Below are 114,533 nucleotides of genomic sequence, written 5' to 3' on the forward strand. Positions count from 1 at the left end.
AGCCGGGCCCGCTCGTTGTCGGCCGGGCCCGCGGTCCGTGCCTGGTCCACCAACTGCCGGAAGCGGTACACGTCCACCCGGTCCGGGCGAGCCTCCAGGAGGTAGCCGCCGGAGCGCCGCACCACGGACAACGGCTCCCGCGCGGTCTCGGCGGCCTGCTCGCACACCCGCCGGATCCGGGCGACATGGGCGTGCACGGCGCCGCGCGCCCCGTCCGGCGCGCGCGTGCCCCAGACCCGCTCCATGACCACGTCCACCGCGACGGGCCGGCCGACGTCCACGGCCAGGGCGGCCATCACCGTACGGCGTTGCGGCGGTCCCACCTCCACCGCGCGCTCCCCCGCCAACAGTTCCACCGGCCCGAGCAACTGCACGTCCACCATGGTGTGCGCCTCCCCCCGCACAAAGAGTCCTCCTTTCTCCGCGGACATGTGTGCGAAGCCGACAAGCATTCGACAAGGTTTCCAGCCACACACCGGTGCCAGTCTGCTGGGGAGCGAACGGGCCCTGACCGGAGCGCCGTTCGGGCACCACGGCAGGGCCGTCGCCTGGCGGCTGCGCAACAGGCAAACGGGGGCGAGAAGTGATCACAGGGGAAGTGATGGCACCTGGGACACGGGTGCCGGTACGGCGGCCGGAGGCGTTACCGGCCGCCACGGGAAGCGTCGGCGGAAGGAGCGTGCTGGAGGGCGCGTTCGCGTTGCTGGAGGCGGTGGAGCTGGCCGTGGAGGCGGGGCCGACCAGGCTGGCGTCCGACTGCGGGCTGCCCAAGACGACCGCGTACCGGCTGCTGGAGCAACTGGCGGACCTGGGCGCGGTCGAGCGGTGCGGGGGGAGCTACCGGGTGGGCCGGCGGATGTTCCGCCTCGGGCGGGCCTGGCAGCCGCATCCCCGGCTGCGCGCCGCGGCTCGGGAACCGATGCGCCGGCTGGCGAAGCTCACGGGGACGACGGTGGGGGTCGCCGTGCTGTGGAAGGGCGAGACGCTGATGGTCGAGTGGTGTCCCGACGACATCGAACAGCTCGATCCGCTGCAGACCCGGATGACCTGGCCGTGGTTCACCGCCGCGGGCAAGGTCCTGGTGGCCACTGCCGTCCCGGCACCGCTGCTGGGGCCGCTTCCCGCGTCCTGGGCGCGGGACGCCGCCGCGATACGGGAGCGGGGTGTGGCGTTCGACCGGGAGGAAGTGGTGGACGGGGTGTGCTGTGCGGCGGTTCCACTGTTCGGCTCGGGCGTCACGCCCCTGGCGGCACTGTGCGTGCTCACCGATCCGGCACACCACTTGGAGCGGCTCGCCGAGACCGCCCGCCGTACCGCCCGGGTGATCGGCACGGGCCTGCGGGGGCGGTGACACGGCGGAGTCGGCGGCGGGTCCGGCGCTCGTGCGGGGATGAGCACCGGCCACGCCGACGGCCCCGTCCGCGAGTACGCCGGGCGCCCGGGCGGGAGCGAGCACCCGGCGTACCGGTCCGCGTGGGCGATCGCACCACGGTCGCCGGTACACCGCCGTCGCCGTCGCACAACGGTCGCCGGTGCGTCCGTGGGGCGCCGAAAACCCTGCGCCGCCCGGCGATCTCCGTCATAGGCTGACGGCCGCTGTCTGCCGAGGGAGGACGCATGGGGATCCGAAGCCTGACCCGCACCGAAGCCGAGCTCCGGGCCGCGCTGATCGCGGTCGAGCGGTACGACGTGGACGTCGATCTGACCGCGCTGCCCGACGGGCCGGAGGTCCGCTCCGTCTCCACCGTGGCGTTCACCTGCCGTGAGCCGGGCGCGGCGACCTTCGTGGACTGCGCGGCCCGGGTGCTGAGCGCGACGCTGAACGGTGTCGAGGTCGGCTCCGGCGAGGACGGGCGGATTCAACTCCCGCGTCTCGCCGCGCACAACGTGCTGCGCGTGGAGAGCGTGCAGGCCGACACCACCACCGGGGAGGGCGTGCACCGGGCGACGGACCCCGGTGACGGCGAGGTGTACGTGTGGATGAGTTTCGAACCGGACGAGGCCCGCTTCGTGTGGGCCTGCTTCGACCAGCCCGACCTCAAGGCGCCGCACGCCTTCACCGTCACGGCCCCGGCGGCATGGACCGTCACCAGCAATTCCGGTGACGCGAGCGTGGAGGAGTTGGGCGCGGCCCGCCGGTGGACCTTCCCGGACACCCCACCCCTGTCGACGTACAACACGGTCATCGACGCGGGCCCCTTCCACGAGGTCCGCCGCGAGGTGGACGGCCACAACCTGGGCCTGTACGCCCGCCGTTCGCTCGCCGAGGTCCTCGAACGGGACGCCGACGAGATGTTCACCCTCACCCGCCAGGGCCTCGCCTTCTACGCCGAGGCCTTCGCGATGCCGTTCCCGCAGCGCAGGTACGACCAGGTGTTCGTGCCGGAGTTCGGCGGGGCGATGGAGAACTACGGCTGTGTGACGTGGTCGGACGCGTTCCTGCGGCGGGCCGCGCCGACTCCCGCCGAACACGGGCTGCTGGCAAGGGTGTTGCTGCACGAGATGGCGCACATGTGGTTCGGCAACATCGTCACCATGCGCTGGTGGGACGACCTCTGGCTGAACGAGGCGTTCGCGGAGTTCGCCTGTCACTGGGCCGCCGAGCGCGCGACCCGGCACACCGACGCGTGGGCGAGCCATCTGATGACCGGCAAGATCCGCGCGTATCTGTCCGACCAGGGCCCCGCCTCGCACCCGATCCACCAGCCCATCCACGACGTCGCCCAGGCCGCGTCGATCTTCGACAACATCACCTATCCCAAGGGCGCTTCCGTCCTCCAGCAGCTCAGGACGTACGTCGGCGAAGAACACTTCAGGACCGGCATGGCCGCCTACTTCGCCCGCCACGCGTGGGGCAACACCACGCTCCAGGACCTGATCGACTCCCTGTCCGAGGCCAGTGGCCGCGACCTGGACACCTGGCGCACCGCCTGGCTGTCGACCGCGGGCACCGACCGCTTCTCGCTGGAGCGCGACGGCGACACCCTCACGCTGGTGGCCGACGGCAGCCCGCGTCCCCAGGTGCTGGCGGTGGGCGCGTACGGGGAGAACGGCGACGCGCTGGAACGCCAGGCTCTGGTGCGGGTCGAGGTGACTCAGACCCGGACCCCGGTGACCGGACTCCCGTCCGCCGCCGTGCTGTTGATCAACGACGACGACCTGACCTTCGCCACGACCCGCCCGGACCCCGCCACCAGGGACGCTCTCTTCCGTACGGCGGCGCGGTTGCCGACGGCGATCTCGCGGGGCGTGGCCGCGGCCACCGTGTGGGACATGCTCACGACCGGCGAGGCCACGGCGGCGGAGGCGGGGCGGAGCCTCACCGCGCTGCTGGTGGCCGAGACGTCCGACGCGGTGATCGAGCCGTATCTGACGCTCGCCGCGGACATCGCGGAACTGTGGGCGCCACCCGCCGAGCGGACCGCGCTGTCGGCGGCGGTGGCGGCGGCCTGCCTCCGGCTCGCCGACGACCCCGGCCGCCGTCAGGTCGCGCTGCGCGGGCTCGCCCGGACCGCGACGACCAGGGACGATCTCGACCGGCTCCGCGAGCGGGCCGGTGCCGACGTGGACCTGCACTGGCGTGCGCTGGTCCGCGATGCGGAACTGGGCGGCGACGTCACCTCCGAGTCGGAGCTCCTGCTCGCCCGTGACCCGGACCCCGACGCCTGGACCCGCGCCCTCACCGTCCGGGCCGCGCTGCCCGACGCCGCCGCGAAGGCGGAGGTCTGGCAGCGGCTGGCCGTGGACCGTACCGTCCCCATCAACTCGGTGGGCCTGGTGGCGGCGGCCTTCTGGCGCCCGCGCCAGGACGCACTGCTGGCTCCCTACGCCGAGCGCTATCTGGAGACGATCCCGAAACTGCACCAGGGAGGAATGCTCCACGCGATGGGCTACACGCACCGCCTCTTCCCGTTGCACGCCATCGACCCGGCGTACATCGAGCAGGCCCGGCAGGCGTCCCAGGAAGCGGTGCCGGTGGTCCGCACCACGCTCCTGGAGCGCTCGGACGAGGTGAGCCGCATGCTCCGCGCACGGGCCGGCGGCGCCTGACCCCCAACCGGTCGGCCGGGCAACCGAGTTACAGCGCCCCCAAAGGGTCAGCTCGCGGGTGGCGTCGGCTCGGGTGCCGGCCGTTCCGGGTGCGGGGAGGACGGCTCTACGCGCAGCGGGCCGGCCGCCCAGGCGGGCAGGTGCCAGTTCCAGCCGCCGAAGAGGGAGACCAGGGACGGCACGAGCAGCATCCGCACGATGGTCGCGTCCAGCAGGATGCCGATGCCGAGGCCGGTCGCCAGGGTCTTGAGGTCGGTGCCCGGTCCCGAGGCGAGTGCGGCGAAGGCGAGGAAGAGGATGAGTGCAGCGCTGGTGACGAGGCGGCCGGTACGGCCGATGCCCTCGACCACCGCCTCGTCGGTGGAGAGGCCCGCGTCGTACTCCTCCCGGATGCGGGAGAGGATGAACACCTCGTAGTCCATGGACAGCCCGAACAGGAACGCGAAGATCATGATCGGGATCCAGAACGTGACGGCCCCGGTGGCCGCGATGCCGAAGATCGCGTTGGAACCGTGGCCGTCCTGCCAGAAGAGGACCATCAGCCCAAGGGTCGCCGCCAGTGAGATCAGGTTCAGCAGCACCGCCTTCAGCGGCAGCAGCAGGGAGCGGAAGGCGCGCACGAGCAGGACGTACGTCAGCAGCGCGATGATCGTGAGCATCAGCGGGAAGTTGCCGTAGACGGCGTGCAGGAAGTCGATCTGGGCCGCGCCGACCCCGGCGACGCCGACGGCCCCGGGGAGATGCTCGGTGGCGGTCTTGACCCGTCGGACCGCGTCGACGCTCTGCGAGTTCACCGTCTCGGTGTCGGGGATGACGACGACGATGCTCTGTCCGCCCCGGTTGGCCGCGGGCCCGGTCGGCACGAACACACTGCTCACGCCGTCGACCTTGGCGAGCGCGGCGGCGACGGGTTTGACCTGGTCCGTGCTGACCAGTACCTCCATCGGGGTGAGCGCGCCGGTCGGGACGCCGCCGCGTTCCAGGGTCTGCAGGGTGTCGTAGGCCGGGCCCTTCTTGGCCAGTGACTCCGAGGAGGCGAGGCCGATCTTGATGCCGGCGAAGACGCCGACGAGGGCCGCGAGGGCGGCCAGCGCGGCGCCGGCGGCGATCCAGCGGCGCCGTACGACGGCGGCGGTCCAGCGGCTCCAGAAGCGGCTCGCCCGGTTCTCGTGCCGGATCTTGGGCCAGTCGACCTTTGGTCCGATGCCGCCGAGGATCGCGGGGGTCAGGGTGAGCGTCGTCAGCACGCTCGCGAGCGGGATGAGCGCACCGCCGTAGCCCATGCTGCGCAGGAACGGGACGGGCAGGACGACCAGGGAGAGCAGGCCGATGGCGACCGTGACGCCGCTGAACACGATGGCGTGTCCGGCGTGCTGCATCGCGACGACGACCGCGTCGTGGTTGTCCCGGCCGCGGTCGCGCTCCTCGCGCCAGCGGGTGACGAAGAGAAGCGAGTAGTCGATCGCGACGCCCAGGCCGATGAGGGCGACCAGGAACTGCACGATGAACGACACGTCGGTGGCGTAGGTGAGCGGCAGCAGCATCACGAAGGTCGCGAGGATCGACACCGCGGCCACCAGCAGCGGCAGCAGGGCCAGGAAGGACGCGAACACGAAGGCGAGGACGGCGAGTGCGCCGACGGCGCCGAGGAGGGTCTCGCCGAGTACTCCGGGGCCGCCCCCGTCGTCGCCGCCGGAGGCGAGCGGGTCCTCGCCCGTCACGCCGACCTTCGCGCCGGCCGGCACGGCCTTTTCGGCGGCCGCCTTGATCGGGTCGGTCAGCAGGGTCTGGCTGGGTGACGGGTTGAACCGGTAGAAGACCAGCGCGTAGGCGGTGCGGTCGTCCTTCGTCCGGAAGGCCTTGTCGCCGGTGTTCGCCTCGTCGATCACCCGCAGTCCCGGTGCGGCCGTGCCGGCGGCGGTGAACACGCGCCCCACGTCCGACTCGTGGCCGGTGACGGTCTGCCCGGCCGGCAGGGTGACCGCCACGAGATACGGATTGGTGTCGCCGCCGCTGCCGAAGGCCTTCTCGATCTTGTGCGCGGTCACGGTGCCGGGCTGGCCGGGCAGGGAGAAGTCGATCGTCAGCCGGTCCGTGGTCCGGCCTGCCAGCGCTATGCCGGCGATCAGCACCAGACCCCAGAACGCCACGACCGCCTTGCGATGCCGCAGTACGAATTCGGCCCACCGTCGCATGCCGGACCTTCCCCGCCTCGTAGGTTGCGCGAGTCTAGCCCGCCGCCCCGTTCATCCGCTATCGCGATAATCCATCCGCTTTGACGGGATCCGGAAGCACAGAATCCGCGTTCGCGCACCTCGGGAAGAGAGCGCAGCACAGGGCTGTTTCAGCCTTCGGTACCGGATCAGCACCGGACTCCTGAGAACGGAGCAGTCAAGGTGAACGACACGTCGAAGGCCGACATACGGCAGGTGGCAGACACCCCGACTCCGCCGCCCGACGTACTGGAGCGGGCCCGGCGGCACCGGCGTCACACCCTGGAGCTGCTCACCGTCTGCGCCGTGGGGCTGGTCCCCTGGACGGTTCTGCTGGCGGTGACGCTGCCGTCCGCCTACGAGGTGCACCAGTGGCGGGTGACCTGGGTCGGGTTCGACGTCCTGCTCGTGCTCGCGATGGCGGCCACCGCGCTGCTCGGCTGGCGGCGGAACCGGGCGGTCATCGTGGCCGCGGTCTTCTCGGCGGTGCTGTTGATCTGCGACGCGTGGTTCGACGTGTCGCTGGCCTTCGGCACCTCGGACGTCTGGTCGGCGGCGGCCCTCGCGGTCTTCGCCGAACTGCCGCTGGCCGGCTATCTGATCCACCGGGTGACGGCGATGATCTCGCTCGCGCGCTGGCCGAACGTGGAAGCGGCCACCAGGCTCACCGAATAGCCGGTTTGCCTCCCGGGCAACGGTGAGTTCTTCGCAACGCCCCTTTGTTCCCGATGACTTCGTTCGGAAATCCACAGGGCTGAAGTTGGTCGCCATGGAGAGCGGCGAGGTGGCAAGACCTCGGCGCGCGGCATGGAGGATGTCATGCCCGAGATGTATTTCGACGTGCGCTGGCCCGACGGTCCGACCCAGCGCTGCTATTCACCCTCCACGACAGTCGAGGACTACTTCGTTCCGGGCGCCGAATACGAGCTCGCGGAATTCGTGGAACGCAGCCGTACGGCACTCGGTATCGCCGGGGAGCGGGTGCGGGAGAAGTTCGGCTTCCACTGCACCGGCGCCTCCGGCCAACTCGCCCGTACAGAACGGACGGCCGCCGCGTACGGCGACGTCGACGGCACCAAGGTCACGGTCGAGGCGCTCCTGGGTGCCGACGGGAGTCCGCGATGAGCCCCGCGGCACGGCCGGCCGGCGCGCACTGTCCGGTGGCCGTGGTGGGTGGTGGTCAGGCGGGACTCTCCGTCAGCCACGAACTGCGTGAACGCGGTATCGACCACGTGGTCGTCGAGGCCCACCGGGTCGGGCACGAGTGGCGTGAGCGGCGCTGGGACTCCTTCTGTCTGGTGACCCCCAACTGGCAGTGCAGGCTGCCCGGTTACCCCTATCGGGGCGACGATCCCGACGGGTTCATGGTCCGCGAGGACATCGTGCGGTACCTGGAGGGCTACGTCGCCCACTTCCGGCCGCCGCTGGTCGAGGGCGTGACGGTCACCAGGCTGCGCCGCTCCCCCGGCGGAGTCTTCGAACTGTCCACCACCGAGGGGGACTTCACCGCCGACCAGGTGGTGATCGCGACCGGCCCCTACCACACCCCCTCCCTCCCCCCGATGGCCCAGCGGCTGCCCGGCTCCGTCACCCAGGTCCACTCCTCCCGCTACCGCAACGCGGCCCAACTCCCTCCGGGCGCCGTCCTGGTGGTCGGCAGCGGCCAGTCCGGCTGCCAGATCGCCGAGGACCTGCACCTCGCCGGACGCCAGGTGCACCTCGCCGTGGGCAGCGCACCTCGCGTGGCCCGTTTCTATCGCGGTCGTGACTGTGTGGCGTGGCTCGACGACATGGGCCACTACGCCAAGAGCATCGACGACTTCGACGACGCCGGCGCGGTCAGGATGCGCGTCAACCACTACGTCACCGGACGCGACGGAGGCCGCGACATCGACCTGCGTGCCTTCGCGCGCGACGGTATGCGGCTCTACGGCCGGCTGACCGAAGTCGGCGGTACGGCACTGGAGTTCGCCGACGACCTCAAGGTGAACCTCGACCACGCGGACGCCGTGGCCGAGGGCATCAAGGACGCCATCGACGCCCACATCACCGCCCATGGCATCGCGGCACCGGACGAGCCACGCTACGTACCCGTGTGGGAGCCGGACGGCCGGCCTCACGAACTCGACCTGGAGCAGGCCGGCATCACGTCCGTCGTCTGGTCGACCGGGTTCCGCCGCGACCACCGCTGGATCGAGGCACCGGTCTTCGACGGCCGCGGCTACCCGATGCACTGGCGCGGCGCCACCAGCGTCCCCGGCCTGTACTTCCTGGGCCTGCCCTGGCAGCACTCGTGGGGTTCGGGACGCTTCGAAGCGGTGGGCAGGGACGCGGAGTTCCTGGCGGACCACATCGACGCCTCGCGCCGCCTGGCCGACGTCTGCGGCACCCTCACCGGCGCCCCCACCGACCTCGCCTCCGCCCTCCCGATCGGCTGAGGGGACGGCACACCATGGTCTACGACGCGCACCGCCACATCGGTGTCCTGCCCGCTTGTCCCTTCTACGGCGGCCCGCCCGTCAACCCCGACACCACCGCCCGCGCCACGGTCAAGCAGCTCATCGCCGACCTGGACGCGGAGGGCACCGAACGCGCCCTGGTCATCCCCAACTACGGCGTGCCCGACCCCGCCATCGCCTTCTCCTTCAACGAGTTGGCCATCGAGGCCGCCCAGACCGACGACCGCGTCCGGGCCGGACTGTGGGTCTCCCCGCGTCCCGAGGACGAGCAACGAACCGCCCAGGCACTGGAGTTGGCGGGCGAGCGGGGCGTGAAGGCACTGAAGCTGAGCTTCCTGCTCGGCGGACGCCCGACCGACCCGGCCTGCCGCCCGCACCTCGACCGCATCTTCGCGGTGGCGGCCCGGCACGGGCTGGTGGTGCACGTCCACACCTCCCCCGGAGCCGCCTCCGACATCGACGAGGTCGGCCACCTGGTCGACTGGTACGCCGATCAGGTCCCCGTCCATCTCGTGCACTTCGGCGGCGGGATGAGCGGCCACATCAAGCTCGCCGGTTCCCGGTTCTTCGACTGGATCACCGCCGGCAAGCACGTCTACACCGACCTCTCCTGGGCCATCGGCTTCACTCCCCGCTGGCTGGCCAAGGAGATCGAGCGCCGCGGCATCGGCCACGACCGGGTGCTCTTCGCCAGCGACCAGCCGTGGGGCGACTTCACGGGCGAGTACGCCCGTCTCGCCGAAGCGACCGGCGGCGGCACACTCGGCGACCTGGTCTTCAAGGACACGTTCGCCTCGCTCTACGACTGACCGACCTCCCTCCCAAGTCCGGTAACGCACAAGGAGACAGCCATGCCCGAAACCGTCGAACTCAGCGAGATCGAGCAGAAGTCCCTCACCGAGATCCCCCACCCGTCTCTCCCCGAGGGCACCAGCATCTACGGCTCCACCAAGGTGTTCCCCGACTACAAGGCCGAGGACGGCGAGACGTACTTCACGCTCGTCCACGGCATCGCCCACGAGTCGTCGGTCTCGTTCGTCGCCGTCCTCCAGGCGACCCGCGCCCTGCGCAAGGGCTTCGAGACGGCCATCTACTTCTACGGCCCCGGCTCCCTCAACTGCCTTGCCACCCGCGGCTTCCCGACCACCGGCAACTCGGCCTTCCCCGGCGAGCACAACATCAACAACCAGCTCAAGACGTTCATCTCCGAGGGCGGCAAGGTCTTCTGCTGCCGCTTCGGCCTCTCCCTGCACGGCGCCCGCGAGGAGGACCTCATCGAAGGCGTCATCCCGACCCACCCGCTCGACGTCCAGGACGCGCTGATCCACTACGCCCGCAAGGGCGCCATCATCAACTCCACCTACCAGCTGTAAGGGGCGGGCCGTGAGCGTTGGCACCAACACAGCGGTGGACGTGCGGATCATGACCCGCGCCGAACTCGCCCTCCACGGAGTCCGGTTGGACGCTCCGGTGCGGCGGCCGGACGGCGCGGGACCGAGCGACGACGGTCATGTCCTCGTCGACGGTGCCAACGCCGCGCTGCCCACCAACCCCGACAGCCCCTACTCCGTACGGGACGGCAGGGTCTGGCTCGGCGAAGACGACACCGGCCTGACACTGTCCGCCGTGGACCGCCCGAAGTTCTACGACCTCACCACCGCCGACGGCATCCCCTACGAGCACATCGCCCGCCTGCACGGCGCCGACGTCCTCGCCACCACCGTCGTCCAGACCTGTATCCGCTACGCCGAGTCCGACCGCTGCCGCTTCTGCACCATCGAGGAGTCCCTGCGCGCGGGCGCGACCATCGCCGCCAAGACTCCGGCCCAGCTCGCCGAAGTCGCCGAGGCTGCCGTCCGGTTGGACGGCGTACGGCAGATGGTCATGACCACCGGCACGACGACCGGTCCGGACCGGGGTGCGCGCACTCTCGTCCGCTCCGTGCGCGCCGTCCTCGAAGCGGTCCCCGGGCTCCCCGTCCAGGTGCAGTGCGAACCGCCCGGCGACCTCGCCTGGATCCGCGCCCTGCACGAGGCCGGGGCCACCGCGATCGGCCTCCACGTGGAGTCCCTCGACGAGGACGTACGGCGGCGCTGGATGCCCGGCAAGTCGAGCGTCCCGACGGCCGAGTACGAGGCCGCCTGGGACGAGGCGGTGCGGGTCTTCGGACCGAACCGCGTCTCCACCTACCTGCTCGTCGGCCTCGGCGAGGATCCCGACGAACTCATCGCGGGCGCCGGAGAGTTGATAGACCGAGGGGTGTATCCCTTCGTCGTCCCCTTCCGTCCGATGCGCGGCACGCTCGCCGCCCGCGACGGGATCGAGCCGCCCGGTGCGGAACTCCTGCGGTATGTCACCGAGGGCGTCGCGGCCCGGCTGCGGGCGGCCGGGATGAGCGGGGCCGACCAGAAGGCGGGCTGCGCGGCCTGCGGCGCGTGCAGTGTGCTGCGCAGCGCGGGCGGGTGAACGCCATGTACCTCGACGGCTCGGCGGCACCGCTCGTGGCGGACGGGCCGGTGGACATCCTGGCCCTGCTCGGCGACCGCAGCACCCTCGCCCGCCGCCCCGCGTTCCACATCCAACAGGCCGCCGACAACACCGAGTTGACCGCCTACGGGCGGTTGCGCACCGACACCTTCGTCCGCGAGCAGGGACTCTTCACCGGCGACGACCTCGACGACCGTGACGCCGACACCCGTACCGTCGTGCTGGTCGCCAGGGCCCCGGACGGCACGGTGATCGGCGGGGTGCGGCTGGGCCCGGTCGACGACGGGCCCGACCTGGGCTGGTGGCAGGGCGGCCGGCTGGTCGTCGCCCGGAAGGAGCGCGGTCCGCACGGCATCGGCGCCGCACTGGTCCGGGCCGCCTGCGCACGGGCGGAGGCGGAGGGTGCGCTGCGGTTCGACGCGACCGTGCAGACCCGCAACGAGGTGCTGTTCCGGCGGCTCGGCTGGCGGTCCGTGCGCACCACGGAGGTCGCCCGCACCCCGCATGTCCTGATGCGGTGGCCCATCGGGCGAATAGCGGCCCAAGTCACCGTCACGAAGGCCGCGTTGGGCTCCCTGCTCGCGGAGCTGCCCGCGCCGTCCGGCTTCGTCGGCGACGACGGCGCGCCCGTCCCCGGCACCGATGTGATCGCCGCGTGCGACGCGATCGTGCCGTCGATGGTCGAGCGGGACCCCGAGTGGGCGGGCTGGTGCGCGGTCCTCGTGAACGTCAACGACCTTGCCGCGATGGGTGCTTCACCGGTCGGGCTGCTGGACGCGGTGGGAGCCCGCGATGCGGCGCACGCCGCCTCGATCCTCGGCGGCCTGACCCGGGCCGCGCGCGCCTACGGCGTCCCGGTGCTCGGCGGCCACACCCAACTCGGCGTCCCCGCCGCCCTGTCGGTGACCGCACTCGGCCGCACCGACCGGCCGGTACCGGGTGGCGGCGGGCGTCCCGGACATGCCGTACGGCTCACGGCCGACCTCGGCGGCGGCTGGCGCGCGGGCTACCGGGGCCGCCAGTGGGACTCGACCGCCCGTCGTCGTACGGACGAACTGCGCACGATGACAAGTGCGGTGGCCGCCGCACGACCGGCCGCCGCGAAGGACGTGTCGATGGCCGGGATCGCCGGCACGCTGGGGATGCTCGCCGAGGCGAGCGGCTGTGGGGCGGTGCTCGACGTGGCCGCCGTGCCCCGTCCGGCGGGGGCGTCGATGGGCGACTGGCTGACCTGTTTCCCGGGTTTCGCGATGCTCACCGCCGACGAGCCGCACGCGCCCCCGCTGCCCGCCGGGCCGGCGACTGGCGCTGTGTGCGGGGAGTTGACCGCCGGGCAAGGGGTCGGGCTGCGCTGGCCCGACGGAGAGATCACCGAGGCGGTCACCTCCACGGTGACCGGAATGGGGACGGCATGAGCACGCTGCGGATGGCGGCCGTGGCCGCCGAGTTCGGCCGCGACCTGGAGGAGGACTTCGCGATCGCCGAACGGCTGATCAAGGAGGCCCGGGAGCAGGGCGTGGGGCTCCTCGCCCTGCCGGAGGCGTGCCTGGGCGGATACCTGCTGAGCCTGGACGACGACAGCGCACTGGACGAAGGGCCGCCCGCGCTCGCCCTCGACGGCCCGGAGATCCGCCGACTGGCCGTCCTGGCCGGGGAGTTGACGGTCGTGGCGGGGTACTGCGAAGTCTCCGGGGACACCCGCTACAACAGCGTCGTCTGCGTCACCGGCGACGGCGTCCTCGGCAACCACCGCAAGGTCCACCAGCCGCTCAGCGAGGACGCCAGCTACTCGTCCGGCGACCGCTTCCACGCCTTCGACACCCCGGTCGGCCGGATCGGCATGATGATCTGCTACGACAAGGCGTTCCCCGAGTCGGCACGGGCGCTGGCCCTGGACGGTGCCCAGATCGGGGTGTGCGTGTCGGCCTGGCCGGGGGCGCGGACGAACGCGAGCGCGGATCTGGAGAAGGACCGCTGGAAGCGGCGTTTCGACCTGTTCGACCGGGCCCGCGCCCTGGAGAACCAGATCGTGTGGCTGTCCGCCAACCAGGCGGGTACGTTCGGGTCGCTACGCTTCGTCGGCAGTGCCAAGGTCGTCGACCCGGGCGGCGAGATCCTCGCCGACACGGGTGTGGCGTCCGGCATAGCCGTCGCCGAACTGGACGTCGCGCAGGCCCTGGAGACCGCCCGCCGGTCGATGGGGCACCTGCGCGACCGGCGGCCCGAGACCTATGGCCCAGCCCCGGGAGCAGTCACCGTATGAGCACCGTCCGGATCGCGGCCGCGGCCGCCCACTTCGGCCGCGACCTGGAGTTCGACCTCGCGCGCGTCGCCAAACTCATCGACGACGCCCGTGGCTCGGGCGCCGGACTGCTGGTGCTGCCCGACGCCGCCCTCGGCGGCTACCTCGCCGACCTGCGTCACCCCGACCCCGAGGCCCTGCCTCCGGCGCTCAAGCCGGACGACCCGCTGATCCTCCGGGTCGCCCGGCTGGCGGCGGAGATGGTGGTGTGCGTCGGCTACTGCGAGGACGGCGGGACCGAGCGCTACAACGCGGCCGTGTGCGTCAGCGGCGACGGCGTCCTCGGCCGGCACCGCAAGGTGCATCTCCCGGCGGGCGAGGTCGCCGCGTACACGGCGGGTGACCGCTTCGACGCCTTCGACACCCCGGTCGGCCGGCTCGGGATGCTCATCGACTACGACAAGACCTTCCCGGAGTCGGCGCGTTCGCTGGCCCTGGACGGCGCCGAGATCCTCGCCTGTCTGTCCGCCTGGCCCACCAGCATCACCAACCGGGCACCGCGCATGGCCCAGGACCGCCAGGCCCGGCTCTTCGACCTGTACGACCAGTCCCGCGCCGCGGAGAACCAGGTCGTCCTGGCCTCCTCCAACCAGACCGGCGCCATGGGCGGCATGCGCTTCCTGGGCCAGGCCAAGGTCGTCGGTCCCGGCGGTGACATCCTCGCCCGCACCTGGTCCAAGGCCGGTCTCGCCGTCGCCGAGATCGACGTCGCCGCCGAGACGGACCGCGCCCGCCGTGTCCTGCGGCACCTCGACGAGCGCCGCCCCGACGCCTACCGGGAGTCACGTCCGTGAAGATCGCCCTGCTCAGCTACTCGACCAGGCCGCGCGGCGGGGTCGTCCACACCCTCGCCCTCGCGGAGGCCCTCGCGGCACTGGGCGAGGACGTCACGGTGTGGACCCTGGGCCGGGGCGGCGACGCGGGCTTCTTCCGACCGGTGCACCCGGCGGTACGGCTCCAGGTCGTCCCGTTCCCGGACGGCCCACCAGAGGAATCCGTCGGCGCCCGCGTCCTGCGCTCCATCGCCACCCTCCGCACCGCCTTCGACCCCACCCCCTACGACATCGTCCACGCCCAGGACTGCATCAGCGCCAACGCGGCCGGCCGCTGCGTCCGCACGGTCCACCATCTCGACCACTTCACCACCCCCGAACTGGCCGCCTGCCACGAGCGGGCGATCGTCGAGCCGTACGCGCACCTGTGCGTGTCGGAGGCGGTCGCGCGGGAGCTGGCCGCGGGCTGGGGCATCGGGGCGCAGGTCATTCCCAACGGGGTGGCATACGACCGCTTCGCCGTCACCGACCCGGCCGCGCGGGCGAGTTGGCGCTCCCGTCTGGGCCCGTACGTCCTCACCGTGGGCGGCATCGAACCCCGCAAGGGCTCGCTGGACCTCCTGGAGGCCTACGCCCTGCTGCGCGCCGCGCGTCCCGACGTCCGGCTGGTGATCGCGGGTGGTGAGACCCTCTTCGACTACCGTGACTACCGGGCCGGTTGGGAGGCGCGTGCCGCCGAACTCGCCGTAGAACCGGTCGTGTTGGGGCAGGTCGCGGAGGACGGGTTGCCGTCGCTGGTCGCCGCGGCGGACGTGTTCGCCTTCCCGTCGCTCAAGGAGGGCTTCGGGCTCGCCGCGATGGAGGCGCTGGCGGCGGGGGTGCCGTTGGTCGTGCGGGATCTGCCCGTGCTGCGTGAGGTGTTCGGGGCCGCCGCGCGTTTCGCCGCCACGCCCGAGGAGTTGGCCACGGAACTCGGCAACGCCCTCGCCGTCGAGGACCTGGTGCGGCGGGCCGCCGGGCGGGAGATGGCCGCACGCCACACCTGGGACACCGCGGCCCGTGGCCATCTCGACTTCTACCGGTCCCTCAACTCTCCATGCTGAGCATGGGCGTTGACACCGTGTGCGATCCGCGTCACGGTGAGGGCCCGTAGCGCCCGGAGGTCGCCCATGGCTCCGCTCCCGTCCGATGCCGGACTCGTCGCACGCGTACGGGAGTTGCAACCTCTGCTCCGCGAACGCGCGTTGCGCACCGAGCAGGAGCGGCGGGTGTCGGCGGAGGTGGTGTCCGCGCTGACGGACGCCGGGGTGTACCGGATGAACGTCCCACGCCGGTACGGGGGTTACCAGAGCCGGTTGAGCACGCAGGTCGAGGTGCTGGGCGAGATCGCCGCCGGGTGCGGTTCGACGGGTTTCATGGCGCTGATCCAGGCGGGGTGTTCTTATATCGCCGCGCTGTTTCCGGACGAGGCGCAGGACGAGATCTTCACCGGTCCCGATGTGCGGGTCGGCGGCACGCTCATCCCGGACGCCGTCGCGGTGGCGACGGACGGCGGCTACGTCGTCAACGGCACCTCGGGCTTCGCCACCGGCTGCCAGAACGCCGACTGGCATCTGCTGACGGCCCGGGTCGAGTCCGACGGCGGTCCGCCCGAGGTGCTGTGGACGGCCGTACCGATGTCGGATCTGGAGATCCTCGACGACTGGTACGTGTCGGGGCTTGCGGGCAGCGGAAGCAACAGCGTTGTCGCCCGGGACGTGTTCGTGCCCGCGCACCGCATCCTGCCCGTGGGGCAGTTACTGGCCGGCGGCTTCCCCTCCAAAACCAACGCCGACGACCCCTTCTACCGGATGCCGGTCCTGATGCTGTTCTGCGCCTGGACGGCACCGAACGCGCTGGGCCTGGCCCGGGCGGCCCTCGCGGAGTTCACCGAACGCATCCACCGGCGGGGCATCACCTACACCTTCCACGAGCGGCAGTACGAGGCGGGCGTCACCCATCTCCAGGTCGCCGAGGCCGCGTTGAAGATCTCCTGCGCCGAACTGCTGACCCGCGAGTTCGTCGCCCGGATCGAGTCGGCGGCCGACAACGACGAACCGTACACACAGGCGGAACGCGCCAGGATCCGCGCGCAGAGCGGCTATACGACCCGGCTGTGCAAGGAGGCCGTGGACCTGATCGCGTCCGCGTCGGGCGCGTCCTCGCTGCACCGGGACGTCCCCGTCCAGCGCGCGGTACGCGACCTGCACGCGCTGAGCCTGCACTCCTTCGTCAACCCCAGCACCAACCTGGAGCTGTACGGCCGGGTCCTGTCCGGTCTCGACGCGGGCACGCCGTTCCTCTGAAGGCTCAGCCCAGGGACGCGAACCAGATCGCGGTGTCGCGGGGGTGGGCGAACCGGAGCGTGGTGAGCGGAGCGAAGCGCGGATTGTTCGTACGGCGCTCGATCTCGGCGCGTCTGCCCGCGTGCTGCGACCAGGCCCACCAGGCCGGGTGCTCGCGGCTCAACCACCCCGCCCAGGTCTCCCTGTTGCCGCCGAAGATGTGCTCGCGGGTGACCGTGCGCCGGAGGGAGCGGCGCAGGACGCGCGGCATGATCACACGTCGCCTGTAGTCCAGCCAGAGCACCGTGTCGGCCTTCTCCCAGAGCGGATCACGGACTTCGGGCGAGCCGATCGAGTCGACGATCCAGCGGGGTTCGGCGGTGAGCCGTAGAACGTCGTCGGTCAGGTGCTCGTTGACGGCCCAGCCGGGGCCGGTGAAGTACAGGGCGTCCATCTCGTGGTAGGGCACCTTCAGCCGCTCGCTCACAGCCCGGGCCAGCGTGGACTTGCCCGCACCCGTCGCCCCGACCACCAGGATCCGCTCCATCCCGGCACCTTAACTACGATGTGCGATGCCCGCCGATCATTAACGGGAGCCCCAGCATGAGCAGTCCGCAACACGCCCACGCCTCCCTGGACGGCCTGGTGACGGGCGACGCCTTCGGGGACAGCTGGTTCACCCGCTCCGACGAGCCGGCCGAGTCGTTGTGGGCCGCGCGCGAACTGCGGCCCGCGCCGTGGCTGTGGACGGACGACTCGGCGATGGCGTTCGTCCTGTTCGCGCATCTGGTGGCCCACGGGGAGGTTCAACCGGACGCGCCGGCAAGGGAGTTCGCCGTCGAGTACGAGCGGGAACCGGGGCGCAAGGGTGTTCGCGCCGAGGGAGGGGTCGAACAACTCCCCCTCGCCGGCCGGCAGCATCCCGGCCGTGGCGGCGCCCCGCAGAACGGTGCGCCAGGAGGTGGATCGAGGGGAGGTGAGGGGGCGGGTATGGCTGGGCCTGTCATCGTGACTCCCGCTTACGACGCCGGGGGCGAGGTACCGAGCACGGCCGAACGCGGGGTGAACACCCTCTGGTCGGCGGGTTCGGCTTTCAGGATGTGTGACATCACGTCAGGAGACAGGCATTCAACGAGTGATGCGCACATCGGGGCAGTGGCGCATCACCTGTTGCGTGTGGGTTCGGCACGGAGTTCTACGGCCGTGATCGCGAAGGCCAGCGGCCCGGGCAGCAGCAGGGCAAGAAGGGGCAGCATCCACAGGAACGCGACGCACAGACCGACCGCCACCGCGATCAGTGCGCAGCCCACCACATCGGCGAAGGAACGGGTGACGGCCCGGCGCAGAGCCGGACCCCAGCCGGCCGACACGTCCGGGTCGGCCGCGGCGCGTAGCGCGAGGACCAGGCCCGCCACCGCCAGACCAGTCAGCGCCCAGGACATCGGACCGGCCCCCGGAAGGCCCGCCCGTGCGAGGGCCAGGTCGAGGACGATCAAGGCCGGCGCGGCGAAGGCGGTCATGCCCGCCAGTACCGAGCGGCGCAGCCCGTGGGCGCGGAACTCAGCGACGTACTCGCCCAGTGTCACCGGACGGTCCTCGCGGATCGCCCGGCGCAGGACGGCGCAGGCCGCGGCGAGTGCCGTAGGGGCCGTGATGAGTGGGAGGGAGGCGACCGCCGCCGCCACGCCGATCGCGAGCATGTCGGCGAAGAGTGTGAAGCGGGGGCCGAACAGCTCGCCGGGTTCCCGGCGTTGGGATACGGGGGAACTCATGGCTCAGCCCTTCAGTCCGGAGGTCGCCATACCCTGCACCAGGTAGCGCTGGAAGGCGAAGAAGAACAGCACGATCGGCACGATCGAGATCACCGACATCGCGAACATCGGGCCGTAGGCGGAGGTGCTGGACTGGTCGACGAAGTTTCGCAGCGCCAGGGTGATCGTGAACTTCTCCGGGTCGAAGAGGTAGATCAGCTGAGTGAAGAAGTCGTTCCAGCTCCAGATGAAGGTGAAGATCGCGGTGGTGATCAGTGCCGGGCGGGTCAGCGGGAGGACGACCGACCAGAAGATCCGGAACGGTCCGCAGCCGTCGATGCGGGCGGCCTCGTCCAGTTCGCGGGGCAGGCCGCGCATGAACTGGACGATGAGGAAGACGAAGAACGCCTCCGTGGCAAGGAACTTGGGCAGGATCAGCGGCCAGTAGGTGTCCACCATGCCGAGCTTGTTGAAGATGATGTACTGCGGGATCAGCACCGCGTGGTGCGGCAGCATCATCGTCGCGATCATGAAGCCGAACATCGGGCCCCGCATACGGAACCGCAACCGGGCGAAGGCATAGGCGGCGAGTGAGCAGGACACCACGTTCCCGATCACCGAACCGACGCTGATCAGCAGGGAGTTGAGCAGGAGCCGGGTCACGGAGACACCGCTGATGCCGTCCAGGGCGGTGGTGTAGTTGGACCACTCGAAGTGGCTCGGCAGCAGTTTGAGGCTGGTGAGGACCTCGTTGGCCGGCTTCAGTGACGTGGCGAGCAGCCAGGCCAACGGGTAGAGCAGGACGAGGAGTACGGCCAGCAGTCCGACGTGTTTCGCGACGGCCGCGGTGCGGGTCCGGTTGGCGTTGGTCTTGAGGTTGGACACGGTCGTGGCCATCAGGCCCCCTCGTTGGCGTAGAAGACCCAGGAGCGCGAGGTCCGGAACAGGATGAGGGTGACCGCGCCGATGGCCAGCAGGAGGACCCAGGCCATGGCGGAGGCGTAGCCCATGTGCGAGGCGGAGAAGCCCCGTTCGTAGAGGTAGAGGGTGTAGAACTCGGTGGAGTCGGCCGGTCCGCCGTTGCCGCCGCTGATCGCGTAAGCCGGTGTGAAGACCTGGAAGGACTGGATGGTCTCCAGGACGAGGTTGAAGAAGACCACCGGGGACAGCATGGGCAGCGTCACCGACACGAACCGCCGCCACCGTCCGGCGCCGTCGAGTGCCGCGGCCTCGTACAGGTCGGCCGGGATCTGCTGCAGCCCCGCCAGGAAGATGACCATCGGGGCGCCGAACTGCCAGGCGGAGAGCAATGCGACGACGAACACCGCGAGATGGGGGTCGGACACCCAGCCGCCGGTGTGGATGCCGACGGAGGACAGCAGCTCGTCCACGGTGCCGCCGTCGTTGTAGAGCGCGCGCCACACCAGCGCGATCGACATGCTGGCGCCGAGGAGGGAGGGGGCGTAGAACGCCGAGCGGTAGAAGCCCTTGGCCCGGCGGGTGCCGCGGAGCAGCAGCGCGACGCCGAGTGCGAGGGCCAGTTTGAGCGGGACGGCGACCACGACGTACAGGAGCGTGGTGCCCACCGACCGCCAGTACCTCGGGTCGGCGGTGAACATGTCGGAGTAGTTGCGCAGTCCGACCCACTTGGGCGGGTCGAAGAGGTCGTAGTCGGTGAACGACAGATAGAGCGATACGGCCATGGGCGCGAGTGTCAGGAGGACGACTCCGAGGATCCACGGCGAGAGGAACACGTAGGCGGGGCCGCTGCGTTGGCCGCGTCCGCGGCGTTCGCGCGGTGCCTCGGGGGTGGTTGTCGCGGGGGGCCGGGTGGCTGTGGTGGTCATCGCAGCTCCCGCTTCGCCTCGGCCACGTACTCCTCGGCGGCTCCTCGCGGGCTCTGCATGCCGTAGGAGACCCGCTGGTAGTCGCGTTGGAAGGAGACCTGGAGGACGACGTCGCCGCGGGGCGGTGCCATGGGCGGGGCGTCCGTGCCGTAGGCGGCGATCGTGCGCCCGTAGTCGTAGACCTCCTTCTCCGGGCCGGTGAGGTCCTTGCCTATCGCCGCGGCTATTCGCTTGTTGGGAGGGGTGGAGCGGGTGACGCCGAGGATCTTGCCCGCGTCGGGGTCGTTGAGCAGGAAGTCGATCAACTCGGCGGCCTCCTTGGGGTGTTGGGTGCCCGCGCCGACGCCGATGAGCATGGTCGGCTTGAAGTACTGGCCCACCTTTCCGTCGGTGGTGGGTACGGGCGCGAAGTGGACGGAGTCACCGAGCAGCGGCGGATAGCCGAGGAAGGGGGCGTCCCAGTTGAAGTCGGTCGCGGCCAGTCCACGTCCCATCGGGGTGTCCTCGACGGCGCCGCCGATCTGGGCGGTGTCCCTGGCCTGTGAGACGACGCCCTGGCGGCGCAGCTTGTCGGTGAAGGTCCAGAACTCGGTCAGGTCGTCGGTGCTGAAGCCGAGCCGGCGCTGGGACACGTAGAGCTCCTTGCCCCTGCCGCGCAGCCAGGTCTCGAAGGCGTCCTCGTTCACGCCGAGGTCGGAAAGGCCGGTGTAGGCGTGCCCGTTGGGGCCCTTCATGCCGAGCGCGCTGATCCTGCGGCCCGCCGATGCCCAGTCGTCCCAGGTCCAGCCCGGCCGGGGCGTGGCCACGCCGGCCTTCTTGAAGACGGCCGCGTCGTAGACGATTCCGGTCGTTCCCTTGCCCATCGGGAGGGCGTACTGCCGGCCGCCGTAGACGCCGGTCCGGGTGAGGCCCTTGTCGAAGTCGGCTGTCCGGAGCGTGCCGTTCCTGAGGTAGGGGCCGAGGTCCAGGAGGGTGCCGCTGCCCGCGTACTGGGATATCTGCCGGTAGTCGAGCTGCGCCACGTCGGGGAGGTCGCCGCCCGCCGCCTGGGTGGCGAGCTTCTGCACATAGGCCGGGTAGCCGGCGAAGGAGGTGCGGACCGTGATGCCCGGGTGCCGTTTCTCGAAGAGGGCCACGGCGTCGTTGGTGCGCTGGGCCCGGTCGTCGTTCCCCCACCAGGCGAAGGTGAGGGTGACTTTCCCGCCGACCGCGGTGCTCCCTCCGCCGCCGTCGGAACAGCCGGCGAGCAACGGGGCGAACACGGCGCCCGCGGCGGCGCCGAGGAGATCTCGTCTCCGGATACTGGGTGGCGTCATGGCGATGCCTCCTGAGTGGGGCGTGGACATCGTTGTCTGAGATCAGGAGTTGGCGCCCGGTCCGGCGGAACGTGGGGGGACGGATTGCCGGGAGCGCGCCCCGTGAGGCCGTGCCGGATGAACGGCGGGGCATGGCAAGCGCTTTCGCCTGCAGAGAACCTAGGTTCCGTCCGTCCGGCGGGTCAACGGTGCTGCAGCACATATTTGTTCGGACATGGGGCGCGCATACGCCGGTCGGTACCCGTGCCCCAGGTCGGATTCGTCCTCAACTGCCTTACACGGAAGGGCTAGAGGCGCACGGCCAACGCCCGCCGGGCCACCGAGACCATGAGCTCCCCCACCAACTCCATGCACAGCCGCATGTTCTTGTCCGCGATGTCGTTGTCCGGAATACGGCAGGCGAACTGCAGGCCTTCATGGACCCGGGTCACCCACGCGCACACCTGATCGCCGTACGACACCCGGATCAGCCCGTACGCCTTCAGCTCCTGCCAGCGATCCGAACCGGGCAGGGCGCGCGAGTCGACGTAGGAGACGATCGAGTACAGGTCGGGGGACGTGGGCTTGAAGTCGGTGCCGAGCAGGCGCAGTACGCGGGCGATGGGCATGCGGGCCAGCGGGCGGTTCTCGCGGAGGGTGGCGCGGACCATCCGCAGGGCGTCGTCGAAGTCCCGCGCATGCTCGACGGGGATCTCGATCGGCGCGCCGCCCACGTACCAGCCGACGGAGTCGGCCCAGCGGGACTTGGCCCGGGTGTGGAAGGGCACGACGGTGCGGTACACGTCGACGCCGCTGATCTCACGGGCGGCCAGGGCGACGGCCGCCAGGACACCGACGAGGCTTGCGCCGTAGGGGCGGCAGTATGCCTCGAAGGCAGCCGCGTCCGTGTCGTCGGTCAGCATTTCCTGGAGGAACTTCTGTGTGGGCAGCGGCCCTTGGGGGTCGAGGCCGAGGTCGACGGGGAAGTTCGGCAGTTTGCCGTCGCAGCGGGCGATGAACTCGCGCCAGCGGGAGACGACGGTGTGCGTGTCGTCGATCAGGTCGGCGTCCGTGCGTTCGCCCGCGCAGAAGTCGATGTAGCTGGCGACGGGCGCCACTTCGACCGCCTTCCCGGCGAGACCGGCCGCGTACAGCTCGTGCACCTCCCCCGCGATCCGATGGAGCGAGTAGGCGTCGACATTGCTATGGTCGAACGCCAGGTACACGCTCGTGCAGTCCTGGCGTACGACCGCGGCGAAGAGGAAGTTCGGCCAGGTGAGCGCGTCCGCCGTGACATCGAAACGGTCCTGCAGATACCGGGTCAGCGTCCCCGCGTCCGCGAACTCGCCGATGTCCTCACGGTGCAGGGCCACCGCGTCGGCGTCCAGGGTGAAGCGGCGCATCTCGTCACCGGCCCACCGGAAACCGCTGCGCAGCGTCTCGTGCCGGAGCATCCAGTCCCGCAACGCGCCCTGGAGCACGTCGAGTTCGATCCTCCCCGGCATGTCGAAGGCGGTACCGAGCCAGGTCGGCACGAACAGCCCGTCCTCGCGCACCGAACGCGCCGTACGGATATGGGACTCCTGCACATACGCCGGTGGCCGCACGTCGTCGGGAAGTGCCCGCGCCGCTCCTACGGCCCTCGGGTGCAGCGTCCACTCGACGAGTCGTCCGGGACGGATCTCGCACCGCTGAAGGTCACTCATGCGCACAGGGCTCTCCGTTCGCCTGCCCACGGGAGGCCGCTGGGCACCACTGTCGATCCACGCCTCCATGCCGCTCGGGCACCGCTCACTGCATGCGGAGATCAACGAGCGGGCCGTTCGGAAAGCAACGCTCTGGAACCCGCCGTTCCGAAAGGGAGTGGGTCAAAGGGGATCAGAGAGGGGTGGTGGCGCATACGGCGATGACCCGCCAGGGTGGTGTAGGGCATCGTGAAGCTGCCTCCCAGGGCGTCGACGGCTCGGCCGACCTCGCCCAGTATCTCGGCCAGTTGGTCGGGGCCGAGGCGGGTGAGGCCGCCGGTCGTGGGGAGGAGGTCCAGCCACTGGTCGCGCGTGTAGGACCGCTCCCAGTCGAATCGTGACTGTTCCGGTTCGGCGAACTGTCCGGTCTCGCGGATCTTGCCGGCGACCTTCGCGTACGCCGCCTCGTACATCTCCAGCGGTCGGCGGGCCGGCCCACCATCGAACGGCGAGTCAGGCACCACTCGTCGGTAGGCAGCGGCGAAAGGCTCGGCCACCTCGGCGGGCGGCTCGTACACGTGCCCGAAGATCGCCAGGAGGCCGCTCGGGCGCAGCACCCGGGCCGCTTTCACGGCACCGGCGAGGGGATCCACCCAGTGCCAGGACTGGGCGGCGGTCACCGCGTCGAACGTTCGGCCCCCCGGTTCCCAGGCCTCGAAGGTCGCCACCTCGACCGGCAGGCCGCGGTCCCGCGCGAAGTCGGCCATCCGCGCATCCGGTTCGACGCCGAGCACGGTGCAGCCGGCGGCCTGGAACTGACGGGCCGCGATGCCGGTGCCGCAGCCCACGTCGAGCACGTCGAGCCCACCGGTCTCCGGGCTTCCGGCGACGATACGTGCCACCAGGTCGTCGGGGTAGCCGGGGCGGGCCTGGTCGTAGCGTTGCGCGTCCGTGCCGAAGGACTCGGCCATCTGTCGGGCCTGATGCAGCGGGGCGGGCTCTGGCTGCTCTCGCGGTAAAGTGGGCATGCGTTCACCTTAGTGGGCAAGCGCCCACAAGCCAATACGTGGCAGAGGGCTGACGCACGAAAGGATCCACAAGTGCCGACCGGGGTGCACCTTCGTGATGCGCGGCAGCAGTTGTTCGACGCCGCCGAGCGCGTGCTGCTGCGGGACGGGCCGAACGGGCTGACCAGCCGGGCCGTCACCGATGAGGCGGGCTGCGCCAAAGGCGTTCTGCACCGGCACTTCACCGACTTCGACGCGTTCCTCGCCGAGCTCGTCCTCGACCGGGCCGCGCGGTTGCAGACACAGGCGCGGGCGCTGGGCGACTCCGCCGGAACCGGCACCGTCGCCGACAACCTCACCGGCGCGCTGACCACCCTGTTCGGGCCCGTACCTGTGGCGATCATCCCGCTCATCACCTTCCGGGACGAGTTGCGGGCGCGGTTGCGGCAGGCCCGGCCCGGAGGCGGCATCGCCGTCCTCGCCGAGATGACGACGGCGGTCTCGGCCTACCTGACCGACGAGCGGGCCAGGGGCCGCATCGCGGCCGACGCCGACATCGACTCGCTCACCCTCTCCCTGGTCGGAGGGGGGCACCTCCTGTTCGCCGACCGGGCCTCGGACCCGCCGACCACCTCAACGGTCGGCAAGCTGGTGACCACGGTGCTCGCCGATGTCGTACAGCGGCGGCCACGCTGAACTCGACGTGCAGCGCCGCGTGTTCATGAGGTCCCGGCCGACGGGTGTGTCGGCGGAAGCCGGTCTCGGTGAAGGCGCAGCCTCCCCGGTCCGCGTGAGGCAGTGCCTGTCGGGATGCGAGCGTCGGTGCTTTACGAAAGTGCTGGCGGCAGCCGGCGCGCGGAACCTCAAATGCCTTCGGACTCGGGCGACTTGGTATTTCGCGCGGACGCAGGTGCTGACCGCGACGTGCATCGCGGGCATCGCCGCCGTCGATGCCCCCATCCCGACTCCCGGGGCCGGGCCGCCTACGGGGAGGACGCCCTCTCGGCGGCCTCTCCGGGGTTCAACGGGAAGTGGGCCATCCATCCCTCGCAGATCGAAATCGCGAACCGGGTCTTCCGGGCGACGGACGACGGGATCCGGCGTGCCCGGCGGGTCCTCCAGGCGCCGGACGGGGCGGGCGCGGCGTGACCAACTCCGTGACTCCGCAACCCCGTTGGAGATCGCACGGAGTGGATCTTACGAGAGTCTGACGCGGCCACCGGAAGCCTTCACCCGTCGCCGCACAGCGGCGACTCTGGTCCCACACACCGGTGGACACCGCCGCGGTGAAGGGAAAGCGGCCACCGCGGCGGGACATCCCGGGCACGTGACGAGCGTGCCCGGGACGCCGTGCAGGAGAACTTCTACAGCGGAGCCGCGCCGATCCAGCGGCGATACGCGTCCGAGTCGACGTTGCCGCCGCACACGATGGTGACCACATGGCGGCCGGCGAAGCGGTCCCGGTCTTCGAGGATCGCCGCGATGCCGAGCGCGGCCGACGGTTCGACGACTAGGCCGGCGTGGTCGAAGAGCATCCGCATACCGGTGATGATCGACTCCTCCCGGACCAGGACGGCGTCGTCAGCGACCAGGAGGAGGTCGTCCAGGACGGCCGGGATGGGAAACCGGCCGGCGACACCGTCGGCGATGGTGTCCGCCGAGTCGGTGCTGACGACCCGCCGCGCGCGCCACGAGAGCGTCAACGCCGGTGCGCCCAGCGGCTGGACGCAGATCACCTCGACCTCGGGCGCCAGGGACTTCAGCACATGCCCCACTCCGGTGGCCAGCGCCCCGCCACCGAGGGCGATCAGCACGGTGTCGAACGGTCGCGCCGCGTCCACGAGTTCAAGACCGATGGTCGCCGCGCCCTCGCAGGTCTCGATGTCCAGGCTGTCCTCGACGAGCCGGATGCCCTCGGACCGTGCGACGGCCGCCGCCCGCTCGCGGGCCAACTCGTGGTCGCCGTCCACCAGTTCCAGCCCCGCGCCCAACGCGCGGATGCGGTCGAGCTTGGCCGCGGTCGCGAAGCGGGACGCCACCACGGTGACGTCGAGCCCCCGGCCGCGACCGGACCACGCGAGGGCCTGGCCAAGGTTGCCCGCACTGGCGCACACGACGGCCCGCGCACCGCTGTCGGCGAGCCGGCTCGCGACGACCTCGGTACCGCGCGCCTTGAAGCTGCGCACCGGGTTCGCCGTTTCGAGCTTGATGCTGACCGCGCACCCGAGGCCGGGTTCCAGCGCCTCGCAGCGGTACAGCGGAGTGTCGAGGAACAACGGGTCGATCACCCGGCGGGCCGCCCTGATCCGGACGATGTCGAGGCGTGTCTGCTGCACGACACGGCAGCGTAGCGCCACCCGTGCGATTCCCGTTCCTGTGCAGCCGTCCGTCACGTATCGGCCACCGCCCGGGCTCGCAGGCGCTCGCGCAGCTCGCACCCGCGGACCGGCAGCTCACGCAGTCCCTCGCCATCAGATTGAGACTACGTCTCAATAGCGAGATATAATGCCATCATCGAGGTGAAATCTCTCGACAATGAGGCAAGAGCGAAAGGTGTACGCCATGGCGAACAGGCTGGATGGAAAAGTGGCCGTCGTCACCGGCGCCGCGAGCGGTATCGGTGCTGCTACGGCGCGCGTCCTGGTGAGTGAGGGCGCCCGGGTGGTCCTGGGCGACATCAACGACGGGGCCCTGGACAAACTGGTGGTGGAACTGGGTGACAGCGCGGTCGGGCTGCATGCCGACGTCAGCCGGGAGGAAGGGGTGCGGAGCCTGGTGCGGGCGGCGTTGGACTCCTTCGGGCGCCTCGACGTCCTGGACAACAACGCCGCGGTCGAGATCCCCGAGGACACCGGCTCGTCCACCTCCAGCGACGAGGCCTGGCAGCGCACCTTCGACGTCACCGTCATGGCCGCCGTCTGGGGTGCACGGCACGCGATCCCGGCGATGCTGGCCAGCGACGGCGGAGGGTCGATCGTCAACATCTCGTCCGGCGCCGTCCGATACGCCACCGCGACGAAGGCGGCCTACGGCGCCTGCAAATCGGCGTTGGAGACGTTCTCCCTGTACATCGGCGCGCAGCACGGCGCGGACGGCATCCGCAGCAACGTCGTACGGCCCGGGTTCGTGCTGACCGAAGGTGTCCGGGAGATCTTCGACGAGGAGCAGCGGCAGCGGTTCGCGGACATGCTGGCGCTGGGGCGTGTGTGCCAACCCGAGGACGTCGCCGAGACGGTCGCCTTCCTGGCGTCACCGGCAGCGGGATACGTCAACTGCGCGGTTCTCGACGTCGACGGCGGCGGGTCCAAGCCCATGGTCTCCTGGTGACGTCACACGCGTCCTGACCAGCGGCCGGTCAGTCCTTGGTGGCCCGCACCGGTTCGGGGTCGGCCGGAGCCGTCCGGCCGAGCAGGCTCAGCGGCGCGGGGACGATCGTGAGGCGGCGGCCTCGCCCCGCCCGGGATCCCGTACGGCGAGCACCACATGGGCGCCCGCGGCGGCCAGCGCCTCGACGGTGGCGATGCCGAGTTCGCTGTTGCCGCCCGTGACGACGGCCGCGCTGGTCGGGGATGTCGGTGGTGGTCCACGCGCTGGATGCAGTGGTCACGGGCAGCCATTGTGGGCGGCGCCCACAATGGTGTCAACGTCAACAATGTGGGCTGCGTACACATCACCGGTACGCTGCCCTCCATGCAGACCCGCCCCCGCCCCTATCACCACGGAGACCTGCGCGCCGCCCTGCTGGCCCGGGCCGAGGAGACACTCCGGGATAAGGGGACCGCCGCCCTGTCGCTGCGCGAACTCGCCCGCGATCTCGATGTCAGTCACAACGCGCCGAGCCGTCACTTCAAGGACAAACAGGCACTGTTGGACGCGCTGGCGCTGACCGGCTACGAACGGCTGACCGACGTCATCCGGACGTCACAGGCCGATGCCGGGGAGTCGTCCGGCAAGAAACTGGAGGCGGTGGTCCGCGCGTACGTGGGCTTCTGCATGGAGAACGCCGCGCTGCTCGGCCTGATGTACTCGATCAAGCACGACCCGCAGGCGTCCGCCGACCTGCTGGAGGCCACCGGGCGCTGGTCCGAACTCATCGGCCGGCTCATGCTTGAGGGGCAGCGCCAAGGGGAGGTGCGCGACGGACCTCTCGACAGCATCGGCATCCCGGTCTTCGCAACGCTCCACGGCTACGCCGACCTGGCCGCGACCGGCATGCTCACTCCGGAGGCCGCGGAACGCGGCCTGGACGAGGTGATCGCGTTCATCCTGCGGGGCTGCGCACCAGACTCGCGGCCCTGACGGGACTTGGGTTCACGAAAACCCGGAGCCCGGCCGAGCTGTGCGGGGCTCGGCCGGGCTCCACGACGTCCTGACACGGTCTCAGACGAACTGATCACCCACCGCTCGAAGGTGTCTGCGCAGGATCTTGCCGTTCGCGTTGCGGGGCAGGCTGTCCATCCGTACGACGTCGTGCGGGACCTTGTACCAGGACAGCCGGGACCGGGCCAGGGCGATCAGCTCGGCGTCCAGGGCCTCGCCGTCCGCTCCACCGCCCGGCTCGTCCTCGGGGACGGTCACCACGTAGGCGCGCAGACTCGTGTCCCCGGCAGGACGGCGGACCGAACTGACCGCGGCTTCGAGCACGCGCGGATGGCTCTCCAGTAGCCGTTCGACCTCGCCCGGCACCACGTTCTGCCCGCCGATCACCTCCACGTCGTCCAGCCGACCGTGCACGTGGACGACACCGTCGTCGTCGATCGACGCCAGGTCCCCGGTCGGCCACCAGGTGTCCTTCAATTGATCGGGGCCCCGGCTCCCCCTGACCACGCCCCGGGAGGCGTAGTCGACGTAGACGTGCAGCTCACCCTGGCAGCCCGCGGGCACCACCTGGCCATCGGCATCGACGACGCGTACCGGCCGGCCGGGGACGGGCGGCCCGACCGCCGAAGGAGTGGCGCACGCGGCGGGGCGGCCCATGGAGATCACGCCGATCTCGGTGGCGCCGTAGTTGTTGATCAGCCGGTTCCCGAGGATCGGCACCAGTTGCTCGCGCAGCCGTGGCGAGAGAACCTCGCCGGCGCTCGACACCTCGCGGAGGCTTCCGAGCGTCTCCGCGTGGCCGGGTTCAAGGAGCATGCGGGCCAGGAAGCTCGGCTGTGCGAAGAGGTTCGTGACCTGGTGACGGTTGATCAGTCCGAGCACCTCGGCCGGGGTCGCCCGGGTACGCGACAGGACGGCGGTCTGCCCCGTGGCGAGGGTGGTGAGCACCGAGAAGTGCAGTCCGCCCAGGAAGTACATGCGTGACACCGACAGGCCGACCGTCCTGAGGTCGCCGTCCTTCTGGCCAGGGGGGCCGACGAAGTTGCCGTGGAGGAAGAAGCACAGCTTCGGGGCACCCGTCGTACCGGATGTGAAGACGGCCAGCGCCGGAGCGTCCCCGCCCTCGGCGAAGTCCGGGTCCGGTTCGCCCGCGACCAGTGTCGAGACCTTCACGGCGGGGGCGAAGCCCGGCGACTCCAGCCGTCCCGCCGTGTCCGGGTCGATCACGGCGAGTCCGGGTTCCACCGTCTCGACGGCCCGCGTCAGATCCTCCCAGCTCATCTGGACGTTGACCGGGACGGCGACGAGACCGGCCTGCAGGGCGCCGAGCACGGACCAGACCATGTCCACGCTGTCGGGCAGCGCCAGCAGAACGCGGTCGCCCCGGCGCAGTCCCGCCGACCGGTACCCCCGCGCGGCCCGTGCCGCACCGTCGAAGACTTCGGCGAACGTCCATCTCGTCCATTCCCATACCAGTGCTTGGCCAACTGTCCGGTCCCCGGAAGCGAGCCCTTAGAGCGCCCCCTCTGTCGTTGACTACGGCTGTCACTCGAGGGAGGTTCACTGCGTGATCGCACCGATTGATACCTGGCCGGCCCGACACAACGACGGCCACCGGTTGCTTCCGCGAACGATATGAACCACGCCTTGGAGCAGGCCAAGAGCACGCGGACGACGTCTGCTCCGGACGTGACAAAGCCGGCCACGTCGACAGCTGCCGTGACCGGCTCGAAGGTCGGCGAGTGGGGGGACGGTCACATGTTGATCATGTGTCCGGCCAGACCGTGCACCGCTTCCTTCACCGCCTCGCCCAGGGTCGGGTGGGCGTGGACGTTGCGGGCGACCTCGTGGACGGTGAGGTCCCACTGCTGGGCCAGGGTCAGTTCGGGGAGGAGTTCGGTGACGTCGGGGCCGATGAGGTGGCCGCCGAGGAGTTCGCCGTACTTCGTGTCGCTGATCAGCTTCACGAAGCCGGTGGTGTCGCCGAGACCGTGCGCCTTGCCGTTCGCGGTGAACGGGAACTTCGCCACCTTGATGTCGTGGCCCAACTCCCGTGCCTGCGCCTCGGTGTAGCCGAAGCTGGCGATCTGCGGCTGGCAGTAGGTGGCGCGCGGGATCATCGCGTAGTCCAGCTCCATCGTCTCCGCGTCCGCGAGGGTCTCGGCGGCGATGACGCCCATCGCCTCGGCGGCGTGCGCGAGCATCAGCTTCGCGGTGACGTCGCCGATGGCGTACAGGTGCGGGACGGAGGTGCGGCACCGGCCGTCGACGTCGATCGCGCCGCGCTCGGTGAGCCGTACGCCCGTGTTCTCCAGGCCGTAGCCGGTGACGTTCGGCGCGAAGCCGATGGCCTGGAGGACCTTGTCGGCCTCCAGGACCTGCTGGGTGCCGTCCTTGCCGGTGACCGTGACGCGGACCTGCGGGCCGGACTCGTCGATCGACTCGACGCGGGTGGAGGTGAGGACGTCGATGCCCAACTTGCGGTACTGCTTGGCGAGTTCGGCGGAGACCTCGGCGTCCTCCAGAGGTGCGACGCGGTCCAGGAACTCGACGATCGTGACCTTCACGCCGTAGTTGTGCAGCACATAGGCGAACTCGATGCCGATGGCGCCGGCACCCGCGATGACGATCGACCGCGGGAGGTCGTCGGCGAGGATCTGCTCCTCGTACGTCACGACGCGCGAGGTGCGGCGGGTGCCGGGCAGCAGTCTCGGGGTGGCGCCGGTGGCGATGATGCCGTGCTCGAAGGCGACGGTACGGGTGTCGCCGTCGTATCCGGCCACCTGGAGGGTGTGCGCGTCGAGGAAGGTGCCGCGGCCGTCGATCTCCGTGATCTTGTTCTTCTTCATCAGGTAGTGGACGCCCTTGACCCGGCCGTCCGCGACCCGGCGGCTGCGGCGGAACGCCTCCCCGTAGTCGAAGGAGACCTCCCCCTCGACCTTGATGCCGAAGGTCTTCGCCTCGCGGGTGAAGATGTGCGCCAGTTCGGCGTTGCGCAGCAGCGCCTTGGTCGGGATGCAGCCCACGTTGAGGCAGACGCCGCCCCAGTACCTCTCCTCCACCACCGCGACCCGCTTGCCGAGTTGCGCGGCTCGGATGGCGGCGACATAGCCGCCGGGGCCCGCGCCGAGTACGACGACGTCGAACCGATCGTCCTGTGTGTCCTGCTGGCTCATCGAAAGATCCTTTGCCACGGGGAAGGGCATGGTCGAGCATGCATCTTCTGTAGATCCTCTAACGGTGTCCAGGATGCCCGGTCACCGGCGGACTACGAAGTCTTTGCGAACTCGCGGGGACTCCATGAACCGGCCCCCACCTGCGCGAAGTCCCCTTTGTCCGCTCCTGCTCGGCGGCGGTAATCCCGAGTTCACCGAGGTTCTCTTCCTCAGCGTTCTACGCGCGTGGTGTCATGCCCACGCTCACCACCCCCCACGTGGGCATCAACTCGACTAGGAGTCACGCATGTTGAGGACGTTCCTCAGCCGTGCCGGCGTCACCCTGGTGGCCGGCGCCGCCGTCTTCGTCACCGCCATCCCCGCCGACGCGGCGACGTACACCGCGTTCGCCTTCTCGCAGACCACCAGCGAACCGACGATCTACGACTTCATCAACTCGGCCACCTCCACGCTCGACATGACCATGTACGAGCTGGAGGACACCACCGCCGTCAACGACCTGATAGCGCTGGAAAAGAAGGGCGTCACCGTGCGGGTGGTCCTCGACCGCGCGCACCAGTCCGCCAACAGCTCGGCGTACACGGCGCTGACGAACGCGGGCGTCGGCGTGGTGTGGTCGCCGTCCAGCTTCGTCTACACCCACCAGAAGACGATCACCGTGGACGGCACCAAGTCCCTTGTCCTGACGGGCAATCTGACCTCGCAGTACTACACGACCGGGCGCGACTACGGTGTCTTCACCGACGACACCCGGGACGTCGCCGCGATCGAGAAGGTGTTCAACGCCGACTACGCCGGCACCTCGATCACCCCGACCGACGGCGACCACCTGCTCTGGTCCCCCACGGACTCCCGCAGCCGGCTGCTCACCATGATCAACGCGGCCACCACGACGCTCGACGTCGAGGAACTGGAGTTCAGCGACAGCACGGTGGTCAACGCGATCGTCGCCAGGGCGAAGGCGGGCGTGACCGTGCGGGTGGTGCTGGAGACCCCGTCGAGCTACGCGAGCGAGGTGTCCGCGATCAAGGCGGCAGGCGGCACGGTCGTCGGGTACTCCGACCCGAACGGCTTCTACATCCACGCCAAGGCGATGGTCGCCGACTACGGTCTCTCCACCCAGGAGGTGGAGGCGGGATCGATGAACATCAGCAGCAACTCCCTCTCCAACAACCGGGAGTTGGGCATCATCCTCACCGGCACGGGAGTGGCCCAGTCCGTCGCCACCACCATCGAGACCACCTTCAAGAGCGACTACGCGGGCGGTACGGCCGCCTAGTCCGCACCGGTGGACTCCGAGGTCGGGGGCCTCGGGGTCTGCCGGACGGCGCGCAGCGCGAGGGAGAGTTCGGTGATGCCACGGGGGTCGGTCAGTGAGCGGCCGGTGCGTTCGGCGATCCGGCGCAGGCGCGTGCGCACGGTGTTGGGGTGGACGTACAGCACCTTGGCGGCCTCCTCGGCCGAGCCGCCGGAGTCGAACCAGGCCTCCAACGTGTCCAGCAGCAGGGCGCGTTCGTCGTCGGGCAGGGCCTCGACGGGGCCGAGGACCCTGGCGGCGACCCGGGCCATGACATCGGGTGCGCCCGCGGTCACGACCGCGACCGGGGAGTCGTCGAAGACGGTGACGGCGGCGCTGCCCGCGTCGCCACCTCGCATCGCGACCTTGGCGAAGCGCAGGGCGTCGCCGGTGCGGGTGAGATCGTCGTAGGAGGGGCCCACCCCGACGCGCCGCTCCGCCTGTTCCCGCAGCACCGCGACGAGGTCGTCCAGGTCGCGCGGGGTGCGCAAGTGCACGATGCCCAGCTGGAGTTCGGGGCGCAGTCGCCAGGCGGACCGGATGCCGCGCCGGGTCAGGACGGCCGCGATGTCCGGCAGGGCCCGCCGGCCGATCCGCGGTACCTCCGCCGCGACCACGATGAAGGGGCCCTTGTGCGGCATGTGCAGGACCTCGGCGGCGGACCATATGGCGTCGGCGTCCATGCTCCTGCCCTCCAGGAGCGCCTCCACCAGCGCGGAGCGCTCCTGGTCGCCCGCGAGGAGCCGTTGGGCCACCGCCTCGTGGTATCCGGAGACCATGGCCTCGGTGATGCCGTCCTGGATCTCCCACATCGCCGAGGCCGCCGCGACCAGAATGTCGTTGCCCACCAAGGAGGTTGTGGTGGCCTCGTCGACCACCGCCTCCCAGAAGTACCGCACGCCGACGCGATACGCCGTCATCACGCTGGGCAGCGGCACGTTCTGCGCGGCACGCCTGCGGCCGATGTCGGCGGCGGCCCCGGTGTCCAGGGGCATCTGCCCGGTCAGTGCCTGGAGCGCGTTGCCGACATGGGTCCGGCAGGCGTCCTCCAGGTCCTCCTCGGGGACCACGTCGTAGTGGTACGCCCGCGAGCCGGCGCGGATCCGCGCCGCCATCTCCTTCGCCAGCTCCCCGACGCGTTCGAGCAACGCGGTGGCCAGGGCTCTGATCTCCTTGTCGACCATGGTCCTCTCCGGCTCACCGTTCAGGGGGTCTCGGATCCCACCGTACGACGGACCGTTTCGGGTGATCACCGGTTCCGGCCTGCTCCTACATCGTCTCCAGGGCGGCGCGCAGAGCGGCGCGTGAGGTGATGCCGAGCTTGGGATACAGCCGGTGCAGATGGGAGCCGACCGTGCGGTGGGACAGGAACAGCCGCTCGCCGATCTGCCGGTTGGTCAGGCCCACGGCCGCCAGCTCGGCGATCTGCCGTTCCTGCACGGTCAGCGCGGCGGCCGGCGCGACGGGCCCGGTAGTGGTGGCGACACCGGTGGCGCGCAATTCGTTGCGGGCCCGCTGCGCCATGGCCCGGGCGCCGATCCGGTCGAAGGTTTCGAGGGCGGCGCTCAGATACCGGCGGGCACGGTGGTCGCGGGTGCGGCGAAGCCACTGTCCGTAGGCGAGCTGGACGCGTGCGTGTTCCCACGGCCACCGTGCCGCATGGGGCAGGGACAGGGCCGCCTCGAACAGGGGCCCGGCCTCGGTCTCGTCGGCGGCCACGGCCTCGGCACCGGCGCAGATCAGCGCGGTCCGGGGCGAGATGCGGTGCACGGCCGCCCTTCGCGCGGCGGCCACATGGTCGCGTGCCTCGTCCGCGCGGCCGGTGCGGACGGCCGTCTCGACCAGGTCCAGGACCGTCCACCGGCGCGGGACCCCGAAGGCCGGTGCGTCGGGTGGCTCGATCCGGCCGGCCTGGACGTGGGCCTCCTCGTAGTCGCCCTCGCCCATGGCGGCGAGGCGGCGGGCCGACCGGGCGTAGGCCTCGGTCACCTCGATGCCGCGGGGTGCCGCCCAGGTCGAGGTCTCCTCGCTGCGGCTCCGGGCGAGCTCGGCGTCGCCGCGCAGCCCCGCGCCGGACGCCAGCAGGACGCGGATCTGCCGCTCCCAGAAGTGGTAGCCGTGCGCCGCCGCCAGGTCCAGCCCCTGCTGTGCCAGGTTCTCGGCCTCGTCCCAGCGGCCGTGGACGTAGGAGTCGTGGCAGAGCAGCAGCAGCGCGGGGACGACCATGGCGATCGCACCGCCGTCCCGTTCGCGTTCGATCATGCGGAGGACCAGGTACCGGTGGTCCGACAGGGCGTCCGTCGCGACCGCCGCGAAAGCCAGTGGAATCAGTTCCCAGGGTGCCGCGTCGGCGGGCAGCGCCGCGAAGGCGTCCGCGAGGCCCTTGCGCAGCGCGTCGGGGGCGTGCGTGGGGTCGGCGTAGGCGTCGTAGCAGAGTCTGATCGGCGTCGCCGCGGTCGGTTCGCAGCGGGTCAGCGCGGTCTTCAGGAGGCGCCACGGCTCGGGGCGGAGGGTGTAGAGGCTGACGAGCAGCAGCGCGTAGAGGATGCCGTGGTGGTCCCAGCCGTCGTTCGTGGCGGTGACCGTGTCGTCGTCGAGTGCGCGGGCCAGGAGGCGGTAGGCGGCGTCGACATCGCCCTCTTCGTTGGTGAGGAGGTGGGCGGTGGCGGCGAAGACCAGTCCGGTCGGGGTGTCGGAGGCCTGTCCGGCGTCGGCCAACAGCCTTGGTACGTCGTCGAGTTGGCCGGTGAAGGTGGCGAGGTAGGCGGCTTCGACCAGGCGCCGGGACCGGTCGCCGGGGTGCGGGCTGAGTTCACCGGCCCGCATGAGGGCGGACACGGCGACGGACGCGGCGACACGCCGCCCGTCGGAGCCGGCCGTCTCCCCCGCGCCGCCGGGCTCGGTCCCGCGCCGCCAGGCGGACAGGGCCGCCTCGTCCAGCGCCCGGGCCACCGCCTCGTCCGGTCCGGTCGCGGACTCGGCCAGATGCCATGCCCGGCGCTCTGGTACGTCGGTCAGGGCGGCGGCGAGCGAGCGGTGCGCACGACGGCGCTCGCCCGGCGACGCCAGGTGCACGATCACCGCCCGGGTCAGCGGATGCCGCAACGACAGGTGTCCTGCGTCCACGTGCAGCAGACCGGCGTCCCGCGCCGGACCGAGGACATCGACACCGGCCGGGCACTCAGGGGCCTGCGCTGCCTCCGCCGACTCCGCTGCCCGCCTGAGCGTGGCCGGGTCGATCCCCGTGTCCAGCGCGGCCATGAGCAGCGAGGTCCGGGTCGGTGCGGGCAGCGCCTCCACGGCGGAGGCGAAGGCCGCCTCCAGTCGCCCGGACAGCGGCAGCCGCGAGGGCAGCGGGGCCTGGCCCGAGCGCTGCGTGCCGGTCAGCGCGGCCGGCAACTCCCGTAGCGCGAGCGGGTTTCCGGCGGCCTCGGCCAGTATCCGGCGGCGCACCGAGGGCCTCAGCCCGGGCCAGCGCGCGTCCAGCAGCTCCGCCGCCTCCCTTTCGGTCAGCGGTCCGATCTCCCTTACGGGCAGGGTGAGTTGACCGCAGATGCCCCGTACCCCGGTCCGCAGGGTGGCAAGGAAGGCGATCGGGTGGTCACTCATCCTGCGGACGACGAAACCGAGCGCGGTCGCGCTGGCGAGGTCGAGCCACGGCACATCGTCGGCGATCATCAACAACGGCCCTTCCACGGCGACTTCGCCGAGCAGGGCGAGTACCGCCGTCGAAGCGGCCAGCGGGTCCGGCGACGGCCCCGGCGCGAGACCGAAGATCCGGTCGACGACGTCACGGTGATGTCCGGCGAGCCGCCCGGTGTGTCGGCGCAGCGGATAGAGCATCTGGTGCAGCGCCGAGAAGTTCATCTCGCGCTCGAACTCCACGCCGGAGGCCCGCAGTACGCGCGTCCCGAGGTCCACGGCCCGTGCTGCGGCGGCGTCGAGCAGCGCGGTCTTCCCGACGCCGGGGTCGCCGCACAGCAGCAGGCCTCGGCAGGCTCCGTCCCGCCCGGCCAACAGCGAGTCCAGCAGCTCCAGTTCGGCCACGCGCCCCACCAGGTCCGCTCCGGGCCGTGAGGTCACCGACTCCCCTCCGTCAAGTTGCTTGCCGAAAGAAATATAACGAGTCGGCGAGGAAGAATCCACGTACTGTCGCTCCACAGCAAGATCGTCGCTGATCGGAGCGGGAAGGTCGATGTTCCCGGCCACAGCGTTCGGCGCCGAGAGCAGTGGCCGCCCACACCGCCGCCCGGGCGCGGGGCAGCGGGCCGTGGGTGCCGTCCCACGAGCCGTCCCCCGGCCCCGCCGCGAGCCGGCTACTGCGCGGCGTCGGCCGCTTCGTCCGCCTCCAGCCTCGCGAGCACCGCGTCCAGCGTGGCGTACTGCGCCTCTTCCACGGCCGCGATCGCGAAGTCGATGGCGTCGGCCGCGTAGTCCTCTGCGTCGTCGGCGGCGTGCTGGAGCCGCTTCACATCGCGCTCGGCCTTGCGTTCGTCCAGTTTCGCGCGGACCGCGTCCACATGGTCCTGCCAGGAGGTCTGTACCTGGTTCCAGCTCCCGGCGACGTTCTCCTTGGCCCGCTGCCCGCTCGACTGCAGCCGCTGCGCGCCCTGTTCGGCCTTGTCCTTCGCGTCGGCGACGGCGGCGGACAGTTTCTGCCGGTCCTCGGCGATGCTCGCCGCCACGGTCCGCTGGGCGTCCTGGGCCTTCTGCGACAGTTCGGCTAGGCGCTCCGCGGGGCCGGCCGGGGTGGTGCCGGGTGCCTGGTTCTGCTGCGGCGTCGGGTCCGACATGGTGATCCCTTCCTTGACGGATGTGTCGCTGCTCGAAGACGCGCGGTACCGCGGTGTGTGTGACCGGGGTACCTGTCCGAGCCGACCGTCACTCTGCCGTCGGCGCGGCCCGGTCGGCTTCGGTCAATCGACGCAACGGACGGCCTACACGCACGCATTGGGGCCGTGCGGGCAGTCGATTGACCCAAGGAGGCGACCCCGTCCCGCACTTACGCTGACGGGCGTTTCTCGTGAGCGACGGATCAAGGAGTGCCCGTGCCGTCTGGAATCAACGGGTTGGACATACGTCTCCCGAACGAGCAGGCCGTCCTCGCGCGGATGCGGGGGACCCAGGACCGGATCGCGGACGCGATCACCGCTTTCGCCGGGACCATGCAGTTCGTCTATCTCCACGCGGTGTGGTTCACGGTGTGGATCGTGTGCAACGAAGGGCTGTTCGGCCGTGGCGCGGCCTGGGACCCCTATCCCTTCGGACTGCTCACGATGATCGTCAGCCTTGAGGCGATCTTTCTGTCCACCTTCGTGATGGTGAGCCAGAACCGGCAGGCGACGCGCGAGACGGTCCGCGCCGACCTCGACTTCGAGACCAATATCCGCTCGGAGGTGTGGGCGGCCCACATGGGCCATGCCCTGGGAGTGGATGCCCAGCGGGTCGAGGAGGACGTACGGACGCTGCTGGCGCAGAACCGGGCGAAGATGAACGACGCCCGGCACACCCCGACAGCCGACCCCCCGGCCGGCTGAAGCCGCCTACTCCAGGGTCGCCAACAGCGGGGCCAGCTCCCCGCGTGAGGTGATGCCGAGCTTGGGGAAGGCCCGGTACAGATGCGCGGCGACCGTGCGGTGCGAGAGATACAGCCGTTCCGCGATCTCCCGGTTGGAGAGGCCTTCGGCAGCCAGCAGAACGATCTGTCTCTCCTGGGGCGACAGCAGGTCGGCGGCGGACGGCAGTGGGCCACCGGCTCCCGGTGTCATGCCCTGGCCCGTCCAGTCGGAGGCTCCGACGAGTTCGAAGGCGGCCCGCGCGGAAAGCAGCATCGTGCGGGACCGGGCGGCCTGCCGACGGCGCCGGAGCCACTGTCCGTACGCGTGTTCCGTCCGGGCCTTGATCAGCGGCCAGCGGGACAGGTCCTGCTCCAGGGCGGCCAGGTACAGTTCCTCGGCCGCCGAGTCGGAGGCCAACACGGCGCGGGCGCAGGGCAGTTGGATGTGCAGCAGCGGGGCGGGCGTCACCCGTGCCGCCTCCTCCGCCGACGCGAGGACCCGCACGGCATCCGCCGCGTTGTCGGCGCGGTCCGCCGCCACGGCGAACGGCAGCACCGCGGCGAACCCCTGCCGGCGCAGGCTCTCGTGCGGCCGGTCGAGAAGCGGGCTCAGCTCCTCGTACGCCTCCGCATACCGCCCCTCGCCGAGCCGCGCCAGGCCACGGGCCAGCCGGAGCGTCGGGGCGAGGTCGGCGCGCTGCCAGGCCGCCACCATGTCGGCCAACTCCTCGGCCCGTACGGCCTGTCCGCGCAGTGCGGCGGCGACCGCGTCGGTGCCGGCGAGTGCGGCGACCATGGCCGGCTGTCGGGTCTCGGCGACGATCTGCCGTGCCTCGTCGGTGAGTTGGGTCGCGCGGGGCCAGTCCCCGAGCAGCAGTCGGTCGGTGGCCTCGGTGAGGAGGGTTTCGCTGAGCAGGCCGAGTCGGCCCTGTCTGCGCAGAGTTGGTGCTGCCCGGCCGAGCAGGTCGACCGCGCGGACCGGATCGCCGATCTCGTGCGCGGCCGTGCCGTGGAGCCGGAATCCGTCGGAGTCGGTGAGGCACCACGCCGTCTCTTTCGAGGGGAGCCGGTCGGCCACCGTCCGGCCGTGGCGCACGGGTTCGGTCAGTGCCAGAGCCGCGAGATGGCGGGGGTCGTTCGTGGCGGGCAGCCGCTCGGCGGTCCGGTCGACGGCTGCCCGCAGGGCGGGGTCGTCGCCTGTCCGGTGGACGTGGAGCGCCGCGCTCAGCAACAGGTCGAGGGCCAGGTCGGGATCGCCCGCCGACAGCTCGGTGAGGTCGGGCGGTTGTCCCTGGGCCGGACCGGGCTGTGGCTCCGCGTCCGAGATCTCCCGCAGCCACCCCGCCTTCGCCCGGTCCGCGCCGTTCAGCTCCTGGCGTTCCGCCGTGTCGATCAGGGAGTGGGCCAGTCGGACGCGTCCGGCCCCGTGCGCGTGCTCGGCCGCGCCCAGCAACCGGTGTCCCCGGGTGACCGAGTCCGTGGTGAGCTGTGCCGACCGTTCCAGGGCCCATACGGCCGCGAGGGCTCCGTCCCGCCGTAGCAAGGAGGCGTGGGCGGCGGCCAGTTGGTCGGCGATCTCGTCGTCGGGGCCGTTGACGGACTGGGCGCGGTGCCAGGTGCGCCGGTCCGGGTGCTCGGTCAGCACCTGCGCCAGGGCCGCGTCGGCGGCCTGGCGGCGGGCCGGGGTCTCCGCCGCCAGCACCGCGAACCGGACCACGGGATGGCGGAAGCGCAGGGTCGTCCGGTCGAGTCGGAGCAGCGAGGCGGCGACCGCGCTGTCCAGCGCGTCCACCGCGACGGTGCGCCCGGCCAGCACGGAGGCGGCGGCCAGAATCTCCGAGACGTCCCCTACCTGGTCCACGGCCGCGACCAGCAGGGCGTCCCGGGTCCGGTCCGGCAGCTCGCCGAGACCGGCCGCGAATGCCGTCGCCAGCGTGGCGTTCACCGGCAGGTGGGCCCAGGATCCGGGTGCTCCCGTCGGGCGCCAGGCCGCGGGGAGCTCGACCAGCGCGAGCGGGTTGCCGAGCGCTTCCCCGAGGATCCGCTCCCGGACGGCCGGCGGCAGTGCGTCCGCGTGCCGGGCCAGGAGCCGCCGGGCCGAGGGCTCGTCCAGTACCGGCACCTCCAGTACGGGGACTCCCGGCAGGGTCCGTCCGCCGCGCAGTGCCCCGAGGACGACGATCGGGTTGTCGCTCGCCCTGCGGGCCATGAACGCCAGTACGTCCCGGGTGGGCCCGTCGAGTTCCCTCGCGTTGTCGGCGATCAGCACCGTGGGCTGCTCGGCGGCCCTCGCCGTGATCAGGTTGAACGCGGCCAGGGCGACCCGCGAGGTCTCGGGTGGCGGCCCGGAACCGGCGGCGAACGCCGCGCGGAGGATCTCACCCTGCCCCGCCGGCAGGGACTCCGCCGTGCCGAGCACCGGGCGCAGCAGCGCGCGCAGACCGCTGAAGGGCGTGTCGTCGGCGCCCCCGGTCACCTCCAGCAGCCGCCGTCCCGCCGCCCTGGCCCGTTCCGCCACGGCCCGCAGCAGCGCGGACTTGCCGACCCCCGGACCGCCCTGCAGCACCATGGCGCCGCCGGCGTCGGGCAACCTGCCCAGGAGTTCGTGCAGAGTCCTCAACTGCGGGTCACGGCCGAGGAGTTCGGATTCGTTCATGTGCCCTCCAGCCGTCCAGGACACCTCATGTCTTCACCAGCGGGAGCGTAGGTGGTCTCCCGGCGGCGGGGCTTGGGTCATCCGACGGCGCCCGGAACTGTACGGCGGCGGCACCCGCCCGCCCGTCCACCGTACGACGGCCGGGCCCGTCACACGTAGCCGCGCCGTTGCACCACGTTCAGGGCCAGGGCGCCCAGCGGGACGTTCAGCCAGAACGTGAGCAGGCGGTAGACGAGCACGGCCGAGGTGGCCGCCCCGGCCGGGACGCCGAGGGTCGTCAGTCCGGCGATGAGTCCGGCCTCCAGCGCCCCAAGGCCGCCGGGCACGGGGGCAGCGTTGGCGATCAGCCGGGCCGCCATGTACGCGGCGCCGACCTGGAGGAAGGGGAGGTCGGCGCCCAGTGCGTGCAGGCTCATGGCGAGGCCGACGACCTGGATGAGCGGCAGGCCCAGTGCGCCGACGGTACCCACGGCGATCTTGGCGGGTTCGGTCGCGATCCCCGCGACGGTCGAGCCGGCCGCGCGCAGGAACGGCCACACCTTGTCGCCGAGGAAGCGACGGCCGGGCGGGGTGAAGGCGAGCAGCCCGCCGGCGGCGAGCAGGAGGGCGACGGCCCACAGCAGCGGGCGGCCCGCGGACAGGTGCGGACGCACTCCGGCGTGGCCGCGTCCCGCCGAGGTGAGGAAGACGGCGGCGACCACGGTGTTGGAGAGCGCTCCGGCCAGGCTCTGCAGCCCCACGGAGGCGGTGGCGGCTCCGGTCTCGATCCCCGTCTTCTGGAGGTAGCGCAGGTTGAGCGCCATGCCGCCGACGTTGCTCGGGGTGATCCGGTTGAGGAACGAACTGGCGAACTGCACCTGGTAGGTGGGACCGAACGGCAGCCGCTCCGGGATGGTGCCCTGTTGCAGGAAGGTCGAGAACGCCTGCGAGAGGAAGGTGATCGGCAACACCGCTAGCACCCACCACCAGTTGGCGTCCCGCAGCGCGTCGAGTGCCGCTGGCGCGTTGGCCAACTGCGGCAGCACGAGGTGGAGTACGAGAAACGCGCCCGCAAGGCCCAGGACGCTCTTCCAGGTGAAACGCGCCAGCCTCGCGGGCTGAACTTCCTTGGCACCACTGGCCGTTGAGACCTCGGCGGTGAGATCACGCAGCAGACCGGGCCGGCCGCCGGCCCGCAGAGTCCGCCGTCCTGCCTTCTCCCTGGCGGCCCGCGCGCGGGCCTGGTCGTAGCGGGCGACCGCGGTCCGCGCGGGTCCCATGAGCGCGAGGGGTTGCAGGTACGGCAGCGCGGTCGCAAGCAGTTCCGGTCCCAGGCCGGCCAGTGCGCAGGCGGTGGCGCGCTGCGCGCCGACCCGTATCGCGGTCGTGGCCAGCAACTCCGCGAGGTCGCTGCCGAGTACCTCGGGCGGGGCGTTGAGCCGGCCGCGTGCGAACGCGGTGAGCCGGCTCTCGCCGTCCGGTGCGACAAGGACGTGTTCCGGGCGCAACTCCCCATGTCCCAGGCGGTGTTCCTGGAGGCGGGCCACGGAGGTCCACACGCCGGTGAGGAGCGGGTCGGTCAACTCCTCGTCCCGCAGGGCGGACAGGGCACGGGCGTCGTCCGGTGCGGTGGTCGCCACGAGCGCGCCGCCCCCGGCCACCGGACAGGCCATCACCGGTTCGTCGGCCCGGGCGCCGGTGCGGGCCGCGAAGACCAGCATGAGCAGTTCGTGCTCGGCGGCGACGAGCGGTGTCGGGGTGGTCGTGTCGGCGGGGTGTCGCAGCAGGGTCCGCCGGGCGAGCCGGTGGAACAGATCGCGGTTGTGGTCCTCGGCGGCGAGCACCCGCACCGCCAGCCGGGACCCGGCAGTGGTCTCGGCCCGGTAGGCGGTCCCCTCCCCCGGCAGCTGCTCATTCGCGGGCAGCTCATGGAGCGTGGTGACCGAAATCCCGGACGCGGCAAGGGCGTCGGCGACCGCCTGCGCCGTCGGGCGGTCGGGGGGAGCACCGGCCAGCAGCAGTACGGCCGACCCGACCGCGCCGCCCATGGCGAGTGCGGCGACGGCGTCCAGCGGCACGATCGCGGCGGTGGCCACGCTCAGCACGGCGCAGGAGGAGGTGAGTGTCCACAGTGCCCGCCGCGGACGCGCCCCCAGCCACGGGCCCGCCGCGACGACGGCCGCCGCGCAGGCCGCCAGGTACACGGCCGGGGGCCAGGTCGCGCGGAGCAGTCCGTCCCGGCCGGCCAGCACCTCCGGCCAGGTGTCCGGTCTCCCCCGCTCCAACGCCAGGTGCGTGAGCGACCACGCGCCGAGTGCGCCGAGCAGCGCCGCGGGCAGGACCCGTAGCACCGGGTCGACCCGCCGCCGTACGCACCACACCACCACGGCCGCGACCGGTGCGAGCAGGGCGACGCCCTGCACCGTTCCCACCAGGCCGTCCCGCAGGGCAGGAGGGAGGGCGGTCGCCGAGTCGAGGAGTCCCTGCTGTGCGGCGCGGACGAAGTCGCGGGTCGCGACGGCCAGCAGGACGGCGGCCACCAGTACGGCCAGGGACAGCGACAGCCGCCACAGATCGACCGACCGTCGAACGGTCCGAGGAGGCGGTGTGTCGATCACGGTGCTCACGTCGGCTCCTCGTCGACAGGCCGAAGGCCAGGGGGTGCCGATGGTCCCGCCGTAACTCGGGCGGCGCATCGGTCAGTTGGCTGCACCCCTTCATGTCACGGCGACAGGGGGTATGGAAGTAGCGGATGCAGTCGTATGACAGATCGCGACAGGAGAGCGCGACCCTAGCCTTCGTGGCGGACCATGGCCCCGGGCGAAGACCGGGGCGACATTCGTATGGGGAAGGTGACCATGTTCAGTTCACCCAACGTGCTTCTCTCGCGCGGTCTGCTGGCCGTCGTCCTCGGTGTGGTCTCCGTCGCCTGGCCCGGCATCACCATCGGCGCGGTTGTCGTCCTCTTCGCCGTCTACGCGTTCATGATCGCGGCGACGGACGCCGCCCGTGCCTTCGCCAGCGACCGGGTGGGGCCCGTCCTCGGCTGGCTGCTGCTCGCCCTGCTCTCGCTGGCCGGCGGGGTGGTCGCCCTCGCCTGGCCCGGCATCACGGCTCTCGCGCTCACCATCTGGATCGCCGCGTGGGCCCTGACGACCGGCGCCATGGAGATCGGCCTGGCCTTCCAGCGCGGCGAGACGGCGGGGGAACGCACCTTGTTCCTGCTGACCGGCGCGGTGGCGATCGTGTTCGCGTTCTCGCTGTTCGTCCACCCGGACATCGGCGCGGTCTCCCTCGCCACGGTCTTCGGCCTGTTCAGCCTCGTCTACGGCGTCTCGGCGGTCTTCGCCTCGTTCGAGGAGCGCCGCCACCGCACCGGCGTGGCGCGGCAGGCGTGAGCCGCGGCCCTCAGTCGAACTTCTCGACCACCGTCTCGAACTGCCGCACCATGGCCGACAGCGACCGGCCGTCCAGATGGTCCATGACCCGCTTGCGGGCACTGGCGAGGTGGACCGGATACGCGGCCTGAAGGCGCCTCATCCCGTCCGGGGTGAGCGTCGCCACGTTCCCCCGGGCGTCCCCTTCGTAGCGCCGTTTGACGACCTGGCCGCGGCTCTGCAGTGCGTCCACGACGCGGGTGATGCGGCTCGCCGAGAGGGCGGTGGCCGAGGCCAGGTCCGCCATGCGGAGTTCCTGGTTCTCGGCCTCGGACAGGTTCATCAGGACGACGTACTCGGTGAGCGTCAGACCCGTGGCGCGCAGCAGATCGTCGTCCAGCGAGCGCGGCAGCGCGACGATGACACGCATCAGCGCGCGCCAGAAGCGCTCTTCCTGCGCGGTGAGGGGATCTTCGGCGGTCATCCTCGCAGGTTAGCGTGCCCAAGCAAGGAACCTCAACGGCGGCCCGCTACCCGTCCAGTCGTCGTACGTCCGTCACGCTGTACGACATCGAGGCGCGGAAACCGGCGCCGGTGCGCACGGGAGCCAGGTCCGCCAGTTCCTCGCCCCGGGCCGCGAACAGGGCGATGTCGCCGGTGCCGGTCCACACGTCGGCGAGCCGCCGGTCGTCGAACTCGGCCATGACCAGCTCGTGCACGGCGGGTTTGCCGTACTCCCCGGCGGCCAGGCTCGGGAAGTGCCGCAGGTTGACCGTAGGCCGGGCGAAGAGGGCCGCCGGGTCGTCCGCCGGCTGCCCGAGGGTCACCGTGGCCTCCGCGAGGGTGTGCCCGGCCGCCGACACGGACGCGCCGAACCGGCCGCCGGGCGCGAGGGTCGGCGAGGCGCTGCCGGGGGCCGCGAAGACGCGCGTCTGGTGGACCGCGCCCAGTTTCTTCGGGAAGCCCTGCACCCAACCGCGCGCCATGGCCAGGTCGTTGTCTACGTAGATGTACGGGCACCACGAGACCGGCTCGTCCCGGTAGTGCGCGTCGACCAGCACCATGAACTCGCGGTACTGGCTGCGCACCGGGTCGAGGTACTCGTCGTGCTGCGCGGAGAACTGCCAGTCGATGAACAGCGCCACCGCGCGCCCGTCGGAATCCGGGTCCGGCGTCAGCCCCTCGGGGAGTGTCGCCTCGGCGGCGGCCGGGTCGGCCCAGAACTCGACGCCGACGATGTCACCGGCGTAGTGCCACGGCGGGGCGGGGGCGAGGTTTGCCTCTCCGCGCGGTGACAGCGGGTAGGTGTAGCCCTGGAGCATGGGTGCCTCCTCGACGGCGGGTGGAGCCGGAAGGACACCATGTTTCGCCGGAGGGAGCGGGTCCGGCTTGGGTCATGTGACTGCTTCGCCGTACGCGGACGTCTGTTCGCGGGAGTCGTGGCCCGCCCGGCACCGGTCCTGGAGCGGATCGGCCACCGCCCGCAGTTCTTCTGCCAGTTGATCGACCAGGGCCGGGTCGAGCTGGTCCATGACGCGTCGGCGCGCGCTGGCCAGATGCGCCGGGTAGGCGCCGCGCAGCCGTTGCCGTCCCGCTTCGGTGAGTACGGCCATGCTCCCCCGGGCGTCCGTCGAGTGCGGTCGCTTTACCACCAGCCCCTGGGCCCGGAGGGTCTCCACGAGGCGGGTGATACGGCTCGCGGACAGGCCCGTGGCGGTGGCCAGGTCGCTCATGCGCAGGCCGGCGCCGTCCGTCTCCGACAGATGCATCAGCACGGTGTACTGGGTGAGCGACAGACCCGTGGAGCGCAGCAGGTCCTCGTCGAGTGCCCGGGGCAGCGTCACCAGCAGTCTCTGCAGCGAGCGCCAGAGGCGTTCCTCGACACAGTTCAGCGGGGCGGAGACCGGGCTCGTGGGGTGCTGTTGCTCCGGCGTTTCCATGTCCTTCACCTTCCCGCCTTAGCTCCCCGTGAGAACACTGAACCACAGGAACTACTTGCTTGACAAAGCATTTCCCATGGGTTGAAGATACTTGCCCAAGCAAGCACAACCGTCGCACGGGCCGCCCTGTGCGGCGCCGAGCGAGAGGCCAGCAGGGCATGAGCGTCTCCTTGCCCCCAGCCGGGACGTATGAGATCGACCCCGCGCGGTCGTCCGTCACCTTCACCACGCGGCACCTGTTCGGCCTGGGCAGGGTGAGCGGCACGTTCCAGGTGGAGTCGGGGCGTGTCACGATCGCGGAGCCGATCACCCACTCGACCGCCCGGGCCGTCGTCGAAGCCCGCAGTTTCCGCACGGGTACGGCCCGGCGTGACGACCATGTGCGCTCCCCCGCCCTCCTGCACGCGGAGCGCTGGCCCGAGATCAGGTTCGAGTCGACCAGGGTGGCCCGCGGCGAGGAGGGCGCCTGGGTCGTCAAGGGGCTCCTCACCGTCCGCGGCCACCAGGCCCCGGTCGAGCTGACGGTGGATTCCCTCTCCGTCGAGAACGGCTCACTGCGGATCTCGGCCTCGACCTCCGTCGACCGCTACCGCCACGGACTGACCGCGTCGAAGGGGCTCGCCGCCCGTTGGCTGCGGCTCACCCTGACCACCATCGCCCATCCCGAACCGGGCACGGCGGCCCCCGCCGCCGAGACCACGGCGGCGACCGCCGTCGAGCACGCAGCACAGCGAGAGGAAATCTCCATGTCTCCCAAGATCGCAGTCATCTACTACTCGTCGACCGGCACCGTGCACGAACTGGCCGAAGCAGTGGCCGAGGGCGCCCGCAAGGAGGGTGCGGAGGTACGGCTCCTGCGTGTGTCCGAGCTCGCCCCCGAGGAGGCCATCGCCGCCAACGACGCCTGGTCGGCGCATGCTTCGGCCACCAAGGACATACCGGTGGCGACCCCGGCCGACATCGAGTGGGCGGATGCCGTGATCTTCGGCAGCCCCACCCGGTTCGGCAATATCGCCAGCCAGTTGAAGCAGTTCATCGACACGCTCGGCGGGCTGTGGGCGCAGGGCAAGCTGGCCGACAAGGTCTACAGCGGCTTCACGGCCACCGCCACCGCGCACGGCGGCCAGGAGTCCACGCTGCTCGCCCTCTACAACTCCGTGCACCACTTCGGCGGAATCATCGTCACCCCGGGCTACACCGACCCGGTGAAGTTCGCCGACGGCAACCCCTACGGCACCAGCCACGTCAACGGCCAGGGAGCACTCCCCGTCGACGACACCGCCCGGGCCGCCGCCGCGTACCAGGGCAAGCGCGTGGCCGCGGTCACCGCACGGTTCAACAACGCTTAACAGCAGGGCAGTCGGGTGCCGGCGGCAGCCACACGGCAGCCGCCGGCACCCCTTGCCGTGACACGGCCCTCCAGTCCTTCGGTCGACGAGACACTCGCCGACGAGAACAGAGAAACCAGCCGGGAGAACCCAGATGACCACGAGCAACCCGCGCGACGAGACCGGGTCGTTGCGGCCGGAGCTGGAGGGTGCCGCGTTCCAGGCGGACCCGCATGCGGTACTGCGGCGGTTGACGGAGTCCGCAGCCGCGCACCGCTGCGAACCGGCCGGTGCCCCACCGCAGTTGCTGATCACCGGATACGAGGCGGCCCGCCAGGTCCTCACCGATCCGCGCGTGTCCAAGCGGAGCGAGCGCGCCGGCCTGGAGCCGGGCTGGCTGATGAGCGGTGTGCGGGACGAGGTCGGGATCGACTACATGCTGACCGTGGACCCGCCCGACCACACCCGGCTGCGCAAACTGGTGACGCGCGCCTTCACACCCCAGCAGATCGAGGCGCTACGGCCCCGCACCCGCGAGATCTCGGCCGGGCTGGCCGACGCCGTACTGGCCGCGGAGACACCGGAGTTGGTCGACGGGTTCGCCGTCCGTGTCCCGATCGCCGTGATCTGTGAACTGCTCGGCGTGCCGCTGGACGACTGGGACAGATTCCGCTGGGCCTCGGAGCAGATCGTGTCCCCGGTCGCCGGATCGGACCGGGAGGAGGCCTACGTCTGGATGAGCGGGTACCTGGCCGAGCTGATCGCGGGCAAGCGGGCCGAGCCCGGGCCGGACCTGCTGAGCGCGCTGGCCAACGACACCGTCGAAGACGCTCTCACCGACCCGGAGTTGGTCGGCATGGCCTTCCTCCTCCTGATCGCCGGGTACGAGACGACCGCCAACCTCATCGGTGCCGTCCTCCTCGGTCTCGCCCGACAGCCGGACCTGTTCGAGGCGCTGCGCGCCGATCCCACGCTCGTGCCCACGGCGGTCGAGGAGTTCCTCCGCCTGGACGGCCCGGTGCTCACCGCGACCGAGCGCTTCGCCACCGAGGACATGGTGATCGGTGAAGTGCCGGTGCGCCGGGGCGACATGCTGCTGGTGTCCCTCGCCGCGGCCAACCGGGATCCCGCCCGATTCGAGGAGCCGGACTCCTTCCGCCTCGGCCGCTCGGCCGGTCATGTCGCCTTCGGGCACGGTGTCCACCACTGTCTGGGGGCACCCCTGGCGAGGATGGAGGCCGCGGTCGCGGTCACCGCGCTGCTGGAGCGCGTCGAGAGTCTGGAACTGGCCGTGGACGCGGCCGAGTTGGAGTGGTCTCCGGGCCTGCTGATGCACGGGGTGCGGCGCCTTCCCGTCAAGGTCACGGTCTCCGGGAGCACCGACTCGCGCTGACACACGGCGACTTCAGCCCTGGCGGCGGACCTCGATGAGCAATGCCTGCTCAGGGTTGAGGGTGGGCATGGGCAGCCCCGCGACGGCCAACACCGAGCCCGGCAGGGCGAGCCAGTTTTCCTGCGCGGCCGTCAGCCACGGGGGCGCCGCGACCTGATGGCAGGAGGGCGGCCCGAGTTCGGTGCGCACCCGGAGTCGGTAGTGGGCGTCGGGGCTCAGGCCCGGCAGGGGCGTACGGCCGGACTGTCCTTCGGGTGAAGTCGCCACTCGCGCCCAGGAGTACAGGGCCCTCGATCCGTCCTGGGCCACGACCCCGTGCAGTACGCGGGCCTCGCCCTCCAGGTCGGCGCGGACCGTACGGCCCGTGTGCAGCAGTGGGCGCAGTTCGCGGTAGAGGGCGCTCCAGGCGGTCAGCCCGGCCAACTCCTCCTCGGAGCACCGCGCGAGGTCCTGCTCTATGCCCGCGTGGCCGAACAGGGCGGTGATCATGCGGAACGTGTCGGAGGTGACGCGCCCGGTGGTGTGGCTGCGGGCGGCGCCGACGTGGGTGCCGACGAGCTCGGGCGGGAGCAGTTGGACGGTCCAGCTCTGGATGGCCTGGCGTTCCACGGGGTCGTTGCAGTCCGAGGGCCACACACGGTCGGTGCGGGCGAGCACACCCAGGTCGATCCGTCCGCCGCCGCTGGCGCAGCTCTCGATCTCCAGACCTGGGCGCCGCTGTTTGACCCCGTCCAACAGCCGGTAGAGCGCCGCGACTTGGGCGTGACCGGCGGGCCGGTCGTCCGGAGCGTGCACGGCTTCGTGGAGTTCCCGGTTGTGGTCCCACTTCAGGTAGGCGATGTCGTAGCTGCTGACGAGTGCGTCGAGTGACTTCAGCAGGTAGTCGAAGACCTCGGGGCGGGCGAGGTCCAGGACGTGCTGATGGCGGGCGGTCGGGCCGAGGCCGGCGGCGGGACCGAGGATCCAGTCCGGGTGGGCGCGGGCCAGCTGGGAGTCGAGGTTCACCATCTCCGGCTCGACCCAGAGTCCGAAGTCCATGCCCAGCGACCGGACATGGTCGGCGAGCGGGCTGAGCCCGTCGGGCCAGACGGTCGGATCGGCGAGCCAGTCGCCGAGACCGGCCGTGTCGGCGCGGCGCCCGCTGAACCAGCCGTCGTCGAGCACGAACCGCTCGACCCCCACCGCGGCGGCCCGCTCCGCCAGGTCGCGCAGCCGGCCGAGGTCGTGGTCGAAGTAGACGCCCTCCCAGCTGTTGAGCATCAAAGGGCGGGCGCCGCGCGGGTGTTGGGGTCGTGCGCGCAGGTGGCGGTGGAAACGGTCGGCGATGCCGCCGAGGCCGTCCGCCGACCATGCGAAGTGGCAGCGCGGAGTGCGGTATGTGTCCCCGGGGGCCAGGCGGATCTCGCCCGCCCGGAGGAGTTCGCCGCCGCCGAGGGCCGAGGCGTGTACGCCTGCTCCCTCCGGGAGTTGCTCGACGAGGTAGCGCTGGTCGCCGCTCCATGCCACGTGTACGGCCCACACTTCGCCGGTACGGAATCCGAAGCCCGGTACGCCCACGGACAGGAGGTACGGCGAGTCCACCCCGGGTTTGCCGCGTCGCACGTCGCGGACATGGGCGCCGTGGTGCAGTGGGCGGCGCTGCGGGGAGCGTTCGCGGCTCCACTTTCCGGTGAAGTCCAGGATCTCGGTGGCCCGGCGAGGGAGAGGGAGCAGGGTGAGGGCGCCGGAGAGGTCGTAGGGCGTCGTATCGGTGCCCTCCGGGCGGGAGAGGACGGCGTCGGCGGTGAGTATTCCGTGGGTGTCCAGGGTGTAGGTGAGGGTGATGTCCAGTCCCAACGCCGTGTCGGTCAGCCGGACTTGGAGTTCGCCGCCGCCGTCGGGGTCCGTGCGGTGGGTGGCCCCGGTCAGGGCCGGCCGGGGTGCGGTGGCGGTGCCGGCCCGGTGGCCGTGGTGGGCCGGGGTGCCGGACCAGCCGTCCGCCTCGGTGGGCCAGACGGTGAAGCGGCGCGGGATGTCGGGGGCGTTGTTGAGGATCGCGGGTTCGGCGGTCAGGCTCAGGGCCGTCAGGTCCTCGGAGGTGAGGTCGCCCAGGTCGGCTCCCCAGTGCAGGACCCGGGGCACGGGTTCGGTGAGTTCCACGGTGAAGCAGGTGCCGGCCGCCCGCAGGCTGACGATGCGCGAGGGGGGTGTGGGCATGCGGTCTCTTTTCGGGAAGGGCGCGGGATGCCGTGATCCGGGGCCTTCGCAGGGGAGGAACTCCTCGACGGCGGCGGGGACTTGCGTGGGGATCCCCGCCGTACAAGCCTCGTCCCGCCTCAGTGCGCGTAGTTGGGGGGCGGCGGTCACTTCTGGGTGAGGATGCTCTTCGTCTTGGCCTGCATGTCGGCGAAGACGCTGTCGCTCTTCTGGCCGCCGAAGTAGGCCTCGATCAGGGGCTCGATCGCGTCCTGGAGGGCCGCGCCGTTGCGGAAGTCCGGCGAGGGGTAGAGCTCCTTGTTCTTGAGCATGTCGGTGAAGACCGTGAGGTCGACGCCGTGCGCCTTCAGTGCCTTGGCGGAGGCGTCCATCGAGGCGGGGATGGACGGGAAGAACGTGCCGGTCGCCGACGCCTTGGTCTGGCAGGCCTCGGAGCCCATGTAGGAGACCCACTTCCAGGCCAGGTCGGGGTCCTTCGTGCCGGCCCAGATGGTGTTGCCGTTGGAGTTGCTGAAGACGGCGCGGGTCTTGCCGTCGGGGCCGAGGACCGTGGGGCCGATGCCGACCTTGATGTTCGGGATCTTGGCGAAGGTGGACGCCGTCCACGATCCGCCGGTCTCCATCGCGACCTTGCCCGAGGAGAGCAGGTCGACGTCGGACACGGTGTTGGTGAACGTGCCGATCTTGGGTGCGTAGCCCTTCGCGACCAGGGTGCGGATCCAGTCCATCGTCTTCACCAGGCGCGGGTCGTTGTAGTTCAACTCGGTCGGCCAGTTGGCCTTGTTGCCGAGCCGCCAGCCCGTCGTGGAGACGAAGGAGCTCCAGGTGGACTGGCCCAGGAAGTCCTTGGCGGCCAGCTGGCCGAAGCCGTAGGTCTTGATGTGCGCCTTGTCGAAGCCCGGCTCGTCACCGCGGCGGCCCTTGGTGTCGAGGGTGAGATGGGCGATCATCTTCCCGATCGTGCCGCCGTTGTCGGGGTTCCAGTTCAGCTTCTGGACGTCGTCGGTGGAGTAGCCGGCCTTGGTGAGCATGTCGGTGTTGTAGTAGAGCCCGGTGGCGGCCCAGTCCAGGGGCAGGCCGTACTGGTGGCCGTCGGTGTACTTCCACGAGTCGACTCCGACGGAGAAGCGTGACAGGTCGAACTTGTCCTTCTTGATGTAGTCGTCCAGCGGGAGCAGTTGGTGCTGGTCGGCGTACTGCGGGAAGAACTGGACGCTGTTCTGGAAGGCGTCGGGAGCCTTGCCGGCCACGAAGCCGGCGGTGAGCTTGGTGAAGTAGTCCACCACGTTGTACTGGGTGATCTTCACCTTGACGCCGGGGTTGGCCTTCTCGAAATCCGTGGCGCAGACCTTGTAGGCGGCGGCCTGCTTGTCGTCCCAGGTCCACCAGTTGAGGGTGGAGGAGCCGGTACCGCTGCCCGAGTTGGAGGAGCAGGCGGAGACGAGGGCGGTCAGAGTGAGCGCGGCTCCCAGTGCCACGGCCTTGCGAACTCTCATGGTTCCTTCTTTCACTGATCACTTGAGGCCGGAGAAGCCGATGGAGTTGACGATGCGTCTGCCGAAGGCGATGAAGAGCAGCAGCATCGGCAGCGCCGCGATGAGGGCGGCGGCCATCAACCCGGCCCAGTCGGGGGCGGCTTGGGGTGAGGACTGCTTGAAGACACCCAGGGCGAGGGTGAGGGGCTGGACGCTCTGGTCGTTGGCGATGAGCAGCGGCCAGAAGTAGTCGTTCCAGGCGTTGACGAACATCAGCAGCGAGACGGTGGCGATCGGCGCGGACGACATCGGCAGGATGACCCGGAAGAAGATCCGCAGGGGGCCGGCGCCGTCGATGATGGCGGCCTCCTCGACCTCGGTGCTCAGGCCGAGCATGAACTGCCGCAGGAAGAACAGCGCGAAGGCCTGGAACAGCCCGCCGGGGAGGATGAGTCCGGCAAAGGTGTCGGTGAGCCCCAGGTCCTTCACGAGGACGAAGTTGGGCAACAGGGTGAACACAGTGGGCACCATCAGGGCGCTGATCAGGACGTTGAACACCAGGTCGCGGCCACGCCAGTGCAGCCGCGAGAACGCGTAGGCGGCGGCTGCCGAGAGCAGCACGATCAGCGCCGTCTGCACGGACGCGTAGATCAGCGAGTTGCGCAGGTAGATCGCGATGTCCAGGGTGGCGCCCGAGCCGCCCTGGGCCTGTGCCTCGGCGGTGGAGGCGATGCCGAGGACGCGTTCGAAGGCGCCCCAGGTGAAGCCCACCGGCAGCGGCGAGGACGGGTTCGTGGCGAGCTGGTAGTTGTTCGACAGCGCGGTGCGCAGGATCCAGTAGAAGGGGAAGAGGGTGACGAGGACGATGCCGCCGAGGTAGGTCCAGGCCACGGCCCTGCCGGGCGAGAACCTGCGGGTGTCCTTCCGGGGCGGGCGGCGCGGGAGCGCCGCCGGGCCGGGTGCGACGGTGACAGCCATGGGGCGGCCTCCTTCAGCTCAGGTCGGATTCGCCTGCGCGAGCAAGCCGCAGTTGGGTGAAGGTGACCGCGATGAGCAGGGCGAACAGGGCCAGCGACATGGTGGCGGCGTAGCCGAAGTCGAACTGGCGGAAGGCCTTGCGGTAGATGTACATCTGCAGCACGTTCGAGGCGTTGGCCGGGCCGCCCTCGGTGGTGACCTGGACGATGTCGAACACCTGGAAGGAGTTGATCACCGTCAGGACGACCACCATGGCGAGGATCGGCCGCAGCAGCGGCACGGTCAGCCGGCGGAACATCTGTATCTCGCTCGCGCCGTCGACCCTGCCCGCCTCGTAGATGGTCGGCGGGATGGTCTGCAGGCCGGCGAAGATCAGCAGGGAGTAGTAGCCCATCCACTTCCAGACGCTGATCGCGGCGAGTGAGGGGATCGCCCATCCCCCGCTGCCGAAGAACAGGATGGAGTGGCCGGTCAGGTGCTTGAGGGCGATGTTGACGATGCCGAGGGTCGGGTCGAGCATCCACTGCCACACCAGGGCGGCGATGACGTTGGAGATCAGGAACGGCAGCAGGATCACTCCGCGCAGCGCCGACGACCGGGTCACCCGGTCGAGCACGACTGCTGTCACCAGTGAGATCAGGGTGCCGAAGACGACGGACAGCAGGACGAAGTAGCCGGTGACGAGCAGTGAGTGCCAGAAGACGTCGTCCCCGAACAGCTCCCGGAAGTTGGCCAGTCCGACCCATTTCGGCGGGCTCAGGACATGGAACTCGGTGAAGCTGAGGTAGATGCCGCGCAGGGTCGGATAGGCGTAGAAGATCGCGAAGCCGACCACCGCGGGCAGGATGAGCAGCAGGGCGACCGGCAGGTCCCGGCGGCGGGCCGCGGCCGAGCGCGTGGCGGTGCGGCGCCGACCCTTTCTCGGTGAACTCTTCTTCTTGACCGGCGAGTTGGCTGTGGTGGCCACCGTGCCCGGCTCACCGGGCCACGGTTTCACCGTTGTCGCGTGGTTGCCCTGTGATGTGACCACCACAGCATCCTCCTTCGTACGGTACGAGCTGGTGGATCGGTGTGAACTGGTGGATGGGTGTGGGTGGGTGGATCAGACGGTGATCTTGTCGATGTCCGGCGCGTAGTCGGTCGCGTTGCCGAAGCTGATCGTGTTGGCCCCGGCCTTCAGCGGCACCGGGACGGTGAGCGACTGCGGGGTGCCCCAGGCGTTGTCGTTGGTGCCGGGCACCGGGATGTGGAGGGTGGCGGCCCCAACGGTCAGGTCGATGACGCGACTTGAGTCGGCGTCCACGTAGTCCAGTTTCAGCAGATACGTGCCGTCCTTCGGCGCGCTGACGTGGGTGAAGGACACGACCCCGCCGCCGAGGTTGCCGATCTTCTTTCCGCCGGAGCAGCCGTCGCAGCCGGCGACGACGGCGTTGCCGGTGAGGATGTTGCCGGGCGACTCGGCCTCGTAGGCGGTGGGACCGCCGGACGCGGGCGTGGTGACCTCAACGGCCTTGCTGGGAACCGACGTTCGGTCCTTGGCGTCACGGGCCACGACGGTGAAGGTGTGGGCACCGGCCGCGCTCAGTCCGCTGACCGTCGCCGTGGTGCCGGTGCTGGTGGTCACCGGGCGGCCGTCCGCGTAGACGGTGTAGCGGGTGACGGGCGAGGCGCCGGTGTTCACCTTGTCCCAGGCAAGCGACACGCTCGTGGACGTGGCGGCGGTGCCGTGGACGCCCAGCGGGCTACCGGGGTCGGCGCCCTGCCGGGTCGGGGTGAAGGTGAAGAGCCGTGAGCCGTGCGGGGGCAGGTTCGCCGTGAGGTGTCCGGAGACCCGGCCGAGGTTCTTGTGCTGCCACAGGTCACGGACCGCGGCCGAGCCGCTGATGCCCAGGTCGGCGAAGTCCGCGGTGACGTCGGCGGCTTCGGAGCCCAGGTTGAACAACGCGACGGTGTAACTGCCGTCGGGATTACGGGCGTACCAGGTCTGCTGGTTCGTGGTCTGGCTGACCGGCCGCGCCGGATGACCCGCCTGGTCCACGGCGATGACCTCGTCGTTGGTGATCAACTTCAGCCCGTACGCGTCGAGTTTGGTGAGGTCGTCGCCCGAGTACAGCGGTGCCGACTCGATGGCCCACAGCGTGGCGTAGCTCTGCCGCTCGGCCTCGGTGAGGCCGTCCATGGCGCCGACACCGACGTTCAGGGAGTCGAGGTTGTTCCAGTGCCCGGGTCCCGCGTCGGCGATCCACTGCACGACGTCGTTCCAGCGCACCTTCAGCGAGTTGTTCCACGTCACGAGCGTGTCGCAGTAGCACTCGACGTCCGTGTCCACCCGCCAGCCGTTGGAGTTGGCCTTCCAGGTCTCGGCCTGGGTGTGGCTCAGTGACCAGGACAGGGTCAACTGGACGGGACGGCCGGTCCGTTGGAGCGCGGTGTGCCAGGCCTTCACGTCCGGGGTGTTGTCGTGGTCCGCGTCGCCCTGCCACGAGCCCGGACCGACACCGTCGACCTTGAGGAAGTCCACGCCCCAGCCCGCCAGTTGGTCGGCGAGGGAATCGATGTACTTCTGCGCGCAGGGGTTGGTGAAGTCCATCTTGTACGCGGAGTTCCACCCGTTGGTCTTGCGCAGGTCGGGATAGACGATGTCGGAGGTGGTGCAGCCGGGCGCGTTGTGGATCGCGGTCTTCCCGTCGCCGTACGCGACGGGGTCGAGGCCGACCGCCAGATACAGCCCGAACTTGAGGCCCTTGTGGTGGAGATAGTCGCCCAGCGACTTCATGCCGTGCGGGAACGTGGTGGGGTTCGCGGCCGGCCGAGCGTACTGGTCGAAGCCGCTCGCCCAGCCCGCGTCCACGTTGATGTACTCGTAGCCGTGGGACTTGAGCTTCGAGGCGACCACGTCGGCCTGCTGCTTGACGTGCGCCTCGGTCAGCCAGCTCACCCCGCCGTAGCCGGGATAGCTGGTCGCCTCCAGGCTCCAACTGCTCCAGCCCATATAGGGTTCGGCGGCCGGCAGCGCCTGCTGACGGGCCGCACTCGACCGCGCCGGGGCGGAGTCCGCGGTCGACGCGGCGGCCGGTGCCGCGAGGGACACCACGAGAGCGCCGGCGGCCAGGACGGGCAGGCGACGGAGGAGCCCACCGCGCGCACCGAATCTGTGCCGTACGAATGACGCGGGTCCTGCTGGACGAGCCATGTGTTTACTCCATCTCGGCGCGAAAAGGCACGGCGAGGCCCTGGGAAGGTCCGGAAGTGCCCCTGCACGGTCAGCCGCATGGGGAATTGGTGAGTGGGCGTTCGGATCCGCCCTCGTAGCCGTACGCCGACGGCCGGTCGGGGAGGAAACCGGCCGCCACCTGCGCCGGTGGACGTCCCATCCATCTGTCGCGAGGTGCCGCGAATGTAGCCAGGCTTTTCTTCCAGCGTCAACATATTGCGCCGCGCGAATCATCGACATTCGTGGAAAGAATGGAGCCGGATTCGGGCGATGAGTGCGGAAGGCGGGCGTCGATCTGCGCGATCCTTCTTCTATCTTCTTTTCCAATGGAAATGTATGGTCGCCGCATGACGCTCGCCGATCAGCCCCCCGCGGCCGCTCTGCTCTTCCAGACCCTCCTCGCCCACGGCCCGCTCACCCGCGCCGAGGCCGGCCGCCGTACCGGTCTGTCGCCCGGCGCTGTCACGAAGGTCGCCACTCCCCTGCTGACCGACGGCTGGATCACCGAGCTGGGCCGCTCCACCGAACGCACCCAGGGCCGGCCGGCCACGCTCATGGCGGTGCGCGGCGAGCGCGCCCGCTTCGTGGGCGTGAAGATCACCGGTGACGAACTCATCGGTGTGCTCGCCGACTTGACCGCACGGACCCTGGCCACCGCCCGCTCCGCACTCGGTTCGCGTGACGTCGGCACGGTCGTCCTGGCCGTCGCCCGGCTCGTCGAGCAGCTGAACGCGAAGGCGAAGCCGTACGCACCGGGCGCCCTGCACGGCATCGGTGTCACGATCTCCGGGGACGTCGACGGCCACACCGGGACCGTCCAGTACTCCCCCTTCCTCAACTGGCGCCGCGTACCCCTCGCCCAACTCGTCCGGACCGCGACGGAGTTGCCGACCGTCATCGAGAACGACGTCCGCGCCCTGACCGTCGCCGAGCAGTGGTTCGGCGTGGGCGCCGGGCTGTCGTCCTTCGCCCTGGTCACCGTCGGCGCGGGCATCGGCTGCGGCATCTCCATCGGCGGCCGGGTCGTCTCCGGTGCGCACGGTGTCTCGGGCGAGGTCGGCCACCTTCCCGTGGGCGGCACCGACCGCGTATGCACCTGCGGCAACACCGGCTGTGTAGAAGCCGTCGCCTCCACCCAGGCCATCACCGAGCAGGCCCGCCAGGCTACGGGCGACCCCGAGCTGACGATGGACGGCGCGGTCCGCCTGGCCCACGCCGGCAACGCCGCCGTCCGCGCCGTCTTCGCCCGGGCCGGTCACGCCCTGGGCCTGGCCATCGCCTCCGTCGCCAACCTCATCGGTCCCGAACGCATCATCATCTCCGGTGAGGGCGTGGCCACTTACGACCTGTACGAGGACCAGATCCGCGCCACCTTCGCGGCCCGTGCCTTCGGCGCGGCGGCCGACTGCGACCTCGTCGTCAGACCCCTCCCCTTCGAGGAATGGGCCCGCGGCGGCGCCGCCATAGCCGCCCAGCACGTCTTCGCCCCCGCCAAGTAGCTGGCACCGCCTGCGAGTTGGCCCCGTCCCGAAAGCGCACGCCATGCTGAAAGCCGTCCCCGACCAAAGCCTCCGCACTGTCCGCGTCCCACCCGGGCTGCTTCACTACGACCGTCCCGCCACCCGCTGGTTCGAGGCGCTGCCCATAGGCAACGGCCGTCTCGGCGGCATGGTCTACGGCGGCACCGACCGCGAACGGATCCAGCTCTCCGAGTCGACCGCCTGGTCGGGCTGCCCCTCCTCAACGGACCTGAACCCGACCGCCCGGCAGCTGCTCCCGCGCATCCGCGAGCTCCTCTTCGCGGGTGACCACGCCGAGGCACAACGGCTCGCCGCCGAGCATCTCCCGGGCAGACCAAGCTCGTTCGGGACCAACCTGCCCCTGCCCGAAGTGCAACTCGCCTTCCCCGACGGCAATTCGGCGCAGCGCTACCGGCGGACGCTGGACCTGGACACGGGCCTCGTCGAGGTCGCCTACGAACAGGACGGCGTCCGCTTCACCCGTGAGGTGTTCGCCACCAACCCCCATGGCCTGATGGCGATCCGCCTCACCTCCGGCCGACCCGGCTCGCTCGCCTTCGCCCTCTCGATCCGGGACGGCACACTCCCCGGCGACACGACCGCCACCGACACCTGCGTCGCCTTCGACGGCCATGCGTACGAGAGCCTGCACAGCGACGGGCGGCAGGGCGTCGCCCTGGAGATCCGCGTCCATGTCGAAGCCGCGGGCGGCACCGTGCACCGCACGGGAGACACGCTCAGGTTGGAGGGCGCCGACAGCGCGGTGGTGTACGTCGTGGTCGGCACCGACTGGGCCGGAGCGGACCCGCGAAAGCGCGCGGAATCACTGCTGTCCGTAGCCCTGGAGACCGGATACGAGGCTGTCCGGGCGGCACACGTCGCGGACCACCGGTCGCTGATGCGACGCGTCTCCCTGGATCTCGGATCGGCACCGCCCGACCTCGCGTCCCTCCCCACCGACACCCGCCGCGAACGGCTCGCCGCCGGCAGGGCCGACAACGCGCTGACGGCCCTCTACTTCCAGTACGGCCGCTACCTCACGGTGGCCGGCTCCCGCTCCGACTCCCCTTTGCCACTGGCCCTGCAGGGCCTGTGGAACGACGGTCTGGCCAGCAGCGCGCCCTGGACCAACGACTTCCACCTGGACATGAACACCCAGCAGAACTACTGGGCCGCCGAGCCGACCAACCTGCCCGAGTGCCAGGAGCCGCTGTTCGGTCTGCTGGAGACCCTGGCGGACCAAGGCCGTACCACCGCCCAGGAGTTGTACGGCGCTCCGGGCTGGGTCGCGCACACGGTGACCAACGCGTGGGGGTACACGGCACCCGGTTCCGGTATCGGCTGGGGCATGAACGTGACCGGCGGCGCCTGGCTGGCCCTCCAGTTGTGGGAGCACTTCGAGTACGGCCGTGACGAGGCGTTCCTCCGGGAGCGCGCGTACCCGGTCCTGCGCGGGGCCGCCGAGTTCCTTCTCGCCTACGCGGTCGAGGACCCGGAGCACGGTCTGCTCGTCACCGGGCCGTCGGAGTCACCCGAGAACTGGTATCTCGCGCCCGACGGCAGCCGCTGTTCCGTGTCGATGGGGGCCACCGCGGACCGGGTGTTCATGGAGGCGGTGCTGCGGATCTGCGCGGAGAGTGCCGAACTGCTCGGCGTCGACGCCGACTTGAGGACCAGGATCGCCGCCGCGCGCCGCCGACTGCCCCCGTTCCGGATCGGGCGGCACGGGCAGTTGCAGGAGTGGCTGCACGATTACGAGGAGGCCGAACCGAGCCACCGGCACACCTCCCATCTCGGCGCGCTGTTCCCGGAGCGCCAGATCACCCCTCGCGGCACCCCGGACCTCGCCCGTGCGGCCGAGGTCACGATCGCGCGCAGGCAGCAGGCCCCGGGCTGGGAGCAGACCGAGTGGGTCGAGGCCAACTTCACTGTCTATTTCGCCCGGTTGCTCGACGGCGAGGCGGCCCTCAAGCACCTCACCCGCCTGATCGCGGACACCAGCGAGGCGAACCTGATGACGTTCTCCGCCGGCGGGGTGGCAGGCGCGGCGCAGAACATCTACTCCTTCGACGGCAACGCCGGCGGCACGGCGGGCATCGCCGAAATGCTGCTCCAGTCCGACGGCCGGGACGTGGAACTGCTGCCCGCACTGCCCGCCGCCTGGCCCGAGGGAAGTGTGTGCGGGCTGCGCGCCCGTGGTGGTCTCACCGTGGACATCCGTTGGCAGGACGGGCAGTTGGGGGCCGCGCGGATCCGGGCGGCACGAGCCTTGGCCATCCGGGTGCGGTACGGCGCGGATCTCCTCGACGTGCGGCTCGCCGAGGGAGAGACGCTTGCCCTCGGCCTCGGTTGAGGGCAAGCGCCGATGACAGCGTCACTGCGCGATCTGACCGCCGTCGACGAGGAGGGTCTGTCCGGTCATCGCGGTTCCGTCGAGCGCGACGAACGCCACGGCCGCCGCGATCTCCTCGGCCTCCAGCAGCCGGCCCATGGGGATCTGGTCGATCCACTGCGTCATCCGCCGCGGATCGTCCATCCCGACCGTGTCGAGGATGGGGGTGCGGGTCCTTCCCGGCGCGACGGCGTTGACCCGGACCCCGTACTGCGCCCACTCCACCGCGAGCGACCGCGCGAGCTGGGAGACACCGGCCTTCGCGACGTCGTAGGCGACGTGGTACTCGGGGTTGGAGCCGATGAAGGCCGCGATGGAGGAGATGTTGACGATCGATCCGGAGCGCCGGCGCACGAAGTGCCGGCCGAACTCGCGGCAGGCCACGAAGGTGCCGGTCAGATCGACGTCGAGGACGCGGTGCCAGACCTCGTCCGTCACGTCGAGGGCCGCGTCCTCGTGGGCGATACCGGCGTTGTTGACGAGGACGTCGACGCGGTCGAAGCGCCGTACGACCTCGTCCGCCGCCTCCGCGACGGCCCGGGGGTCGGCGACGTCGAGGGGCAGGAATTCGCCGCCGACCTCCTTGGCGACGGCGGTGCCGGTCTCGGTGTTGCGGTCGGTGACGACGACCCGTACGCCCCGGGCCGCGAGTGCCAGGGCGATGGCGCGCCCGATTCCCTGGCCCGCGCCGGTGACGACGGCCACGCGGTCGTCGGTCTGCTCGGTCATCTCGTTCCTTTCCTCGGCGGACGGTCGGGGTCTTACAGGGTCCTGGCCGAGCCCACCGCGGGGATCTGCCAGCGGACGCGGGCGGCCGGTTCGATCGCGGTGGAGGCGCCCGGGCCCTGCGGGCGCTCCATGAGTCCTTCGCGTACGACGCTGCGCTCGACGAAGGCCTCCTGTGTCCAGGGGATGAACTCGACGAGGGGCGGCACCTCCGACAGGACGGTGCCGACCAGGTGCTGGTGCACCTGCATCATGTCGCCCGCGTGCGGCGCCAGTCGCAGGCCCCGGGCCGCCGCGTGTGCCGCGATCTGCAGGAACTCGGTGACGCCGCCGACCCGGGTGACGTCGGCCTGGACCACGCGGATGGCGTCGGCGGCCATGAAGGAGGCGAACTGGTGGTACGAGTAGATGCTTTCGCCGGCCGCCACGTCCAGCCGCGTCGACGACTGGAGGCGGGTGTGGGCCTGGAGGTCGTCGGCGTGGAAGGGCTCCTCCACCCAGTCCATCGCCGCCTCCTCCAGGACCGGCATGATCTGGTTGGCGGCCGACAGGTCCCAGCGCTGGTTGGCGTCGCACATCAGGGTCACGTCGTCGCCGAGCGCCTTGCGGACCGCGCGGACACGGCGGGCGTCCTCCCGCCAGTCGGACCGGCCCACCTTGATCTTCACCCGGGACCAGCCGTGGTCGACCAGCGAGGTGAGGTCCCGGACCAGTTCGGAGTCGCCGAGGTTGAGCCAGCCGCCGTCGGTGTTGTACGCCTCGACGCTCTCCTGGGTGCCGCCCAGCAGCCGCCACAGGGGCATCCCGGCCCGCTGTGCGGCGAGGTCCCACAGGGCGATGTCGACCATGGCCAGCGCCATGTGGACGACACCGGCCCGGCCGATCCAGTGCGTGGGCAGCCAGTAGAGACGTTTCCAGGTGCCGAGGATGTCCTCCGAGGAGGAGTCGAGCAGGGCGTCGGCATAGTAGGAGAGGATCACGTCGGAGAGGAGTTCGGGAGCGCAGTGCACGCCGGAGATCCCGGTCCCGACCCGGCCGTCGGCGGTACGGATCTCGACCACGGGCACCGTCCAGTGCGCCATGGCGGCCGTGGAGTCGGCGATGGGCCGCTTCAGGGGCACGGCGAGTGCGTAGGTCTCCACGGAAGTGATCACGGCACCGTCGTCGCCGCGAAGGAGGTCCGCTCCGTGCGCGGACAGCAGCCCGCGGGCGGTGCCGAAAGAAGTCTGATCGGTCATTGTCCAAGTCGGCCATGGCCGCCGAAACTCGTCAACAGTGAAATACGAATACCGGTGATCCGCCGCGCAGATGACCTGCCGTCGGAGGAAATTCCCTACCGGCGGTGGCCGGTCCGCGGGGAGAGGAGGTTCGGTCAATGACGCTCGAACTGGCCTGGTTGCGTACCTGGGTCGAGGTCGTGGATACCGGTGGCTTCACCAGGGCGGCGGACAAGTTGCATTTGTCGCAGCCGCGCGTATCGGCGCACATCGCGAATCTGGAACGCGAACTCGGCTGTCTGCTCATCGAACGCCGTATCCGGCCGCTCACGCTCACCGACGACGGGCGTGCGCTGCTGGCCCGGGCACGGGCGGTTCTCGCGGCGGCGGACGAATTGGTCACCGCACGCCAGACCGATCTGGGCAACATCACCGGAAGCGTCACCGTCGCGAGTTTCGCCAGCGCGAGTTCGGAGTTCCTCCCGGGAGTCATCACGTCGTTGCAGGAGAGATATCCGCGGATCCGGGTGGCGGTCCTGGACGGGGATGTGGACTTCATCGAGGCGGCGCTGTCCGAGCGCCGGGTCTCGGTGGCCCTGCGCACGGTCCGGCCCGAGCCGCACGATCACGCCTTCACCATGCGGCCGTTGTGGCGGGAGCCCTACGTGATGCTCGCGCCGACCGGTCATCCCCTGCTCAAGAAGAGCGAGGTCGAAATCGCCGACTTCGCGAACCAGCGGGTCATCACGATCGGCGATCCGCTCGCCAACACGGTGGTCGGTTACGAGGCCGAGGTCGAGTTGAGCATCCAGAACCTGGTTTCCCCGAACGGAATCGTGTCGCATCAGCCGACCACGCTCGGCGCCATGGTGCGCGCCGGACACGGACTGGGCATCATCAACTATCTGGGCGCGGTGATGATTCTGCGCGAAGGAATGGAAATCCGCCCCATTCACCAACTCAACCGCTTTCGGGACGTGGGAATCTGGTGGCATTCGGAACGGCCACTGGGCGCAGCCGCACAGGCTTTCATCCGCGCGGTGATGAAGGCGCCCAGGCCCGAAGGCACGACAGCAATTCCACCGGTCTGACGCGGCCCGGTTCCATTCGCGGAACGAATGCCCGACATCTGTTCTTCGGCGTTGACGATCACGGGCGACCGGGGCCAGGTTGAAGGAAACGAACGGAGTGGCGATGGCCAGTGTCAGAACGTACGCAGATCTCGAAGTGGCGGTACGCAGTGAGACCTCGGACGTCGGCGAGGGACCGGTCTTCGATCCTCGCACCGGGCATCTCCTCTGGGTGGACATCTACGGCCGCAAGGTGTTCGAGGACGATCTGTCCACCGGTCGGCAGACCGTCATCGACGTCGGCACGATGGTCGGCGCGGTCGCACCCCGCGAGGCACACGACGGTTTCGCCGTCGCGGTGGCCGAGGGGTTCGGCTACGTCACCGGCGACGGGCTGACGCTGGTCGATCCCGTACTGCCCGAACCGAACCTGCGCATGAACGACGGAAAGGTCGACTCCCAGGGCAGGTTCTGGGCCGGCAGCAACGACATGGAGTTCGCGCCCGGCCGGGGCCGACTGCACCGATGGGACGGTACCGGTCCGAGCGTGGTCGTCGCGGACGGCCTCGTGCTGCCCAACGGACTGGGCTGGAACGCCGAGGACACCGTCATGTATCTCGCCGACAGCTACGCCAACCTCCTCTACCGCGCGGACTTCCACGCCGAACCGGGCGAACTCGGCCGCCTGGAGGTGCTGACCAAGACCGAGGGAGTCGGTGTCCCCGACGGTCTCGCCGTCGACGTCGAGGGCTGCTTCTGGGTCGCCATGCACGGCGCACGCGAAGTGCGACGGTACGACCCGACAGGGCGCGTCGTCGGACTGGTACCGGTGCCCGTGCTCCAGCCGACGAGTTGCGCCTTCGGTCCGGACGGCCGCCTGTACATCACCTCCGCGCGAAACGGCCTGTCCGCCGAGGAGTTGGCCAGGTCCCCGCTGTCCGGTTCCGTCTTCGTCGTCGAGACCGGGACGGCAGGGGTCCCTGTCCGCCCGTTCCGGGCCTGACCCAACTGCCGCCGGGGCACCGGGCATTCGTATTCCGGATGACCGACCATCGATAACCGTCTTTCCCCTGCGCGGTGTTGGGGCCCTACGGTCGATCACGTGAACAGTGAACGTCGTGACGCGGCGGGACCGGGACCGGCGGCGACCGTCAGGCCGCTGGTGCCTCGCCCCGGTGTGGACGACATAGGCCTGCTTCTCATGCCAGTGGCGCGGGGAACGCTCCTCGAACTCTCCGACGGCACAACACCGGCCGTCGAGGACATCCCCGCCGGGCACAAGGTCGCGCTGCACGACATCCCGAAGGGTGCCCCCGTCCGCAAGTACGGCGAGGTCATCGGTGTGGCCCTCGCCGACATCCCGGCGGGTGGCCACGTCCACGTGCACAACCTGGGCGTCGGCCAGTGGGAAGAGCCGACCCCGCACCGGTCACCGACCCGCCCGCGACCGACCGGTGTCGCCCCCGCCCGCGACCACTTTCTCGGCTACCGCAGGGCCGACGGACGGGCCGCCACCCGGAACTACGTCGTCGTGGTCCCGACCGTGAACTGCTCGGCCACGGTGGCCCGGATGATCGCCCTGCGGGCCGACGCCGTCCACAAGGGGACACCCGGCCTCGACGGGGTCATCGCGCTCCCGCACGACCTCGGCTGCGGAATGGCGGAGGGCACCCCCGGGGACGCCGTCCTGCGCCGCACGCTGCGTGGTTACCTCGGCCACGCCAACGTCGCGGCGGCCCTGCTGATCAGTCTCGGCTGCGAGGTGAACCGGCCCGAAATCCTCCTCCCCGACGGCGACTTGGGCGCCGAGACGCTCACCATCCAGCAACTCGGCGGTACGGCGGCCACGGTGAACGCGGCGCTCGACCGCATCGCGGACCTGGTCCCCCGTATCACGCGGACACACCGCACGCCGATCCCGCTTTCGGAACTGACCCTGGGCCTCCAATGCGGCGGCAGCGACGCCTACTCCGGCCTGACCGCGAACCCCACGCTCGGTGTCGCGGCCGATCTGCTCGTCGCCGCCGGCGGGCGGGTCGTACTCGGCGAGACCCCGGAGATCTACGGCGCCCACCATCTGCTGCGGGACCGGGCGACAACCCCGGAGTCGGCGGAACGGATCGACCAACTCATCGACTGGTGGCAGGAGTACACGGCCACGGGCGGCGCGACCCTCGACAACAATCCGTCGAGGGGCAACCGGGCCGGCGGGATCACCACCATCTGGGAGAAGTCCCTGGGCGCCGTGCTCAAGTCCGGGACGAGTCCGCTGAACGACGTCGTCGGCTACGCGGAGCCGGTCACCGCGCCGGGCCTCACCTTCATGGACACTCCCGGCTACGACCCCGTGTCGGCCACCGGGATGGTCGCGGGCGGCGCCAACCTGCTCGCCTTCACGACCGGCCGCGGCTCGTTGTTCGGCTCCCGTCCGGTCCCGTGTCTGAAGATCAGCACCACCAGCGAGTTGTACGAGCGGATGCGCGGCGACATCGACTTCGACGCCGGGCCTGCCATGAGCCACACCGCTCAAGTCGCTTACGGCGCCGCCCTGTTCGAAGCTCTGGTGGACCTGGCCTCCGGTGCGGAGAGCAAGTCCGAGGCGCTCGGGTTCGGGACCGAGGAGATCGTGCCCTGGCGCATGGGAGCGGTCCTGTGAGGGTCAGCCGCGCTCCCGGTACAGGTCACGCAGCATGGCGATCTCGGCTCCGTGGTGCAGTACTTCCTGGTTGACCCACCACACGATGTCGATGAACGGCTCCTCCGCGTCGCTGCCGTGCGGATAGGTGCAGTAGCCGACGGTGTCGAGCGCGGCGTCGTCGACGCTCCGCAGTGCCTTGCGCCAGGCATCGGCACCGGAGTCGAAGGCGGCCACCGCACCGGCCGCGTCGCCGCTGACTCGGTAGTCGTCGCGGGTCAGCGTGTGGCTGCCGGCCGTGTGGTCGGCGCGCAGGGTCAGCAGTTCGGCGAGGTGGCTCAGGCGCCAGGCGAGGGTGGTGAAGGGCGGCGGCCAAGGGTGCGGGTAGGCGGCCGAGTCACGGCCCCAGTCACCCTGTCCCACAAGGACAGTTGCCCGCGCTCCCGGGCCGTCCGCGCGCCGCCGCACCGACCAGCAGCCGGGCACCGGCTCCCAGAAGTACTCCTCGTCCGTCATGGGCCCGACCCGGGTGTCCGTGCCGTCGCCGCTGTCCACGACGGGCCCCGCGATACGGGCGGTGAGGCGTTCGCGCGCGAAGTCGAACTGGTCGAGCAGCGGAGCCAGACGCGGTGGGATCACTGGGCGCTCCTGTGGCGGGTCGGGCTGTCCTCGACCCGGCAACTTAACAGCGTCCCTGCCGAACCGCCCTTCGATTACTGGCCGCGGGCGCGCAGTCGGCGCAGCATGCGCGGGTCCTCGAAGCCCACCGAGCGGGCGGCGGCGTCGATCGTGGTGCCGTGACTGATGAGGTGCTCGGCGCGTTCGAGGCGGAGGGTCTGCTGGTAGCGCAGCGGGGTGAGTCCGGTGGCCCGGGTGAAGAGGCGGGTGAGGGTGCGTTCGCTGACGCCGACGGCCGAGGCGAGGGCGGGCAGGGGCAGCGCCTCGTCGAAGCGGGTGTCGATGAGGTCCTGGGCACGGTGCACGGTGTCGTCCAGGTGGGAGCGGTGCCGGAGCATCGCGCTGGACTGCGGTTCGTGGCCGTTGCGGCGGGCGTAGACGACCATGTCCCGGGCGATCTGGGCGGCCACGGCGGGGCCGTGCCGGGTGGCGACGATGTGCAGGGCGAGGTCGATGCCGCTGGCGATGCCGGCCGAGGTGATGACCCGGTCGTCGGTGGTGAACAGGACGTCCCGGACGACGGTCGCCCCGGGGTGGCGCAGGGCTAGTTCGTCCTGCACGTCGTGGTGGGTGGTGCAGTGGCGGCCGTCGAGGAGTCCGGCCCGGCCGAGGGCGTCGGCTCCGGCGCAGACGCTGGCCACCGTTCCGCCGCGGGCGTGGTGCTCCCGTAGGACCCGCAAGGGTGTGGGCCCGATGGCCGGCCCCTGGGCGAGCCGGAGCGAACGCCAGCCCGGCACCACGATCAGGTCCTCGGGGCCGAGCTCGGGCCAGTCGAGCCCGGCCGTCAGCGACAGCCCCTGGGCGCTGGTGACCTGGGGCTGCTCGGCGACGTAGGAGAGCGTGTAGGGGTGCCTGAAGTCGGCCGCCGTCGAGAAGACCTGCGCGGGGCCGGCCAGGTCCAGCAGATGGACTCCGGGTACCAGGAAGAAGACGACGTGGCTCACGATCCGGTCATCATGCCTGATGTGCTGCGGCGGCTTCCAGTTCGGCGACCGTCGCGATGGTGGCGAAGCGGCCGGCGAGGGCGTATTCGGTGCGGCGGATGATCTCGTCGGCGGGAAGGGTGCGGGGGTCGGCCAGGAGTTCGGCGACGGTCTGGTCGGCGGGGGCGTCGCGGTGCGCGATGGGGTTGGTGGCCGTCGCGTCGCTGACGAAGGTGACCTGGTAGCCGAAGTCGCTCGCGACCCGGGTGGTGGTCTCGACGCACTGCTCGGTGCGGATGCCGCAGATGGTGAGTTCGCGGACGCCGTGCTCGGTGAGGATCTGCTGCAGGTTGGTGGTGGTGAAAGCGTTGTGCGAGGTCTTGAGGAGGAGCGGCTCGCCCTCCGCGCGCTCCAGTCCGTCGATGAGGCGGACGTGGCCGAGGGCCGGGTCGAAGACGTCGCCGCTGCCCGGATCGGTGTGCAGTACCCACACGACCAGGTCGCCCGCCCGGCGGGCGAGCTGCACCAGGCGATCGGCCTGCTCGGCGATCTTCGGGTCGGAGATGGTCTCCCAGAGCGGCCGGGCGCGGAAGGATTCCTGGACATCGATGACGATCAGTGCTCGGTTCATGTCCCAAGAATGATCCGTGCGGGTGGGGCGGCGACAGGCCGCATCGGGTCCGGGACCGGACCGATCCGGTCACCGGTGAGGCAACCTGTCGCCGCCGTCCACCTACCTCAGCTCGACGAGCAGATCGCCGCCCTCCACCTGCTGGATGCGGTTGATGGCGAGGCGGGAGACCCGGCCGGACTTGGGGGCGGTGATCGCCGCCTCCATCTTCATGGCCTCGATGGTGGCGACGGTGACACCGGCCTCCACCTCGTCGCCCTCCTCGACCGCGAGGGTGACCACGCCCGCGAACGGGGCTGCCACATGGCCGGTGTTGATGCGGTCGGCCTTCTCGGTGACGGGGATGTCGGAGGCCGCGGCGGAGTCGCGGACCTGGATCGGACGGAGCTGGCCGTTGAGGGCGGACATCACGGTACGCATCCCGCGCTCGTCGGCCTCGCCGACGGCCTCCAGCTCGATGAGGAGACGGACGCCCGGTTCCAGGTCGACCGTGTACTCCTTGCCGGGGCGGATGCCGTAGAAGAAGTCCTTGCTGTCGAGGACGCTGGTGTCGCCGTAGGTCTGGCGGTGCGTCTCGTACTCGCGGGTCGGGCCGGGGAACAGCAGGCGGTTGAGGGTGGCGCGGCGGTCCTTGTCGAGGGCCGTGCGGTCCTCGGGGGTCAGGTCCTGTACGGGCTTGGGGGCGGCGCGGCCCTGAAGTGCCTTGGTGCGGAACGGCTCGGGCCAGCCGCCGGGCGGGGTGCCTAACTCGCCGCGCAGGAAGCCGATCACGGAGTCGGGGATGTCGTAGCGGTCCGGGGACGCCTCGAAGTCGGCGGGACTGACTCCGGCTCCCACCAGGTGCAGGGCGAGGTCGCCGACGACCTTCGACGACGGGGTGACCTTCACCAGGTGGCCGAGGATGCGGTCGGCGGCTGCGTACATCGCCTCGATGTCCTCAAAGCGGTCGCCGAGGCCGAGGGCGATGGCCTGGGTGCGCAGGTTGGAGAGCTGGCCGCCGGGGATCTCGTGGTGGTAGACGCGCCCGGTCGGTGAGGCGAGGCCCGCCTCGAAGGGGGCGTAGATCTTGCGGACGCTCTCCCAGTACGGTTCCAGGTCGCCGATGGCCTGGAGGTCGAGGCCGGTGGGGCGGTCGGAGTAGTCGGTGGCGGCGACGATCGCGGAGAGCGACGGCTGCGAGGTCGTGCCCGCCATGGAGGCCACCGCGCCGTCGACGGCGTCCGCGCCGGCCTGGATCGCGGCGAGGTACGTGGCGAGCTGGCCGCCCGCCGTGTCGTGGGTGTGCAGGTGCACCGGCAGGCCGAACTCGCGGCGCAGCGCGGAGACGAGGGCCGCGGCGGCGGGTGCGCGCAGCAGGCCCGCCATGTCCTTCACGGCGAGGACGTGGGCGCCCGCCTCGACGATCTGTTCGGCCAGGCGGAGGTAGTAATCGAGCGTGTAGAGGCGCTCGTCGGGGTTGGACAGGTCCGAGGTGTAGCAGAGGGCGACTTCGGCGATCGACGTTCCGGTGGCGCGTACGGCGTCGATGGCGGGGCGCATCTGGCCCACGTCGTTCAGCGCGTCGAAGATGCGGAAGATGTCGATGCCGGTGGCGGCGGCCTCCTGGACGAAGGCGTCGGTCACCTGGGTCGGATACGGCGTGTAGCCCACGGTGTTGCGGCCGCGCAGCAGCATCTGGAGGCAGATGTTGGGGACGGCTTCATGCAGGGCGGCCAGCCGGTCCCAGGGGTCCTCGGCGAGGAAGCGCAGCGCGACGTCGTAGGTGGCGCCGCCCCAGCACTCCAGGGAGAGCAGTTGCGGCACGGTGTGGGCGACCACCGGGGCGACCGCGAGGAGGTCCTTGGTGCGGACGCGGGTGGCCAGGAGCGACTGGTGGGCGTCGCGGAAGGTGGTGTCGGTGACGCCGATCGTGGGCGATTCGCGCAGGTGGCGGGCGAATCCCTCGGGGCCGAGTTCGGCGAGCAACTGCCGTGATCCGGCCGGGGGTTCGCCCGCGGGGACGGGCGGCAGCTTGGTGGTGGGGTCGATCAGGTCGGGGCGCTCGCCGTGCGGCTTGTTGACGGTGACGTCGGCGAGATAGGTGAGCAACTTGGTGCCGCGGTCGGCGGAGTGACGGGCCGTCAGCAGATGCGGGCGCTGCTCGATGAAGGACGTGGTGATGCGCCCGGCCTGGAAGTCCGGGTCGTCCAGCACCGCTTGCAGGAACGGGATGTTCGTGGCCACGCCGCGGATACGGAACTCGGCGACGGCACGCCGTGCGCGGTTGACGGCGGTGGTGAAGTCCCGTCCCCGGCAGGTGAGTTTGACCAGCATGGAGTCGAAGTGCGCGCTGATGTCCGTACCGGCGTGGGTGGTTCCGCCGTCGAGCCGGATGCCGGAGCCGCCGGGCGAGCGGTAGGCGCTGATGCGGCCGGTGTCGGGGCGGAAGCCGTTGGCGGGGTCCTCGGTGGTGATACGGCACTGGAGGGCGGCGCCGTGCAGGGTGACCGTCTCCTGCGAGAGGCCGAGGTCGGCGAGGGTCTCCCCGGAGGCGATCCGCAACTGTGCCTGGACGAGGTCGACGTCGGTGACCTCCTCGGTCACCGTGTGCTCGACCTGGATGCGCGGGTTCATCTCGATGAAGACGTGGTTGCCGTGCGGGTCGAGGAGGAACTCGACTGTGCCCGCGTTGCGGTAGCCGATCTCGCGGGCGAAGCGGACGGCGTCGGCGCAGATGCGGTCGCGCAGTTCGGGGTCGAGGTTGGGCGCGGGGGCCAGCTCGACGACCTTCTGGTGGCGGCGTTGCAGCGAACAGTCGCGCTCGAAGAGGTGGATGACGTTGCCCTCGCCGTCGGCGAGGATCTGCACCTCGATGTGACGGGGGTCGACGACGGCCTTCTCCAGGAAGACCGTGGCGTCACCGAAGGCGGACATGGCCTCGCGGGCCGCCGCCTCGATGGACTCGCGCAGGGTCGCGGGGTCCTCGACCCGGCGCATACCGCGCCCGCCACCACCGGCGACGGCCTTCACGAACACCGGGAAGCCGATCTCCTCGGCGGCGCGCACCAGTTCGTCGACGTCGGTGGAGGGCGCCGAGGAGCCGAGCACCGGTACGCCGGCCGCGCGGGCGGCGGCGATCGCCGTGGCCTTGTTGCCGGTCATCTCCAGGATGTGGGCACTGGGACCGACGAAGGTGATGCCCGCCTCCTCGCAGGCGCGGGCGAGTTCGGGGTTCTCGGAGAGGAACCCGTAGCCCGGGTACACCGCGTCCGCTCCCGCACGCTGGGCCGCGCGGACGATCTCGTCGACCGAGAGATAGGCGCGGACCGGATGCCCGGGCTCACCGATCTCGTAGGCCTCGTCGGCCTTGAGCCGGTGCAGCGAATTGCGGTCCTCATGGGGGAAGACGGCGACCGTGCGCGCGCCCAGCTCATAGCCGGCGCGGAACGCCCTGATCGCGATCTCGCCACGGTTGGCGACCAGCACCTTGCGGAACATTCCCGATCCCTTCAGCCTGCCGGTGACGTGCACCATGGTGTCGGCGTCACCCCTATAACGCCATGTGAGCCGGGACACTAGTCGCAAACGTGTCGCGCGGGGCCCTCCGACGAGCCGAAGGTAAAGAAATCGTATGGTCTAGTCCAAAGAGCAATTTGGTCCAGTCCAATCCATTGACGTGGCCGCGACATCGCCAGAAGCTGGGCGCCTCCCCCACTCCCACCGGAGGCACAACGTGACACGTCTTCGCGCATGTCTCGGCGCGGCAGCCGCCGTGACGCTCGCCGCCGCGGGCACGACCGCTCTCATCGCGACCAACGCCCAGGGCGCGACCAACGCGGCCACCGCGCTGAGCAACCGCTGGTACGCCGCGGCCCCCTACCTGATGCCGACGGACAACAACCCGCCCGACGCCGGCACCATCATGGACGCCACCGGCCTCAAGGCCTTCCAGCTCGCCTTCGTCCTCGCCCCCAACGGCGGCGGCTGCACCCCCACCTGGGGAGGCACCTCACCGGTCTCCTCGGACACCGCCGTCCAGTCGGTCATCAACACCATCCGCGCCAAGGGCGGCGACGTCTCCGTCTCCATCGGCGGCTACGGCGGCACCAAGCTCGGCCAGGCCTGCTCCGACCCGGCCTCCACAGCGGCGGCCTACCAGCAGGTCATCACCAAGTACGGCCTGCACGCGATCGACTTCGACCTGGAGGAGCCGGAGTACGAGAACACCGCGGCCATCCACAACGAGATCGGCGCGGCCAAGATCCTCCAGCAGAACAACTCGGGCCTGTACGTCTCGGTCACCACGGCCGGTACTGCGGACGGCACCAGCTGGTTCGGCAAGCAGATGCTGCTGGAGGCGAAGTCGCAGGGGTTCACCCCGAACAACTTCTCCATCATGCCGTTCGACGGCGGCTTCAACGGCGCGGCCTCGCAGACCAGCGCGCTCACCAACTTCAACTCCATCCTGCAGTCCACGTTCGGCTGGGACCAGGCGACCGCGTACGCCCACGAGGGCTTCTCGGGCATGAACGGGCGCAGCGACACCGGCGAGTACTTCACCCAGGCCGACTTCCAGACGGTCCTGAACTACGCCACCAGCCACAACATGGACCGCTTCACGTTCTGGTCCCTCAACCGCGACCGGCAGTGCAGCCCGGTCGACAACGGCGGTACGACGTCCGGGACTTGCTCCAGCGTCGCGCAGAACGCGTGGGACTTCGCGAAGTACTCGGTCCAGTTCGCGGGCGTGACCCCGCCGACCACGACACCGACGCCGACCCCGACTCCCACGCCGACCCCCGGCACATGCAAGACGGCGTGGAGCTCCACCGCCGTCTACACACAGGGCAACGAGGTGTCGTACGGCAACCACAACTGGGCCGCCAAGTGGTGGACCCAGAACGAGGTGCCCGGTGCCTCCCAGTGGGGCCCCTGGCAGGACGAGGGCGCCTGCTGATCCGGCGGGGTCAGCAGGACATGGGCTGCGACGTCGAGTAGGCCTTGGGAAGGGCGTACTCGGCGTCGCTGTCCGCTGCACGGAGTCCGTCGCTAGCGAAGGATGTTGACCGCCCGCGCGACAACCAGGACGACGATCGACACGGAGACCGAGGACTGGCCCATCATCAGCATCTTGGCCCAGCGCGAGAGCGGCATCACGTCGGTCGGGCTGAAGGCCGTGGAGTTGGTGAAGGACAGGTACAGGTAGTCCAGGAACGCCGGTTCCCAGTCCGGTGGCGCGGTCTCCGGGCTCTGCATCTGGACGAAGAGGAAGTCGGCGTAGGGATGGCTGCCCATGACCCGCGCCACGGGCCCGCCCCGGTCCCACTCCCAGTACCAGAGGGCGAACACGATGACGTTCGTCAGCCAGATGCCCCCGCCGGTCAGCAGCAGCGGTCCGGCGCCCAGCTCGTCGGTGCCCCTGACCAGCCCCACCACCAGCCGGGCCGCTGCCCACCCGTTGGCCAGGGTGATCACGCCCGTCAGGACCAGACTCGGCCAGCGCAGCCACCGAGTGCCGGGCTCGATCCGCCGGGGATTGGCGACGAACAGACCGACCATCAGGACGAGTTCCAGGGCCGGCAGCAGCCAGTACGGCCGGAAGGCGAGCCGGAGCGGCAGCATCAGCTGCACGGCAACCGCCACGAGGATCACGGCCGACACGGCCCACCGCGTCTCCCCGCGCGTCACCCGCCGCCACGCGGGCACCACATCGCGCCTGCCGTCCTCCAGCAGCCGCTCGATCCTGGCCAGGCGGCCCTCGGGGTCGTCTCTGTCGTCCGTCATGGCACCGATTGTCCCCGGCCGGCGGTCGGTCCCATGACGCGCCCCACCCTGGACGGGCCGATCGCGGTCAACCCCGCAGCGGTTCCACCAGTCGCCCCAACAACCCCGCGACCAGCGCGGTCTGCCCGGGCACGGTATCCGGATAGATGAACTCCCCCTGCGCATGCGCCCCGTCGCCGACCGCGCCCATTCCGCACAGCACCGGCAACCCGAGCGCGGCGACGAAGTTGGCGTCGCTGGCGCCGCCGACGGCGGTGTCGCGCAGGGGGGCGCGGCCCTGCTCACACGCGACCTCGCGGGCGAGGCCGAGCAGCGGGGCGGAAGCCGCGTTGAGGGTCATCGGCGGGCGGTTCCAAGCATGGTCGACCTCGATGCGGACGCGCGGGTCGCTGACCTTGATGGCGTCCAACTCGGCGTCCACCCGGTCCTGTTCGGCGGCGCTGCTGACCCGGATGTCGACGCCCGCGGTCGCCTGCCCGGCGACGACGTTGATGGCCGAACCGCCCTTGATGAGCCCGGTATTGATGGTGGTGCCCCGCTCCGGGGCGGCGACGGCCGCGGCGGCCACCACGAACTCGGACAGTGCGGTGATCGCGCTCGCCCCGTCCTGCGGTGCGAGCCCCGCATGGGACTCGACGCCGGTGGCCGTGACCTGGAAGATCCCGGTGCCCTTGCGGGCGGTCTTCACCGCGCCGTGGGCACTCGGCTCAAGGACCAACGTCGCATCCACCTTCTGCGCGAGCTCCTCGATCACCGGCCGCGAGGAGAGGGAGCCGATCTCCTCGTCACCGTTGAAGAGGAAGGTGACGGTGGGCAGGGGCGCCCCGCTCTCCCTGGCCAGCTTCAGGGCCCAAATGCCCTGCGCCAGACCGGTCTTCATGTCGAAGATGCCCGGCCCGCTCAGCCTCGGCCGCCCGTCCTCGGACGCCCCGGGCTGCTCCCATCCGGCGAGGGTTCCGGTCGGCCACACGGTGTCGTAGTGGCCGACGAGCGCCACCTGGCCTGCACCCGTCCCCGCGTAGGTCAGGGTGAGGGTGTCGCCGCACTCTCCGCCCGGGTGCCGCTGTTCGTGGTCGGGGCGGCCGAGCCGCTCCACGGTCAGTTCGCGCAGCAGGTCCAGGCCGGTCGCGAGGGCGGGAAGGTCGTAGCTGCCGGTCTCGTGGCGGACGAGGGTCAGGATGTCGTCGACGATCCGCGACGAGGCGTCCTGGGCGCGGGTGGTGAGGGTGGCGGCGGGTGCGGGTGAGGCGGTCATGATCTGCTTTCTTTTGCGAACCGGCGGGTGACGTAGCTCAGTCGGGGTTCAGCCGATGCCGAGCGGGATGCCCAGCAGGTACCAGGCCACGAAGAACGCGACCCAGACGACCCAGACGACGGCGGCGATGGGGATCGTGAAGGAGGCCAGGGTGCCGATGCCGGCCGACTTGCGGTATCGCTGGATGAAGCCCAGGGCCATGACGAAGTAAGGGCTCATCGGGGTCACGCAGTTGGTGACCGAGTCGGCCACGCGGTAGACGGCCTGGGTGGTCTCGGGCTCGATGCCGATGAGCATCAGCATGGGCACGAGGACCGGCGCGGCCAGCGCCCACAGCGCGGAGCCGCTGGTGATGACCAGGTTCATGAAGGTGATCAGCACGGCGATGCCGACGAGCACCGTCCAGCCGTGGAGGTGCAGGTCGCGCAGGGTCTCGGCGCCCTTGACGGCAAGGATGTCGCCGATGTTCGTCCACTTGAAGTAGGCGAGGAACTGGGCGATCGCGAAGAACAGGACGAGGATCGGTGCCATGGAACGGGTGCCGTCCACCATCGCGCCGATGCTGTCGCGGGCGGCGGTGAAGGTGCCGGTCATCCGGCCGTAGACGGTGCCGAGCACGGCGAAGAACACGCCCAGGACGAGCGCCATCCCGCCGATGAGCGGGGAGTTGACGATGCCGCCGCCCTCGCCGCGCAGGGGCGAGGAGGCGGGGATCATGGCCGCCGCGAGGAACGCGAGGAAGCCGACGGCGACCAACCCGGTGGCGCGCAGGGCGCGTTGCTGCCGGTCGGTGATCTCGATCGCGGCCAGTTCCTCGGCGTCGGGCGCGGCGACCGGCTCGTCGGGTTCCAGGTCGGAGCGGCGGGCGAGGACCTTGTCGACGACCAGGGTGATCACGAGGGCCACCAGGATCGAGGAGCCGAGGCCGAAGAAGTAGTTGGCGACCGGGGTGACGACGTAGTGCGCGTCGATGGTGTGGGCGGCGGCCGTGGAGATCCCGGACAGCAGGACGTCGGTGGTGGTGAGCGACGGGGAGGCGTCGTACCCGGCGGCGATCGAGACGTAGGCGACGACACAGCCGAGGACCGGGCTGCGGCCGGCCGCGCGGAAGACCAGGGCACCGAGCGGGATGAGGGTGACGTAGGCGGCGTCGCCCGCGACATGACTGACCATGGCCGTCATCGACAGGGCGAAGGTGAGGTACCGGCCCGGCACGCGGGCGACCATGCGGCGCAGCAGGGCGGAGAAGAGTCCGCTCTTCTCGGCGACGGCGATGCCGAACATCACGGTGAGGATGGTGGCCAGCGGCGGGAAGGCCGCGTAGTTGTCGACGGCTCCCTCGACGGCCATGGTGAGGCCGTCCTTGCTGAGGAGATTCCGTACCTCGATGGTCTCGTGCGTGCCGGGGTGCACGGCGCTCAGACCGGTCGTCGCCAGGACGGCGCTGAGGACGGCGACGACGCCCGCGAGGATCCAGAACAGCCAGAAGGGGTTGGGGAGTCTGTTCCCGATCTTCTCGATCGCCGCCAGGCCCCGGAACGCGGTGCGCAGGGCCCTCGACCGGGGCTCGGTGGACTGCGGCTGAGGCTGGGCCGAGGTGACACTCATCGGTACCTCTTCACACAATGGGGGGATGTTCCTGCGAACGATGGCACCTCAATGAGAGATTCTCCATCCCCTGGATGTAACGGTGGGATTAAACGGCATCTAGAGTGAGGCCTATGACCCGTCCTCTCCTCGACGAGCTCGACCGGCGCCTCATCGGCGCGCTGCACCTGGCGCCCCGGGCCACCTGGGACGACATCGGCGAGATCCTGGCCGCCGACGCCAGCACGCTCAAACGGCGCTACGACCGCCTGCACGAGGCCCGCATGGTGCGCGTGATCGGGCAGGCCGACTGGGGCATCCACTCCACGGCGATGCCGGTCCACGTCTTCCTGGACATCACCGGCGAGAGCCCACTGGCCGTCCTCCACCGGCTCCGCGGCCTGCCCCATCTCCAGCTGCTGGCGCAGATCTCGGGCGACTACCCGCTCTACGCCGTCGTGCACGCCCCGTCGGAGGCGGCGACCAGCGAGGCGATCGACCGGATGTTCTCCGTGCCCGGTGTCCGCCGCGTGAACGCGCTGCCCGCGCTCAGCACGCTGCGCCGGGGCCGGACCTGGGACCCGCAGTTCCTCACGGACACCGAGCGCGCCGAGCTGCTGAAGCTCGCCGGCGCCCGCCCCGAGGGCACCGCGACCGCGACACCCCCGGCGAAGCCGCTGAGCGAGGCGGAGCGCGGTGTCGTCACCGAGTTGCTCCGGGACAGCCGCGCGTCCGCGGCGAGCGTCTCACGGGCCACCGGTCTGGCCACCTCCACCGCGCACCGCGTCGTCCGCCGGGTCCTGGACGAGGGATGGGTCAAGCCGCGCCTGGAGATCGTGTCGGAATGGCTCGGCTTCCAGACCGCGTTCATCCTGCGCCTGCGGGTGGCCCCGGGTGCGACCCCCGAGGTCATGCACCGCATCGACCAGCTCCCGCAGACGCGGCTCGCCGCGCAGGTGGCCAGCGACATGTCGGTGCTCGCCACCGGCCTGGTGACCGACCGCTCCGCCCTGGCGCGCTTCGTCGACGACGAGCTGGCGAGGATCCCCGGCCTGCTCGGCGTCAGCGTCGCCGTCATGCTCGCCGAGCCGCGCCGCTACTGGCTGGACCGCGACCTGACCACCGGCCTCGGCACCTTCCACGCACCGGCGCTGCTGTGAGCGGACCCTCGTGCGTCAGCCGGTGCCGAAGGACCCCGTGGCGTAGGCGCACTCCGTGTAGATGTAGCCCGACCTGAGCTTGGCCGTGTCCGAGGCCGGGCTCGCGGTCGAACTGTCCGGACGGTGCACGAAGTACGTGGTGCCGGTGGGCAGACTGATCGTCTTCTGCGGGTAGTTCTTGCCGCCGCTGCACGGCTTGAACCCGGTCAGCAGGGTGGTGGTCAGGGAGTACGTCGTGCAGCTGCCGCAGGCCTTGAGCGTGAAGCTGCCGGTGACCGGCCCGGTGTACAGGACGGTGATGTCGTCGGGGCTGTCGTTCTTGACCGTGACGGAGATGCTGCCGCCGGACGCGGTGGTCGGCAGCTTCTTGCCCGCGGCGGGGACCGTCTGGGCCACCTCGGCGGCGATCGCGATCTTCTTGGCGCGGGCCCGGTTCCTGTCGTGCGTGTTGTTCTTCACGAAGTCGTTCATCGTGCTGAGCGCCGAGTCGAAGTCACCGGACTTGTACTGCGAGATTCCGCACTGGTAGGCCCCGGCGTCGGCCTGACTGCCGGCGCGCGTGGCGTCCGCGCCGAGCGCGTCGGCCACGCCCGCCTGTCCGCCCTGCAGGCTCCCGATCTGGGTGGAGAGACTCTGCAACCGCTCGACGGCCGCGCACGGCTCGCTTCCGCTCACACCCTGCGCCGCCCTGGTGACAGCCGACTTGACGGCCGGTTCGACCTGACCCGCCTGGGACGACTGGGGGAAGGTGGCCAGCAGATCCCCGAAGTTCGTCGGCCAGTCGGCGCTCTGCGTGGCCAGCGAGGTGGAGGCGCATTCGTAGAGGGAGGTGGCCAGCCGGTCGTCCGGCCAGGTGGTCAGCGTGCCCAGCTGCTTCTTGCCGATGGTGCCCGGGACGGTCCGCAGATACTTCAACTGGGGTATCGCGGCACAGTAGTTCTTCTGCGAGTAGGCCCCGGCGACCGTCGTGTAGAAGGTCTTCAGCCGGTCGGGCACCTTGTCGGCCGCCCGCGATCCGGAGTGCGCGGTGGTGAGGTCGTCGTACACGCCCAGCGCCTGGCGGTAGTGGGGTTCGGCCGCGGAGAACGACAACTTGCCGCTGTCCGCCACGAGTTGGTCGGCCTTCTCCAGCCGGTCGAGGAGCATCTGCTGAGTCGCCTCGTCACGGGCGTTGTCGTACAGCACGACTCCCCCGGCGGGTACGGCGAGCAGCACCAGGCCCAGCAGGATCGCGAGCGGTGTGGGCGCGGGCCAGGCCAGCCGGGTGCGCAGACCGACCAACGCACCGTGGACGGCGGCGAACCCGAGGAACACGACGTACAGCACGACGAGCGGACCCGAGACGCCGTCCGGGTCGGCGGGCAGCGCCACCAGCAGCAGGACGACGGTCGCGACCCAGCACACGGCCATCAGCAGCCAGCGGCGCGTCAGCGCGTAACCGAGGCCGAGGCCACTGAGGTTGAGCAGGCCGACCGCGACGGATCTGAGTCGGTCCGGCGGCGCGGGTGGTGGACTGGACGGCATGGGTGGAACGGCGAAGCCCTGATACCCCTGATAACCGCCGTACTGGTCCCCGGACATGATTCTCCCCCCGCTCAACAACGCCCCCGTTACCGTGACTTGTCAGTGTACGGTCGGGTTCGCCGCTAGGACAGTGGGGACCGCGGGGCACCTGCGCCCCTCAGCACCCTGGACAGTCCGAGCGCCGCCGTCCGTACCGCCGGGGCGAGTTGGGCGGGCCGGAAGCGAGTGCGCGGTACGGCGACCGAGAGGGCGGCGACCGCGGTGTCGCCGGCGAACACCGGGGCCGCGATGCAGCTCACGCCCGAGGCCGCCTCCTGTTCCTCGTAGGCGAGGCCGGAGACCTGGATCTTCTCCAGGGCCGTGCGCAGCCGGGCCGGGTCGGTGATCGAGTACGGGGTGAGGCTCGGCAGCGGCCGGGACAGCACCTCCTCCGTCAACTCGGCGCCTGAGAAAGCCAGTAGGGCTTTGCCGACGGCCGTGCAGGTCAGTGGCAGGCTGCCGCCGATGCGGGAGGGCAGCCGCAGGGCCTCGTGGCCGTGGATGCGTTCCAGGTAGACCACCTCCATGCCCTCGCGGACGCCGAGGTGGATGGTCTCACGGGTGGCCTCGAACAGGTCCTGGAGGAACGGCAGGGCCGTCTCGCGCAGATCGCGCCGGTGCGGCACCAGCGAGCCCAGCTCGAACAGCTTCGCGCCCAGCAGATAGCGCGGACCCGAGCGCTCCAGCCAGCCCAGCCCGACGAGGTCGGCCGCCAGCCGGTGGACGGTGGGCTTGGGCAGTCCGGTGCGCTCCGAAAGTTCCGACAGGCGGTACGGTCCGCCGCTCGGACTGAAGCAGTCGAGGATGAGCGCGGCCTTCTCCAGCATGCTGCCGCCCGCGATGTTCCGTGTCACGGAACAAACATTGTCCACTGGAGGGGATGCTGTCTATACCGAGGGGTGTACCCGCACTGCTCTCCCAGGAGGTAACCCGTGCCCACCGTGCCCGACGGCGCCCGCCCGGACGCCGTGTCCCCGGCCGTGGTCAAGGCCGCCGACCTGCTGGCGGAGGCCACCCGTACCGGGGTCGCCTGTCCGCCGGTGCGCGACCTGCTCGACGGCGGCGGCCTGGAGACCGCCTACGCCGTGCAGCAGCTCAACGTCCGGCGCGGTCTGGATTCCGGCCGCCGCATCGTCGGCCGCAAGATCGGCCTGACTTCCCCCGCCGTACAGCGCCAACTCGGCGTGGACCGGCCGGACTTCGGCGCGCTGTTCGCCGACATGGCGGTGCCGGACGGCGGCGAGGTGCCCGTGGGCCGACTGCTCCAGCCGAAGGTGGAGGCGGAGGTCGCGCTGGTCCTCGGCCGGGACCTGCCGCACCCCGAGTGCACGATCGTGGACGTGCTGCGCGCGGTCGACTTCGCGCTGCCCGCGCTGGAGATCGTCGACAGCCGGGTGCGGAACTGGGACATCTCCCTGGTCGACACCGTCGCCGACAACGCCTCCTGCGGCCTGTACGTCCTGGGCGGCACGCCCGTACCGCTGACCGCCGTGGACCTGCGCGCGGTCACGATGACCATGAGCCGGGACGGTGAGACGGTTTCCGAGGGCACCGGCGCCGACTGTCTCGGCAGCCCCCTCACCGCGGCGGTCTGGCTGGCCTCGGCCCTCGCCGAGCGGGGAGACCCGCTGCGCGCGGGCGACCTCGTGCTGACCGGCGCCCTCGGCCCGATGACGCCCGCCGCCCCCGGAGACTCCTTCGAGGCGCACATCTCGGACCTGGGCTCGGTACGGGTCCGCTTCGCCACGGAAGGGAACGGCAAGTGACGACCAAGGTCGCCATCATCGGCTCCGGCAACATAGGCACCGACCTCCTGATCAAGGTCCTGCGCCTCTCGGACACCCTGGAGATCGCCGCGCTGGCCGGCATCGACCCGGACTCCGACGGCCTGGCCCGCGCCCGCCGCCTCAAGGTCGCCACAACTCACGAGGGCGTCGAAGGACTGGTCGAACTGGACGAGTTCGCCGACGTCGACCTCGTCTTCGACGCGACCTCGGCCGGCGCCCACCGCCACCACGAAGAGGTCCTACGGCCCCTGGGCCGCACCCTCGTCGACCTCACTCCGGCCGCCATCGGCCCGTACGTCGTCCCGCCGGTAAACGGCGAGGCCCACCTCGACGCCCCGAACGTCAACATGGTCACCTGCGGCGGCCAGGCCACGATCCCGATCGTCGCCGCCGTGGGCGCCGTCTCACCGGTCCACTACGGCGAGATCGTCGCGTCGATCGCCTCGCGCTCGGCCGGCCCCGGCACCCGCGCGAACATCGACGAGTTCACCGAGACCACCTCCCGGGCCATCGAGGCGGTCGGCGGCGCCGCGCGCGGCAAGGCGATCATCGTCCTCAACCCGGCCGAACCCCCGCTGATCATGCGGGACACCGTGCACTGCCTGGTCTCCGACTGCGCGACCGAGGCGGTCACCGCGTCCGTCGAGGAGATGGTCGGCCGCGTCCAGTCGTACGTGCCCGGCTACCGCCTCAAGCAGAAGGTGCAGTACGACCGGGTGACGGCCGACGACCCGCTGCGCAGCCTCGCCCCGGGCGCGGGTGAGCTGCTGAAGGTGTCGGTGTTCCTGGAGGTCGAGGGGGCCGCCCACTACCTCCCCGCCTACGCCGGGAACCTCGACATCATGACCTCGGCCGCCCTGCGCACCGCCGAGCGCATGGCCGCCCGCACTGCCAAGGAGACCGCCAAGTGACCCCGTCTCTCTACGTCCAGGACGTCACCCTCCGGGACGGCATGCACGCCGTACGCCACCGCTACACCGTCGACCAGGCCCGCGCGATCGCCGCCGCCCTGGACTCGGCCGGAGTGGCCGCCATCGAGATCGCCCACGGCGACGGGCTGTCGGGCTCCAGCATCAACTACGGCGTCGGCGCCCACACCGACTGGGAGTGGATCGAGGCCGTCACCGACGTCGTACGGCAGACGGTCCCCACGACCCTGCTGCTGCCCGGCATCGGAACCGTCCACGACCTCAGGCAGGCCCACGCGCTGGGCATCCGCTCGGTACGGGTCGCCACGCACTGCACCGAGGCCGACATCTCCGCCCAACACATCGCCGCCGCACGGGAATTGGGCATGGATGTGGCCGGCTTCCTGATGATGTCCCACATGGCCGAGCCGGCCGAACTCGCCCGCCAGGCCAAGCTGATGGAGTCCTACGGGGCCCACTGTGTGTATGTCACCGACTCCGGGGGCCGGTTGACGATGGACGGCGTCCGGGACCGCTTCCGCGCGTACCGCGAAGTCCTCGCCCCGGAGACCGAGTTGGGCATCCACGCGCACCACAATCTCGCACTGGGCGTGGCCAACACGGTCGTCGCGGTCGAGAGCGGCGCGATACGCGTCGACGCCTCCCTCGCGGGCCAGGGCGCGGGCGCGGGCAACTGCCCGCTGGAGGCGTTCGTCGCGGTGGCCGACCTGATGGGCTGGAAGCACGGCTGCGACCTGTTCCCGGTCATGGACGCGGCCGACGATCTCGTACGACCGCTGCAGGACCGCGAGGTGCGGGTGGACCGCGAGACCCTCAGCCTCGGCTACGCGGGCGTGTACTCCAGCTTCCTGCGCCACGCCGAGACGGCCGCCGCCCGCTACGGACTCGACACGCGCAGCATCCTGGTCGAGGCGGGGCGGCGGGCGATGGTCGGCGGCCAGGAGGACATGATCACGGACATCGCACTGGACCTGGTCGCACGCGCGGCGAACCCGGCCTGAGCCCGGACCGGCCTCGAGGACGCGAGTGTCGGCACCTCATGACGCCGACACTCGTGGGGAGTTGAGGCAGACCGACCCGACGGTATCGAGTTGGTCTAGTCCTCTTGACGGAGAGCCGTGCGGGCGCTTTGGTATATACCAAAGCCTTCACGTGCCACCCCCCATCACTCCCCCCTTATAGGCACCCCCGAAAGGGGATCTGTCATGCGCCTGGCAAGACTCGCGGCTTCCGTGTGCACCCTCGCGCTCTCGGTCACCGGCGTCACCGTCGCCCTGGCCCCCGCGAGCAGCGCCGCGGGAAGCAGCGTCTACTCCGTGGCCCCCTACGTCGACATGTCGAACAGTCAGGAAGGACTGCTCGACACCGCCATCACCGGACACCAGCTCAAGGCGTACACAGCGGCCTTCGTGCTCGGCGTCGGCTGCAACCAGATCTGGGGCGACACACTCCCCATCGGCAACGACTCCTTCACCGACCCCTTGATCGCCAAGGCGAAGTCCGAGGGCGCGTCGGTCATCATCTCCTCCGGCGGTGCGAGCGGCGAGCCGCTGGCCTGGACGTGCTCGACGCAGAGCAGCATCGACGCCGGATACCAGGCCGTCATCAACGACTACGGCGTCACCCAGCTCGACTTCGACATCGAGGGCGCCGCCATCGCGGACACCGCGGCGGCGGCCCGCCAGATGCAGGCGATGAAGGACCTCAAGGCGGCCAACCCGAACCTGAAGTTCTCCATGACCCTCCCGGTGCTGACGAGCGGGCTGACCGGCGACGGCGTCAACATCGTCAAGGCCGCCAAGAACGCGGGCATCAAGATCGACGTGCTCAACATCATGGCCATGGACTACTACGCGGGCACCGGCACCGAGATGGGGCAGGCCGCCGTCTCCGCGGCGAAGGCCACGCTGGCGCAGATGCAGTCCGTCGACTCCAGCTACACCTACGCCAACCTCGGCATCACCCCGATGATCGGCAAGAACGACGACGGCTCCACCTTCACCCTGGCCGACGCCCAGACGGTGGAGAGCTTCGCCGCGCAGAACAGCGTCGGCCGGCTGGCGTTCTGGGCGATCACCCGGGACCAGGCGTGCAGCGGCAGCGCCAACTCCCTGCCCACGTGCAGTCAGATCAGCCAGAACAGCCTCGCGTTCACCGACGCGTTCGTGCCTTACACGGGCACGGGCACGGGCGGCGGCGGAGGCACCACCAGCGACTTCTCACTGTCCCTGTCGCCGGGCTCAGCCTCGGTGGCCCAGGGCGGTTCGGCGACCTCGGCCGTCTCCACCGCCGTCACCTCCGGCAGCGCCGAGTCCGTCAGCCTCTCCACCTCCGGCGCACCCTCCGGCGTCAGCGTCTCGTTCAGCCCCAACTCCGTGACATCCGGGGGCAGTTCGACGCTGACGGCGACGGTCGGCTCGTCCGTGGCCGCGGGCAGCTACCCGATCACCGTCACCGGCACCGCCGCGACCGGCAGCCACAGCGCCACGTACACGCTCACCGTCACCAGCAGCAGTGGAGGAGGGGGTGGCGGGGGCTCGCTGACCAACGCGGGCTTCGAGACCGGCAGTCTGAGCCCGTGGACCTGCACGGGCGGCAGCGCGGTGGTCTCCAGTCCGGTGCACAGCGGAAGCCACAGCCTTCAGGTCACGCCGAGTGCCAGCGGTACCGGCGAATGCGACCAGACCGTCGCCCTGTCCCCCAACAAGAGCTACACGCTCACCGCCTGGGTCCAGGGACCGTACGCCTACCTCGGGGTGAGCGGCGGTGCCTCCGCGAGCACCTGGTCCAACAGCACGAGCTGGAACCAGCTGTCGGTCGCCTTCACCACCGGCAGCAGCGGAACGGTCACCGTCTACGTCCACGGCTGGTACGGCCAGTCCAACGTCACCGCGGACGACTTCACCCTCAGCTGACGGCCCGCCGACATATCCGCGACGGTGCCCAGGGGACCCCTGTCCTCCTGGGCACCATCGGCGTTTTCCGCCCCGATGTCATTGGTCGGACAGCCCCTGGACAACCGGGACAAGAGGCTCGCGGCGGTTGTGGCGGCGGATGACCAGCCACGTTATCCAGCCGACGCCGATGATGAACCCGAAGCTGATGATCCGGTAGAGCACGACCGTGGCGATGGCGGTGCTGGTCGCCACGCCACCCGTGACCAGCCCGAGGACGAGCGCGCTGTCGATGATTCCGAGTCCGCCCGGGATGATCGTGAGGGTGCCGGCGGCCATGCCCGCGCAGAAGGCCAGCAGCAGTTGGGCATTGCTGATCTGCGTGTCGCTTATGGCGTGGAAGCACAGCCACAGACAGCCCGCGTCGAGCAGCCAGTTGAGCACGGCGAAGACGGCGGCGGCGACGGCGTGCCGGGGTCGCAGCCGGGCGGTGCGGAGTTGCTCGACGAAGCCGCGGATCCGGTCGAGGCCCTGGGTCTCGGGAAGGTGCCGCAACTTGTTGACCTTGGCCAGCGCGGCCCGGGTGGCCGGTTCGACCTTCTCCGGGTGCCGGGTGATGCGCCGGATGCCGACGGTGAGCAGCAGGACGGCCAAGCCGAGGGTGACGAGGCTGTGCCACTGCAGACTGCCGTCGGAGGCGATCGCGGAGATCGCGGTGACGCCGGCCAGGGCCGCCGCGGAGAGTATGCCGGACAGCGCGATGCACCAGGAGGCGACGGCGGGCGTGGCTCCGAAGCGGCGCATCTGCTGGTAGTTGAAGTGCGTGGAGAAGGCCGGTCCGCCGGGCAGTGTGACGCTGAGCGAGTGGGCGGCGTAGGCCAGGGCGACGTGCTTCTGGATCGGCACGATCACCCCGGCCGAGCGCAGCAGCCGGCGCTGCATGCGCGCGTAGCAGCCCATGGCGGCGACCTCGGCGACGAGCGCGACGGCGAACCAGTTCAGCCGGGGTGCGCTCAGCTGTGACAGCGCGGCGGCCAACGACGGCCAGCCCAGCACCAGTTCGGTGGTGAACAGCGCGAGCAGGACCGTGATCACTACCGAGCGCAGCCAGCGTCGGGTGCGACGCGGCGCCGTGTCGGCCGGTTCGGGGGTGATGGCGGTGGTGTCCGGAGCGTGCACAGGCAGGACCGTCGATTTCGTGAAGTGAGCTTCAACCGTCGGCGATCCCGGCGCCGCTCAAGGCGGGGACGGTGTTCTCCGAGCGGACGAGGGAGCGGGCGCCGAGGCGGAACTGTGCCAGTTTATGCACCATGGCCCGGCGGACCGGAGTGTGCCCCCGTTCGTTCGTCGCGCGCGTACGCCCGTCTCCGTGCCGTACTCGTCGGCGCCGCGCGCGATCGTGCGGTGCTCCCGCTGTACGAAGGGGCCCGCATCGCACCGGAGTTCAGACGGAGTCGGCGTGCTCCTGGTCTCGGCTGGTCTCCGTCGGCTTCGGCTCCGGTTCGCCGACCGCGCGGCGGCCGGGCAGGACCGCGAGGACGATCAGCGTGCCGGCGGCCATGATGATCCCGCCGACCAGACTGGTCTGCGCGACACCGTGGGCGAAGGCCTCGTGCACGGCGTCGACCAGGGCCTGTGCCTGCTGCGGACCGGCGGACGGCGTCTTCGCGATCTCCTGGGCGACCGCCAGGCCGCCGCCGACCGAGTCCTTGGCGGTGTCCAGCGCGGCGGCGGGGAGATGGCCGCCGACCAGGTCCGTCAGCTTGTCCTTGTAGGTGGTGCCCAGCAGCGAGCCGAGGATGGCGATGCCGAGGGAGCCGCCCAGTTCCAGCGCGGTGTCGTTGGCGCCGCCGCCGACGCCGAGCTCGTTCTCCGGGAAGGAGCCCATGATCGTGTCCGTGGCCGGGGAGACGCTCAGCCCGATCGCGAAGCCGAGCAGCGTCATCGTGGGCAGGAAGTCGCCGTACGCGGAGGTCTTGTCGACCTGGGTGAGCAGGAGGACGGCCACGGTGCCCAGCACCATGCCGGTCACCACCATGGGCTTCATGCCGAGCTTGGGGGTGAGCCGTCCGGTGACCGCGGCGCCGAGGAACACGGCTCCGGCCAGCGGCAGCAGTCGTACGCCGGTCTCCAGCGCGTTGTAGCCGAGGACGAACTGCAGGAACTGCGTGGCGTAGTAGACCGCGCCGAAGGTGCCGAAGAAGAAGAACAGCACCGCCGTCATCGAGCCGCTGAAGGGGCGGTGGGCGAACTTGCGGACGTCGAGCATGGGGTGCGGGTGGCGCAGCTCCCAGGCCACGAAGGCGGGCAGTCCTACGGCGGCGACGACGGCCGCGGTGACCGGTCCCGCGCCCCACCCGAAGTGCGGGCCCTCGATGATGGCGTAGACGAGGCTGCCGACCGAGACGATGGAGAGCAGACCGCCCACGTAGTCGATGCGGAACGTCGTGTCGGCCTTGGACGGCGGGACGAGGGCCAGGGCGCCGACCACCGCGAGGACAGCGATGGGGACGTTGATCAGGAACGTGGAGCCCCACGCGTGGTCCTTGAGCAGCCACCCCGCGACCAGCGGGCCGACGGCGATGGCGAGGCCCGAGGTGGCGGTCCAGGCGGTGATGGCCCGCGCCCGCTCGCGCTTCGGGAAGATCGCGACCAGCAGGGACAGCGTGGCCGGCATGACCACGGCCGCGCCCACTCCCATGATCGCGCGGGCCGCGATGACGAGGCCGGTCTCGTGGACGAGGCTGCCCACCACCGACCCGCCGGCGAAGATCACCAGGCCGGTGACGAGGGCGCCGCGGCGGCTGTATTTGTCACCGATCGAGCCCAGCACGAGCATCAGCGCGGCGTACGGGACGGTGTAGCCGTCGATGACCCACTGCAGATCGCTGCTGCTCAGGCCGAGGTCAGTGGTCATGTCGGGTGCGGCCACGATCAGTGAGGTGTTCGCCATGACCACGATCAGCAGGCTCAGGCACAGCACGATCAGGGCGGACCGGCGGCGCGCGTAGGGCCCGGCCATCCGGTCGACGGGGGTGGTGACGAAGAGCGGCATCGGGGACTCCTGGGGACGCATTAATTGCTCACCGATGTGCAGACTATTTTATTGCCCATCGATGTGCAACTATGCCGTGACGAGCCAGCCCCTCCAGGAGGTGTCGACGTGATCAGCCGCAGCAGCGCCAGGGCACAGGCCACCCGCGCCCGCATCCTGGAAGCGGCCCTGCGGGAACTGGGCCGCGACCCCGACTGCAGCCTCGGTGACATCGCCGGGGCGGCCGGCGTGGCCCGGCGCACCGTCTACGGGCACTTCACCGGGCGGGCCGCGCTCGTCCAGGACCTCGCCGCGGACGCCGGGGAGGCGGTACGGCGGGTGAGCGCCGCCACCCGGGCGCCGACGCCGGACGCCGTGACCGCGCCGGCCCGCTTCGTCCTGGCCCTGTGGCCGGTCGGCGACCGCTACCGCACGCTCCTCGGACTCGCCCACCACGACCTCGGCCCCGACGCGAGCGACGCGCTCCTCCGCCCGGCCCGCGAGACCGTCATCGGGATCCTCACCCAGGGCCAACAGCAGGGCGTCTTCCACACCGCCGTCCCGCCGGGCCCGCTCAACAGAGCCCTGGAGGCACAGATGCCGGCGCTGCTGGAATGCGTCAACTCCGGCCTCTGGAACGACGACGGCACGGCAGCCGCCACCGCCGCCCTCATCGCCGCGGGCGTCGGACGCGACAGCGCCGCCGCCACGGTTCACCACCTGCGACCGTCCCACTGAAACAGACCTCACGCACCAACACCCGCACGACTACGCGGACTTCACGTCCGGGGGTGCCGGAGGTCCATGTCCGGGGCTTCCCCGTGCTGACCCAGCTGGCCGCCGGCACTCTACGGAACGTGGACATCACCGCACACGACATACCGGCGAGCGACACCACCGGCCCGCTTCCGGTGAGCCAACTCTCGCTCCGTCTGGCGGGGTTGAGGACGTCCGACGACGACAGGGAGGCGCTGGCCCGCTCGGCGAAGGGGACCACCCTGCTGTCCTACCCGGACGTGTCCGACGCCCTCGGACTGGAAATCTCCCAGGGCTCGAGCCCCGACCAGGTACGCGCGAAGGTCCTGCTCGCTCCCGGCACAGACGTCACCGTTGCCGCGACCGTCTCGGTGCTGTCCGGCAACCGCATCGCCTTCAAGAACTTCCAGGTCACCGGCGGCCTGCTGCCCGACGTGGGGCGAGCGGCGCTCACCACTGTCTTCGAGCGGCCGATACGGCTGCGGAACATCCCCGAGGGACTGCGACTGCGGTCCGTCACCACGACGGAGAGCGGGCTCGGTGCCCGGCTGTCGGGCGAGTCGGTCACCTTCCGGTCCGACGACAGCGCGGGGAGCGGTTCGGCGTGAGCCGACTCGCCGTGCGGGGAGGGTGGTTGAGGGCTCAGTCGTCCGTGACCGTGCGAGCCGCCGCGGCCGCGATCTCGTCCACCACGTCACGCGCCTGCTTCTCCGGGACCCCGGTCGCGATCAGCGCGGCGACGGCCGCGTGCGTACCGTCGTCCTCCAGCTCGCCGGTGTTGAGCTCTTCGAGCAGCGCGATCGTCAGGGCCTCAAGTCCGGCGCTCAGTACGGCGGGAGGCAGCTGAGTATGGAAGACGCCGTCGCGCTGACCGCGGTCCAGGATGGTCGTGGCGGCACGGCGGGCCGGCGCCAGGACCTCGGCCACCCGCTCGACACCCAGGTCGCGGCGAGCCAGGGCCAGCAGCAGCCGGTAGCGGTCGCCCACGGTCCACATCGACAGGACGAAGCGCGCGAACGCCCGGTCGGCCGACTCCCGCTCCGCGGGTTCCGGGTCGGCGGGCAGCGCGGCCTTCAGCGCGTCCGCGGCCTCCTCGGCCAGCGCCTCCAACAGCGCCTCCCGGCCGGGGAAGTGCCCGAACAGCGTGCGCCGCACCACACCGGAGGCACGGGCGAGTTCCTCCAGGGTGATGTCCGGGTTCCGGCCGAGTTCCCGGCGGGCCGTGGCCAGGATGCGTTCCCGGTTGGAGCGCGCGTTGCTTCGCTGGAGGACTCGGGCCGGGGGCTTGGTCACGGACAACCTCGGTGCGGTGCGGGAACGACGGAGCAGGGGCGAACGGTACATCCAGTCTGGCACGGTCCGGCGGCCGTACGGCGCGCCGCTGCACGGTGTTCCGGCCGTCCGCTCAGTAGGGCCGAAGGTAACGGTCGAGCCGGGAACGCGCCCTGTTCACGCTGAGTCCCAGTGCCTTGCCGAGTGCCTCGCCCGACATGTCGTCGGCCCGGACCCCGTACGCGGCCTCCCTGCCGACCCGGCCCGCCATGCGTTCCAGCATGGCCACCGCCTTCACGGCGGCCACCGGCGCCGTCTCCGCGAGCGCGTCGAGCCGTTCCTCCAACTGCTCCATCAGATCGGAGAGTTCCTCCGGGAGCGGGACCGTACGGCGTTCGACCGCGCTGATGTGCTCCCACCAGTCCTCGTACGCGTCGGACGTGTCCAGGTCGTCCAGGTCGTGGTCCTCCACCTGGTCCCAGTCGATGGGATGGCTCTCGCCACGCCAGCCGCACGCACAGGAGGCCCGCCAGGCCGCCGCCTTGGGGCGGCCCAGCCAGCCGTTGTACGCCCACCACTCGCGCGTCTGGCATCCGTTGGTGCCACTGCCCACGTCCAGATACACGGGTTTGGGCTCACTGCCGTCGGCGAGGGTCGCCCCCACGATGCCCTCGTGGGACTCCCCGAACACCTCACTCCGCCACGCCACAACTCCCCCTTCCGGCAACCCTGTCACGACCGGACCGGCACCCTGGGTGCCGGTCCGGTCACAGTACGAGAGTCCCGCGGAACGGACGTCCAGGGAGGGCGATTTCACCCAACGGACCGGATTGTCGGGCAGGACGGTCCCGTCAGGCGACCGCGGGATCGAGCAGCCCCGCGCGCAGGCGCCGGAGCATACGGCTGATGAGGCGGGACACGTGCATCTGGGAGACGCCGAGTTCCTCGCCGATCTCGGCCTGGGTGCGCTCCTCGACGTAGCGCATGTGGATGATCTTCCGCTCCCGCTCGTCGAGTTGGGCGATCAGGGGGGCCAAGGAGCTGAGGTCGTCGACCAGTTCGAGACCCGGGTCGTGCGCGCCGATGACGTCGGCGAGCACGGTCTCGCCCTCGGTGCCGGCGTCGCAGCTGAGCGCGGCGTCGAGCGAGGAGGAGGTGTAGCCGTTGGACGCCTTGCGGGCCTCGATGACCTCTTCCTCGGTCAGGCACATCAGCTCGGACAGTTCCCGGGTGGTGGGCGTACGGCCGAGGCGGGAGCGGAGTTCCTCGGTCGCCTTGGCGAGCTCGACGCGGGCCTCCTGCAGCCGGCGCGGCACATGGACGGCCCAGCTGGTGTCGCGGAAGAAGCGCTTGATCTCGCCGACGATGTAGGGGACGGCGAACGAGGTGAACTCGACCTGACGGGAGAGTTCGAAGCGGTCGATCGCCTTGATGAGTCCGATCGTGCCGACCTGGACGATGTCCTCCATCTCGTTGTTGCTGCGGCTGCGGAAGCGGGCCGCCGCGTAGCGCACGAGGGAGAGGTTCATCTCGATCAGGGTGTTGCGCACGTACTGGAACTCGTGGGTGCCCTCCTCCAGCGAGGTCAGCCGGTCGAAGAACTGGCGCGACAGCTCACGCGCGTCCTTCGGGCTCACCTTCGACGGCTCCGCGATCAACGGGAGCGACTCCTCGGCCGCCACCCGCCGCCCTGCCGTGGCCGGTGCCTTCGCTGCCGTCACGGCTCCCATAACGCCCACCCCATTCGTTCGAACGAACTACCGACAAGAGCCCCTTGCCCCGGTTCGCACGTCTCACTCCCCCTCGTTCGGTCAAATCCGGGGCGGACACCTGGCCTTCGGTACGGAACATGGCCCGGCGGCTCGCGCGCTCCCTCACGCGCCCTTGCGGCCGACGCCCGCGTAGACCCAGTACTCCGACGGGTTCTCCGGGATCTCGTCCTCGGCGTCCGGGCGCCACAGGGGGACGTAGGTCAGACCGGGTTCGACGAGGTCGAAGCCGTCGAACAGGCCCAGGATCTCGTCGTGGGAACGGGCGGTGACGGGCGAGGTGGCCTTCGAGCGGTACAACTGGCCGACGGCCGCGGCGGTGTCCGGGCGGTCCTGGTTGGTGGCGTGGCTCAGCGCCAGCCAGCTGCCGTCGGGCAGCGCGTCGCGGAACGCGGCGACGATGCCGGCCGGGTCCTCCGCGGGCGTGATGAAGTGCAGGATCGTGATCATCAGGACGGCGACCGGTTGCTCGAAGTCGATCAACTTCCTTACCTGCGGGGCGGACAGGACCTCGGCCGGCCGCCGGATGTCGCCGTCGACGATGTCCGCGTCAGGGTTGTCGGCGAGGAGGGAGGTACTGTGCGCCACGGCCACCGGGTCGTTGTCGACGTAGACCACGCGGGCGCCGGGGCCGGCCGCCTGCGCGACCTCGTGGACGTTGCCCTGGGTGGGGATGCCCGAGCCGAGGTCGATGAACTGCCGTACTCCGGAGGCGACCAGGAAACGCACGGCCCGGCCGAGGAAGTCGCGGTTGGCCCGGGCCAGGGTGCGCACCTGGGGGTCGATCGCCGTGAACGCCGCCAACGCCTCGCGGTCTATGGCGAAATTGTGCTCGCCGCCCAGCATCGCGTCGTACATTCGGGCGACGCTCGCCTTGTCCGGATCGATCCCCTGCGGCAGACCTCCACTACCCGGCACTGCAACTCCTCTTCGCCCGAAGATCCTTGACGAGTCATCATATGATTGCCGTCGAACGCGCGGCAGACACCGCATGCCCCACGCCACGCGGCCGGTCCCCACCCGGAAAGGCACGACCCTGCGGAACGAACCGCTCAGTCACCACGGTGACGCACTCCCTGCCGGGCCCCCACGCCGCAGACAGGTCTTCGCCCCCGCCGCGGACGTGATCGGCTCGGAGCTCGATCTGCGGCTGACCGGCACCCACGTCGTGCACGCGCTGACACCGGGGTTCTGCGACGCGGCGTCGGTGTATCTGCTGGAGCGGTGGGTGCTGGAGGAGAACGCGACGCCTTCCGTGGATCCGGCCCAGATCGAGGCGCGCAGGCTGGCGGTGCGGGTGGGCACGGAGGCGCAGGAGACCTGGGACGGTGTGCTGCCGGTCGGTGAGGTGATCGTCTTCCCGCGCGAGACGCCGTACGCGCGCGCCCTCGCCACCGGGCACACCCAGGTGCTCGACGGGGTGGACACGCACACCTCGCAGCGGCTGCTTGCCTCCGCGGGCGGGGACGCGCAGCGCATAGACGATCTGCTGCGGACGGCGTCCTTCCTCGTGGTGCCGCTCCACCTGCGCGGCGCCGTCATCGGTTTCATCGCCTGCACCCGCGGCCCGCAGCGGGAACCGTTCCTGCCCGGCGAGGCCGTGGCCGTGGAGTCGCTGGCGGCCCGGGCCGGGGTGGCCCTGGACAACGCGCGCCGCTACGAACGCGAGCGCCGCACCGCGCTGGCCATCCGCAACAGCCTGCTCCCGGACCCGGCCCGGCAGTTCCCCGGCTGCCGTATCGCCCACGGCTATCTCCCCGCCGGACAGGGCAACATCATCGGCGGCGACTGGTTCGACGTACTGCCACGCCCCGGCGGCCGGGTCGGCCTGGTCGTCGGCGACGCGATGGGACACGGCCCCGACTCCGCCGTCGCCATGATCCAACTGCGCACGGCCGTACGCACGTTGGCCCGGCTCGACATGGAACCGGCCGAACTCATGCGCCGCCTCGACGAGTTGGCCTACGACACCCCGGGCGCGTCCTTCGCCACCTGCATCTACGCCGAGTGGGACGCGGCGTCGCACACCTGCACCCTGGTCGGCGCCGGGCACCCTCCCCCACTGCTGCGCGGACCCGAGGGGCCGGCCGCACCCGTCGTCCTCGCCAGCGCGGGACTGCCGCTGGGACTCGGCACCGGCAACTACGAGCCCACGGTGCTGACCGTCTCCGAGCCGTCCCTGCTCCTGCTCTACAGCGACGGACTGGTGGAGTCCCGGCACTCCGACATCGACCAGGAGATCGCCCGGCTGGCCTCGGCCCTCGACAAGGCCGCCGCCGAACCCGCGCCGCCCGGCAGCCCCGACGCGTTCCCCGCGCTGTGCGAGCGGCTGCTCCGCTCCCCCGGCGCGGCGCCCGGAGCCGACGACCGCACGCTGCTGCTGGCCGAGTTGACGCCCGCGACCACCTGAACAGGCCGCGGGCGTCCTCGCCCCCTGCATCGCCCGGGATCAGCGCCCGGTCGGCAGCATGGCCCACACGGCCTTGCCGCCGGTGAGCGCCGACCGGTCGACCCCCCAGGTGTCCGCGAGAGCCTGCACGATGAACAGCCCGCGCCCGCTCTCGTCGTCGGCACACGGCTCGCAGCGGGAGAGCCCGCCTCCGGTGTAGTCGTGGTCGTGCACCTCGATGCGCAGACAGCGGTCGTCGACGATCCCGACCCCGCACAGGAGCCGCGCGCTGGGGGTGTGGCACACGCCATTGGTGGCCAACTCCGAGACAAGGAGCACCGCGTCGTCACGCACGCTCTCGGGCAGGCCCCACTTGGCCAGTTGCGCGCCCATGACATGGCGGGCGACCCGGACGCCGGAGCGGTGCGCAGGAAGTTCCAGCCAGTGCGCCAAGTCGGGGCTGGCGACGTCTAAAAGCTGCGGGGAGGGAGTCGTGTGGGGGGACACGGTGGTTCGCCTTCCATCGGGGGCGTGCGCAGGCGGGAGAGCACGAGTCGTCGGCAACAGGCGTGCCGGAATTGGGGTGTTCCGGCGGGGGGCCTAGATCACTGACACAAGTAACTATGCCCATAGGTCAGTTCAAGCTGCAACCGGCTCCCTGATAATTACAGAACGCCGAATTCTGTCTGGCGGCATCAGCAAGTCGCTGTCAGACTGGCGCCGGTGACAGTCCCTCAGGAGGTTGGGCGTGAGCGAAGCTCGTTCGGGCGCCGGTGCACCCACGGTCCTGCGCATGATCCTGGGCCGACGGCTGCAGGACCGGCGGCAGGACGCGGGCGTGTCTCTGGAGGACGCCGCCAGGGCCCTGCGGGTCACGTCCCTGACCATCCGCCGCCTGGAGAAGGCCGAGGTCGGCCTCAAGCCGCTCTACGTCGAGAAGCTGCTGGAGACCTACGGCGCCGACCGGCAGGAGATCGAGGAGTTCGTCACCCTCGCCGAGCGCGCCAACCGGCCCGGCTGGTGGCACGACTTCCGGGATGTGCTGCCCGGCTGGTTCACCGCCTATGTGAGCCTGGAGACCGGCGCCAAGACCCTGCGCACCTATGAACCCCACTACGTCACGGGACTCCTCCAGACGTACGACTACGCGCGTGCCGTACTGAGCGGCGGCTTCCCGAACGACAACGACGAAGACCTTGAACGGCGGGTGCAGTTACGTCTGCGCCGCCAGAGTCTGCTGGAGAGGCCGGACTCGCCCACGCTGTGGGCGGTGCTGGAAGAAGCCGTGCTCCACCGGGTGGTGGGCGGTCCCGCGGTCATGCGGGACCAGATAGACCGGCTCCTCGAGGTCTCGGAACTGGACCACGTCAGTGTCGACATCGTCCCGTTCTCGGCGGGTGCCCACGTGGGGGCGTGCGCACCCTTCACCTATTTCCGGTTCGAGGAGCCGGAGCTGCCCGACGTCGTCTACAGCGAGATCCTCTCCGCCTCCATGTATCTGGACCAGCGATCCGACGTCGCGGCCCATCTGGAGGCGCACAACAGGATGTCGCTGCTGACCTCGTCCGCGGACAGCAAGGCGCTCTTGAACCGCATGCGCAAGGAGTACTCATGACCACCACCGACAACACGGTCTACAACGGGATGCCCGCGTCGAACCTCGGCGAGCAGGGCTGGGAATGCCCCTGGAGCGGTCCCAACGGCGGTCAGTGCGTGGAGACCAAGCAACTCGCCGACGGCCGCATCGCGCTGCGCCAGTCGACCGACCCCGCAGGACCCGCGCTGATCTACACGCCGCAGGAGATGGCCGCGTTCGTCGCCGGGGTCAAGCGCGGCCTGGCCGACCATCTGATGGCCGGCTGAACCAGAACCACGGGCGTGAGGAACTGGAGCCGGCCCGGCTGCGACCTGCCCGAGACGCCGATGCACACCACTTGAGAGGGACAGCATGACCAACCCCCACGCCGCGCGGGACATCGACACCAGCAGGCCGCACTCCGCCCGCATGTACGACTACTACCTGGGCGGCAAGGACCACTTCGAGGTCGACAAGCAGGCGGCCGAGACGGTCGCGGCGGCCTACCCGGCCATCTTCGTCTGCGCCCGCGAGAACCGTGCGTTCATGCACCGGGCCACCCGCGTCCTGGCCCGGGAGCACGGCATCCGGCAGTGGCTCGACATCGGCACCGGCATCCCCACCGAACCGAACCTGCACCAGGTCGCCCAGTCCGTGGTCCCCGAGGCCCGGGTGGTCTACGCCGACAACGACCCGCTGGTCCTCAAGTACGCCGAGCGGCTGATGCGCAGCACCCGGCAGGGCCGCACCACCTATGTGCAGGCGGACGTCAACGACCCCGAGACGCTCCTCAACGCCCCGGAACTGGCCGAGGTACTGGACCTCGACCAGCCGGTCGCGCTCTCCCTCAACGCGCTCCTGCACTTCGTCACCGACGCCCAGGACCCGTACGGGCTCGTGGAGCGCCTGCTGTCGGTTCTCCCCTCGGGCAGCGCCCTGGCCGTAAGCCACTGCACGCCCGACTTCGACCCCGCCACCTGGGAGAAGGTGACGTCGATCTACACCAACGCCGGGACACCGGTGCAGTTCCGGTCCCAGAAGGACGTCTCCCGTTTCTTCACCGGGCTCGACCTGCTCGAACCCGGTATCGCGGTCGGCCACCGCTGGCGCCCCGACGCGGCCGACGAGGACGCCGTCACGGCGGAGCCGCCCACGGACGCCGAGGTCAGCCTGTGGACCGGGGTGGGCATCAAGCCGTAGCGCCGTCGTAGGACACCAACGACGTTACGTGCGGGAAACCTTGACGATGGCGGTGCCGGATGCCACGATTCCGGCGCCGCCATGTTTGCGTAAACATCTCCCTCCACTCCCTCACGCCGAGCCCACCGGGTCCGGAGACGGCGAGCCGACATCCCCGTCCCGCCCGGTACCTGTTCCAACGGCCGCTCAGCCGCGCGCGGGCCCCGCCATGCGCCGAGTCGCCATTCCTGAAAGGGCAAGTCGATGCGCACCAACCCCGCCAGAACCCGTCTGCGGGCCACCTTCGTGGCCGTCGCGATCGCCGCGGTCACCGGCACCACGCTGGCCGGCAGCCCCGCCTCCGCCGCGCCGAGCACGAACACGTCCCAGTTCCAGGGCGTCAACTGGGCCGACCCGCGCGACAATTACGCCGACGACCCGGTCGTCCTGTCCGGCCTGTCGCTCACCGACACCTACGCCCAGACGTACACGAAGGCGAGCCGTGTCATCGCGGCGTTCCGCGCCAACCTCGGCGCCAACACGGTGCGGCTGCCCATCAACCCGTACACGGTGAACGGCAGTTACTGGAAGTCGTATCGCGGTGTCATCGACGCGGCGACGGCGCAGGGCTTCAAGGTCATCGTGTCGTACTGGGAGGGGACGGGCGCCAACAAGGACGGCTTCATCGACGACCCCGCCACGTACTGGCCCATGTGGGACACCGTGGTCAAGGCCTACCAGCACAACGAGCGCGTCTACTTCGAGCCGATGAACGAGCCCCACGGCTACACCGACGCCGAGTGGGCCGACCTCGCCGCCAAGTGGCTCGACACCTACTCCCGGGTGCCGCGCAACCGGGTCTTCGTGAGCGGCGCCGGCTACAACGACCACGTCACCACGGTCTGCGCCGACCCGCGCCTGAAGGGCACCTACCTCTCCCTGCACCACTACGGCTTCTGGAAGGACTACGCCACCTACGACCAGTGGGTGAGCGACCTCAAGGTACGCCTCGGCGACTGCGCGAACCGCACGGTGGCCGACGAGTTCGGCGCCCCGATGACCACGGGCCTGAACTACAACGTGCCCACTCCCGACGACAATTCGGTCAACTTCATCCAGGCCGACACCGACACCTTCCGCAAGCTCGGCATGGGCTCCGTCTACTGGCCCGGCCTGCGCACCGACGACACGTACTCGATCCAGAAGCTCGTCGGCGACGCGGCCCGCCCCTGGCTGGCCACGACCAACCAGTCCGGCGCGGACCGCCTCGCCTGGGCGTGGGGTCGGGGGCGACCGGTCAAGTCCTGAGGCTACGGCCCAGGCGGGTGGCGTGATCCGTGTCCGCGAGGTGGCGGGCGGGGGCGGATCGCGGCACCCGGTTCATGCCGAACGGCTCGGTGGCGTAGGGAAGTTCACGGTCAGCGTGCTGGGGACAGCGCCACCCTGCGCCACTCCCGGTCGATTTCGGTGACGACGACCGCGAGCTCGTCGCCCACTTGAGGGATGCTCTCCGCCGTCTCCACGGGCATCCCGGCGAACTCCCGTAGAGGGACCAGTCCTTCAATGCCGTCGGCGACCCTGACGAAGACACCGAACGGGACCACCTTGGTGACCTGTCCCCGCAGTGTTTGCCCCACCGTGACCCCTTCGACGAACACCTCGAAGGGGTCCGGCTGCATTGCTCTCAAGGACAGCCGTGCCTCTCCGTTCCAGTCGTCGAACTGGAGGAACTCGCACGAGACGCGCTGTCCGACCCGAACGACGTCGGACACCGCGTCGATGTGACGCCATGACAGTTCGGGGATCGTGATGAACCCGACGCCGGGGAAGACCGGGTGGTCGGGGCCGTCGTCCAGCGACACGAACACGCCGAACCGCTCGATCGCGGCGACCGTCTCGGACAGAATCTCACCGGGGCGAAGTGAGGTCAGGAACGCCCAGAGTTCCGGGTTCTCGGCAGTGGTCATCACCAGCCGCACCCGGCCCTCGTCCAGCAGATGTCCCCCATGTGGATCCCTGCCAGGAATCCCCTGGCCGCCTGATCGTCCGCCGCTGCCCCCATGCCGTACAGCCTCTCACGGTGATCCCTCTCGCACACCGGTATCGTCACCTCATGGGCAAGAATAATTGCCTCCAAGGCTCGGATCATCTACGGGAAACCTTCTCCGCCGACACTAAGCGGTGGTAGGTTCTCCGCTTGCTGGGCGCCAGCCGGAACGCGCATTCCCGCTTGCCCTTCCCCCCGGAACCACAGATGGGAAAAGCAATGACCGACCAGGAGTCAGCCGTCCTTCCGCCCTACGTCGACGACCCCGAATTACTTCCGCCCGGAGTGGAGGCCCCGGCCGAGGGGAGCCTGCTGACCTACTGGCAGGATCGCGTGGGCCAGCATGTGCATGATTCGTACGCAGGCGTCCGTTTCATGAAATTCCCCGAGGACCTGCGGATGTTCGAGCATCTACTGTGGCTTTCCCGGGCGCGGGTGGTCGTGGAACTCGGCACCCATTCAGGAGGCTCGGCGCTGTGGTTCCGGGATCGACTGCGGACAATGGCCGCCTACGGTCTGACCCCCCAGGACATCCGCGTGATCTCCGTCGACCTCTCCCAGAAGAACACGCATGACGTCCTGGCCGCCGCCGACAGCCATTACGCCGAGCACATCACCCTGCTGGAAGGCGACATCCTGGATCAGGACACCAGTTTCGAAGTCGCCGAGCACATTCCGCAGGGCGCACGCTGTCTCGTCGTAGAAGACACCCGACACGCCTACGAGACCACCCACGCGGCACTGCGCCACTACTCCCGGTTCGTCCCCGACGAAGGCTTCTTCGTGGTCGAGGACGGTCTCATAGATTCTCCGGAACTGTGCGTGCACATAAAGCCCCCGGGCGAGACCGGTGGAGTCGTGTCGGCGGTGCGCGACTGGCTGGCCGGCGATCAGGGGCGGTTCTTCCAGGACAGGCCGGACCTGAACAGATACGGCATTTCCTGCCGCAACATGTGGCTGCGCCGCAAAAGCGGTCACAGCCTCTGATTGACGGTCAGTCCTCCCCTGCCTTGACGGCGGCGACCTCCCGCATTTCCGTGATCCTGCCGTCGAGGACGGTGAAGATCGACGTCACCCGGAACCCCTCCCGCCCGGCCTCCCCGGCGATGACGGCGTGTTCGCCGTCTCGCGTACGGATCAGGATGTCGTGCTCGATGACGACCCTGTCCCCCGATTCCAGGTACGTGTAGTACGGCTGACGGACCTCCACCTTCTCGTACAGCTCGGGAAAGGCTTCGAAGTGCTTCCGCAGCGCCTCGATACCGGCCGCCTTGACCCGACCGAAGGTGACGATCCGCCCGTCGTCCGCCCAGTAGCGGTGAATCTCGTCGACAGCACTGCCCTTTTCGACATCACACAGGCCTGAGACCCACGTGTACATACCGTGGAAAAGATCCCGATAGCGCTCAGTCGTATCCATGGCCGCAGAGCGATCCTTTCGTCCCGAAAACAATTCCGACTCCTGCCGCAGGACAGGACGGGCAGGGCCGACGATCATCTTGGTCGCCGCACAAGAACCGTAACGTGCCCCTTGGTCGCCGCACAAGGGGCGCGTCGCCATGGGTTGACATCTTGGTCGCCGACCAAGTTCACTGATCCTGTTCTTGTTGGTCAGCGAACAAGAGAGTGAGCGAGGGAAAATCATGCCGAAGACGTGGTTCATCACCGGAGCCTCGAAGGGGTTCGGCCTGGAATGGGCGGAAGCCGCGCTCGAACGCGGCGACCAGGTCGCCGTGACCAGCCGCTCGGAGTCCGCGTTCGACGACCTGGTCGCGAAGTACGGTGACGCGGTGCTGCCACTGCAACTCGACGTCGCCGACCGCGCGGCGGCGTTCGAAGCCGTGCAGGAGGCGGTCGACAAGTTCGGTGGCCTCGACGTCGTCATCAACAACGCGGGCTACGGCCTGTTCGGCATGTCGGAGGAGGTGACCGAGCAACAGGCCCGCGAGCAGATCGAGGTCAATCTGTTCGGCGCGCTCTGGGTCACCCAGGCGGTGCTGCCACACCTGCGCGCCCGCGGATCGGGCCACATCATCCAGGTGTCGTCCATCGGCGGCGTCGTCTCCCTGCCCGGACTGGGCCTCTACCACGCGTCCAAGTTCGCCCTGGAGGGCTTCACCGCGAGCCTCGCCGCCGAGGTGAAGGACTTCGGCATCAAGGTCACCCTGGTCGAACCCGCCGGCTACGCCACCGGATGGGCCGGCCCCTCCGCGGTACAGGCCCAACACCTGCCCGCCTACGACGACTTCCGCGCCGCCATGACGCGGATCTCCGCGCGGCGCGGCGATCCAGGTGCGACGCGAGCCGCGATCCTCACCGTGGTCGACGCGGAACAGCCGCCACTGCGGATCTTCTTCGGTGAAGGTCCCCTGGAAATGGTCACCAAGGAGTACCAGGCGCGGCTGGACGAATGGCGGAAGTGGGACGACGTCTCGAAGATGGCGTTCGGAGCCTGAAGGGTGTCGCACAAAGCCGTGTGCTGAGCACTCCGGTATGGCTGGGGTGTTGAGGGCCGGAGAGGTGTGGGTGGAGACGTTCACCTGCCTGCAAGTGACGCAGTTCGCGCGCCTGTTCAAGGTGGTGCGAGTGCGGGACGGTAACGGCGCAACGGCACCTTGCGGGACCGGCCATGGTCGCTGCCGCCGGCCGAGCAAATACTGGTGGTCGCGGTGTACTACCGCACGAATCTGACGATGCGGCAGCTGGGGCCCCTGCTCGCGATCGAGCCGTCTCCCGCGCGGCCGATGCCCCAGAAGACATGTGGATCACGGACGGCACCCGCGTGACCAAACCAAACACCCCAACAGGCCGGCTCAGGCTGCCTGATCACGGCCCTCTGGAACACCCTTTGAGCGTTGCCCCGCAACTGATCTTGGCCTGAAGGCAGTTGATCAGGACTGGTTCCTGGGGACCACTGGGACGCTCCGCCGCCACAGTCGCGTCGTTCTCGTGGGCTGTTCGGTTTGAGCACTTGATGTCCGGGGCGGCCCAGGGTGCGACGGGTGACGGGCAGATCTGCCCGGGAAATTGAGCGGCAGAGTCCCCAGTTACGCGCTACGGTGCGCCGATGTCTGCGATCAAGAAGTTCCAAGTCACCTTTGACTGTGCAGAACCGGAGCGCCTCGCTCGCTTCTGGTGTGAAGTGCTGGGATACGTCATGCCGACGCCACCGGAAGGGTTCACCACCTGGGACGATTTCAACCGCACCCTGCCTCCCGAGCAGCAGGGATCATGGTTCGCCTGCAGTGATCCCTCGGGCGTGGGCCCGCGCCTGTACTTCCAGCGCGTCCCCGAAGGCAAGATCGTCAAGAATCGGGTGCATCTCGATGTCCGGGTCGGCACCGGGCTCGTGGGGGACGAGCGCCTCGCCGTGCTCGAGGCCGAGTGCGCACGACTGGTCGCGCTCGGTGCGACCCACGTGCAGACGCTGTACGCCGATGAGGAAAACGAGTCCTGCATCCCGATGCTGGACATCGAGGGCAACGAGTTCTGTATCGACTGAACATTGGGGCGAGGTCTTGGTGCTACCGCTCCGCTTGGCGCCCCGTCAGCCGGAGGCCGGACTCTTGCGCGCCGCGGTCATGAACGCGGCCTTGTGTGTCTCGAGGTGCTCGTTCACTTCGGTGTCGCCGATGTCTCTCCACACCGCCTGGTTGAGCGCGTACCCGCAGAGGCGGACGGGCTCGTGCAGTGCTTCGTCGCACATCAGCATCACATTGCCCGACGCCGTCCACAGCGCGGTCATGGCGGGCACGGCGCCCGTCATCCAGCCGTTCTCATCATCGCCCCACTGCTCAGGGCGGCTGTAAGCGACCCGCTCGGCCTCCTGCGCTTTCGCGACGAACTCCTTGAGCACCTGCAGTTGTTCCGCCCGACGGCTCTCCGCCGCGGCCACGGTCTGCCTGCGTTGCCCGGTCCGCCCCCGAAAAACTCACCCGCGTTCGCAACCATGCCTGTGTTATGAATCTTCACGCCTGACCGATATGACAAGAAGACAGACAACCATTCGACCGGCCAACGGGTGAGGGCCGGTCGGGGTCGCCGATGCCGGGGTCCGCTCCCCGGGCTGCGGTGATCTTCCTGCCCAGGAGGACCTCCCGCATGTTCCGACGTATTGGCAATACGGTCGTCCGACATCCCGTCTGGACGATCGCCGCGTGGCTGATCGCGGCGGTGGCGATTGTCGCCACCGCTCCGGGCCTGCCCTCCAACAGTGACGAGAGCAGTTTCCTGCCCAAGAGCTACGAATCCATCAAAGCGGCGGATCTGCAGGTGAAGGCGTTCCCCAGCGCCTTCACCCCGTCCGCCATCGCGCTGTACCAGCGCACCGACGGCGGCAAACTGACCGCCGCCGACAAGAAGGACGTCGCCCGGATCACCACCGAACTGGGCGAGAAGCACATCGACCAGGTGCAGAAGGTAGTCCCCGGCCAGCCGTCCAAGGACGGCCGCTACACCATGTCCCTGGTCCAGATGGACAGCAAGAACGCCGGCCAGCCCGTCCAGGCGGATGCCGCCAAGGTGCTGCGCGAGGACGTCAAGCAACTGGTCAAGGGCACGGACCTGGAGGTGAAGCTCGGCGGTTCCGCCGCGCAGGCCCTCGATCAGCAGGACTCCTCCAAGCGCGGCGAGGCGCTGATCGGCATCGGGACCTTCGTCATCATCCTGGTGACGCTCCTGATCATCTTCCGGGCGCCGATCCTCGCTTTCCTGCCCCTGCTGCTGATCGGTGTGGTGGCGGCCATCGCCAACGGGCTGATCGCGTACGCCACCAAGCTGTTCGGCCTGCAGGCCAACAGTTCCGTCTCGTCGATCCTGATCGTCGTGCTGTTCGGTGTGGGCACGGACTACTTCCTGTTCCTGATGTTCCGCTACCGAGAACGGCTGCGGGCGGGTGACGAACCGAAGCAGGCCATGATCAACGCGGTCGCCCGGGTCGGCGAGGCCATCGCCTCGGCGGCCGGCGCGGTCATCATCGCGTTCCTCGCGCTGGTGCTGTCCACGCTGGGCTTCCTCAAGCAGATGGGTCCGGCGCTGGCGATCGCGGTCAGCGTCACCCTGATCGCGGGCCTGACCCTGATCCCGGCCGTGGTGTCGCTGATCGGGCCGAAGGTCTTCTGGCCTTCCAAGTCGTGGCAGCGGGAGCCGGAGGACGCCCGGTTCGCCGCGCTGGGCCGCGGTGTGCGGCGCCGTCCCGCGCTGACCGCAGCGCTCTCCGGCCTCGTTCTCGTCGCCCTGTCGCTCGGCACCCTCGGTTACAAGGCCACCTTCGACCTGGCCTCGGGTTCCATGCCCAAGACCAAGGAGTCGATGGTCGTCCAGGACGAGATGCAGAAGGCGTACTCGGCGGGTGCCGCCGCGCCCACCGACGTCTATCTCTCCAGCGCCGACGGCCGGGAGCTCGACCGGAGCACCTTCGCCTCCTACGCCGAGAAGCTCGGGGCCGTGGACGGGGTCGCGAGCGCCCGGATGAGCCAGGTCAACAAGGACGGCACCACGGCGGACTTCACCGTGACGCTGAAGTACGAGGCCTCGACGGAGAAGGCGATCGACACCGTGGGCCGGGTGCGCGAGGTCGCGCACTCCGCCGCACCCGACGGTACGGAGGCCCTGGTCGGCGGCATGTCCTCGATCTACAAGGACATCAACGCCGCGGTCAATCACGACTACCGGACCGTCTTCCCCGTCGCCGCCCTGCTGATCATGCTGATCCTGGGACTGGTGCTGCGCAGTGTGGTCGCGCCCCTGTACCTCATGGCGTCGGTGGGTCTCGGCTTCGGCGCCACGCTCGGCGCCACCGTCTGGATCTTCCAGGACGCGCAGGGGCACCCGGGTCTGATGTTCATGCTCCCGGTGATCATGTATCTCTTCGTGGTCGCCATCGGTACCGACTACAACATCCTGATGATCGCCCGGCTGCGCGAGGAGGCCCGTGAGGGTCGCGATCCGCGCGAGGCGGCGGGTATGGCGTTGCGGCACGCGGGGCCGACCGTGGCGGCGGCCGGTTTCATCCTCGCGGCGACCTTCGCGACCATGATGCTGGCCGGCAACGCGCTGCTCACCGAGATGGGTTTCGCCGTCTCCTTCGGCATCGCCGTCGCCGCGTTCGTGATGGCGATGTTCTTCACGCCCAGTCTCACGGCCCTGATCGGCCACGCGGCCTGGTGGCCGGGCCACGCCGACCGCGCACGGGAAGCAACTCCTGCTCCGGGCACCGGTTCCGGCATCTCCGGCAGTGGGGATCAGGACTCGGTCGCCCACGATCCGGCAGGCCGACGCGGGTAGTCACCGCACCGAGGGCCTGTCCGCCGCCCCGACATCCGGCGGACAGGCCCTCGCTCAACTCCCCGACGGCGAGGCAGAGTTCCCCGATCTTCATGGTCGTCAGCTCGTCGGTACGGCATCCGAGACCGTCGGCGACGGAGTGCCGGACGCGGTTCCGGTGCCGGGGCACTCCGGGAGCGAGAGTCCGTCAGGGCCTCCGGTGAGTCCGGCCACCAGGTACAGCCCGCCGACGGCTCCCGAGAACGGGATCGTAGTCGTGGTGGTGTACCAGCCAGGAGCGGTCACGATCAGTACGTACGTCCCGAACCCCGCGCCGAACACGGCCAGCGCGACGGCCTCACGCCGGGCCGACAACCACACGCCCGGGGCACCGGACAAATGAGCCGCCCCCTCCCCCTTAGACGCGACTACTCAGCGTAGGCCCGAAGCAACGGTTCCTGTGGCGGAATCCGCGCAATACGGGTCACTCCGCCGACGGGGCGGGCCGGAGCGCGCACCCTCACCTCCCGGAACCGGGCCTGGGTCTGGTCGTCGGGGCCGACTGAAGGATCTGCTCGATCCCGAAGTCGAAGCGGTCGCCGTAGTCGATCGAGACGTAGTCCTCGAGTACCGAATGGAGGCCGGGGAAACGCTGTTCATTCACCGATTCCCGCAGCCGGTCGTGGAATGCGGCCGGTGTCGCCTGCTCCTCCTGGACGAGGCCGAGCGTGAAATAGAAAAGGCTCCAGGACGTCCACGCGGCCGACTTACGGGTGGGGCACCCCTCGAAGAGGACGGTCACCAGTCGTTCGGAAAAGGCCAGCGTGTTCGGTTCGACGGGAAATGTTCCGGCGACGAGCAGGGCGCCGTCCCGGTGTGCGAGCATTGCGCGCCGCAGCCGCCGGAGCAGTTCGGCCACCTGCTCGCGCCAGTCTCCGTGCAGGTTCTCCAGGTCGACCTCGCCCATGATGGACTCCGCCATCAGGCCGAGCAGCCGGTCCCTGGTCCGGATGTGCCACATGACCGTGTTCATCCTGACGCCGAGTTCGGCGGCCACCGCCCTCGCGGACAGTTTGGCGAATCCGTCCCTTTGCAGGACATCGAATGCGGCCTCGACGACGCGGTCGAGCGTGATTCCGACCTTGGTTCGGGCGGCGCCTGGCGTCTTGGTCACCGATCAATGGTATCCGGGCGGCCCGCACCGGGTCGGTCACAGGGTCGCCACCACCTCGATCTCCACCAGAAAGCCCTCCGCGAAGAGCGTCTTCACGCCCACGCAGGTGCTCGCGGGCGGCGTCTGCCCCTCTCCTCGGGAGCCGGCGATGAGCGCGATCAACCGCTCCGCGTTGTCGGTGTCGTACCCCACGAGGTGAATGGTTTCCTTGATGATTTGGCTACGGCTCGAACCTCCGGCGACCAGCACCGCGTCGATGTTCTCGTAGGCCTTGGTGAACTGCGCGGCCAGGTCGCCCCGGCCGACGAGTTTCCCTTCGGCGTCCCACGCGACCTGTCCGGACGTATAGAGGAGACCCAGGTCGGGGACCGCCAGGCCGTGGGAGATCACACCGGTGAGAGGCGGGAGTTCAGCGGGATTCAGCGTGATGATCGAAGACATGGCGAGGCCTTCCCTCTTGCCGCAGAATGGGTGTTTCCGTCATTCCCGCGCAGTACGCAGCGGGTGTTCGCCTAATTGCGACGCGACGCCGGAATGGGGTGTCGCATCGGAACGGTTGCCGCCGTCGACGCGATCAGTACGGTGGCGTCGGCATCGTCGTTGCTGGTGAGACGATGCTCCTTCGACGAGTCGAAATGCACCGAATCCCCGGCATTGAGCTGCAGCGATACGCCCGAGATGTCGAGTGTGATCGCCCCCGACACGACATGCAGCCATTCCTCGCCGACATGTCGCGCGGTCTTGGTGTGTTTACCTGCCGTCAATTCGACCCGGATGACGGACATCGTTTCGCGAGGCCCGCTCAGTACGGTGTAGCGGCCGTCCTGGCCCTCACGCGTCATCGCCTCGTCGGCGCGCACCAGATGGAAGTCGTCCTGGTCGGGTTCCTGTACCAGTTCGCTGATGGATACGCCGTAGACGCGGGCGATCTGCAGCAGACTGCCGATGGACGGCTTGCGTACGCCCTTCTCCAGGCGCGAGAGATGCGCCGAGGAAATGCCGGTCTGTTCGGCCAGTGTCGTCAGGGTGATGCCCCGCTCGCCTCGCATGTCCTTGAGGCGTTGGGCAACCCACAGATCAGTGTCCTCGATCGACATTCCCGCACGATAACATGCCTGTGAGGCAATTGAGCCCGCCTGCCAGGTACATCGGACAGGCCCCTTAGGCGAGCTTCAGCAGTTCCTGCGCGAAGCCGTTCGGGTGCGTCAGCAGGCCGACATGGGTGACGCCGGACAGTGCGACGACCCGGAAACCGCGTTTCTCCGCCCCGGCGGCCACCTCGGTGAAGAAGTCCTGATCGGCACAGTGGATATAGGTGACCGGCCTGGCCGCCAGAACCTCTTCGCTGCCGGGTCCGAGCGGTTCCTCGTGGGTGAGCAGCGGCATCGGCGTCATCCTGCTCGACAGCCATGCCGCCCCCTCCTCGTCCGCACCGAGCGCCCCGGTGTCGAGCGGCGCCACTTCCCACTCGGCCGGCCCCCGCGCTTCGGCGAACGCCGGCTCCAGCCAGGGCAGCATCCCGAACGCCGACTCACCGGTCACGGGGGCGAAGGCGTCCGCGTAGACCATCTGCCCGACCCGGTCGGCGGCGAGCGCGGCGGCTCCCGTGATCACCATCCCGCCGTAGCTGTGCCCGACCAGGATCGCGTCCTGCACCCCTTCGGATTCCAGGAGTTGGGCGATTTCCCGCGCGTGGACGCCCAGGCCGACGTCCGGCGCGGAGAGCTCGTGACGCTCGGCGAGACCGGCCAGGGTGGGGGTGAGAACCGTATGGCCGGCGCTCTCCAGCAAGGGGCGCAACCGGTCCCACACCCAGCCGCCACCCCACGAACCGTGTACGAGTACGAACGTTGCCATGGCCCGCTCCTCCTGAGACTCCAAGACCCCTCGGCCTTTCCCACAGAGTCACGGTCCAGCCCGCCCAAGTCAACCTCTTAGGCAAAATAAGTTGCCTCTCAGGCCGAGGAACCGATCGGCATCACCGCCCTCACAGCAGCGCCAGCCCCGGTTCGTGCAGGATCTCCGCGATGCCGGCCAGCAGCTCGGAGCCCTGTCTGCCGTCCATCAGCCGATGGTCGAAGGAGAGCGCGAGTTGGGTCACCCACCGGGGCTCGATCCGTTCGTCCCCGTTGTCGTCCCGGACCACCCAGGGCATACGGCGGACGGCGCCCACGGCGAGAATGGCGGCCTCGCCGGGGTTGAGGATCGGGGTGCCGGTGTCCACCCCGAACACCCCCACATTGGTGAGCGTGATGGTTCCGCCCGTCATGTCCTGCGGGGAGGTGCGGCCGGCTCGGGCGGTCGCGGTCAAGTCCGCGAGCGCCTGGGCCAGTTCACGCAAGGACATCCGGTCCGCGCCCTTGATGTTCGGCACGACCAGACCGCGGTCCGTCGCCGCCGCGACCCCGAGGTTGACGTAGTGCTTCAGGACGATCTCCTGCGCCGCCTCGTCCCAACTCGAGTTCGCCTCAGGGGTCTTGGACAGCGCGATCAGCAGGGCCCGGGCGAAGAACAGCAGCGGGGTGACCCGCAGCTCGCGGAACTCCCTTCGCCCCGCGACGAGTTCACGGAGCCGCATGGTGGCGGTGACGTCGACGGTGATGAATTCGGTGACGTGCGGTGCGGTGAAGGCGGAGGCGACCATGGCGGCGGCCGTGTGCTTGCGTACCCCGCGGATCGGCATGCGTGTCTCGGCCGGTCGCGCCGTGTCGGGGCGCGGTGTGGGAGCGGTCTGCGGGGCCGTGCGCCGGGCGGCCTCGCGCACGTCGTCGCGGGTGATGGTGCCGCCGGGGCCGGTGGGGGTGACGGTGGTGAGGTCGACCCCGAGGTCCTTGGCGAGTTTACGGACCGGCGGTTTGGCCGCGGGCCGTTCGACCACCTGGTCCGGTCGACTGGCCCCGGCCCTGGCCCGGTCCTCGGGCGGCGATGTCCTGTGCCGCGGTGCGGCGTAACGCCTTCTGCGACGGCCGGCGCCCGCGCCCTGCGGGCCGTATCCGACCAGCAGTGCCGCCTGTTCCGGCTCCAGCTGCCGCGTCGCACGACCGTCCGACGACTCCCCCGGTGGGCCGGTGTCGATCGTGATGAGCGGCTTGCCGACCGCCAGGGACTCCCCCACTTCCGCATGGAGGGCACTGACGACACCGGCGTAGGGCGAGGGGAGTTCTACGGCGGCCTTGGCCGTCTCCACCTCGACGATGATCTGGTTGACCTCGACGGTGTCGCCGGGCCGGACCGACCAGGCGAGGATCTCGGCCTCCGTCAGGCCCTCACCGACGTCGGGGAGCAGGAACTGCTGCGGGCTCGTCACGGTGCGCCCCTTCCTAGTAACTCAGGCTGCGGTCAATGGCGTTGAGGATCCGGTCGACACCGGGAAGCCAGTCCGACTCGAGGCGGCTGGGCGGGTAGGGGGTGTCGTATCCGGTCACCCGCACGACGGGCGCTTCGAGGAAGTGGAACTCCTCGTCCTGCAGCCGTGCGGCGACCTCGGCGCCGAACCCGTGGGAGTGGGCGGCCTCATGGACCATGACGGCCCGGCCGGTGCGGTGCACGGACGCGCGGACGGTCGTGGTGTCCCAGGGCGAGAGACTGCGCAGGTCTACGACCTCCACGCTGCGCCCCTCCTCCGCCGCAACCTCGGCCGCCTCCAGGGCGACGGGCACTGTCGGTCCGTAGGCGATGAGGGTCACGTCCGCGCCCTCGCGGCGGACCACGGCCCGGTCCAGGGGCTGGGGCGAGGAGGGGTCGATCTCTCCCTTGGTCCAGTAGTGCCGCTTGGGTTCGAGGAAGATCACGGGGTCGTCGTCGGCCACGGCCTGTTGGATCATGTGGAACGCGTCGTGCGGGGTGGAGCAGGTGACCACCTTGAGCCCGGCGGTGTGGGCGAAGTACGTCTCGGGCGACTCGGAGTGGTGCTCGATCGAGCCGATGCCGCCGCCGTAGGGGATGCGGATCACCACGGGCAGGGAGATGCGGCCGGCCGAGCGGTGCCGGAGTTTGGCGAGTTGGGTGATGATCTGGTTCGCGGCCGGGTAGACGAAGCCGTCGAACTGGAGCTCGCAGACCGGTCGGTAGCCGCGCATCGCGAGTCCGATCGCCGCTCCGACGATGCCTGCCTCGCCCAGTGGGGTGTCGACCACGCGCAGGTCGCCGAACTCCTTCCGCAGGCCGTCCGTCACCCGGAACACACCGCCGAGCCGGCCGATGTCCTCGCCCATGAGCAGGACTTTGGGATCGTCGGTCAGGGCTTGGCGCAGGCCGTCGTTGAGGGCTTTCACCATGGAAACGCTCACTGCCGCTCTCCGTCCTGCGGCCCGGTGGAGACGAACTCCAGGTGCTCGCGCAGCTGTTGGCGCAGATCGGCGGGCATCTGCGCGTAGGTGTGCTCGAAAGGGGAGGCCGGGTCGGGCTCGGCCAACTCGCGGCAGCCGGTGCGCAGTTGCTCGGCGAGGTCCCGTTCGCGTTGTTCGAGGTCGGTGAAGTGGTCGTCGGTCACCGCGCCCGTGGACCGCAGATGGGCCTCCAGCCGCTCCAGCGGGTCCCGGGCCGCCCAGTCCTCGGTCTCGGCGGCGGGCCGGTAGCGGGTCGCGTCGTCGGCGGTGGTGTGGGCGTTGACGCGATAGGTGACGGCCTCGATCAGCGTCGGGCCGCCGCCCGAGCGCGCCCGGTGCAGCGCCTGGCGGGTCGCGGCGAGGCAGGCCAGGACGTCGTTGCCGTCGACGCGGATGCCCGGAAAGCCGTATCCGGCCGCCCGCCTGGCCGCGGGGATGCGGCTCTGCACGCTGTAGGGGGCGGAGATGGCCCACTGGTTGTTCTGGCAGAAGAAGACCACCGGCAGGTTCTGCGCAGCCGCCCACACGAACGCCTCGTTGGTCTCGCCCTCGCTCAGCGCGCCGTCCCCCAGGAACGCCAGGACGGCCGTGTCGCGGTCGGGGTCGCCCGAGCCGGTGCTGTCGTCCCGGTGCAGGCCCATGGCGTAGCCCACCGCGTGCAGGGTCTGCGCCCCGATGACGAGGGTGTACAGGTTGAAGTGGTGGGCGTAGGGGTCCCAGCCGCCGAGTGTGGTGCCGCGGAAGAGGCCCAGCAGTGCGACCGGGTCGAGGCCGCGGCACCAGGCCACCCCGTGTTCGCGGTAGGTGGGGAAGACCATGTCCTGGCGGCGCAGTGCGTGTGCCGCGCCGACCTGTGCGGCCTCCTGTCCGCGCAGTGAGGGCCACAGGCCCAGTTCGCCCTGGCGTTGGAGGGCGATGGCCTCCGTGTCCAGTCGGCGGGTGAGTGTCATGTCGCGGTGCAGGGCGGGGAGGTCGACGGTGGTCAGGTCGAGCGGCAGCCGGTCGTCCGGGTTCAAGTTCCCTGACGGGTCGAGGAGTTGTATCGGTGGGTCGAAGGGGAGTGTCTCCGGCGGCGCGGGTTCGGTGGATGCCATGAGTGGTCTCTTTCCGGGCAACGGGCGACGGGCGACGGTGGGTCGGGATTCAGCGCGGGGGCATGCGCAGGGCGCCGTCGAGGCGGATGACCTCGCCGTTGAGCATCGGGTTGTCGAGGATGTGGCCGACCAGGGAGGCGTATTCGTCCGGTGACCCGAGCCGGGACGGATGCGGTACGGCCGCGCCCAGCTGTGTCCGTGCCTTCTCCGGGAGTCCCGAGAGCAGCGGGGTGTCGAACAGCCCGGGCGCGACGGTGACGACGCGGATGGCCGAGTCGGCGAGATCCCGGGCCGCCGCCAGGGTCAGGGAGGCCACCCCGCCCTTGCTCGCCGCGTAGGCGGCCTGGCCGATCTGTCCGTCGTAGGCGGCGATCGACGCGGTGCAGACGATGACTCCCCGGTCGCCGTTGTCCGGGGTGTTGCCGACCATGGCTGCGGCAGCGGCGGCGAGGACATGGAAGGTGCCGAGCAGGTTGATCTCGACCACGCGCCGGAAGTCCCCGGCGGGCAGTGCTCCCCGCTTGCCCAGGATGCGACCGGGTGTCGCGATCCCGGCGCAGTTCACCGCAGCGCGCACCGGTCCGTGCCCGGCCGCGTCCGCGAAGGCCTGCCGGACCTGTTCCGGATCGGTCACATCGGCGGGGACGAAATGGGCGCGTTCCCCCAACGCGGCTGCTGCGGGCTTCCCTTGGCTGTCCGGGAGGTCCAACAGCACGACCGTACGGCCCTGTCGGTGGAGTCGGTGCGCGGTCGCCCGCCCCAGTCCGGAGCCGCCGCCCGCTATGACGGCAACGGCGTCGTGTGGTGCCACGGTGCCCGCCTTTCTCAGGTTCGTCTTCTCAAGTTCGTTGGAAACGTGGCGTGTTCAGGAGCCGGCGAGATGGCGGCCGATGACCAGGCGCTGGATCTGGTTGGTGCCCTCGAAGATCTGGGTGATCTTCGCCTCGCGCATATAGCGCTCCACCGGGTGCTCGCGGACGTATCCGGCACCGCCGAGGACCTGGACGGCGTCGGTGGTCACGGCCATCGCCGTGTCGGTCGCGATGAGTTTGGCGATGCTGGCCTGTCGACTGAACTGCTGACCGGAGTCCTTGCGGCGGGCGGCGACCAGGTAGGTGGCGCGGGCCGCCTCGGTGCGCGCCGCCATGTCGGCGAGCAGGAAGCCCACACCTTGGTGCTCGATGATGCGGCGGCCGAACGTCCGGCGCTCGCGGGCGTAGTCGACCGCGTGGTCGAGCGCCGCCTGCGCGATGCCGACCGCCACGGCGGCGATGCCGAGCCGCCCGGCGTCGAGTGCGGACAGCGCGATCCTCAGTCCCTGGCCGGGCTCGCCGATCAGCCGGTCCTCGGGGATGTGCACGTCGTCGAAGTTCATGACAGCAGTGGTGGAACTGCGCAGCCCCATCTTGCGCTCCGGGGCGCCCGCGCTCAGGCCGGGCGACCGGGCGTCCACGTGAAAGCAGGAGATGCCGTTGCGGGGGTCGTCCGAGGTGCGCAGAAACGCGGTGTAGAAGTCGGCCTGGCCGCCATGGGTGACCCAGGCCTTGGTGCCCCGGGCGACCCACGCGCCGCCGTCGTGTGCCGCGCGGGCCCGGATGGCACTGGGGTCGGAGCCCGCGTGCTCCTCCGACAGGCAGTACGCACCCAGCGCGGTGCCGCTCAGCTGCCACGGGAGCAGCGTCTGCTTCTGGCTCGCGGAGCCGAAGGCCGAGACCGCGTGGCAGGACAGGGTGTGGACGCTGACACCGACCGCGACGGCGGCCCACCGGGCGGCCAGTTCTTCGAGTACTTGCAGGTAGACGGCGTAGGGCTGGCCGCCGCCCCCGACGTCCTCGGCGAAGG

100 protein-coding genes and 5 pseudogenes (2 of these 105 cut by a window edge) are annotated in these 114,533 nt (G+C 70.3%); 47 read left to right on the forward strand and 58 right to left on the reverse strand.

Translation table 11 applies throughout. The features are described 5' to 3' along the window. Positions 1–404: the 5' end (the start) of an AfsR/SARP family transcriptional regulator gene (locus OH768_RS01805; RefSeq protein WP_406449284.1), read on the reverse strand. It extends 2,440 nt beyond the left edge of the window; the window shows 404 of its 2,844 coding nt (coding positions 1–404); its start codon is at positions 402–404; its stop codon lies off the left edge, out of view. A 197-nt stretch (positions 405–601) separates the two neighbouring features. Here OH768_RS01805 and OH768_RS01810 point away from each other — a divergent pair, with 197 nt between their 5' ends. Beyond that, positions 602–1,351, forward strand: a complete 750-nt coding sequence (locus OH768_RS01810; RefSeq protein WP_406449286.1) for an IclR family transcriptional regulator — start codon at positions 602–604, stop codon at positions 1,349–1,351. A gap of 266 nt (positions 1,352–1,617) precedes the next feature. Continuing rightward, the gene (pepN, locus tag OH768_RS01815; RefSeq protein WP_406449288.1) at positions 1,618–4,050 is read left to right on the forward strand and encodes an aminopeptidase N; all 2,433 of its coding nucleotides are present in this window, start codon (positions 1,618–1,620) and stop codon (positions 4,048–4,050) included. 47 nt (positions 4,051–4,097) lie between these two features. Here the strand turns inward: pepN and OH768_RS01820 are convergent, their stop codons facing one another. Further along, positions 4,098–6,245 (reverse strand): MMPL family transporter, encoded by a 2,148-nt coding sequence (locus OH768_RS01820; RefSeq protein ID WP_406449290.1) that lies wholly within the window; start codon positions 6,243–6,245, stop codon positions 4,098–4,100. Between the two features lie 201 nt (positions 6,246–6,446). Between OH768_RS01820 and OH768_RS01825 the strand changes: the two genes are divergently transcribed. From OH768_RS01825 to OH768_RS01875, 11 genes are all read left to right on the forward strand, one after another. Next, the gene (locus OH768_RS01825) at positions 6,447–6,938 is read left to right on the forward strand and encodes a hypothetical protein (RefSeq protein ID WP_406449292.1); all 492 of its coding nucleotides are present in this window, start codon (positions 6,447–6,449) and stop codon (positions 6,936–6,938) included. A gap of 144 nt (positions 6,939–7,082) precedes the next feature. Then, positions 7,083–7,388 carry an MSMEG_0570 family nitrogen starvation response protein gene (locus OH768_RS01830; RefSeq protein WP_406449294.1) on the forward strand — a complete coding sequence of 102 codons (306 nt, stop codon included), beginning with the start codon at positions 7,083–7,085 and terminating at the stop codon, positions 7,386–7,388. Continuing rightward, positions 7,385–8,701 (forward strand): MSMEG_0569 family flavin-dependent oxidoreductase, encoded by a 1,317-nt coding sequence (locus OH768_RS01835; protein WP_406449296.1) that lies wholly within the window; start codon positions 7,385–7,387, stop codon positions 8,699–8,701. The genes OH768_RS01830 and OH768_RS01835 overlap by 4 nt, the downstream gene beginning before the upstream one ends. 14 nt (positions 8,702–8,715) lie before the next feature. Then, positions 8,716–9,531: an amidohydrolase family protein gene (locus tag OH768_RS01840; RefSeq protein WP_406449298.1), complete on the forward strand. Its 816-nt coding sequence runs from the start codon at positions 8,716–8,718 to the stop codon at positions 9,529–9,531. 42 nt (positions 9,532–9,573) lie between these two features. After that, positions 9,574–10,095, forward strand: coding sequence for an MSMEG_0572/Sll0783 family nitrogen starvation response protein (locus OH768_RS01845; RefSeq protein ID WP_406449300.1), 522 nt, complete (start codon positions 9,574–9,576; stop codon positions 10,093–10,095). 10 nt (positions 10,096–10,105) lie between these two features. Then, the gene (locus OH768_RS01850) at positions 10,106–11,188 is read left to right on the forward strand and encodes an MSMEG_0568 family radical SAM protein (protein WP_406449302.1); all 1,083 of its coding nucleotides are present in this window, start codon (positions 10,106–10,108) and stop codon (positions 11,186–11,188) included. A gap of 5 nt (positions 11,189–11,193) precedes the next feature. After that, positions 11,194–12,624, forward strand: coding sequence for an MSMEG_0567/sll0787 family protein (locus OH768_RS01855; RefSeq protein ID WP_406465103.1), 1,431 nt, complete (start codon positions 11,194–11,196; stop codon positions 12,622–12,624). After that, positions 12,621–13,472, forward strand: a complete 852-nt coding sequence (locus OH768_RS01860) for a carbon-nitrogen hydrolase family protein (RefSeq protein WP_406449304.1) — start codon at positions 12,621–12,623, stop codon at positions 13,470–13,472. Before OH768_RS01855 ends, OH768_RS01860 begins: the two co-directional genes overlap by 4 nt. Next, complete coding sequence (locus OH768_RS01865; RefSeq protein WP_406449306.1) at positions 13,469–14,305, forward strand: carbon-nitrogen hydrolase family protein; 837 nt, start codon at positions 13,469–13,471, stop codon at positions 14,303–14,305. Before OH768_RS01860 ends, OH768_RS01865 begins: the two co-directional genes overlap by 4 nt. After that, positions 14,302–15,387, forward strand: coding sequence for an MSMEG_0565 family glycosyltransferase (locus tag OH768_RS01870; RefSeq protein ID WP_406449308.1), 1,086 nt, complete (start codon positions 14,302–14,304; stop codon positions 15,385–15,387). The genes OH768_RS01865 and OH768_RS01870 overlap by 4 nt, the downstream gene beginning before the upstream one ends. 66 nt (positions 15,388–15,453) lie before the next feature. Beyond that, positions 15,454–16,629 (forward strand): flavin-dependent monooxygenase, encoded by a 1,176-nt coding sequence (locus tag OH768_RS01875; protein ID WP_406449310.1) that lies wholly within the window; start codon positions 15,454–15,456, stop codon positions 16,627–16,629. A gap of 4 nt (positions 16,630–16,633) precedes the next feature. Here OH768_RS01875 and OH768_RS01880 read toward each other — a convergent pair whose 3' ends face one another. Then, positions 16,634–17,155 carry an AAA family ATPase gene (locus OH768_RS01880; protein WP_406449312.1) on the reverse strand — a complete coding sequence of 174 codons (522 nt, stop codon included), beginning with the start codon at positions 17,153–17,155 and terminating at the stop codon, positions 16,634–16,636. A gap of 56 nt (positions 17,156–17,211) precedes the next feature. Here OH768_RS01880 and OH768_RS01885 point away from each other — a divergent pair. Then, positions 17,212–17,718 (forward strand): annotated as a pseudogene (locus OH768_RS01885) (ADP-ribosylglycohydrolase family protein); the annotation flags it as partial. Between the two features lie 53 nt (positions 17,719–17,771). Here OH768_RS01885 and OH768_RS01890 read toward each other — a convergent pair. The 6 genes from OH768_RS01890 to OH768_RS01915 all read right to left on the reverse strand — a co-directional run bounded on the left by OH768_RS01890 (position 17,772) and on the right by OH768_RS01915 (position 24,214). Next, positions 17,772–18,380, reverse strand: coding sequence for a hypothetical protein (locus tag OH768_RS01890; protein WP_406449314.1), 609 nt, complete (start codon positions 18,378–18,380; stop codon positions 17,772–17,774). Positions 18,381–18,383: 3 nt separating this feature from the next. Then, entirely contained in the window at positions 18,384–19,256 is an 873-nt protein-coding gene (locus OH768_RS01895; RefSeq protein ID WP_406449316.1) for a carbohydrate ABC transporter permease, read from the reverse strand. Next, the gene (locus OH768_RS01900) at positions 19,256–20,206 is read right to left on the reverse strand and encodes a carbohydrate ABC transporter permease (RefSeq protein ID WP_406449318.1); all 951 of its coding nucleotides are present in this window, start codon (positions 20,204–20,206) and stop codon (positions 19,256–19,258) included. Before OH768_RS01900 ends, OH768_RS01895 begins: the two co-directional genes overlap by 1 nt. Beyond that, positions 20,203–21,522 (reverse strand): ABC transporter substrate-binding protein, encoded by a 1,320-nt coding sequence (locus tag OH768_RS01905; RefSeq protein ID WP_406449320.1) that lies wholly within the window; start codon positions 21,520–21,522, stop codon positions 20,203–20,205. Before OH768_RS01905 ends, OH768_RS01900 begins: the two co-directional genes overlap by 4 nt. A gap of 287 nt (positions 21,523–21,809) precedes the next feature. Next, positions 21,810–23,207 (reverse strand): condensation domain-containing protein, encoded by a 1,398-nt coding sequence (locus OH768_RS01910; protein WP_406449322.1) that lies wholly within the window; start codon positions 23,205–23,207, stop codon positions 21,810–21,812. Positions 23,208–23,308: 101 nt separating this feature from the next. Continuing rightward, positions 23,309–24,214 carry a class I SAM-dependent methyltransferase gene (locus OH768_RS01915; protein WP_406449324.1) on the reverse strand — a complete coding sequence of 302 codons (906 nt, stop codon included), beginning with the start codon at positions 24,212–24,214 and terminating at the stop codon, positions 23,309–23,311. Positions 24,215–24,286: 72 nt separating this feature from the next. Here OH768_RS01915 and OH768_RS01920 point away from each other — a divergent pair, with 72 nt between their 5' ends. Next, entirely contained in the window at positions 24,287–24,889 is a 603-nt protein-coding gene (locus tag OH768_RS01920) for a TetR/AcrR family transcriptional regulator (RefSeq protein WP_406449326.1), read from the forward strand. Between the two features lie 228 nt (positions 24,890–25,117). After that, positions 25,118–25,342 (forward strand): hypothetical protein, encoded by a 225-nt coding sequence (locus OH768_RS01925; protein ID WP_406449328.1) that lies wholly within the window; start codon positions 25,118–25,120, stop codon positions 25,340–25,342. A gap of 215 nt (positions 25,343–25,557) precedes the next feature. Here the strand turns inward: OH768_RS01925 and OH768_RS01930 are convergent, their stop codons facing one another. Then, complete coding sequence (locus OH768_RS01930) at positions 25,558–26,529, reverse strand: threonine/serine dehydratase (protein WP_406449330.1); 972 nt, start codon at positions 26,527–26,529, stop codon at positions 25,558–25,560. A 226-nt stretch (positions 26,530–26,755) separates the two neighbouring features. On the opposite strand from OH768_RS01930, the gene OH768_RS01935 reads away from it, so the two are divergent. Beyond that, on the forward strand, positions 26,756–27,520 hold the full coding sequence (locus tag OH768_RS01935; protein WP_406449332.1) for an SDR family NAD(P)-dependent oxidoreductase: 765 nt from the start codon (positions 26,756–26,758) through the stop codon (positions 27,518–27,520). 108 nt (positions 27,521–27,628) lie between these two features. Here the strand turns inward: OH768_RS01935 and OH768_RS01940 are convergent. After that, positions 27,629–27,800 (reverse strand): annotated as a pseudogene (locus OH768_RS01940) (oxidoreductase); the annotation flags it as partial. A gap of 83 nt (positions 27,801–27,883) precedes the next feature. Between OH768_RS01940 and OH768_RS01945 the strand changes: the two are divergent. Further along, positions 27,884–28,492, forward strand: a complete 609-nt coding sequence (locus OH768_RS01945; protein WP_406449334.1) for a TetR/AcrR family transcriptional regulator — start codon at positions 27,884–27,886, stop codon at positions 28,490–28,492. An 81-nt stretch (positions 28,493–28,573) separates the two neighbouring features. Here OH768_RS01945 and OH768_RS01950 read toward each other — a convergent pair whose 3' ends face one another. Beyond that, the gene (locus OH768_RS01950) at positions 28,574–29,989 is read right to left on the reverse strand and encodes a class I adenylate-forming enzyme family protein (RefSeq protein WP_406465104.1); all 1,416 of its coding nucleotides are present in this window, start codon (positions 29,987–29,989) and stop codon (positions 28,574–28,576) included. A gap of 278 nt (positions 29,990–30,267) precedes the next feature. Further along, a complete protein-coding gene (gene lpdA / locus OH768_RS01955; RefSeq protein ID WP_406449336.1) occupies positions 30,268–31,689 on the reverse strand; it encodes a dihydrolipoyl dehydrogenase in 1,422 nt (473 codons plus the stop codon). A 286-nt stretch (positions 31,690–31,975) separates the two neighbouring features. On the opposite strand from lpdA, the gene OH768_RS01960 reads away from it, so the two are divergent. Then, on the forward strand, positions 31,976–32,968 hold the full coding sequence (locus OH768_RS01960) for a phospholipase D-like domain-containing protein (protein WP_406449338.1): 993 nt from the start codon (positions 31,976–31,978) through the stop codon (positions 32,966–32,968). Here the strand turns inward: OH768_RS01960 and OH768_RS01965 are convergent. From OH768_RS01965 to OH768_RS01975, 3 genes are all read right to left on the reverse strand, one after another. Next, the gene (locus OH768_RS01965) at positions 32,965–34,170 is read right to left on the reverse strand and encodes a PucR family transcriptional regulator (RefSeq protein WP_406449340.1); all 1,206 of its coding nucleotides are present in this window, start codon (positions 34,168–34,170) and stop codon (positions 32,965–32,967) included. The genes OH768_RS01960 and OH768_RS01965 overlap by 4 nt on opposite strands. An 85-nt stretch (positions 34,171–34,255) precedes the next feature. Then, a complete protein-coding gene (locus OH768_RS01970; RefSeq protein WP_406449342.1) occupies positions 34,256–37,069 on the reverse strand; it encodes an AAA family ATPase in 2,814 nt (937 codons plus the stop codon). A gap of 233 nt (positions 37,070–37,302) precedes the next feature. Then, the gene (locus tag OH768_RS01975; protein WP_406449344.1) at positions 37,303–37,779 is read right to left on the reverse strand and encodes a hypothetical protein; all 477 of its coding nucleotides are present in this window, start codon (positions 37,777–37,779) and stop codon (positions 37,303–37,305) included. 276 nt (positions 37,780–38,055) lie between these two features. On the opposite strand from OH768_RS01975, the gene OH768_RS01980 reads away from it, so the two are divergent. Then, complete coding sequence (locus OH768_RS01980; protein WP_406465106.1) at positions 38,056–38,523, forward strand: DUF1003 domain-containing protein; 468 nt, start codon at positions 38,056–38,058, stop codon at positions 38,521–38,523. Positions 38,524–38,529: 6 nt separating this feature from the next. Here OH768_RS01980 and OH768_RS01985 read toward each other — a convergent pair whose 3' ends face one another. Then, entirely contained in the window at positions 38,530–41,199 is a 2,670-nt protein-coding gene (locus tag OH768_RS01985) for an AAA family ATPase (RefSeq protein WP_406449346.1), read from the reverse strand. A 149-nt stretch (positions 41,200–41,348) separates the two neighbouring features. Beyond that, entirely contained in the window at positions 41,349–43,805 is a 2,457-nt protein-coding gene (locus OH768_RS01990; RefSeq protein WP_406449348.1) for a flippase-like domain-containing protein, read from the reverse strand. A gap of 231 nt (positions 43,806–44,036) precedes the next feature. Here OH768_RS01990 and OH768_RS01995 point away from each other — a divergent pair, with 231 nt between their 5' ends. After that, positions 44,037–44,576 carry an HdeD family acid-resistance protein gene (locus tag OH768_RS01995; RefSeq protein ID WP_406449350.1) on the forward strand — a complete coding sequence of 180 codons (540 nt, stop codon included), beginning with the start codon at positions 44,037–44,039 and terminating at the stop codon, positions 44,574–44,576. Between the two features lie 10 nt (positions 44,577–44,586). On the opposite strand, the gene OH768_RS02000 is transcribed toward OH768_RS01995, so the two are convergent. From OH768_RS02000 to OH768_RS02010, 3 genes are all read right to left on the reverse strand, one after another. Then, on the reverse strand, positions 44,587–45,039 hold the full coding sequence (locus tag OH768_RS02000) for a MarR family winged helix-turn-helix transcriptional regulator (protein WP_406449352.1): 453 nt from the start codon (positions 45,037–45,039) through the stop codon (positions 44,587–44,589). A gap of 46 nt (positions 45,040–45,085) precedes the next feature. Next, positions 45,086–45,877 (reverse strand): acetoacetate decarboxylase family protein, encoded by a 792-nt coding sequence (locus OH768_RS02005; RefSeq protein WP_406449354.1) that lies wholly within the window; start codon positions 45,875–45,877, stop codon positions 45,086–45,088. A 72-nt stretch (positions 45,878–45,949) separates the two neighbouring features. Next, positions 45,950–46,495: a MarR family winged helix-turn-helix transcriptional regulator gene (locus tag OH768_RS02010; protein WP_406449356.1), complete on the reverse strand. Its 546-nt coding sequence runs from the start codon at positions 46,493–46,495 to the stop codon at positions 45,950–45,952. A gap of 158 nt (positions 46,496–46,653) precedes the next feature. On the opposite strand from OH768_RS02010, the pseudogene OH768_RS02015 reads away from it, so the two are divergent. From OH768_RS02015 to OH768_RS02025, 3 genes and pseudogenes are all read left to right on the forward strand, one after another. Beyond that, positions 46,654–47,097 (forward strand): annotated as a pseudogene (locus OH768_RS02015) (YceI family protein); the annotation flags it as partial. A gap of 144 nt (positions 47,098–47,241) precedes the next feature. Then, a complete protein-coding gene (wrbA, locus tag OH768_RS02020; protein WP_359604672.1) occupies positions 47,242–47,844 on the forward strand; it encodes an NAD(P)H:quinone oxidoreductase in 603 nt (200 codons plus the stop codon). Positions 47,845–47,977: 133 nt separating this feature from the next. After that, positions 47,978–49,216, forward strand: a complete 1,239-nt coding sequence (locus tag OH768_RS02025; RefSeq protein ID WP_406449358.1) for a cytochrome P450 — start codon at positions 47,978–47,980, stop codon at positions 49,214–49,216. 12 nt (positions 49,217–49,228) lie between these two features. On the opposite strand, the gene OH768_RS02030 is transcribed toward OH768_RS02025, so the two are convergent. From OH768_RS02030 to OH768_RS02050, 5 genes are all read right to left on the reverse strand, one after another. Further along, positions 49,229–51,412: an alpha-galactosidase gene (locus OH768_RS02030; RefSeq protein ID WP_406449360.1), complete on the reverse strand. Its 2,184-nt coding sequence runs from the start codon at positions 51,410–51,412 to the stop codon at positions 49,229–49,231. Positions 51,413–51,558: 146 nt separating this feature from the next. Further along, a complete protein-coding gene (locus OH768_RS02035; RefSeq protein ID WP_406449362.1) occupies positions 51,559–52,908 on the reverse strand; it encodes an ABC transporter substrate-binding protein in 1,350 nt (449 codons plus the stop codon). Between the two features lie 18 nt (positions 52,909–52,926). Further along, on the reverse strand, positions 52,927–53,865 hold the full coding sequence (locus OH768_RS02040; protein WP_406449364.1) for a carbohydrate ABC transporter permease: 939 nt from the start codon (positions 53,863–53,865) through the stop codon (positions 52,927–52,929). A gap of 13 nt (positions 53,866–53,878) precedes the next feature. After that, positions 53,879–54,898: a carbohydrate ABC transporter permease gene (locus tag OH768_RS02045; RefSeq protein WP_406449366.1), complete on the reverse strand. Its 1,020-nt coding sequence runs from the start codon at positions 54,896–54,898 to the stop codon at positions 53,879–53,881. Positions 54,899–54,967: 69 nt separating this feature from the next. Further along, the gene (locus OH768_RS02050) at positions 54,968–57,058 is read right to left on the reverse strand and encodes a fibronectin type III domain-containing protein (RefSeq protein ID WP_406449368.1); all 2,091 of its coding nucleotides are present in this window, start codon (positions 57,056–57,058) and stop codon (positions 54,968–54,970) included. A gap of 368 nt (positions 57,059–57,426) precedes the next feature. Here OH768_RS02050 and OH768_RS02055 point away from each other — a divergent pair, with 368 nt between their 5' ends. Together OH768_RS02055 and OH768_RS02060 are read left to right on the forward strand one after the other, a co-directional pair. Next, positions 57,427–58,578 (forward strand): ROK family protein, encoded by a 1,152-nt coding sequence (locus OH768_RS02055; RefSeq protein ID WP_406449370.1) that lies wholly within the window; start codon positions 57,427–57,429, stop codon positions 58,576–58,578. Positions 58,579–58,621: 43 nt separating this feature from the next. Beyond that, positions 58,622–60,952, forward strand: a complete 2,331-nt coding sequence (locus OH768_RS02060) for a glycosyl hydrolase family 95 catalytic domain-containing protein (RefSeq protein ID WP_406449372.1) — start codon at positions 58,622–58,624, stop codon at positions 60,950–60,952. Between the two features lie 21 nt (positions 60,953–60,973). Here OH768_RS02060 and OH768_RS02065 read toward each other — a convergent pair whose 3' ends face one another. Together OH768_RS02065 and OH768_RS02070 are read right to left on the reverse strand one after the other, a co-directional pair. Beyond that, positions 60,974–61,720, reverse strand: a complete 747-nt coding sequence (locus OH768_RS02065) for an SDR family NAD(P)-dependent oxidoreductase (protein WP_406449374.1) — start codon at positions 61,718–61,720, stop codon at positions 60,974–60,976. 32 nt (positions 61,721–61,752) lie between these two features. Beyond that, complete coding sequence (locus OH768_RS02070; RefSeq protein ID WP_406449376.1) at positions 61,753–62,955, reverse strand: mandelate racemase/muconate lactonizing enzyme family protein; 1,203 nt, start codon at positions 62,953–62,955, stop codon at positions 61,753–61,755. 137 nt (positions 62,956–63,092) lie between these two features. Between OH768_RS02070 and OH768_RS02075 the strand changes: the two genes are divergently transcribed. The 3 genes from OH768_RS02075 (at position 63,093) to OH768_RS02085 (ending at position 66,660) form a co-directional block, all read left to right on the forward strand. Then, positions 63,093–64,025, forward strand: a complete 933-nt coding sequence (locus OH768_RS02075) for a LysR family transcriptional regulator (RefSeq protein ID WP_406449378.1) — start codon at positions 63,093–63,095, stop codon at positions 64,023–64,025. A gap of 103 nt (positions 64,026–64,128) precedes the next feature. Further along, entirely contained in the window at positions 64,129–65,007 is an 879-nt protein-coding gene (locus tag OH768_RS02080) for an SMP-30/gluconolactonase/LRE family protein (RefSeq protein ID WP_406449380.1), read from the forward strand. Positions 65,008–65,106: 99 nt separating this feature from the next. Further along, positions 65,107–66,660, forward strand: a complete 1,554-nt coding sequence (locus OH768_RS02085; protein ID WP_406449382.1) for a UxaA family hydrolase — start codon at positions 65,107–65,109, stop codon at positions 66,658–66,660. Between the two features lie 3 nt (positions 66,661–66,663). Here OH768_RS02085 and OH768_RS02090 read toward each other — a convergent pair whose 3' ends face one another. The 4 genes from OH768_RS02090 to OH768_RS02105 all read right to left on the reverse strand — a co-directional run bounded on the left by OH768_RS02090 (position 66,664) and on the right by OH768_RS02105 (position 72,348). Then, on the reverse strand, positions 66,664–67,278 hold the full coding sequence (locus OH768_RS02090; RefSeq protein ID WP_406449384.1) for a DinB family protein: 615 nt from the start codon (positions 67,276–67,278) through the stop codon (positions 66,664–66,666). A gap of 74 nt (positions 67,279–67,352) precedes the next feature. Continuing rightward, entirely contained in the window at positions 67,353–68,261 is a 909-nt protein-coding gene (locus OH768_RS02095; RefSeq protein WP_406449386.1) for a GlxA family transcriptional regulator, read from the reverse strand. A gap of 10 nt (positions 68,262–68,271) precedes the next feature. Then, positions 68,272–68,871: an isochorismatase family protein gene (locus OH768_RS02100; RefSeq protein ID WP_406449388.1), complete on the reverse strand. Its 600-nt coding sequence runs from the start codon at positions 68,869–68,871 to the stop codon at positions 68,272–68,274. A 102-nt stretch (positions 68,872–68,973) separates the two neighbouring features. Then, on the reverse strand, positions 68,974–72,348 hold the full coding sequence (locus OH768_RS02105; RefSeq protein ID WP_406465108.1) for a pyruvate carboxylase: 3,375 nt from the start codon (positions 72,346–72,348) through the stop codon (positions 68,974–68,976). Positions 72,349–72,583: 235 nt separating this feature from the next. Here OH768_RS02105 and OH768_RS02110 point away from each other — a divergent pair, with 235 nt between their 5' ends. After that, positions 72,584–73,807, forward strand: a complete 1,224-nt coding sequence (locus tag OH768_RS02110) for a chitinase (protein ID WP_406449390.1) — start codon at positions 72,584–72,586, stop codon at positions 73,805–73,807. A gap of 92 nt (positions 73,808–73,899) precedes the next feature. Here OH768_RS02110 and OH768_RS02115 read toward each other — a convergent pair whose 3' ends face one another. From OH768_RS02115 to OH768_RS02125, 3 genes are all read right to left on the reverse strand, one after another. Then, a complete protein-coding gene (locus OH768_RS02115; protein ID WP_406449392.1) occupies positions 73,900–74,634 on the reverse strand; it encodes a hypothetical protein in 735 nt (244 codons plus the stop codon). 67 nt (positions 74,635–74,701) lie between these two features. Then, a complete protein-coding gene (locus OH768_RS02120; RefSeq protein ID WP_406449394.1) occupies positions 74,702–75,889 on the reverse strand; it encodes a M20 family metallopeptidase in 1,188 nt (395 codons plus the stop codon). 48 nt (positions 75,890–75,937) lie between these two features. After that, positions 75,938–77,497, reverse strand: a complete 1,560-nt coding sequence (locus OH768_RS02125; RefSeq protein ID WP_406449396.1) for an AbgT family transporter — start codon at positions 77,495–77,497, stop codon at positions 75,938–75,940. Positions 77,498–77,610: 113 nt separating this feature from the next. Here OH768_RS02125 and OH768_RS02130 point away from each other — a divergent pair, with 113 nt between their 5' ends. Next, positions 77,611–78,636: an Lrp/AsnC family transcriptional regulator gene (locus OH768_RS02130; RefSeq protein ID WP_406449398.1), complete on the forward strand. Its 1,026-nt coding sequence runs from the start codon at positions 77,611–77,613 to the stop codon at positions 78,634–78,636. A gap of 15 nt (positions 78,637–78,651) precedes the next feature. On the opposite strand, the gene OH768_RS02135 is transcribed toward OH768_RS02130, so the two are convergent. Both OH768_RS02135 and OH768_RS02140 read right to left on the reverse strand, forming a co-directional pair. Further along, the gene (locus tag OH768_RS02135; protein ID WP_406449400.1) at positions 78,652–80,217 is read right to left on the reverse strand and encodes a hypothetical protein; all 1,566 of its coding nucleotides are present in this window, start codon (positions 80,215–80,217) and stop codon (positions 78,652–78,654) included. Positions 80,218–80,282: 65 nt separating this feature from the next. Then, on the reverse strand, positions 80,283–81,026 hold the full coding sequence (locus OH768_RS02140; RefSeq protein WP_406465110.1) for an IclR family transcriptional regulator: 744 nt from the start codon (positions 81,024–81,026) through the stop codon (positions 80,283–80,285). A gap of 105 nt (positions 81,027–81,131) precedes the next feature. Between OH768_RS02140 and mhpD the strand changes: the two genes are divergently transcribed. The 4 genes from mhpD (at position 81,132) to OH768_RS02160 (ending at position 85,830) form a co-directional block, all read left to right on the forward strand. Beyond that, on the forward strand, positions 81,132–81,965 hold the full coding sequence (gene mhpD / locus OH768_RS02145; protein ID WP_406449402.1) for a 2-keto-4-pentenoate hydratase: 834 nt from the start codon (positions 81,132–81,134) through the stop codon (positions 81,963–81,965). Beyond that, on the forward strand, positions 81,962–82,897 hold the full coding sequence (locus OH768_RS02150; RefSeq protein ID WP_406449404.1) for an acetaldehyde dehydrogenase (acetylating): 936 nt from the start codon (positions 81,962–81,964) through the stop codon (positions 82,895–82,897). The genes mhpD and OH768_RS02150 overlap by 4 nt, the downstream gene beginning before the upstream one ends. Continuing rightward, positions 82,894–83,916, forward strand: a complete 1,023-nt coding sequence (dmpG, locus tag OH768_RS02155; RefSeq protein WP_406449406.1) for a 4-hydroxy-2-oxovalerate aldolase — start codon at positions 82,894–82,896, stop codon at positions 83,914–83,916. The genes OH768_RS02150 and dmpG overlap by 4 nt, the downstream gene beginning before the upstream one ends. A gap of 204 nt (positions 83,917–84,120) precedes the next feature. Beyond that, positions 84,121–85,830, forward strand: coding sequence for a carbohydrate binding domain-containing protein (locus OH768_RS02160; RefSeq protein ID WP_406449408.1), 1,710 nt, complete (start codon positions 84,121–84,123; stop codon positions 85,828–85,830). 78 nt (positions 85,831–85,908) lie between these two features. Here OH768_RS02160 and OH768_RS02165 read toward each other — a convergent pair whose 3' ends face one another. From OH768_RS02165 to OH768_RS02175, 3 genes and pseudogenes are all read right to left on the reverse strand, one after another. Then, complete coding sequence (locus OH768_RS02165) at positions 85,909–86,988, reverse strand: YbhN family protein (RefSeq protein WP_406449410.1); 1,080 nt, start codon at positions 86,986–86,988, stop codon at positions 85,909–85,911. Positions 86,989–87,019: 31 nt separating this feature from the next. After that, positions 87,020–87,145 (reverse strand): annotated as a pseudogene (locus tag OH768_RS02170) (extradiol ring-cleavage dioxygenase); the annotation flags it as partial. Between the two features lie 108 nt (positions 87,146–87,253). Then, positions 87,254–88,864 (reverse strand): MFS transporter, encoded by a 1,611-nt coding sequence (locus OH768_RS02175; protein WP_406449412.1) that lies wholly within the window; start codon positions 88,862–88,864, stop codon positions 87,254–87,256. A gap of 108 nt (positions 88,865–88,972) precedes the next feature. On the opposite strand from OH768_RS02175, the gene OH768_RS02180 reads away from it, so the two are divergent. After that, complete coding sequence (locus tag OH768_RS02180) at positions 88,973–89,581, forward strand: TetR/AcrR family transcriptional regulator (RefSeq protein ID WP_406449414.1); 609 nt, start codon at positions 88,973–88,975, stop codon at positions 89,579–89,581. Beyond that, positions 89,578–90,207: a DUF2993 domain-containing protein gene (locus tag OH768_RS02185; RefSeq protein WP_406465112.1), complete on the forward strand. Its 630-nt coding sequence runs from the start codon at positions 89,578–89,580 to the stop codon at positions 90,205–90,207. Before OH768_RS02180 ends, OH768_RS02185 begins: the two co-directional genes overlap by 4 nt. A 34-nt stretch (positions 90,208–90,241) precedes the next feature. Here the strand turns inward: OH768_RS02185 and OH768_RS02190 are convergent, their stop codons facing one another. The 4 genes from OH768_RS02190 to OH768_RS02205 form a co-directional block, all read right to left on the reverse strand. After that, complete coding sequence (locus OH768_RS02190) at positions 90,242–90,892, reverse strand: TetR/AcrR family transcriptional regulator (protein WP_406449416.1); 651 nt, start codon at positions 90,890–90,892, stop codon at positions 90,242–90,244. Between the two features lie 112 nt (positions 90,893–91,004). After that, positions 91,005–91,580, reverse strand: a complete 576-nt coding sequence (locus OH768_RS02195) for a hypothetical protein (RefSeq protein WP_406449418.1) — start codon at positions 91,578–91,580, stop codon at positions 91,005–91,007. 142 nt (positions 91,581–91,722) lie between these two features. Continuing rightward, positions 91,723–92,601: an RNA polymerase sigma factor SigF gene (locus OH768_RS02200; protein ID WP_406449420.1), complete on the reverse strand. Its 879-nt coding sequence runs from the start codon at positions 92,599–92,601 to the stop codon at positions 91,723–91,725. Between the two features lie 144 nt (positions 92,602–92,745). Then, a complete protein-coding gene (locus tag OH768_RS02205) occupies positions 92,746–93,558 on the reverse strand; it encodes an SAM-dependent methyltransferase (protein WP_406449422.1) in 813 nt (270 codons plus the stop codon). A 73-nt stretch (positions 93,559–93,631) separates the two neighbouring features. Here OH768_RS02205 and OH768_RS02210 point away from each other — a divergent pair, with 73 nt between their 5' ends. Further along, positions 93,632–95,050, forward strand: coding sequence for a PP2C family protein-serine/threonine phosphatase (locus OH768_RS02210; protein WP_406449424.1), 1,419 nt, complete (start codon positions 93,632–93,634; stop codon positions 95,048–95,050). A gap of 39 nt (positions 95,051–95,089) precedes the next feature. Here OH768_RS02210 and OH768_RS02215 read toward each other — a convergent pair whose 3' ends face one another. Next, positions 95,090–95,536: an ATP-binding protein gene (locus OH768_RS02215; protein WP_406449426.1), complete on the reverse strand. Its 447-nt coding sequence runs from the start codon at positions 95,534–95,536 to the stop codon at positions 95,090–95,092. A 241-nt stretch (positions 95,537–95,777) separates the two neighbouring features. On the opposite strand from OH768_RS02215, the gene OH768_RS02220 reads away from it, so the two are divergent. The 4 genes from OH768_RS02220 (at position 95,778) to OH768_RS02235 (ending at position 99,092) form a co-directional block, all read left to right on the forward strand. Continuing rightward, positions 95,778–96,644, forward strand: a complete 867-nt coding sequence (locus OH768_RS02220; RefSeq protein WP_406449428.1) for a helix-turn-helix domain-containing protein — start codon at positions 95,778–95,780, stop codon at positions 96,642–96,644. Continuing rightward, positions 96,641–96,892 (forward strand): DUF397 domain-containing protein, encoded by a 252-nt coding sequence (locus OH768_RS02225; protein WP_359604158.1) that lies wholly within the window; start codon positions 96,641–96,643, stop codon positions 96,890–96,892. The genes OH768_RS02220 and OH768_RS02225 overlap by 4 nt, the downstream gene beginning before the upstream one ends. An 85-nt stretch (positions 96,893–96,977) precedes the next feature. Continuing rightward, positions 96,978–97,805: an SAM-dependent methyltransferase gene (locus OH768_RS02230; RefSeq protein WP_406449430.1), complete on the forward strand. Its 828-nt coding sequence runs from the start codon at positions 96,978–96,980 to the stop codon at positions 97,803–97,805. 243 nt (positions 97,806–98,048) lie between these two features. Beyond that, positions 98,049–99,092 (forward strand): glycoside hydrolase family 5 protein, encoded by a 1,044-nt coding sequence (locus OH768_RS02235; protein WP_406449432.1) that lies wholly within the window; start codon positions 98,049–98,051, stop codon positions 99,090–99,092. A gap of 110 nt (positions 99,093–99,202) precedes the next feature. Here the strand turns inward: OH768_RS02235 and OH768_RS02240 are convergent, their stop codons facing one another. Then, positions 99,203–99,751: a S1 RNA-binding domain-containing protein gene (locus tag OH768_RS02240; RefSeq protein ID WP_406449434.1), complete on the reverse strand. Its 549-nt coding sequence runs from the start codon at positions 99,749–99,751 to the stop codon at positions 99,203–99,205. A 230-nt stretch (positions 99,752–99,981) separates the two neighbouring features. Here OH768_RS02240 and OH768_RS02245 point away from each other — a divergent pair, with 230 nt between their 5' ends. Continuing rightward, positions 99,982–100,818, forward strand: coding sequence for a CmcI family methyltransferase (locus tag OH768_RS02245; protein WP_406449436.1), 837 nt, complete (start codon positions 99,982–99,984; stop codon positions 100,816–100,818). A gap of 7 nt (positions 100,819–100,825) precedes the next feature. On the opposite strand, the gene OH768_RS02250 is transcribed toward OH768_RS02245, so the two are convergent. Continuing rightward, positions 100,826–101,392: a nuclear transport factor 2 family protein gene (locus OH768_RS02250; RefSeq protein ID WP_406449438.1), complete on the reverse strand. Its 567-nt coding sequence runs from the start codon at positions 101,390–101,392 to the stop codon at positions 100,826–100,828. Between the two features lie 82 nt (positions 101,393–101,474). On the opposite strand from OH768_RS02250, the gene OH768_RS02255 reads away from it, so the two are divergent. From OH768_RS02255 to OH768_RS02265, 3 genes and pseudogenes are all read left to right on the forward strand, one after another. After that, positions 101,475–102,287: an SDR family oxidoreductase gene (locus OH768_RS02255; protein ID WP_406449440.1), complete on the forward strand. Its 813-nt coding sequence runs from the start codon at positions 101,475–101,477 to the stop codon at positions 102,285–102,287. A gap of 37 nt (positions 102,288–102,324) precedes the next feature. Further along, positions 102,325–102,616: pseudogene (locus OH768_RS02260) on the forward strand (transposase family protein); the annotation flags it as partial. A gap of 282 nt (positions 102,617–102,898) precedes the next feature. Further along, positions 102,899–103,333, forward strand: a complete 435-nt coding sequence (locus OH768_RS02265; protein ID WP_406449442.1) for a VOC family protein — start codon at positions 102,899–102,901, stop codon at positions 103,331–103,333. Positions 103,334–103,378: 45 nt separating this feature from the next. Here the strand turns inward: OH768_RS02265 and OH768_RS02270 are convergent, their stop codons facing one another. Further along, positions 103,379–103,726, reverse strand: coding sequence for a hypothetical protein (locus OH768_RS02270; protein WP_406449444.1), 348 nt, complete (start codon positions 103,724–103,726; stop codon positions 103,379–103,381). 206 nt (positions 103,727–103,932) lie between these two features. Here OH768_RS02270 and OH768_RS02275 point away from each other — a divergent pair, with 206 nt between their 5' ends. Next, a complete protein-coding gene (locus OH768_RS02275) occupies positions 103,933–106,116 on the forward strand; it encodes an MMPL family transporter (RefSeq protein WP_406449446.1) in 2,184 nt (727 codons plus the stop codon). A 99-nt stretch (positions 106,117–106,215) separates the two neighbouring features. Here OH768_RS02275 and OH768_RS02280 read toward each other — a convergent pair whose 3' ends face one another. The 10 genes from OH768_RS02280 to OH768_RS02325 all read right to left on the reverse strand — a co-directional run. Beyond that, positions 106,216–106,494 carry a hypothetical protein gene (locus OH768_RS02280; RefSeq protein WP_406449448.1) on the reverse strand — a complete coding sequence of 93 codons (279 nt, stop codon included), beginning with the start codon at positions 106,492–106,494 and terminating at the stop codon, positions 106,216–106,218. Positions 106,495–106,615: 121 nt separating this feature from the next. Beyond that, the gene (locus tag OH768_RS02285; RefSeq protein WP_406449450.1) at positions 106,616–107,269 is read right to left on the reverse strand and encodes a TetR/AcrR family transcriptional regulator C-terminal domain-containing protein; all 654 of its coding nucleotides are present in this window, start codon (positions 107,267–107,269) and stop codon (positions 106,616–106,618) included. Between the two features lie 36 nt (positions 107,270–107,305). Further along, complete coding sequence (locus OH768_RS02290; protein WP_406449452.1) at positions 107,306–107,710, reverse strand: RidA family protein; 405 nt, start codon at positions 107,708–107,710, stop codon at positions 107,306–107,308. 71 nt (positions 107,711–107,781) lie between these two features. Beyond that, on the reverse strand, positions 107,782–108,366 hold the full coding sequence (locus tag OH768_RS02295) for a helix-turn-helix domain-containing protein (protein WP_388113988.1): 585 nt from the start codon (positions 108,364–108,366) through the stop codon (positions 107,782–107,784). A 64-nt stretch (positions 108,367–108,430) separates the two neighbouring features. Further along, positions 108,431–109,126 carry an alpha/beta fold hydrolase gene (locus tag OH768_RS02300; protein ID WP_406449454.1) on the reverse strand — a complete coding sequence of 232 codons (696 nt, stop codon included), beginning with the start codon at positions 109,124–109,126 and terminating at the stop codon, positions 108,431–108,433. Between the two features lie 130 nt (positions 109,127–109,256). Continuing rightward, complete coding sequence (locus OH768_RS02305; RefSeq protein ID WP_406449456.1) at positions 109,257–110,576, reverse strand: dihydrolipoamide acetyltransferase family protein; 1,320 nt, start codon at positions 110,574–110,576, stop codon at positions 109,257–109,259. 13 nt (positions 110,577–110,589) lie between these two features. Next, positions 110,590–111,546 carry an alpha-ketoacid dehydrogenase subunit beta gene (locus OH768_RS02310; protein WP_406465114.1) on the reverse strand — a complete coding sequence of 319 codons (957 nt, stop codon included), beginning with the start codon at positions 111,544–111,546 and terminating at the stop codon, positions 110,590–110,592. Between the two features lie 8 nt (positions 111,547–111,554). Next, positions 111,555–112,691 carry a thiamine pyrophosphate-dependent dehydrogenase E1 component subunit alpha gene (locus OH768_RS02315; RefSeq protein ID WP_406449458.1) on the reverse strand — a complete coding sequence of 379 codons (1,137 nt, stop codon included), beginning with the start codon at positions 112,689–112,691 and terminating at the stop codon, positions 111,555–111,557. Between the two features lie 49 nt (positions 112,692–112,740). Continuing rightward, the gene (locus OH768_RS02320) at positions 112,741–113,502 is read right to left on the reverse strand and encodes an SDR family NAD(P)-dependent oxidoreductase (protein ID WP_406449460.1); all 762 of its coding nucleotides are present in this window, start codon (positions 113,500–113,502) and stop codon (positions 112,741–112,743) included. A gap of 54 nt (positions 113,503–113,556) precedes the next feature. Beyond that, positions 113,557–114,533 carry the 3' portion of an acyl-CoA dehydrogenase family protein gene (locus OH768_RS02325; RefSeq protein ID WP_406449462.1) on the reverse strand. 169 nt of this gene lie beyond the right edge of the window, so 977 of the gene's 1,146 nt are visible here — the last part of the coding sequence; its start codon lies beyond the right edge, outside the window; the stop codon is at positions 113,557–113,559.

The sequence above is a fragment of the Streptomyces sp. NBC_01622 genome (assembly GCF_045209635.1).
Lineage (GTDB): Bacteria > Actinomycetota > Actinomycetes > Streptomycetales > Streptomycetaceae > Streptomyces.

Bases quoted from the DNA above. Each gene is read 5' to 3' on its own strand.
- OH768_RS01810 (WP_406449286.1), top strand. From the start codon at position 602: ATGGCACCTGGGACACGGGTGCCGGTACGGCGGCCGGAGGCGTTACCG.
- pepN (WP_406449288.1), top strand. From the start codon at position 1,618: ATGGGGATCCGAAGCCTGACCCGCACCGAAGCCGAGCTCCGGGCCGCG.
- OH768_RS01820 (WP_406449290.1), bottom strand. From the start codon at position 6,245: ATGCGACGGTGGGCCGAATTCGTACTGCGGCATCGCAAGGCGGTCGTG.
- OH768_RS01830 (WP_406449294.1), top strand. From the start codon at position 7,083: ATGCCCGAGATGTATTTCGACGTGCGCTGGCCCGACGGTCCGACCCAG.
- OH768_RS01835 (WP_406449296.1), top strand. From the start codon at position 7,385: ATGAGCCCCGCGGCACGGCCGGCCGGCGCGCACTGTCCGGTGGCCGTG.
- OH768_RS01840 (WP_406449298.1), top strand. From the start codon at position 8,716: ATGGTCTACGACGCGCACCGCCACATCGGTGTCCTGCCCGCTTGTCCC.
- OH768_RS01845 (WP_406449300.1), top strand. From the start codon at position 9,574: ATGCCCGAAACCGTCGAACTCAGCGAGATCGAGCAGAAGTCCCTCACC.
- OH768_RS01855 (WP_406465103.1), top strand. From the start codon at position 11,194: ATGTACCTCGACGGCTCGGCGGCACCGCTCGTGGCGGACGGGCCGGTG.
- OH768_RS01860 (WP_406449304.1), top strand. From the start codon at position 12,621: ATGAGCACGCTGCGGATGGCGGCCGTGGCCGCCGAGTTCGGCCGCGAC.
- OH768_RS01865 (WP_406449306.1), top strand. From the start codon at position 13,469: ATGAGCACCGTCCGGATCGCGGCCGCGGCCGCCCACTTCGGCCGCGAC.
- OH768_RS01875 (WP_406449310.1), top strand. From the start codon at position 15,454: ATGGCTCCGCTCCCGTCCGATGCCGGACTCGTCGCACGCGTACGGGAG.
- OH768_RS01880 (WP_406449312.1), bottom strand. From the start codon at position 17,155: ATGGAGCGGATCCTGGTGGTCGGGGCGACGGGTGCGGGCAAGTCCACG.
- OH768_RS01890 (WP_406449314.1), bottom strand. From the start codon at position 18,380: ATGAGTTCCCCCGTATCCCAACGCCGGGAACCCGGCGAGCTGTTCGGC.
- OH768_RS01895 (WP_406449316.1), bottom strand. From the start codon at position 19,256: ATGGCCACGACCGTGTCCAACCTCAAGACCAACGCCAACCGGACCCGC.
- OH768_RS01900 (WP_406449318.1), bottom strand. From the start codon at position 20,206: ATGACCACCACAGCCACCCGGCCCCCCGCGACAACCACCCCCGAGGCA.
- OH768_RS01905 (WP_406449320.1), bottom strand. From the start codon at position 21,522: ATGACGCCACCCAGTATCCGGAGACGAGATCTCCTCGGCGCCGCCGCG.
- OH768_RS01910 (WP_406449322.1), bottom strand. From the start codon at position 23,207: ATGAGTGACCTTCAGCGGTGCGAGATCCGTCCCGGACGACTCGTCGAG.
- OH768_RS01915 (WP_406449324.1), bottom strand. From the start codon at position 24,214: ATGCCCACTTTACCGCGAGAGCAGCCAGAGCCCGCCCCGCTGCATCAG.
- OH768_RS01935 (WP_406449332.1), top strand. From the start codon at position 26,756: ATGGCGAACAGGCTGGATGGAAAAGTGGCCGTCGTCACCGGCGCCGCG.
- OH768_RS01945 (WP_406449334.1), top strand. From the start codon at position 27,884: ATGCAGACCCGCCCCCGCCCCTATCACCACGGAGACCTGCGCGCCGCC.
- lpdA (WP_406449336.1), bottom strand. From the start codon at position 31,689: ATGAGCCAGCAGGACACACAGGACGATCGGTTCGACGTCGTCGTACTC.
- OH768_RS01960 (WP_406449338.1), top strand. From the start codon at position 31,976: ATGTTGAGGACGTTCCTCAGCCGTGCCGGCGTCACCCTGGTGGCCGGC.
- OH768_RS01965 (WP_406449340.1), bottom strand. From the start codon at position 34,170: ATGGTCGACAAGGAGATCAGAGCCCTGGCCACCGCGTTGCTCGAACGC.
- OH768_RS01975 (WP_406449344.1), bottom strand. From the start codon at position 37,779: ATGTCGGACCCGACGCCGCAGCAGAACCAGGCACCCGGCACCACCCCG.
- OH768_RS01985 (WP_406449346.1), bottom strand. From the start codon at position 41,199: ATGAACGAATCCGAACTCCTCGGCCGTGACCCGCAGTTGAGGACTCTG.
- OH768_RS01995 (WP_406449350.1), top strand. From the start codon at position 44,037: ATGTTCAGTTCACCCAACGTGCTTCTCTCGCGCGGTCTGCTGGCCGTC.
- OH768_RS02000 (WP_406449352.1), bottom strand. From the start codon at position 45,039: ATGACCGCCGAAGATCCCCTCACCGCGCAGGAAGAGCGCTTCTGGCGC.
- OH768_RS02005 (WP_406449354.1), bottom strand. From the start codon at position 45,877: ATGCTCCAGGGCTACACCTACCCGCTGTCACCGCGCGGAGAGGCAAAC.
- OH768_RS02010 (WP_406449356.1), bottom strand. From the start codon at position 46,495: ATGGAAACGCCGGAGCAACAGCACCCCACGAGCCCGGTCTCCGCCCCG.
- wrbA (WP_359604672.1), top strand. From the start codon at position 47,242: ATGTCTCCCAAGATCGCAGTCATCTACTACTCGTCGACCGGCACCGTG.
- OH768_RS02025 (WP_406449358.1), top strand. From the start codon at position 47,978: ATGACCACGAGCAACCCGCGCGACGAGACCGGGTCGTTGCGGCCGGAG.
- OH768_RS02030 (WP_406449360.1), bottom strand. From the start codon at position 51,412: ATGCCCACACCCCCCTCGCGCATCGTCAGCCTGCGGGCGGCCGGCACC.
- OH768_RS02035 (WP_406449362.1), bottom strand. From the start codon at position 52,908: ATGAGAGTTCGCAAGGCCGTGGCACTGGGAGCCGCGCTCACTCTGACC.
- OH768_RS02040 (WP_406449364.1), bottom strand. From the start codon at position 53,865: ATGGCTGTCACCGTCGCACCCGGCCCGGCGGCGCTCCCGCGCCGCCCG.
- OH768_RS02050 (WP_406449368.1), bottom strand. From the start codon at position 57,058: ATGGCTCGTCCAGCAGGACCCGCGTCATTCGTACGGCACAGATTCGGT.
- OH768_RS02055 (WP_406449370.1), top strand. From the start codon at position 57,427: ATGACGCTCGCCGATCAGCCCCCCGCGGCCGCTCTGCTCTTCCAGACC.
- OH768_RS02060 (WP_406449372.1), top strand. From the start codon at position 58,622: ATGCTGAAAGCCGTCCCCGACCAAAGCCTCCGCACTGTCCGCGTCCCA.
- OH768_RS02065 (WP_406449374.1), bottom strand. From the start codon at position 61,720: ATGACCGAGCAGACCGACGACCGCGTGGCCGTCGTCACCGGCGCGGGC.
- OH768_RS02070 (WP_406449376.1), bottom strand. From the start codon at position 62,955: ATGACCGATCAGACTTCTTTCGGCACCGCCCGCGGGCTGCTGTCCGCG.
- OH768_RS02075 (WP_406449378.1), top strand. From the start codon at position 63,093: ATGACGCTCGAACTGGCCTGGTTGCGTACCTGGGTCGAGGTCGTGGAT.
- OH768_RS02080 (WP_406449380.1), top strand. From the start codon at position 64,129: ATGGCCAGTGTCAGAACGTACGCAGATCTCGAAGTGGCGGTACGCAGT.
- OH768_RS02100 (WP_406449388.1), bottom strand. From the start codon at position 68,871: ATGAACCGAGCACTGATCGTCATCGATGTCCAGGAATCCTTCCGCGCC.
- OH768_RS02105 (WP_406465108.1), bottom strand. From the start codon at position 72,348: ATGTTCCGCAAGGTGCTGGTCGCCAACCGTGGCGAGATCGCGATCAGG.
- OH768_RS02115 (WP_406449392.1), bottom strand. From the start codon at position 74,634: ATGACGGACGACAGAGACGACCCCGAGGGCCGCCTGGCCAGGATCGAG.
- OH768_RS02120 (WP_406449394.1), bottom strand. From the start codon at position 75,889: ATGACCGCCTCACCCGCACCCGCCGCCACCCTCACCACCCGCGCCCAG.
- OH768_RS02125 (WP_406449396.1), bottom strand. From the start codon at position 77,497: ATGAGTGTCACCTCGGCCCAGCCTCAGCCGCAGTCCACCGAGCCCCGG.
- OH768_RS02130 (WP_406449398.1), top strand. From the start codon at position 77,611: ATGACCCGTCCTCTCCTCGACGAGCTCGACCGGCGCCTCATCGGCGCG.
- OH768_RS02135 (WP_406449400.1), bottom strand. From the start codon at position 80,217: ATGTCCGGGGACCAGTACGGCGGTTATCAGGGGTATCAGGGCTTCGCC.
- OH768_RS02140 (WP_406465110.1), bottom strand. From the start codon at position 81,026: ATGCTGGAGAAGGCCGCGCTCATCCTCGACTGCTTCAGTCCGAGCGGC.
- OH768_RS02160 (WP_406449408.1), top strand. From the start codon at position 84,121: ATGCGCCTGGCAAGACTCGCGGCTTCCGTGTGCACCCTCGCGCTCTCG.
- OH768_RS02175 (WP_406449412.1), bottom strand. From the start codon at position 88,864: ATGCCGCTCTTCGTCACCACCCCCGTCGACCGGATGGCCGGGCCCTAC.
- OH768_RS02200 (WP_406449420.1), bottom strand. From the start codon at position 92,601: ATGGGAGCCGTGACGGCAGCGAAGGCACCGGCCACGGCAGGGCGGCGG.
- OH768_RS02210 (WP_406449424.1), top strand. From the start codon at position 93,632: ATGCCCCACGCCACGCGGCCGGTCCCCACCCGGAAAGGCACGACCCTG.
- OH768_RS02225 (WP_359604158.1), top strand. From the start codon at position 96,641: ATGACCACCACCGACAACACGGTCTACAACGGGATGCCCGCGTCGAAC.
- OH768_RS02230 (WP_406449430.1), top strand. From the start codon at position 96,978: ATGACCAACCCCCACGCCGCGCGGGACATCGACACCAGCAGGCCGCAC.
- OH768_RS02235 (WP_406449432.1), top strand. From the start codon at position 98,049: ATGCGCACCAACCCCGCCAGAACCCGTCTGCGGGCCACCTTCGTGGCC.
- OH768_RS02240 (WP_406449434.1), bottom strand. From the start codon at position 99,751: ATGACCACTGCCGAGAACCCGGAACTCTGGGCGTTCCTGACCTCACTT.
- OH768_RS02250 (WP_406449438.1), bottom strand. From the start codon at position 101,392: ATGGCGACGCGCCCCTTGTGCGGCGACCAAGGGGCACGTTACGGTTCT.
- OH768_RS02255 (WP_406449440.1), top strand. From the start codon at position 101,475: ATGCCGAAGACGTGGTTCATCACCGGAGCCTCGAAGGGGTTCGGCCTG.
- OH768_RS02265 (WP_406449442.1), top strand. From the start codon at position 102,899: ATGTCTGCGATCAAGAAGTTCCAAGTCACCTTTGACTGTGCAGAACCG.
- OH768_RS02275 (WP_406449446.1), top strand. From the start codon at position 103,933: ATGTTCCGACGTATTGGCAATACGGTCGTCCGACATCCCGTCTGGACG.
- OH768_RS02290 (WP_406449452.1), bottom strand. From the start codon at position 107,710: ATGTCTTCGATCATCACGCTGAATCCCGCTGAACTCCCGCCTCTCACC.
- OH768_RS02295 (WP_388113988.1), bottom strand. From the start codon at position 108,366: ATGTCGATCGAGGACACTGATCTGTGGGTTGCCCAACGCCTCAAGGAC.
- OH768_RS02300 (WP_406449454.1), bottom strand. From the start codon at position 109,126: ATGGCAACGTTCGTACTCGTACACGGTTCGTGGGGTGGCGGCTGGGTG.
- OH768_RS02310 (WP_406465114.1), bottom strand. From the start codon at position 111,546: ATGGTGAAAGCCCTCAACGACGGCCTGCGCCAAGCCCTGACCGACGAT.
- OH768_RS02315 (WP_406449458.1), bottom strand. From the start codon at position 112,691: ATGGCATCCACCGAACCCGCGCCGCCGGAGACACTCCCCTTCGACCCA.